Genomic DNA, 113,669 nt, shown 5'->3' on the forward strand with positions numbered 1-113,669 from the left:
CCGGTCGCGGTCGTCGGTCCAGGGGACCTCGATGCCGGTGCGGCGGACGACGAGGACGTGGTCGACGCTGGTCGCGCCGCCGTCTGCGGCGAGGGCTTCGTCGACGGCGGCTTTGAGCGGGGCGGCGGTGCCGCGTCGCCACTGCCCGTCGGTGGTGATGACGAGGCGGGCTTGCGCATCGTCGACCCGCTGCCGCAGCGCACTCGGCGAGAATCCCGCGAAGACCACGGAGTGGGTCAGTCCGAGTCGGGCGCAGGCCAGCATGGACACGATGGCCTCGGGCACCATCGGCATGTAGATGGCCACCCGATCCCCGGCCACCAGGCCCAGTTGGGTCAGATAGTTGGCCGCCCGTGACACCTCGGCCAACAGTTGGGCATACGTGATGTCGCGGGAGTCGCCGGGCTCGCCCTCCCAATGGATGGCGACTTGCTCCCCGTGCCCGTCGACGACGTGCCGGTCCACGCAGTTGTAGGCGACGTTCAGCTTGCCGTCCACGAACCATTTCGCGAACGGGGCATCACTCCAGTCCAGGACCTGTGTCCAGGGCTGCTGCCAGTGCAGGCGCTGCGCCTGTTCGGCCCAGAACGCCTCGCGGTCGGCGTCGGCCCGATCGTAGAGAGAGGCATCGGCATTGGCCGCGGCGGCGAAGGCCGCGCTCGGCGGGTACGCGTCCAGGTGATCAGCGGTGGGTTCGGTCATCTCTCTTCTTCTCTCGACATCTTCCCGCGGCGGTCCGCGGGGGTGACCGCGGCCACGTTCGACAGTATCCGACTGTGACCTGCGTCGTATTCGGCTGTCTCGAAGGGTGCCCGGATGTGCAATGTGTCACGCGGATACGTGGCAAAGAGTCGGGCATGTTGCCACATTGCTAACAAGGTGAACAATCCCTCATCGAATCGCTGACAACGGCGGACAGGGTGGCTACTGTCCGTTTCACCTGAGACGACCCCGCGGTGTGCTTCGGTGGACCCCGGCGCGCGCCGTGCCGTCTTCCTGCGATCGGGAGAATGCCTTGAGAGCGAAGATGATTGCCGCGGCGGCGGCCGCACTGCTGGCCACGAGCCTGACCCTGACGGCCTGCTCATCCGACAGCGGCGGCAGCGCCGATATCGTCACCGTCAACGGTGCCGAACCGCAGAATCCGTTGGTGCCCACCAACACCAATGAGAATATGGGCGGCCGGGTGGTCGACCGACTGTGGGCGGGTCTCAAGTACTACGACGCCGACGGGGTGGCGCACAACGAGGTGGCGGAATCCATCGAGACCACCGATCGCAAGAACTACACCGTCACCCTGAAACCGGACTGGAAATTCACCGACGGCAGCCCGGTGACCTCCAGGTCCTTCGTGGACGCCTGGAACTACGGCGCGCTGTCCACCAACGCCCAGCTGCAGAACTACGTGTTCACCCCCATCGCCGGATTCGACGAGGTCGCCAAGGAGAACCCGACCCAGCGCACCATGTCGGGACTGAAGGTGATCGACGACCGCACCTTCACCATCGAACTGAAGGCCCCCTCGATCGACTTCGAGGACTCCCTCGGCTACGCGCCGTTCTATCCGCTGCCCGAGTCCGCCTACGCCGATATGACGGCCTTCGGTCAGAACCCGATCGGCAACGGCCCCTACATGTTCGCCGGACCCGGCGCCTGGGAGCACAACAGCAAGATCGACCTGGTGCCCAATCCGGACTATCCGGGCGGCCGCCCGGCCAAGAACAAGGGCCTGCGGTTCGTGATGTACCAGTCCTTCGACACCGCCTACGCCGACCTCCAGGCGGGCAACCTCGACGCCCTCGACACCATCCCGGAAAGCGCCCTCACCGTCTACCAGAACGACCTCGGCGACCGCGCGATCACCAAGCCGACCGCGCAGAACCAGCACATCGGGGTGCAGTCCAACGTCCCGCACTTCGGCGGCGAGGAGGGCCTGCTGCGCCGCCGCGCCATCTCCATGGCCATCGACCGGGAGTCCATCTGCGACAAGATCTTCCACGGCACCCGGCTCCCGGCCCGCGACTTCACGGCCGCCACCCTGCCCGGTTTCGACGGTGACCTGCCGGGCTCGGAGGTACTGAAGTTCAACCCCGACGAAGCCAAGAAACTCTGGGCGCAGGCCGATGCCATGTCCCCGTGGTCGGGCCGGTACGAGATCGCCTACAACTCCGACGGCGGCCACCAGGCGTGGATCGAGGCCGTCGCCAACAGCGTCAAGAACACCCTCGGCATCGACGCCATCGCGGTGCCGTACCCGACCTTCAAGAACATTCGCGACGAGGTGAACGCCGAAACCATCGGCAAGGCGTTCCGGTACGGCTGGCAGGGCGACTACCCGACCATGCTGCAGTTCCTCACCTCGCAGTACTACAGCTTCTCCGAGACCAACAACGTCAACTACAACAATCCGGAGTTCGACCGCCTGCTCGACGCCGCCCTGGCCGCGCCCACCCAGGAGGAATCGCACCGGCTCGTCGCCCAGGCCCAGACCCTGCTGATCCAGGATATGGCCGACATCCCGGTGCTCGACTACGTCGCCGCGGCCGGTGTCTCGGACAAGGTCAGCCATGCCGAACTCGCCTGGAACGGGCTGTTCGACTTCGAGAACATCGAGAAGTAGCCGCCGCCGCGCCGGGTCGAGCACATCGGCCCGGCGCACCACTCTCCGGAGGAAATATGGCTTGGTATGTCCTGCGGCGCCTACTCCAGATGATCCCGGTGTTCCTCGGCGCGACCTTCCTGATCTACGCGATGGTCTTCCTCATCCCCGGCGACCCGATCGCGGCGCTGGCCGGTGAGAAACCCCTCACCCCCGCCATCGAAGCCCAGTTGCGCGCCCGATACCACCTCGATCAGCCGCTCATCACGCAATACCTGCTCTACCTGAAAGGTATCTTCACCCTCGATTTCGGCACCGCCTTCTCCGGTCGGCCGGTCAGCGACGAACTCGCCCGTGCCTTCCCGATCACCATCAAACTCGCCTTCATGGCCGTCTTCATCGAAGGCGTGTTCGGCATTCTGTTCGGACTCGTCGCGGGCCTGCGCAAGGGCCGCCTGTTCGACTCCACCATGCTGGTCGCCAGCCTGGTCATCATCGCCGTGCCGGTCTTCGTGGTCGGCTATGTGGCGCAGTTCCTGCTCGGCGTGAAATGGGGGATCGCACCCACCACCGTCACCGGGGACGCGAGTTTCGCCGAACTGCTGGTACCCGCCTTCGTGCTCGGGTCGCTGTCGTTCGCGTATGTGCTGCGGCTGACCCGGAATTCGGTGGCCGAGAACATGTCCGCCGACTACGTGCGCACCGCCACCGCCAAGGGGCTGGGACGACGGCGGGTGGTCACCGTCCACATCCTGCGCAACTCCATGATCCCGGTCGTCACCTTCCTGGGCGCGGATCTGGGCGCGCTCATCGGCGGCGCCATCGTCACCGAGGGCATCTTCAATATTCCGGGCGTCGGCGGGACGCTGTACCAGGCGATCACCCGCGTGGAACCGCCCACGGTGGTGTCGTTCGTGACTGTGCTCGTGGTGATCTTCCTGCTGTCCAACCTGCTCATCGACCTGCTCTACGCCGCACTCGATCCGAGGATCCGCTATGTCTGACCTCGTCAAGGAATCCGAGGCCGGTACCCGGCCCGGACAGGGGCACTACGTCGCGCCACCCGACGAGGTGGAGGTGCTCGCCACCGACCGCGTGGTGGAAACCGGTGAGCCGACCAGCATCTGGACCGACGCCTGGCGACGGCTGCGCCGCAACCCGATCTTCATCGTCGCGATGCTGCTCATCCTGATCGTCACCGTGGTGGTGCTGTGGCCCGGGCTGTTCAGCGATCAGGACCCGCGCGAATGCGTGATCGACAACAGCATGGCGCCCTCCCGGCCCGGGCACCCCTTCGGTTTCGACAAACAGGGCTGCGATGTGTACGCCCGCACCATCTACGGTGCGCGCGCGTCGGTCATGGTGGGGCTGGGCGCGGCGGCGCTGTTCATGTTCATCGGCGGCACGCTCGGGGCGCTGGCCGGATTCTTCGGCGGGCTGCTCGATTCGGTGGTGTCGCGCATCGCCGAGATCTTCTTCGCCATCCCCATGGTGCTCGCCGCCATCGTGCTACTGCAGATGCTGCGGCCCACCACCATGTGGAATGTCATCCTGGTGCTCGCCTCGTTCACCTGGCCGCTGGCCGCGCGTATCGCCCGCGGCGCCGTCATCGAGGCCAAGAGCAGTGAATATGTCACGGCGGCAAAGGCATTGGGGGTGTCGCGGCTGGGCATTCTGCTGCGGCACGTGCTGCCCAACGCGGCCGGGCCGATCATCGTGGTGTCCACCATCTGGCTGGGCGTCTTCATCGTCACCGAGGCGACGCTGTCCTATCTCGGCGTCGGCCTGCCACCCGACATCGTGTCCTGGGGCGGCGATATCGCCAAGGCCAAGAACGACCTGCGCACCTCCGCCATCCTGTTCTATCCCGCTGCGGCGCTGGCTATGACGGTGCTGAGCTTCATCCTGCTGGGCGATGCCGTGCGTGACGCCCTCGATCCCAAAGCCCGGAAGAGGTGAGCGCCGTGACCGCTGACGACACGCCACTGCTGGACATCCGCGATCTCAATGTCTGCTTCACCTCCGACGGCAAGCGGGTGCCCGCCGTGCGGGATGTGAGTCTCACCGTGTACCCGGGGCAGACCGTCGCCATCGTCGGAGAATCCGGCTCCGGGAAGTCCACCACGGCACACGCCATCATCGACCTGCTACCCGGCACCGGACAGGTGACCTCGGGATCCATCCGATTCGACGGCAAGGACCTCACCCGGGCGTCGGCACCGGAGATCGTCGCCGTGCGCGGGCGCGGCATCGGACTGGTGCCCCAGGATCCCATGTCCAACCTGAACCCGGTCTGGAAGATCGGCTTCCAGGTGCGGGAAACCCTGGCGGCCAACGGCATCGCCAAGGGCACCGAGGCGCGCCGCCGCGCCATGGAACTGCTCGAGGAAGCCGGGATGTCCGACGCCGAGCGGCGGATGAACCAGTACCCGCACGAATTCTCCGGCGGTATGCGCCAGCGCGCCCTCATCGCCATCGGACTGTCCTGCCGGCCGAAACTGCTCATCGCCGACGAACCCACCTCGGCGCTCGACGTCACCGTGCAACGGCAGATCCTCGACCACCTGGACCGGCTCACCACCGAACTCGGCACGGCGGTCCTGCTGATCACCCACGACCTCGGCCTGGCCGCCGAACGCGCCGAACACCTGGTGGTCATGTATCGCGGGCGGGTGGTGGAATCCGGTCCGGCATTGCGGATTCTGCGTGATCCGCAGCACGCCTACACCAAGAAGCTGGTGAACTCCGCACCCTCGCTGGCCTCGCAGCGGATCTCGACGGTGCGCCACCGCGTCGAGGTCCGTGAGCACGCGGTGGAGGTCGCCGAGGCCGAAACCGCCACCCTGCCCGATGATGTCGTGATCGCGGAGAACCTCGTCAAGCGATTCCGAATCCGCGGCAAGCGACCGTGGCAGTCGACGGACTTCACGGCTGTCGACGATGTCTCCTTCCGGCTGCGGCGGGGCACCACCACGGCCATCGTCGGCGAATCCGGGTCCGGGAAATCGACCGTGGCGCACATGGTGCTGGGGCTGCTGACCCCGACCGCCGGGCGGGTGCTGTTCGACGGTGCTCCGGTGGCGGCGCTGAAAGGTAAGTCGGCCATGGGATTCCGGCGACGCGTGCAGCCGGTGTTCCAGGACCCGTACGGGTCGCTCGACCCCATGTACTCCATCTACCGCACCATCGAGGAACCGCTGCGCGTGCACGGCGTCGGCACCCGGTCCGAGCGTGAGGACACCGTCCGCGACCTGCTCGACAAGGTTTCGCTGCCCGCTTCGGTCATGCGGCGCTACCCCAATGAGCTCTCCGGTGGCCAGCGCCAGCGCGTGGCCATCGCCCGCGCTCTGGCCCTGCGACCCGAGGTGGTGGTCTGCGACGAGGCCGTCTCGGCACTGGACGTGCTGGTGCAGGCGCAGATCCTCACCCTGCTCAACGACCTGCAGGCCGAGCTGGGCCTGTCCTACCTGTTCATCACCCACGACCTGGCCGTGGTCCGCCAGATCGCCGACGATGTGGTGGTGATGCGGCAGGGCCGGGTGGTCGAGGCCGCCGCCACCACGGAGGTCTTCGACGATCCGGAGTCCGATTACACCCGCCGCCTGCTCGACGCCATCCCGGGGCGGGAACTGCTGGCGAGTTGATTGCGTCGAGGGGGCGGGCGGCCCGGTCACCCGGGACAAGTAGCCTCATAACCCGTGACCGACCCGCTCCAGCCCCTAGTCGACCTGCCCGGTGTGCGCGAGGCCGCCGACAAGGCCCGCGACGCGCTCGCCGAGGTGCACCGGCACCGGGCCAACCGGCGCGGCTGGCCGACCACGGCGGCCGAGGCGGCGGTGCGGGCGGCGCGGTCGTCGGCGGCCATCGACGGCGGCAGCATCGACATTCCGGCCGACGGGCGGGTGGAGGACCCGGTGCTCGCCGGATCGCTGCGGGTCGGGCAGGCCCTCGACGGGGAGGCGCTGCGCACGCTCGCCGGAGTATGGCAGCGCGCGCCGCTGCAAGCCCTCGCGCGGCTGCATCTGCTGGCCGCCGCCGATATGGTCGCCGACCAGCAGTCGCTGGGACGTCCGCGGGATGTGCCGGGAGTGGCGGAACGGCTCGACCTGTTGGCGCAGACGGTGCTGACCACGAACGCCCCCGCCCCGGTGGTCGCGGCCGTCGTGCACGGGGAGCTGCTGACGCTGCGACCGTTCGGCACCGCCGACGGCATCGTGGCGCGGGCGGCTTCCCGGCTGGTCGCGGTGTCCAGCGGGCTGGATCCGCACAGCCTCGGCGTGCCGGAGGTGTTCCTGCTGCGCCGCCGTCAGGCGTATCTGGATGCGGTGGCCGCGTTCGGCACCGGTACCCCGAACGCGGTGGGCGGCTGGGTCATCTTCCACTCCGGGGCGCTGGAAGACGGTGCCCGCGAAGCCCGTTCGATCGCCGATGCGGCATCCGGCTGAAAAGTCCCCCGCACGAAGTCCCCGCACATCAGAGCGGGCGGCGTTGTCGCTGTTGCGACCTCACCGCCCGCTAGCACGGACCACCCGGTTACCAAGCGTGCTGTATCGGGTTGTGTGATTCGGCCTCGGCGAGCTCTCCGGACCCCGCCGATTCATCCCCACAGCGTGTGCGGGGCCGTCATCGACGGAATCACGGATAACGCAGGCCCACAACACTCGTGCCCTTGTCGCGGCGTGCTCCGCGTGGGTGCCTGGTGTCCGTGCTGGGAAGGGTGGGATGGGAGATAGGACCTTCTCTTCCGATCCGATCTTGGCCTTCCGTCCTTCCTTGTCACCATTGTTACTCTGTGACCGCACTCACAGCAAGAGCTGCGGAAACTTTCCTCGAGCGGTGTGTCGTGCGGCGTTTCACGCCAGCTCAGCGCCGCTTGCGCAGTAGTCGGTAGCTCAGCGCCCCGGCGGCCACCGCGCCGAGTCCGACGGCCACGCTCGCGGCCACCGTGGTGGTCGAGGGGGCGGGGATACGCGACCACAGCGACACCGGGTTCTCGAAGGTCAGCACCGGCCAGCCGCGCTGATGCGCCTCCCGCCGCAGCGCCCGGTCCGGATTCACCGCCGTCGGGTGTCCGACCGCCGCCAGCATGGGCAGATCGGTCACCGAGTCGGAGTAGGCGTAGCAGCGAGACAGGTCGTAACCCTCACTCGCGGAAAGCTTTTCGATCGCTTGAACTTTGCCCTCGCCGTAGCAGTAGAATTCGACCTCGCCGGTGTACCTGCCGTTCTCGACCACCATGCGGGTAGCGGCCACATGATCGGCGCCCAGCGCGGCGGCGATCGGCGCGACGATCTCCTCGCCCGAGGCCGACACCACGACCACGTCGTGGCCGCGGATGCGGTGGTCGGCAATGAGATCGGCGGCCTCGGCGTAGATGAGCGGGTCCACGATCTCGTGCAGGGTCTCGGCCACGATGCCCTTCACCTGCTCGACGTCCCAACCAGCGCACATGCTGGTGAGATGGGCGCGCATCCGCTCCATCTGGTCGTGGTCGGCGCCGCTGAGCAGGAACAGGAAATGGGCATAACTGCTTTCGAGCACCGCGCGGCGGCTGAGCAGACCCTGATCCAGGAACGGCTTGCTGAACACGAAGGCGCTGGATCGGGCGATCACGGTCTTGTCGAGATCGAAGAAGGCGGCGACTCGTCCGCGTTCGGCTGTCACGCCGTCCAGAATAGGTTTTCCGGGGCGGTGGGGTGGCGGGCGGTCGGTCCGGACGGGTTTGCCAGCCGGAAGCCGGCATGTCCGGTTCGGAAAACGACTCGCGCGACGGACTTGCATTCCGGGCGGGGCTTGGGTGTAGTATCGCAATTACCTGGACATGGTCCAGGCGCGTTCAGCCCGACCCCCCGGGGCTGAACCCCGACGGCCCCAGCCTCCTCCCCCCCCGGCTGGGGCCGTCCTCTATTTCCGGACCGATTCGCCTCGAGCCTGCGGTGCGTAGTTCTCCACAGGCCGCGTGTTATCCACACTCGCCGATGCGGGTCTGTCGTCGGTCATCCCGACCCATGATCCTGACCTGCATGAACCCTGTTGTCGCCGCCGCGCCCGCGCTCATGGTCGTCGACCGGCCGGGCTTGCGCGCCGAGATCCGCCGCATCGCCGCCGCTGCCGATCGGCGCGTGGACGAGCGGGCGCTACCGGTCGGGCGGCACGACTGGATGGGGGCGTCCGTGGTCCTCCTCGATACTGCCGCCGCCCGCGAATGCGCTGCCGCGCGGTGCCCGCGGCGGCCCGGGGTGTTGTTGGTCACCGAGGACGAACCGGGTTTGCCCGACTGGCAGACCGCCACCGCCGTCGGTGCGGAACAGGTGCTGGCCTTACCCGATGCGGCCGAGGCGCTGATCGCGGCATTCGCCGCGAATGCTCACGGTGGCGGCGGTCGCGGGGTGGTGGTCGCGGTGGCCGGAGCCTGCGGTGGGGCCGGTGCGTCCACCCTGGCCGCGGCCATCGCACTCACGGCGGCGCGCCGTCGCTTCCGGCCGCGCACGCTGCTGCTGGACGCCGCACCCTTCGGCGGCGGGCTCGATCTGCTGCTCGGCCTCGAGAAAGCACCCGGACCCCGCTGGCCCGACCTGGCCGTGGAGCACGGCCGCGTCGCCGCCGACGCGTTGCACGCGGCACTGCCCGGCATCGGCGGCATCACCGTACTCGCCTGTACCAGAGACGGATCCGCGCCCGCTCCACCGCCGACGGCCGTGCGCGCCGTCCTGGATGCCGTGCGCGGCGCGGGGGATCTGCTCGTCTGCGACCTCTCCACCGAACGTGGCGCACACGCCGACCAACTTCTCGACGCGGCCGACCTGGTGGTGCTCATCGCCCCCGCCCAGCTCCGCGCGGTAGCCGCCGCCGAACCCACCACCACCCGCCTCCGCACCCGAAATCCGAACCTCGCCTTGCTGGTTCGCGGGCCGGCCCCCGGCGGCCTTCGCCCCGCCGACATCGCCACCGCCCTCGACCTCCCGCTGCTCCACACCATGCGCGCCCTCCCCGCGCTGTCCCATCAGCTGGAACGCGGCGGCCTGCCGCTGCACGCCCGCCACCCCCTCCACCGCGCCGCCACCGCCGTCCTCGGTGTGCTCACCTCCACCGGCGCCCCACCGCGATCCGGGTGCACAGCGCCCCGCGAGCCGATACGGCACGCGTTCGCGGCACAGCGGCCGAAACCGCCCGAAACCGCGGTCGATCCTGTTGCACCACACGATGTCCCGGCCGGGCCTGCCGTCACACCACTCATGCCGGAACCGGGGCGGCGATGAGCGCGCTGGTGACCGCCGAACTGCTGGAGCGGGTGCGGGAGCGGCTGGCGGACGAGGTCGGAGATCTGGATCCGGCGCAGGTGGCGGCGGCGGTTCGGGCCGAGGCGGGCGGGGTGCTCGGGGATACCGATCTGCTGCGGGCGCTGCGCTTGCTGCAGACGGAACTGACCGGAGCGGGGGTGCTGGAGCCGCTGCTGCACGACCCCGAGGTGGCGGATGTGCTGGTGACCGGACCGGATGCGGTGTGGGTGGACCGCGGGCAGGGGCTGCGGCGGACCTCGGTGCGGTTTCCGGACGAGGCCGCGGTGCGGCGGCTGGCGCAGCGCTTGGCGCTGTCGGCCGGGCGACGACTGGACGACGCGCAGCCGTGGGTGGACGGTCGGCTCCCCGGAAGCGAGGCGGCGGTGGGGAATTCCTTCGGCGTGCGGCTGCATGCCGTGCTGGCCCCCATCGCCCACGGCGGCACCTGCCTGTCGCTGCGCATACTCCGCCCGGCGACACAGGGCCTCGATGCCCTGGCTGCTGCCGGTGCCGTCCCGCCCGATGCGAAACGCCTGCTGGAGAACATCATCCGCGCCCGCCTGGCCTTCCTCGTGGTCGGCGGTACCGGCGCGGGGAAGACCACCTTGCTCTCCGGACTGCTCGCCAAGGTGGACGCGGCCGAGCGCATCGTCTGCGTGGAGGACGCCGCCGAACTCGCCCCGCCGCACCCGCACGTGGTCCGGCTGGTGGCGCGCACCCCGAATGTCGAAGGGGTGGGCGAGGTCACGGTTCGCGACCTGGTCCGCCAGGCGCTGCGCATGCGCCCCGACCGCATCGTCGTCGGCGAGGTTCGCGGCGCGGAGGTGGTGGACCTGCTGACCGCGCTCAACACCGGCCACGACGGCGGCGCGGGCACCGTGCACGCCAACTCGCCCGGCGAGGTCCCCGCCCGCCTGGAGGCCCTGGCGGCCCTGGGCGGTATGGACCGCCTCGCGCTGCACAGCCAGCTGGCCGCCGCCATTCAGGTCGTCCTGCACGTCCACCGCCGCCCCGACGGCTCCCGTGCCCTCCGGGAGATCGGCGTCGTCACCCGTACCCCCTCCGGGACCGTCCACATCGAGCCCGCCTGGACCGCCACCACCCGCCCCGCCCCCGCGGCTCCCATCCTGACCCGGCTCATCGACGAACGTCTCGATCGATGAGCACCCCGGTACGGCGTCCGACCCAATGCCATCCGGCACGGGACGAGTGGTCGGTCGCGAGACGACGGACGGAGCGATCCGATGCGTGAACTGCTCGCCTATCCGAGCCCGGCGCTCGCATGCCTGGCGCTCGCGCTCGTGACGTTGCCGCCGCCACCCGCACGCCGTAGGTGCGCGGTGCTCTTCGGCCCACCGGTACCGAAGCGGAAAGTGTTGTCGCCGTCCGTCCTCCGGGTGGCGGTGCCACTGATCCCGCTCAGCCTGTGGCTGGTCGGTTTCGGCACCATGCTCGCCGCGGCCGTACTCGCCGCGACTCTCGCGGTCCGCCATCACCGTCGCCGGCACGCCCGCCGCCATGCCGCCGAACTCGCCCACCTGCTCGACGGCCTGGAGGTGATCATCGGTGAGCTGCGGGTGGGAGCCCACCCCAGCGCCGCCGCCGAGATCGCCGCCCGCGAGACCGCCGGGGACGCCAGCCACGCCTTCGCGGTGAGCGCGGCGCGCAGCCGCCTCGGCGGCAGCGGCGCCAGCGGCCTCCGCCAACCGAACAGCGCCATAGCCCATGACCTTTCCCGGGTCGCCGATGCCTGGCAGGTCGCCGAATCCCACGGCTTGGCGCTCGCCGAACTGCTCACCGCCGCCCGCACGGACCTGCTGGGCCGCAAACGCTTCCAGGCCCGCACCCGTGCCGCCCTGGCCGGAGCCCACGCCACCGCCGCCGTTCTCTCCGCCCTGCCCCTCCTGGGCCTGGCCCTGGGCCACCTGATGGGCGCCGCCCCGCTGCACATCCTCCTCACCACCCCGCCCGGCCAACTCCTCCTCCCGCTCGGCACCACTCTCACCTGCACCGGGCTCCTCTGGACGGACGCCATCACCCGAAAGGTCCTGCGATGACCACGCTCCCCTCGCGCCATCCGGAACGGGTCGGCGAACCCTGCCCCGACCCGACATCCCGTCCACCCGCAGGCCCGTGCTTCGTCGCGGCTTCGAACTTCCCCGCGGCAGACCGCCCTGGACGGAAGTCACTGCCATGAGCGCGTACTCGACGCCACTCCTGCTCGTGGCCGTCGCCTTGGTGCTGCTCCCGGGCCGGGATATGGGGCGGCGGCGATTGGGTGGGCTGGTCGACCGGCGGCGGCCGGATCGGGGAACGGCGGTACGGGCGCGGCCGGACCCGCTGGGGGTGGCGGCGGCATTGGATCTGTTCGCGGCGTGCCTGCGGGCCGGGCTGCCGACCGCGGCGGCCGCGGATGCGGTGGCGGTGAGCGCGCCCGAGCCGGTGCGCACGGTCTTGCGGCGGGCGGCGGATCTGCTCGCGCTGGGAGCCGATCCGGCGGTGGCCTGGGAGCGGGCGGATGCCGGAGTGTGCGATGCGGCGGTGACGGCCCTGACCCGGCTGGCGCGCCGGTCCGCGCGCTCGGGAGCTTCCCTGGCCGCCGCCGTCGGCGAGTTGGCGCAGCAGCGGCGGGGCGAGGTGGAGGACGCCGCGGCCGCGCGGGCCGAGCGGGCCGGCGTGCTGATCAGCGGCCCGCTCGGACTGTGCTTCCTGCCCGCCTTCGTCTGTCTGGGCATCGTGCCGGTCGTCATCGGGCTGGCCGGTCGGGTCATGGCGGGCGGACTGCTGTGAACACCACGACTGTGCCGGTGCGGATTCGCCGCACCGGACCGAGGAGAGGAACACCGCATGCGATCCACGGTTCGAAACATGACTCTGCGCTTGCGAACTCGCCTACTGCTGGCGGCGATGGCCGAGAACGGGATGAGCACCGCCGAGTACGCCATCGGAACGATCGCCGCGGCCGCGTTCGGGGCCGTGCTCTACGCGGTGGTCACCGGCGACAGCATCGTCAACGCGCTCACCCGGATCATCGACAAGGCGTTGAAGACCTCGGTCGGTTGACGAGATCGCGGGCGTCCTCGGGGGTTTCGCGCCCGAATCCCCGCGGATGCCGCGCCGACGCCGGGATGGCGACGATCGAAGCGGCGCTCGCCCTGGCGACGATCCTGCTGGGCATGGCGCTGTGCATCGGTGCGCTGCTGGCCGCCTCGGCTCAGGTGCGCTGTGTGGACGCCGCGCGCGAGGCGGCCCGCCTCACCGCCCGGGGTGCGGGTTCCGAGGCCGTCCCGACCGCCCGGCGCGTGGCCCCGCCGGGAGCCGACGTCACCGTGCGCGTGGACACGGATCTGATCGTCGCGACGGTGACCGCCCACCTGCCGCTGCTACCCGGCCTCGAATTGCGCGCCACGGCGGTGGCGGTCAGCGAGCCGGGAGTTCGGTCGTGACGGACGTATCGCCCGCCCGACTTCGAGCCGATGCGGGCTCGGCCACGGTCACCGCCGCCTGGGCATTGGCTGCGCTGCTGACCGTGACGCTGCTGCTCGCGCAGCTCGGTGTGGTCGTGGTGGCGCGACATCAGGCCCAATCGGCGGCGGACCTGGCCGCACTGGCCGCGGCGGGCGGGCTGGACCGGGGCACGGACGCGGGCTGTGCGGAGGCGGACCGAGTCGGGCAGCGCATGGGGGTACGGATTCGGGGGTGCGTGGTCGCGGGCTGGGATGTGACGGTCACCGTGGAGTCGGGGATAACCCTCGGCCCGCTGGGTACGCGGATGTTGCGGGCCTCGGCTCGTGCGGGTCCGGTCGTGGGCCCGGGTTAGCTCGGCGACCGCCCGGCGGTCGCAATACCGGGAGGTTGGTCTACAAATACCGAACGGTTGGTGATGGAAAATTGATGATCACCATCACATCCGGCGCTGTTGTGCACGACACAAGCTCATGATCAATCTCTAATTCCGGTCCGGCCGTGCCGTTCATTAATGCTGGAAATGATCAGAACGCATTACATGCGCAAACCGCGATTCGAATAAATGCACAGGTGAATACCCGTCTACATTCGAGACCGAGAGCAACGGGTCAGTTAACAGGATCACACCCCTTTTTATTCACATGCGGGCTCCGCTGTGCATGACTCGCGGCGAACCGTCCGGATCGTCCGCCCCGGCCCCGACTCGCCGCCACGACACGCCGAAGCGTGCAGGTGGCGAAACGATCTCACCCCGACGACGGCCGCATCACGATTCGGTGTGACCGTCGTCACCATCGCGCAGCTGTGCCAGCACTGCCGCCAACAGCCGCTCGGCCCCCGCCTTGTCCAGCGGGTTGTTGCCGTTTCCGCACTTCGGAGACTGTACGCAGGACGGGCATCCGCTCGCGCATCCGCAAGACCGGATGACCTCCAGCGTCGCTGTCAGCCAGTACCGCAGCCGCGCGAACCCGCGCTCGGCGAAGCCCGCCCCACCCGGGTGACCGTCGTAGACGAAGACCGTCGGCAGTCCGGTATCGGGATGCTCCGCGGTCGACACGCCGCCGATATCCCACCTATCGCACGTCGCGACCAGCGGCAGCATGCCGATCGCCGCATGCTCGGCGGCATGCAGCGCCCCCGCGACACGCCCGGCGTCGATCCCGGCGTGTTCCAGTAGTTCCGGGGTGACCGTGTAGAGCACCGCCCGTGTCGGCAGCGGCTGCGCGGGCATATCCAGCGGCACCATGTCGAGCACCTCGCCGCTGGGCAGCCGCCGCAGATAGCCCACCACCTGCCGGGTGACCAGCACGCGCGCCAGCGCGGTCGTCACCGCACCGTGAACCCGCTGGTCATCGACCGCTTCCACCTCGACGGTCGTGACCGCCCGGGCACTGGTGGTCCAACTCGGCGTCTCGGCGTGCACCAGCGCCACCCCGCCGTCGAGATCCAGTTCGTCCACCACGTAGCTCTCGCCCTGGTGCAGGTGAACGGCCCCTTCGTGCAGGGTGGCCGGGGCGCGTCCGGCATCGGTGGTGCCGAGCAGCCGCCCGCTCTCCCCGTCCACGACCGCCACCGTGGTGCCGATGCCGCCGCGGACGTCGACCGCGTCGTGCGGATGCGCGTCGGCGGTCACGAACCAGCGGGCGCCGCCATCGCGCGCCGCCCGGGCGCGCCGCCGGATCAGCCCCTGTTCCGCCAGGTCGGACAGCAGTTCCCAGGCTCCGAACGCATGGACTTCGGCATCGCTGAGCGGCTGTTCCATGGCCGCGCACAGCAGATGGGGCCCGAGGACGTAGGGATTGTGCGGGTCGGTGATGGTGGCCTCGATGGGCTTGCCCAGCAGCGCTTCGGGATGGTGCACCAGATAGGTGTCGAGGGGGTCGTCCCGGGCGATGAGCAGCACCAATGCCCCCTGGGTGCGCCGCCCCGCCCGCCCGGCCTGCTGCCAGAAGGAGGCCACCGTGCCCGGATAGCCGGTGACCACCACGGCATCCAGCCCGGCGATGTCGACGCCCAGTTCCAGGGCATTGGTGGTCGCCACGCCGAGCAGTGAGCCGTCGGAAAGCGCGGCCTCCAGCGCCCGCCGATCCTCGGCCAGATAACCGGCCCGATAGGCGGCGACACGCGAAGTGAGCTGGGGATCGACCTCCGAGAGGAGGTGTCGCGTGTCCATCGCGACCAGTTCCGCGGACCGCCGTGACCGCACGAAGGCGAGCGTGCTCGCCCCCTCGGCCACGAGTTCGGCCATCACCCGCGCCGCCTCCGCGCCCGCCGAGCGCCGCACCGCGGCCCCGTTCTCCCCGGTCACGCCCTCGATCAGCGGTGGCTCCCACAGCGCCACGGTGCGAGCGCCCTGCGGCGAGCCGTCCGCGGTCACCGCCGCGCACGGTGCGCCGATCAGCCGCGCCGCCGTCGCGGCCGGTTCGGCGGCGGTGGCCGAGCACAGGATGAAGACCGGATCGGACCCGTACCGCTGGGCGATTCGCCGCAGCCGCCGCAGCACCAGCGCCACGTGCGAGCCGAAGACACCCCGGTAGGTGTGGCATTCGTCGATCACCACGTAGCGCAGATTGCGCAGCAGCCGGGCCCAGCGCTGATGTCCGCGCAGGACGCCGAGGTGCAGCATGTCGGGGTTGGTGAAGACCCAGCGGCTGTGCGCCCGCACCCACTGTCGGATCTCGCCCGGCGTGTCGCCGTCGTAGGCGGCGGGATGGATATGGCGGAGCGGCCCGTCGGTGAGCTCGGTGGCGCAGCGCAGCTGATCGGCCCCGAGCGCCTTGGTGGGGGACAGGTACAGGGCCGTCGCCTTGGGGTCCGCGTGCAGCGCGGTCAGGACGGGCAGCTGGTATCCGACCGATTTGCCGGAGGCGGTGCCGGTGCTGACGACCACGTTTCGACCGGAAAAGGCCAGCTCAGCGGTATCGGCCTGATGGGTCCACGGCGTGTCGACACCGGATGCCTGTAGCGCTTCGACCACGTCCGGCGATGACCATTGCGGCCATTCCGTGACCTGTGCCGCACGGGACGGTAGCTCGCTGATATGGGTGAGTCTGGCGTCACCGTTTTCGAAGCCGATCAGGACACGATTCAGCAACGATCTACCGTAGCTCGTACCGTCGATGTGCACTGCTCGAGCTGCCGGTTTCATCGAACATGCCCCGCGACACGCGGGCGGGGTGCGAACGGTGTGTACGTCTGTGGGTCTACCTGCCATTTCACTACAGAGTAGCGACCCGCGTCACAGCCCGTTTGCCGGATGCTCGCTCGGTTATCACGAAGCAAACCTACTTCAAGTACGGATTTGGGCATTATGCCCCTCACCTGCGCATTCGCAAGATCAACTTTTTTGCAAATTGTGGGTAACTCCGCTGTCGAATTCACCGAAGACATGGTTCACTGGTTCCTGGTCGCAAGCTTCTGTGTTCGAGGGACGGATCCAAAGTCCAAACCATCAGCAGGATCGATGTTGCGAACGGTGTGCTTGGTGCTTTCCTGCAGGGGGAACAAGAGTACAGCGCTCGGAACGGACCCGGTGGACGAACCTCGTTGTCCGCCGTTCCGGTATGGAAAGAGAAGGAACAGAATGGCACAGGGAACTGTGAAGTGGTTCAACGCGGAGAAGGGGTTCGGCTTCATCGCGCCCGAGGACGGGTCCGCTGACGTCTTCGTCCACTACTCCGAGATCCAGGGTTCGGGCTTCCGCACCCTCGAGGAGAACCAGAAGGTCGAGTTCGAGGTCGGGCAGGGCACCAAGGGCCCGCAGGCCACTGGTGTTCGCGCGCTCTGATCTGAGCGGGCCTACCCAACAGGTATCCGTCCCCCACCGCCACCCGGCGGTGGGGGACGACCCATATCCGGACCCATTACACTCGATCACAACCCGGGGCCACATCGCCGCTGCGCCCGAGACGCAGCGCTTCAACACGGTATAAACGTTGCTGGCAGCGATATATGTAGTCGCAGCCGCTTGCCCCAGCCGCGTATCGCGCGCACCAGCGCCACGCGGATCGACAGGAAAGGTGTGTTCGCCGGTGGCAACACGAGACCGCGGTGCAGCGCCGAACTCCAACGCAGCGCCCGACCAGGGGCGCCCCCTGCGTCGTCTCGTGATCGTCGAGTCGCCGACGAAGGCCCGCAAGATCGCCCCCTACCTCGGTCGCAACTATGTCGTGGAGGCGTCGGTCGGTCACATTCGGGACCTGCCGCGCGGCGCGGCGGATGTGCCCGCCAAATACAAAGGACAGGACTGGGCGCGCCTGGGCGTCGACGTCAACAACGACTTCGAGCCCATCTATGTGATCAGCCCGGATAAGAAGGCCAAGGTCAGCGAGCTCAAGAGCCTGCTCGCCGACGCCGACGAGCTCTACCTCGCCACCGACCCCGACCGCGAGGGCGAGGCCATCGCGTGGCATCTGCTGGAAACCCTCAAGCCGAAGGTTCCGGTCCGGCGCATGGTGTTCCACGAGATCACCGAGCCCGCCATTCGCGCGGCCGCCGCCGACACCCGGGATCTGGACCAGGATCTGGTCGACGCGCAGGAGACGCGGCGCATCCTGGACCGCCTCTACGGCTACGAGGTCAGCCCTGTGCTGTGGAAGAAGGTCATGCCGAAACTGTCGGCGGGCCGGGTGCAGTCGGTGGCGACCCGCGTGATCGTGCAGCGCGAGCGGGAGCGCATGGCGTTCCGCTCCGCGGAGTACTGGGACATCGCCGCCAAGCTGGACGCCGGCGGCGAGAGCGAGGCCGGGAACCCCCGGGTATTCGGTGCGCGGCTGGTGAATGTGGACGGGGCGCGGGTGGCGTCCGGTCGCGACTTCGGGCCGGACGGTCTGCTCAAGACCGCCTCCGGCGTGGTCGTGCTCGACGCCGATCACGCGCGCCGGCTGGCCGAGGGGCTGCAGGGGGTGGACCTGGCGGTCACCTCCGTCGAATCCAAGCCCTACACGCGCAAGCCCTACGCGCCGTTCATGACCTCGACCCTGCAGCAGGAGGCGGCGCGCAAGCTGCGCTTCGGCTCCGAGCGCACCATGCGGGTGGCGCAGCGGCTGTACGAGAACGGTTACATCACCTATATGCGTACCGACTCGACGACCTTGTCGGAGTCGGCGATTCACGCGGCGCGGGCGCAGGCCACGCAGTTGTACGGTGCGGAGTTCGTGAGTCCTACTCCGCGCCAGTACAACCGGAAGGTCAAGAACGCGCAGGAGGCGCACGAGGCCATCCGCCCGTCGGGCGACACCTTCGCCACGCCGGGGCAGCTGCATTCGCGGCTCGACAATGACGAATTCCGTTTGTACGAACTGATTTGGCAGCGGACCGTGGCCTCGCAGATGGCGGACGCACGCGGTACCACGCTGACGGTCCGCATCACCGGTGTCGCGAATACCGGTGAGGAATGCGTGTTTTCGGCGTCGGGCCGCACCATCACCTTCCCGGGCTTCCTGAAGGCGTATGTCGAGAGTGTCGACGAGGAGGCGGGCGGTCAGTCCGACGACGCCGAATCGCGGTTGCCCGCGCTGTCCGAGGGGCAGGGCGTCACGGCCGTCGAGCTCAACCCCGACGGGCACACCACCAATCCGCCGCCGCGATTCACCGAAGCCTCGCTGATCAAGGCGCTCGAAGAGCTCGGCATCGGTCGCCCGTCGACCTATTCGTCGATCATCAAGACCATTCTCGATCGCGGGTACGTGTACAAGCGCGGCAGTGCGCTGGTGCCGTCCTGGGTGGCGTTCGCGGTGGTCGGCCTGCTGGAGGCGTACTTCGGCCGTCTGGTCGATTTCGACTTCACCGCGGCCATGGAGGACGATCTCGACGCCATCGCCGGCGGGCGGGAGCAGCGCGGAAACTGGTTGTCCAGCTTCTATTTCGGCGGCGATCACGGTGTCGAGGGTTCGGTCGCGCGCAGCGGCGGGCTCAAGAAGATGGTGGGCGAGCAGCTCGACGACATCGACGCGCGACTGATCAACTCCATCAAGCTGTTCAGTGATGCCGAGGGCCGCGACGTGGTGGTCCGGGTCGGCCGGTACGGGCCGTATCTGGAGCGCATGGTCGCCAATCCCGATGACCCGCAAGGGGATCCGGTCTCGCAGCGGGCGAATCTGCCCGACGAGCTGCCGCCGGACGAGCTGACCCCCGAGGTCGCGGAGAAGCTGTTCGCCACTCCGCAGGAGGGCCGCCGCCTCGGCAAGGATCCGGAGACCGGACACGAAATCGTCGCCAAGGAAGGACGTTTCGGGCCGTACGTCACCGAGATCCTGCCGGAGCCCGAGGCCGATATCGACACCGGCGGCAAGAAACCCACCAAAAAGGCGGCCGCGCCGAAGCCGCGCACCGGGTCGCTGTTCAAGTCGATGGATCTGAGCACCATCACCCTCGACGACGCGCTGAAGCTGCTGTCGCTGCCGCGCGTGGTGGGCGTCGATCCGGCTTCCGGCGAGGAGATCACCGCGCAGAACGGACGCTACGGGCCGTACCTGAAGAAGGGCACGGATTCGCGGTCGCTGGCGGGTGAGGAGCAGATCTTCACCGTGACGCTGGAGGAGGCGCTGAAGATCTACGCCGAGCCCAAGCGGCGCGGCGGGCAGGCGGCGAGTGCGGCACCGCTGCGAGAGCTGGGTGTCGATCCGGCGTCGCAGAAGCCCATGGTGATCAAGGACGGTCGGTTCGGTCCGTATGTCACCGACGGCGAGACCAATGCCAGCCTGCGCAAGGGCGACGAGGTCGAGTCCATCACCGATGAACGCGCCTCCGAACTGCTCGCGGATCGGCGGGCGCGCGGGCCGGTGAAGAAGGCCGCGAAGAAGACGGCCAAGAAGGCCGCGGCGAAGAAGACCACCGCCAAGAAGACCACCGCGAAGAAGGCCGCGGCCACGACGGGCGAGGGTGCGGCGGCCAAGAAGACGGCCGCGAAGAAGACCGCCGCCAAGAAGGCTCCGGCGAAGAAGGCGACGGCTGCCACGAAGTCCTGACCGATGCGTCCTGACCCCTCGTTTCGGGGGGTTCTCGCTGTCGCTGCGTTCCCGTAGCGTGTGAGCACGCCGAAGCGCACCACCGGAAGGACTCTCGAATGACCGTCGACCGCGAGCGTGAAGACCTCATCGCCAATCTCGCCGAGCAGCGGCGGCTGTTCGGCATCACCCTGCGCGGTATCGACGACGACCAGGCGCGGCAGCGCACCACGGTCAGCGAGCTCACCCTGGGCGGGCTGCTACATCACCTCGTCGATACCGAACGGCATTGGGTCACGGTCGCCGTCGAGCGTGACGAGAACGCGGAATTCGATCTGTCCGACATGGATTCGCGGTATCGGCTGGGGCCGGACGAGACGGTGGCCGGGCTGCTCGCCGAATGGGATGTGGTCGCCCAGCGCACCGAGAAGCTGATTCGTGAGGTGGACAGCTTCGACACCCCGATCCCGATTCCGACTGCACCCTGGGCGCCGGAGCGGGAGTACTGGCCGGTGCGCAATATCCTGTTCAACATCTTCCGCGAGATCGCCCAGCACAGCGGGCACGCCGACATCATCCGTGAGGCGCTGGACGGGGCGAATACGACGTATCAGCGGGTCTGACCGCCGTGTGCCGCGATGACGGCGAAGGCTGTCGGCACCAGCCGCTAGGGTGTACGACGTGGCGGGTGTCTTCGATCGACTGGTGGGCCAGGATGCGGTCGAGTCCGAGCTGACGGCCGCGGCCGTGGCAGCACGGAACGGGACCGGATCGTCCTCGGCCATGACGCACTCCTGGTTGTTCACCGGGCCGCCCGGTTCGGGCCGGTCGGTGGCGGCCTTGGCGTTCGCCGCCGCTTTGCAATGCACCGATCCGGAGCGTCCCGGCTGCGGGAGGTGCCATGCCTGCACCACGACCATGGCCGGAACCCACGGTGACGTGCGGCGTGTGGTGCCGGAGGGCTTGAGTATCGGCACCAAGGAGATGCGCGCGATCGTGCAGGTCGCCTCGCGGCGGCCGAGTACCGGGCGCTGGCAGGTCGTGGTGGTGGAGGACGCCGACCGCCTGACCGAGGCCGCCGGAAACGTCCTGCTCAAGGTGGTGGAAGAGCCGCCGGAGCGGACCGTCTTCCTGCTCTGCGCGCCCTCGGTGGATCCGGAGGACATCTCGGTGACGCTGCGTTCGCGCTGCCGCCACGTGCATCTGGTCACCCCGTCGGTGGACGCCATCGCCCGGGTCCTGGTGGAACGCGACGGGCTCGATGCCAAGACGGCCGGCTGGGCCGCGTCCATCAGCGGCGGTCACGTGGGCCGGGCACGTCGGCTGGCGACCGACGACGAGGCGCGCAGCCGCCGCAAGCGGGCGCTGGCACTGGTCGGCGCGACCGCACGACCCGGTGCCGCCTACGCGGCCGCCGATGCCCTGGTGAAGTCCGCCGACGAGGAAGCCAAGCAAGTCAGCGCCGAACGCGACGGGAAGGAACGCGAGGAACTGGCCACCGCGATGGGCGCCGGTGGCACCGGCAAAGGCACCGCCTCGGCCACCCGCGGTTCCGCCGGAGCCCTCAAGGACCTGGAACGCCGCCAGAAATCCCGCGCCACCCGCACCGGCCGCGACGCCCTCGACCGCGCCCTCATCGACGTCGCCGGCCTCTACCGCGACGCCCTCGCCGTCCGCCTGCGCGCCACCACCCCCGACGCCCAAGGCGTCGCTCTCACCCACCCCGACATGTCCGACCAGATCCGCGACCTGGCCACCGAGGTCCGCCCCGAGGGCCTACTCCGCTCCATCCAAGCCGTCCTCGAATGCCGCGAAGCCCTCGACACCAACGTCAAACCCCGCTTCGCCGTAGCCGCCATGGTCGCCACCCTCATAGCCGCCCGCTCCACCTAGCCCCCGACCACCGGTTTTCGCGATCCAGCCGCAAGACGATAGACTCGCACCGCCGAAAGGCACGCCGCCTTAGCTCAGTCGGTAGAGCGCTTCACTCGTAATGAAAAGGTCGGGGGTTCGATTCCCCCAGGCGGCTCCAGAACAGCAGGTGGCGAGTAGTTTTCTCTCGCCACCTGCTGGCGTTTCGGGGTTCGAATCCCAACAGAGTCACTCGACTGTGCTTCTGCCGCTCCGCTCGTGTCAGTGACGAAGCTCGAGCGCAGTGTTGTGTAGGTCACAAACACATCCGTTATGTCACACGGTGCCGGTAGTGCACCTCTTCGGTCGCGAACACAATGGAACGACTGAGGAGGTCCACCATGGCACCTGTGCCGCGGCCCGCTGTCGACGATGAGCTGACGGATCGCTTTCTGGGTTACCGCGAGCTGTTGTTCTCGGTGGTCTACACCATGCTCGGCAGTGTTGCCGACACCGAGGATGTGTTGCAGGAGGTGTGGCTGGCGTGGGCGGCTCGGCACCGTAGTCCCGATGCCGAGCCGGTCGAGAACCCCCGCGCCTACCTTGTGCGGGTCGCGGCGAACACCGCGCTGGCCCGGCGGGCCGAACTGAACCGCATGCGTGAGACCTATGTCGGCCAGTGGCTGCCGGAGCCGTTGGTGGCCGGTGTCGACGACGCGAGCATGGGTCTCGAGCGCACGGAGTCGCTGTCGATGGCGTTGCTGGTGGTGATGGAGACGCTGTCACCCTTGGAACGTGCGGTATTCGTCCTGCACGACGTGTTCGGATTCGGGCATCCGGAGATCGCGCTGATCCTCGACCGCACCCCGGTCTCTGTCCGGCAGCTGGCCAGCCGCGCGCGCCGCCACGTCCATGCCCGTCGGCCGCGCCGGAAGGCTGAGCCGGAGGTGCACGCACGGGTCACCGAGCGGTTCGCTGCCGCGGCTCTGGGCGGTGACCTACCGGCGTTGTTGGAGGTGCTGGCGCCGGAGGTGACGCTGTGGACCGACGGCGGAGGTAAGGGCCCGGCGACCAGCCTGCAGCCGGTCCGCGGGCGCGACGCGGTCGCCGCACTGTTCGTAGCGGTCGCCGCGACTCTGCCCGCAGGGCTGGACATCCGCTACCGCCGGGCCGGGGACGATCCGTGTGCGCTGGTATTCACCGGGGACAGTCCGCTCGCGGTGGTCGTGGTGGACCTCGTGCCCGATGGCGACCGGATCATCGGCATCTACTCGATCACCAACCCGGACAAGCTGAGCGGCATCCGGTGACCGCCGTGTCGTCCCCGGCCACCGCGCAGCGCACCCCCGCACGGTGGCCGGTTCATCTGTTGCGCGCCGCGACGACCGGCGTGGCGGTCCTGGTCCTGATGCAGGCCGCATTGGCGGGCAGCTTCCTGTCCGGAGGCTTCGAAGCGCTGGCCGCGCACGCCCGGAACGGCGGTCTCGCCGGGCTGCTGCTGGTCGTGCAGACGATCGCCGCGATCGTCTGTGCCCGGATGGGACTGGCGAATCGGCAACCGGTGCTGGCGAGTGTGGTGCAGCTGGTGATCGTGGGCGTGTTGTTTCCGCTGGGCGAGCAGCGGATTCTGGTCGCCCACGTGCCGTTGGCGGTACTGCTCACCGTGGGCGTGCTGCAGACCACCTACACCGCCTGGCTGCGGACCCCGATGGAACCGGAAGGATCGCGATGACGCGGCGGATGACGCGGCGTGGGTTCCTCGGTACGGCAGCGACGGTCGCCGGTGTGGCCGCAGCCGGCTGGGTCGGCGGCGCCCATCTGCTGGCACCCGGGCGGCCGGAACTCTTCCTGCCGAGTGAGCTACCGCTACCTCCCCGGTTCCGGTCGCCGCTCCCGATACCCCGGGTGCTCGACCCGGTCCGGCGGGCGGCAGATGCCGATTATTACGAGATCACCCAGCGGATCGCCGAACTCGAGATCATCCCCGGGTACCGGACCCCGGCCTGGACTTACGACGGGAGCTTCCCCGGACCGACCATCGTGTCCCGCTCGGGCCGCCGTACGGTCGTGCGCCATCGCAACGAACTACCCCGGCCCACGGTCGTCCATCTGCACGGCGGGCACACCCCGGCCGACAGCGATGGATACCCGATGGACGTGACGGTCCCCGCGGGGCACGAGCGATCCACCGCGCATTCCGGGCATACCGGCTTCCGGTCGGTCGCCCACGGCCACCGCGACTACAGCTATCCGAATTCCCAGCGTGCGGCGACGCTGTGGTATCACGATCACGGTCACGGTGCCACCGGGTACATGGTGTGGCACGGGCTGGCAGGCTTTCATCTGGTGCACGACGAGGAGGAAGACGCGCTCGGCCTGCCCGGTGGGGAGCACGATATCCCGCTCATGATCACCGACCGTTCCTTCGCCGTCGATGGATCGTTTCGTTACCCGCTCGCCGACCCGCAGCTGCACACCCACGGTGTGACCGAAACCTACATGAACGGTGTGCTCGGCGATGTCATCCTGGTCAACGGCGCACCCTGGCCCGTAGCACGGGTGGAAGCGACCCGATACCGGTTCCGGCTGCTCAACGCCTCCAACGCCCGGCGCTACCGCCTGGAGTTGGACCCGCCGCCACCCGGCGGCGCCGCGTTGGTGCAGATCGGCAGCGACGGCGGGTTGCTCGCGCGCCCGCTTCCGCGCGACCGTATCGACGCCGCCCCGGCCGAACGGTTCGATATCGTCGTCGACTTCGCCCGGTACCGTCCGGGCACCCGGGTACGGCTGGTGAACCGGCTCGGCAGCGGTCCGACCGGCGAGATCATGTGTTTCGAGATCTCCGGCCCGGTCCGTGATTCACCGCCGCTGCCCGTCCGTTTGAGCAGCGACCCCTCGCTGGATCCCCGCCGGGCAGTGACCACCCGGGACTTCCATTTCCAGCTCCGGCCCGACCACGGCTGGACCATCAACGGGCGGCCGTACGAAGCGGGGCAGATCTTGGCACGGCCGCGCCTCGGCACCACCGAGATATGGCGTCTGGTGAGCGATTTCCGCCATCCGGTGCATATCCATCTGGATCCGTTCGTGGTGCTTGCCCGCAACAATCGCGCACCCGGGCCGTTCGATTCCGGATGGAAGGACACCATCGATATGAATCCCGCCGAAGCCGTCGAGATCGCCGTCCGATTCACCGACCATCCCGGTACCTACATGCTGCACTGCCACAACCTGGAACACGAGGACATGTCCATGATGGCCGATTTGGTCACCGAGGAATGATCGATGTCGCGAGAGAAGGCCGTGCTTGCGTCCGCCACCGAACTCCGCACCGACCGCCGGGTCGCTCCGATGGGCATCGACAACCCGATGCCCGAGTTCTCCTGGCTCCCGGCTGCTGCCGATGTCGGCCAAGCGGCCTACCTGATCGAGGTATCTCCCTCCGCGGATTTCGGTACGGATACGGTGTGGCGCAGTGGTCGGGTGGAGTCGGCGCTGCCGTTCGGGGCGCGGTACCAGGGCCCACCGCTGCGGTCGCGGTGCCGGTATTACTGGCGGGTACGTCTGGCGGACGCGCACGGTCGGAGCGGACCGTGGAGCGAGCCGTCCTGGTTCGAAACCGGGGTGCTGGATCCGGGACTGTGGGCGGCGCAGTGGATTTCGGCGGCGCCCGCGACACTGCCCGACCCGGATGCGGCCGTATATCTACGCGGTACGGTCGAACTGGCCGAAGAGGTGGTGCGCGGCCGCGCCTACGTCAGCGGGCTGGGCTGGTATCGGTTCTTTGTCAACGGTCGCGATCTGACCGGCCCCGCGCTCGTTCCGCGGTGGACACCATTCGACTCGATCGTCGAGTATCGGACCTACGATGTCACGCACGACTTCCGGCGCGGACGCAACATCATCGCGCTGGCGCTCGGCGACGGGCGCTACCGGGGACGCATCGGGATGAGTGCCCGGCGTGCGGTCTACGGCGATCGGCTCGCGGGATTCGCCCAGCTCGAGCTCGATTTGGCCGATGGTCGCACGGTCACCGTCGTGACAGATCAAACCTGGTACGGCGGTCCCGGACGTATCCGCGCCGCGGGCCCGATGCACGGCGAGCTCTGTGACCTGAGGATTCCCGACGACGACTGGCTCCACGACGCCGGTCCGCCCCCGCGGATGGCACCGGTTCGGGTACTGCCGCGGTCATCTCGTGCGCTGGTGGCAGAGGAGCTCCCACCGGTGCGTGCCATCGAAAGGCTGGTCCCGCGGACGATCACCCGGACGGCGTCGGGTGCGCAGATCGTCGATTTCGGTCAGAACTTCGCCGGGGTGGTCCGGCTCAAGCTGTCCGGTCGTCGCGGATCTCGAATACGGCTCACCCATAGTGAATTGCTCACGCCCACCGGAGAACTCGATCTGACCTATCTCGACGCACCGCTCATGACGAAAGTCGCTCCGCAACGTGACGAGGTGATCCTCGGGGGCGGCGACGAGTGGTTCCAGCCCTGGTTCACCATTCACGGATTCCGCTACCTCGAGGTCGACGGACTCGAACCGGACCTGAAGACCGATGAGGTGCAAGGGGTGGTGCTGTCCTCCGACCTACCGGTGACCGGCACCTTCGAATGCTCCGACGAGCGGCTGAACCGCTTGCAACGCAATGTGTTGTGGAGTCTGCGGTCGAACTTCACCGACACCCCGACCGATTGTCCCACCCGTGAACGGTCCGGTTGGACCGGTGACCTCCAGGTTTTCGCGCCCACCGCCGCCCTGTCGATCGACGCGTACGGTTTCCTGAACCGGTATCTGCGCAATCTGGCGATCGAACAGTTTCCCGACGGTACCGTCCCGCCGTTCGTGCCCAGCGAAGCGTCCAACTTCAGCGGTGGGCCGGGCCGCCTCGCCCGGATCACCGCGACCGCTGTCGGCTGGGGTGATGTCGCGGTCATGCTGCCGTGGACGATCTACCGCTACTACGGCGACACAGAGGTATTGAGGCACCGATACGACAGCATGCGGCAGTGGGTCGGCCATCTCGAGCACGCCGCACGGACGAAACGCTCCCCGACGCGGTGGCTGCGCAAACGGGCCGGCACGAAGGAGCGCTACATTCTCGACACCGGCTTCCAGTGGGGCGAGTGGCTGCGTCCCGGTGAGCCGTTCGTGGTCCTAATGCGCGCACTTCGAACAGTTCGAACTCTGCCGCTCGTCGAGGCCCGGAACTTGGCCGCGAAGCTCGGCGAACCGGGGCTGGAAGGAACGCGGGTCGAGGTGGAAGCCCTAGCGGCTCCTCTTCGCGCAATCGGCGCGATCGTTCATATCCGGTCCGCCGACACCATGTGAGCACGCGGTCATCGGCGTGTGCGTGCAATCCGCCCGGCCTGGGGCAGTTGATCCTCCGTCGCGTCTCGCTACAGGGCGGTTCCGGGCCGGGCGATACGGCTCAGGACAGCAGTCCGCGACCGGTCGTGAGCGGCAGGTCGAGGGCGGAAAGCAGGCCGGGGCGTGCTTCGATCACCGCGGGGACGGCGCTGACCAGTCGGGCGGCGGTGCCGACCACGCCGGCCAGGGCGTGGTCGCCGTCGCTGTAGAGCTGGAGGTCGAGACGGTAGTCGGGATCGCCCTCGATTTCGACTCGATAGCAACCCTTTCCGGCCGGTTGGGGCCAGTGGGGGGCGAGGTCGGGATGGAGCCGGGTGACGTGTTCGAGGGTGAGGATCTCGCGGCCCGCGCGAACGCCGTGCACCTGGAAACGCAGCGCCGCCGCCGTTCCGGGGGCCACAGCGCGGTTGCCGACGACGAGTTTCTCCGTCGCCGGGAGCCGCTCGAAATGCTGTGTCACGGAATCGAGTTCGACGCCGAGACCGGCGGCCAGCTGCCGGACGACGCTGCCCCAGGCGAGAGTGAGTACACCGGGCTGCAGCAGCATGGGCAGGTCGTCGAGGTCGCTGCCGAAGCCCATGATGTCGAACACGACCTTGGGGTTGTCGTAGGTGGAGTAGTCCATGATCTCCGAGCAGACGATGCGGTCGATGCGCTCGGAGCCGCTGGACAGCACCAGCGGCAGCCAGTCGTTGGCCCAACCGGGGTCGATCCCGTTGACCCACAGCGAAGCTCCTCCCTCCTCGGCCGCGGCGGCAATCGGCGCGATGGCCTCGTCGGGGAGGACGCCGTAGGGGTACTGCAGGAAGACCGGACTGCTGGACACCACGTTGATGCCCGCGCGCAGGAAGCTCTTCAGGTCTTCGACCGCCTCCATGAGCCGGTCGTCGGCCATGGCGGTGTGGACGATGCAGTCCGGTCGCAGGGCGAGCAGTGCCGCCGCGTCCTCGGTGGCGGTGACGCCGATCTCGCGGTCGAGCCCGGCGAGTTCGCCGGCGTCACGGCCCGCCTTCTCCGGGCTGGACACCCAGACGCCGACCAGTTCCAGTTCGGGCCGGGCGATGATGGATCGCAGCGCGCGCCGTCCTACATTGCCGGTGCTCCACTGCACTACGCGATAGGTCATATCGATGTCCTTGTGCTGTAGGTGATCACAGGTCGGGCAGGCCGAGTTCGAGGTTCGGCCGTTCGATGCCGCCGTCCACCTCGAGCACCTTGCCGGTGATGTAGCCGCCGGCGCGGGAGCTGAGATAGACGATGGCGGCGGCGATCTCCCAGGGCTCGCCGAGCCGTCCGAGCGGAGTGACCGACTCCATGGCCGATTTGATCTCCGGTTGCCGTGCGACGACATCCAGCGCGGAGGTGAGAACCGACCCGACCGCGATGGCGTTGACTCGGATCTTCGGGGACAGGTCGGTCGCGGCCAGCCGGGTCCAGTGTGCGAGTGCGGCCTTGGCGGTGCCGTAGGCGAGGAAGCCGCGACCGGCGGTGCGCCCCATCATCGAGCTGATGTTCACCACGGATCCGCCGCCCGCGCGCAGCAGGTGCGGGACCGCGGCCCGGGTCAGGGCATGCGCGGTGGAGACGTTGAAACGGAATGCCTCTTCGAGAAAGTCGGTGTCGGTGGTCATGAAGGTGTTGGGCATGGTGCCGCCGACATTGTTGACCACGATGTCGAGGTGACCGAGTTCCGCGGCGGCGGTGTCGGCGAAGGCCCGCACCGCGTCCAGGTCGGACAGGTCGCAGGGGACGGTGACGGCGCGGCGGCCGAGGGCGCGGATCTGTTCCGCGACCGCGTCGAGTTGTTCTTTGGTACGGGCGGCGATGGCGACGTCCGCGCCCGCTTCGGCGAGCGCGAGGGCGGTGGCCGCGCCGATGCCGCGGCCCGCACCGGTGACGACGGCGACGCGGCCGTCCAGGCGGAAGGTGTCCAGGATCATCGAGAAAGTCCCTCTCCGAGCTGACCGTTGTGACTGTAGTCACCAGCAGCTTTAAGAATTAGTACTTAACTGTCAAGAAGAATTTCTTTATCCCCTGGTGGGGCGCTACTGTGCTGGCAGGCGAGTAGGGAGGGCGGAGCATGGCGGCGGCGGATGCGCGGAAACGGATCATTCTCGCGGCGGAGCGGCTGATCGCGGAGCGTGGGCAGGAGGTGCCGCTGCGGGATATCGCGGCGGCCGCGGGTCAGCGGAACAATTCGGCGGTCCAGTACCACTTCGGGTCGCGTGACGGACTGATCGCGGCCGTGGTCGAGATGCGGCTGGCCACGCTGGAGGCGCGGCGGCTGGAACTACTTGCCGAGCAGGCGGGTTCGGGCACGCCGCCCGGTGTGCACGGGTTGCTCGAAGCGCTGGTGATCCCCATGTTCGAACTCGGTGAGCGGCAGGGCGTCCACCACTACGCCCGGTTCCTGACCCAGATTCGCACCCATCCGGCGGTGACGGACGCGGCCAATCTCGACAGCGCCGCGCGGACGTCTGTGCGCGTCATCATGCAGGGCCTGGACCGTGAGCTCGCCGACCTGCCGCCGCGGCTACGGGTGCGCAGGCTGCGCGCGGTGACCACGATGCTCTTCGCGCTGCTGGCCGACTTCGAGCGCGCGGTCGAGGCCGGAAAGGTGCGCTCCGGGGATGTGGACGCCTGGGGAGAGATCATCGACATGCTCGCCGGGGCGCTTACCGCGCCGGTCGCCGATCCAGCCGGTGTCCGGGTGCGCGGCTATCGCTGACGGTCGACGTCGGCAATCAGCCGGGCCACTCGTCCATGCGTCCGTGGAAGGTGGAGCGGTCCGGTGGGGGGTCGGCGGGGGTGGGGTGGGTTTCCTCCAGGTAGATGCGCATGCCTTCGGCGATTTTGCCGGCGGCGTGTTCGAGTTGTTCGGGGGTGATGTATTTGCCGAAGGCCGCCGCGTCGAGGAGTTGTCTGCGGACCTGGTCGAGGTTCATGCGAGCCCAATCGAGGCGGGACAGTTCCGGCATGGATGGGGAGATTACCTCGAGTCGAACAAACTTTCGATAGTAGGGGAGGGCTACGACATGTTCGTGAGGATCGGGAGGGGCTGGGTTTCGGTGGCGGAGGCCAGGGTGTCGATGGCGGCGGTGAGGCGGATGGTGGCCGCGCCGAGGGTGGCGGAGTAGGAGCGGCGACCTTCGGCGGCTTCGTCGGGGGTGGTGGTGTCGACCATGTCGAGGGCTCGGGCCCACCGGGACAGGTGCGCGTTCGCCTCGGCGGCGGACAGGTCGGGGTGGATGGTTCCCCGGAATTCCGGCTGGTGCGCGGCCGTGAAGCGGGCGCAGCAATCCCACAGCCAGGTCGCCGGGGGGAGTGGTTCGCCTGCGGTGTCGGCGGCACGGGAGTTCACCAGGTCGGAGACGGCGTCGATGGCGGCCATCATCAGCGAATCGGTCACGGCGACAGCGTGTCACCTGCGGTGATGGGTGGCCGGTAAGTGACACGGGCGTGTCGACACCGACTCTGTTCGGGTGGGCGTGCCTGGCGCACCCGGTGCCACGCCACTACCGTTGAGCGCGTGGACGCCACCCTCGCGCATACGCCCGAAACACCGCCCCGCTCCCGGTGGCGGGCCATGGGGCTGCCGCTGCTCGCCGGTGGCGCGGTCGCGGGAATCGCCGCCGCCGTGCACTTCCGGGACCCGCATCAGGAGGGGTCGTGGGGTATCTGCCCCTTCTACGAGCTGACCGGTTTCTGGTGCCCCGGCTGCGGTGGCCTGCGCGGACTGCACAATCTCACCGACGGGCGGGTGCTGGACGCGGTGCAGAGCAATCTGCTGCTGTTCCCGCTACTGCTGGGATTCGTTGCGTGGTGGGGGTATTGGATGGTGCGCAGCTGGCGCGGGCAACCGGCGCGGCTGCTGCCGCGGGGGCTGCCGCGCCCCCTGCTCTGGGTGACGCTGGGCTTCCTGGTGGCCTACACGGTGTTCCGCAATACGCCGTGGGGGAGTTGGCTGGTTCCGGTGTGACCGGCGGCGTGGCCGAACGGGTGGAAGTCGCCGATCGGGGCATGCTGTCGGTATGGGTGATTCGCTGAAGAAACGAGTGCGTGAGAAGCTGCTGCGGCAGCTGAACGAGGACGGTGCGCCCGATCCGGACCAGGACGACACCCGGCAGGTATCGGTACTCACGGACCTGGAACTACTGGACGCGGTGGCCGAGGACGACCCCGTGGTCGAGGAACTCGCCGCCCGGTACTACGTGCCGTGAACCCGAAACTCCGTCCCCCGAGCCCGGCTCGGGGGACGGAGTCGCTTTCGGGTGCTCAGACGCAGGGCGCTGCCCCGGCCGCGTCACCGTCGAACGGCCGCGTCTCCGGCACCGGGTTCCAGTGTCCGTCGGTGCAGGCGTACTCCCAGCCCGGCCCCCGCTCGACCAGGGCGGCGACGGCGTCGACGAGCCGGTCCACATCGGCGGACGTGGTGCCGAGGCCGATGCTGGCGCGCAGCGCGCCGTCCACCCCGAGCTTGGCCAGCAGCGGGTGCGCGCAGAAGCGTCCGTCGCGCACGCCGATGCCGTGTTCGGCGGAGAGGTAGGCGGCCACCCGCCCGGGTTCGAACCCGTCGAGAGTGAAGGCGACGATGCCGACGGCGTCGGTGCTGTCCCGCCAGATGCGCAGGAACCGCACGCCCGGAACGGTTTTCAGTCCGTAGCGCAGGCGGTGTGCGAGGTAGAGCTCGTGTTCGGTGACCGTGGTCTCGTCGAGCGCGGCCAGTGCGTCGCAGGCGGCGGCCAGGGCGGCCACTCCGAGGACGTTGGGGGAACCGGCCTCGTGCCGTTGCGGCGCGCACGCCCACTCGGTGTCGTCGGCGGTGACCTCCCGCACCGCGCCGCCGCCCGCCAGATACGGGTCGGCGGCATCCAGCCAATCCCGGCGGCCGACAAGCACTCCCGCGCCGAAGGGGGCGTAGAGCTTGTGGCCGGAGAATGCCACGTAGTCGATATCGCTGGCGCACAGGTCGATCCGCCGGTGCGGGGCCAGTTGGGCAGCGTCCACCAGGATTCGGGTGCCGCACTGGTGCGCGATCCAGGCCAGTCGCTCGATCGGCAGCAGTTCCCCGGTCACGTTGGAAGCACCCGTAATGGCAAGCAACGCAGCGGGTTTGGTGCACAGTTCGGCGACGACGCGCTGAATGGTCTCCTCGACGGTGTCGGCGGCCCGGACCACGCGCCGCCCGTGCCGGGTCCACGGCAGGAAGTTGGCGTGATGCTCGATATCCAGCACCACGGTGTCGCCGGGGACGCAGGCGGCCAGCAGATTCAGCGAGTCGGTGGTGTTGCGGGTGAAGACCACGCACTGGTCGTCGGCGGCATTCACGAAGCGCGCCACCGACTTTCGCGCGGATTCGTAGCATTCGGTGGAGATGCGGGAGGCGTAGCCCGCGCCGCGGTGCACGCTGGCGTAGTAGGGCAGCAGATCCCGCACCCGCTCGGTGACCTGTTCGAGCGCGGGCGCGCTGGCGGCGTAGTCGAAGTTGGCGTAGGTGGCGGTGCCGCCCTGCACGAGCGGCACCCGCAGATCGCATCCGGAGACGGTGGCGAGGGCGGCGCAGCTTTGATCGGCGAAAGCAGTCATGACGAAATCCCGTCGGCTCAGGGACTCGTGATCGTGAGGTGATCGGAGTCCGCGCTTGCCGTGTTCGTATGAATCACGGCCCGGTCGTCACCCGGAGCACCCCACCGCGGAGGAGGGTTGCCGACCAGCTAGCCGGGGCTTAGCGCTGGTACTCATGACCTGATTGCAGAGGTTGGCAGACGGGCGCGGAACTTGTCAACCCCGCGCCGAGAATCATCCGAAAGTTGGATCGGGTGGGCCGCAAAGTAGGAACCGGGGGTTCGCCGGGGCCGGTAATCTCGACTGTGAAGTTAGGGTAGCCAAAGTATGGGCGGCCCGGGATCGACAACGAGGGAGCACGACCATGCTGGACACCGCGACGCCGTTCTCGACCCTCATCCGCACCGCGACCGAACAGCAGCACACCGAGGCCGAACACTCCTCGTTCATGCGCGACATGCTCACCGGCACCCTCGGCGTGCGGGCGTTCTACCGCTACACCGCCCAGCTGTGGTTCGTCTACGAGGCGCTGGAGCGGCATTCCGCCGACCTCGCCGCCGACCCCGTCGCCGGACCGTTCGTTCGCCCGGGCCTTGCCCGCCTCGCCGCCCTGGAAACCGACCTCGCCCATCTCGGCGGCCCGGACTGGCGCGCCGACCTGCGCCCCCTGCCCTCGACCCGCGCCTACGCCGACCGCATCGCCGAATGCGCCCGGGACTGGTCGGCCGGATACGTCGTCCACCACTACACCCGCTACCTGGGCGACCTCTCCGGCGGCCAGGTCATCCGCGGCACCGCCGAAAGGCTGTGGGACCTGCCCAAGAAGGGCGACGGCGTGCGCTTCTACGTCTTCGACCAGATCCCCAACCCGGCCGCCTTCAAACGCGAGTACCGCGAACTCCTCGACGCCCTGCCCATCGGCAGCGACGAGACCGAACGCGTACTCGACGAGGCCCGCCGCGCCTTCGCCATGAACACCGACATGTTCGGGGAACTGGCCGAGGAATTCGCCCGCGACTGACCCGCGGCCTGAGTCAGCGCAGGGGTTCGGGGCGGTGGTAGCCGCCGTTGTAGTAGAGCAGGGGAGCGGCGCTGGGTTCTTCCTCGGCGTCGTCGTGGACGCGGGTGACCAGGCCGACCACCAGGGTGTGGTCGCCGATGGGGATGAGGCGGTGGATGGCGGCGCGGACCCAGATGGGGGTGCCGTGCAGGACCGGTTCGCCGGTGTCGAGGGTGGTCCACAGGGAGCGGTCGGTGAAGCGCTGGGCGGCGGCGCGGCTGAAGCGCTGGGCGATGTGGCGCTGGTGTTCGCCGAGGAAGTGCACGACCACGGATTCGGCGTGCAGCAGGGCGTCGATGCTGGAGGAGGTCTCGGCGATATTGAAGGTGATCAGCGGCGGGTCCAGCGATACGGAGGCGAATGAGGTGGCGGTGAAGCCGACCGGTCCGTTGTCGGACATGAGCGTGACGACCGTGACGCCCGCCGGATAGTGACGCATGGCGGCGCGGTACTGGTGAGCTGCGATACCGCTCAGATCATCGGGGACCCGTAGCTCGGATGGAGAATCGGTCACATAGGCAAGGTACGCCCCGAGCGCCCGAGGTATTCCGGTTGCGCTCGAGTCGAGCGGAACACCCGGCGAGCGCGGCGACGGCCGAACCGACCCGGATCGCGGGGCCGCCGGTCTCAGTCGACGTCGATGGCCAGTCCCGCCGTAATGCGCACCAACTCCCCGAACGTGGTGCGGAACAACGTATTCGGATGGCCGCCCGCCGCCCACAGCTCCGGATGCCCGGCCAGTGCGTTGTCGATATAGGTCGGAAGATTGATGGGATGGCCCACCGGAGCCACCCCGCCGATCGGCTGGCCGGTGACCTCCCGCACCATGGGCGCCGGAGCCCGGGTCAGCGCGCCGTCCAGCCGCTTGCCGGTGCGATCGAGATGTACCTGGTGCGCGCCGGAGACCAGCAGCAGCACCGGATCCTCGTCGAGCAGGAACACCAGCGATTTGGTGATGGCACCCACCGACACCCCGAGCGACGCGGCGGCGGCCTGCGCGGTGTGGGTCGGTTCGGCCTGGGTGATGATCACGCCGTGATGGCCGCGCGCGATCAGCGTGTCGGAGACTTTGGCAGCGACGGGCGGTAAGGACCTGCGCATGGCACCAGGGTAGAGCGGTTGCGGTGAATGTGCCCGGCGATCGGAAACAGTGCGGAACCCGGTGCGGCGCATCGGATTCAGCCTCGCCGCAACGCTGCCCTGTCGGCTCGCCGCCGCCCCCGATACGCTGGGCGAATGACTGAATGGAAGGCTTTCACAGTCGAGAGCAAGGACCGGGTGGCTCGAGTCACCCTGACCGGACCCGGCAAGGGCAATGCCATGGGACCGGACTTCTGGCATGAGCTACCGCTGATCTTCGGTCGGCTGGACGCCGACCCGGAGGTGCGGGCCATCGTCCTCACCGGTTCCGGCAAGCACTTCTCCTACGGCCTGGACCTGCCCGCCATGAGCCCGCTGTTCGGTCCGCTGCTCGGCGAGCGCGCGTTGGCCGCGCCGCGCACCAACTTCATGAGGCACATCCGCGAGATGCAGGCCGCGGTGACCGCGGTCGCGGACTGCCGCAAGCCCGTCATCGCCGCCGTCTCCGGCTGGTGCATCGGCGGCGGGCTGGATCTCATCGCCGCCGTGGATGTGCGGCTGGCCAGCGCCGAGGCCAAGTTCAGCCTGCGCGAGGCGAAGGTCGCCATCGTCGCCGACATCGGCTCGCTGCACCGCCTGCCCGGCATCATCGGCGAAGGCCACGTGCGCGAGCTGGCGCTCACCGGCAAGGACATCGACGCCGCCCGCGCCGAGAAGATCGGCCTGGTCAACGACGTGTACCCCGACCAGGACGCGGTGCTGGACGCGGCGCACGCCATGGCTCGCGAGATCGCCACCAATCCGCCGCTGGTGGTGCAGGGCATCAAGGATGTGCTGGACCAGCCCAAGGCGGGCCGCGTGGCCGACGGCCTGCGCTACGTCTCCGCCTGGAACGCCGCCTTCCTGCCCTCGGAGGACCTCACCGAGGCCATCCAGTCGGTGTTCGAGAAGCGCGAGCCCGAATTCCGGGGTCGGTGACCCGCTGAATTCCACCACCTGACGCGGGATTTCACCCTCCAGAGGGTGGGGGTCGATTCACCTCAGGGTGAGCTGTTTCGCGAGTCCTGCTCTCCTACTGTCGTTCTCGTTGAGATTCGGAGCGGTTGGGAGGACCGCTCCACCGATGAGGAGAACAGCTATGCGAATCAAGTCCATCGTTCTCGGCGGTCTGCTGGCGGCCGGGATCGTTGCCGGGGGAGCGGCCGTGGCGCACGCGGACTACGAGGGCACCTACTACACCAAGGACGGCTGCATGTCGGCCGGACAGGCCATCGTGGACAGCGCCTACACGCCGTACTACTACTACTACTACTACTACTACTGGTCCTGCGAGCAGGATGCCTGGGGCAACTGGGACCTGTACCTGTCGTGATTCGGCGCTGGCCGAGCACGAAAGCGAGAAGCGAGTGGCACGGAATTCCGTGCCACCCGCTTCGTCATTGTCGGCGATGCCGAACCGGAACCTCAGTGTCCGCCCTGCTCCTTCAGGCGGGCGTACGCCTCGGTCACCAGCGACTCGGCCTTCTCACGGCCCTCCCAGCCCTCGACCTTGACCCACTTACCGGGTTCCAGGTCCTTGTAGCGCTCGAAGAAGTGTGCGATCTCCTTGCGCTGGAACTCCGGGATGTCCTCGACGTCCTGGATGTGATCCCAGCGCTTGTCACCGGCGGGCACCGCCACGACCTTCTCGTCCCCGCCCGCCTCATCGCTCATGAGCAGCACGCCGACCGGACGGGCCTCCACGATGACGCCCGGGAACACCGGCTCGGGCAGCAGCACCATGCAATCGAGCGGATCGCCGTCGGAGCCGAGGGTGTCCTCGATGAAGCCGTAGTCGGCCGGGTACATCATCGGGGTGTACAGGTAGCGGTCCAGCTTCACGCGGCCGGTCTTGTGATCGACCTCGTACTTGTTCCGCTGACCCCGGGGGATCTCGATGGTGACGTCGAACTCCACGTCATCTCCTCTTTTCTGGTGCCTATGGCTGCCGACTCGCCAGCTCGTTCGAAGGAACGACTGCGCAACGAGGATAGTGTGGTGCGCGAGCGTGTGGGTGCGGCAGGGACGCCGGACGATCCCACCACTGGTACCAGGGAGACAGCGGCACGTGGTCGGTGCGGACAAGAAGAACATCGGTGGATTGGCCGCCAAGCGGCGTCGCAGAAACTGGATCATCGTGGCATCCGTGCTGGTCATGGTGCTGGTCGCGGTGACATCGGTGGCGTTGATCCTGAAGCCGTGGACCGAGGAGTTCCGGCACGGGGGCTTGACCGTCGCCGCCGCGCCCGCCCCCGCCACGGTGTCGCCGCGGGTGGCGCCCGCCCCCGCCGATGCGCCCGCACCCTCGAAGGCCGGTCTGGCGGCGGCGCTGGGGCCGGTGGTGAACAACCCCGACCTGGGTGTGTTCGCCGCGGTGGTCTCCGACGGCGATACCGGTGAGGTGCTGTTCAGCCTGGACCCGGACAAGCCGCAGATCCCGGCCTCCAATGCCAAGATCCTGCTGGCCGCCGCCGCGCTGCTGGCGCTGCCGCAGGACCAGCGGGTGACGACCGAGGTGGTCACCGGGGCCGCGCCGAACGAGCTGGTGCTGGTGGGCGGCGGCGATCCGACGCTGACCGCGCAGCCCGACGGCAAGGGCTACTACCAGGACGGGCCGAAGCTCTCGGATCTGGTGGCGCAGATCAGGGCGTCCGGGCGGACGCCGGACACCATCGTGGTGGACACCTCCCGCTACACCGGGCCGAGCATGGCCCCGGGCTGGCTGACCGAGGACATCGCGGGCGGCTCCATCGCGCCCATCGACCCGGTCATGCTCGACGGCGGTCGCCTGGAACCGCTGCGCGCGTACTCGCCGCGCACCCCGACGCCCGCGCTGGATGCCGGGCGGCGGCTGGCCGTGGAATTGGGCCTGGATCCGGCGCGGGTCCGGCTGGGTACCGCGCCCGCCGGGGCGGCGCGGGTCGCGGCCGTCCAGTCCGCGCCGCTGCGCGACCGGCTGCGGGACATGATGGTCGACTCCGACGATGTGCTGGCCGAGACCATCGCCCGTGAGATCGCCGCCGCCACCGGTGCGGAACAGTCCTTTACGGGTGCGGTGACCGGTCTCACCACCACCCTGCGCGCCGCCGGATTCGACCTGACCGGCGTCACCCTGGCCGACGGCGGCAGCGGACTCTCGGTCGACGACCGTATTCCGGCGCGCGTGCTCGACCGGATCATCACCGTCGCGACACTCCCGAACAGCGCGGGGAGCCAAGACGATTCGAGTGTGCAGGGGGCGGCTTCGGTCACCGCCTCACCGCTGTCGGCGCTGCTGGACTACCTGCCGGTGGCCGGTGCGACGGGGACGCTCACCGACCGCTACACGGTGCGCGATCGCGCCGGCGCGGGCTGGGTACGTGCCAAAACCGGAACTCTGGACGTGGCAAGCTCGTTGGTGGGGTATGTGCTGGATCGCGATGGGCGCGTACTCACCTTCGCGTTGATGTCGAACGAGCGGCTGCCGGGAGCGAGCCGCCCCGCGTTGGACGCCATCGCGGCAACACTGCGTAATTGTGGATGCTCCTGACGGGTGGATGACTATGACCGGACCCGAACACCATTCGGCCGATGCCGCCAACCCGGGTACCGGTGAGTCCCGTGCCCAACTGGTGATCGACCCGAAGACCGGGGAATTGAGCCGTAAATCCAAGCCGGGGCTGACCGGCGCCGTGGACTGGCAGCTGGCCGCCCGCACCGGAGCCCTGCTGGTCCCGGCCGGGCCGCGGACCACGCGGTACTCGGCGGAGCAGGCGGTGGCCGAACTGGCCGATGCCTCGGTGCGCGCCGAAGCGCCCGTGCGCGAGGTGAGCCGACTGCAGGACGGTTCGGTGGTGCCCGCGGCGCGGGTCGTGGACCGGCCCGGTTGGATTCAGGCCGCCGCCGCCTCCATGGCGGCGCTCACCGGCAACGAGCCGGGCGCCGACGATCGCGGGCGGTTCGTCGGCAAGCCCGCCGGGGTGCAGGCCGGGGCCATGCTGGCCTTCCTGTCCACGGCGATCCTGGGACAGTACGACCCGTTCAGCGGGCCGAACGGCACGCTGCTGCTGGTCGCGCCCAACATCATGGGCGTGGAGCGGGCGCTCGGCGTTCCGGCCAGCGACTTCCGGCTGTGGGTGTGCCTGCACGAGGTCACGCACCGGGTGCAGTTCTCCTCCGCGCCCTGGCTGGCCGACTACATGAAGCGCAATGTGGAACTGCTCGGCGAGGTCGGCGACGAACCTCTCGCCGATGTGCTGGCCCGGCTGGTGGAGGCGGTGAAGGAGCGCCGCCGCGGTATCGAGGACCCGTCGTCCGGCGGCGTCATCGGCCTGCTGCGCGCCACCCAGGCCGCACCGCAGCGCGAGGCGCTGGACCGCCTGCTCATGCTCGGCACCCTGCTCGAAGGGCACGCCGACCATGTCATGGATGCCGTCGGCCCCGCCGTGGTGCCCTCGGTGTCGCGCATCCGCTCGGCCTTCGATCAGCGTCGCCGCCGCCCCGGCAACCCGATCCAGCGGCTGCTGCGCGCCCTGCTCGGCATGGATGCCAAGGTGGCGCAGTACGTGCGTGGCAAGAAGTTCGTGGACGAGGTGGTCGGCATCGTCGGCATGGACGAGTTCAACGCGATCTGGACCGACCGCGACACCCTGCCGCGCACCGACGAGATCGGCGAACCGCGCCGGTGGGTGGATCGCGTCCTGGCGTGATCGCCCCCGACCGCACCCGAGAGCCGCGCGGAGCGGGCGCTGAGCTGGTGCGGCGATGCGGCGTGCGACCATCGGGGACATGAACAGTCCACGGCTGCCCGAGACGCCGGCGGCGTTGGAAATGCGCCGTGCGGTACGGGATTGGCTGGGGGAGTACGCGGTCGACGGGGTGGTCGCGGTCGCGGTGTCGGGCGGTGCCGATTCGCTGGCGTTGACCGCCGCGGCGGTGGTCGAGGCCGATGCTGTCGACGCCTTGGTCGTGGATCACGGTTTGCAGGAAGGGTCGGCGCGGGTGGCCGCGGAGGCGGCGGCCGTGGCCATGCGGCTCGGATGCCGGTCGGCTCGGGTGCTGACGGTCGAGGTATCCGGCGGCGGGGGAATGGAGGCGGCGGCGCGCCGGGCTCGGTACGCCGCGCTGGACGAGGCGCGGGGCGCGGCCCCGGTGCTGCTCGGGCACACCCTCGACGATCAGGCCGAAACCGTGCTGCTCGGGTTGGCGCGCGGGTCGGGGGCGCGGTCCATCCAGGGCATGGCGGCCTTCGCCGAGCCGTGGGGGCGGCCGCTGCTGTGGGTGCGGCGGGAGGTGACTCGGCGGCTGTGCGCGGAGTTGGGGCTGACCCCGTACGAGGATCCGCACAACAGTTCCCCGGAGTTCACCCGGGTGCGGCTGCGCACCGAGGTGCTGCCGCTGCTGGAGGAGGTGCTCGGCGGCGGGGTGGCGACCGCACTGGCCAGAACAGCGGCTCAGCTTCGTGAGGACGGCACGGCCCTGGACGGTATAGCCGAGAAGTTGCTGGACTCCGCGCGCAATGGTGAGGGCCTGTCGGTCGAGACGCTCGCCACTGCCCCGCCCGCGTTGCGGCGGCGGGCGATCCGGGCGTGGTTGCTCGCCGGTGGCGCGAAAGCGTTGACCGACAAGCATTTACGGGCGGTGGACGCGCTGGTCACGGATTGGCGCGGGCAGGGGGCGATCGCGGTCGGCGGCGGAGTCGCCGGGACCAGGTTGGTTGCCGGGCGCGAGCATGGCAGGCTGATACTGAGCTTGGCCGAATACGAGCCCAGGTGATTCGGGATACACATCACTGAAGGGAAACCAGCGCACGTGTACGGGGATGACATCGCGTCGGTGCTGATCAGCGAGGAAGAGATTGCGGCCAAGGTCGACGAACTGGCCGATCTCGTAGCCAAGCGTTATCCGGCCGACGCCCCGGAGGGCGATCTGCTGCTGGTGGGCGTGCTCAAGGGTGCGATCTTCTTCATGACCGATCTGGCCAAGAAACTCTCCATCCCGACCCAGATGGAGTTCATGGCCGTCTCGTCCTACGGTTCCTCGACCTCGTCCTCGGGTGTCGTGCGGATCATGAAGGACCTGGACAAGGACATCGCCGGGCGCAATGTGCTGATCGTCGAGGACATCATCGACTCCGGCCTGACGCTGTCCTGGCTGCTGCGCAACCTGTCCAGCCGCAACCCCGCCTCGCTGGAGGTGGTGACGCTGCTGCGCAAGCCCGACGCGCTGCGCACCCAGGTGGACGTCATGCATGTGGGCTTCGACATTCCGAACGAGTTCGTGGTCGGCTACGGCCTGGACTACGCCGAGCGCTACCGCGATCTGCCCTACATCGGCACCCTGCATCCGAAGGTGTACGGCGGAGCCTGATCCGACCCCCTCGTCCTGGGGTCTGTCCGAATTGCTTCCGGCGGGCGGCTTTCAGTCGACTGTGAGGAAAATCACCAACTCTCTTCGGTGGCCGGTCGACCTGGGAGAGTCGGTTGTTGCTGCCGTGTGCGAGTGGTTGCGCGCCGCCCGGTCGACGGTGGGGCGTGGTCTGAATTACTGCTGGTCGACTGACCTTATAGATCTTGGTCGGCCGACCACTTTGGCGGTCGCCGGGCGTTCGCGGAGGTGGTTACCGCGCGGTTCGCCGCGCGTCATATGCTGTCTGTAACAAACCTGATGGCTGTTTTCGTCGTGGATTTCAAACTCCGGGGTTGAATACGGCTGGAAATCCAAGACCGATTCTGATAGCAAGGGGCTATGGACCCGCATTTGCGCGACCTGCGGTATTTCGTCGCTGTCGCTGAGGAACTGCACTTCACCAACGCCGCCCAGCGGCTGCACATCGCGCAGCCCACCCTGTCCCGGCAGATCCGTCAGCTCGAACGCCAGCTCGACGTGGTCCTGTTCGACCGCAACCAGCGCAGCGTCGCCCTGACCGTGGCCGGCAAGGAACTGCTCGAGGGCGCACGCAAGATCCTCGAACTCTGGGAGGTCACCAACGTGGCGCTCCAGGAGGCGGGCGAGGTGCTGCGCGTCGGCATCCAGTCCTCCATCGGGCGCGGCCTGATCACCGACCTGGAGTCCGCCAGCGGCCACCGGCTGGCCCTGCACTCGGCGTCCTGGACCGACCCCTCCAGCGGCCTCGCCGGCCGCCAGGCCGATCTGGCGCTGATGTGGCTGCCCGTCCCCGACACCGCCCGGTATCGCTGGCAGGTGCTGCGCACCGAGCCGCGCTGGGTGCTGCTGCCGGAGAACCATGCCCTCGCCAACCGCGAGGCCATCGACTTCGCCGATCTGCTCGACGAGCCGTTCATCGCCATGCCCGCCGAAGCCGGCGCCGCCCGCGAGTTCTGGCTCGGCGCGGACGCCCGCGGCGGCCGCCAGGCCCGCATCGGTGCGGAGGCCGCCACCGCCGAGGAGCGGCTCGAAGCCGTCAGCCTCGGACTCGGCGTCTGCCTGCTCGCCGAGAACAACGTCCCCATGTACCGCTGGCCCGGCCTCACCGCCCGCCCGGTCAACGGCCTGCCCCCGTGCGAACTCGCGGTGGCCTGGCGCGCCGACGACGACCGCCCCACCATCCTCGAATTCGCCACCCGCGTCCTCGAGGGCGGCTTCGCGGCCGCCCCCGCGGCCTCGGGACTGGTAGCGCAGAGCTGAGCCCGGCCACGCACCGCGGAAGTACAGCGGTGCGGACCGGCGGCCATGAGTCGGAGGCATGGCCGCCGGGACCGATCGTCGCGGTAGCGAGTCAGCGCGCGGTGCGCCGCCACGGGTGCGCCGACTCCAGTTGTCCGGCCAGGCGCAGCAGAGTGGCCTCGCTGCCCGGTTGGCCGATCAGCTGGGCCGCCACCGGGGTGCCGGTGCGGGGGTGGATGCCCATCGGGATGCTGAGGGCGGGCCAGCCGACCAGGTTCCACAGCGGCGTGAACGGCGAATAGCGCACATTGGCAACGACATTGGCCAGCCACGGGAGTTTGTGCCAGCGGCGGGCGCGTGGCGGCGCGGTCGCCAGGGTCGGGGTGATGACCACGTCGTAGCGTTCGAAGTGGTCGAGCAGCCGGGCCTCGATGCGATCCACCTGGGCGGGGCGCAGCAGCCCCGAGCGCAGCGCCAGCTTGCCCAGCGCGATGTGAGCGCGGGTGCGTGCTTGCAGGCGGTCCGGATACGCGACGGTCGCGGCCTCGCGGGCGGCATTGGCCACCCAGCGCAGCATCAGCGCGAAAGTCGCGCCCTGATACGGCAATTCCGCCGATTCGACATGATGGCCCGCCGTCGCGGCGGCGGAGGCGGCCTTGCGGGCGGCGGCGTCCCAGTGCCGGTCCACGCGGCCCAACGGTAGCGGGGGCGCGGTGGCCAGGCCGATCCGCAGCGACGGCGGCGACTCCAGGTCGGCCAGGTCCGGGCGGTCGGCGAGCACCGAGAGCATGAGCGCGGCATCGGCGACAGTCGTTGCCAGCACGCCGTTCTCGGTCATCCCGCCCCACGAGTCCACGCCGATCTCGGCGGGCACCAGCCCGCGCCCCGGCTTGACCCCCACCACGCCGCAGCAGGCCGCCGGAATCCGCACCGAGCCGAGTCCGTCGTTGCCGTGCGCGACGGCCACCATGCCGGAACTGACCGCCGCGCCCGACCCGCCGGACGAACCGCCCGCGCTGAACTTGGGGTTCCAGGGATTGCAGGTGACACCCGCGGGCGAATCGGTGGTGCCCCACAGGCCGAACTCCGGAACAGCGGTGAGGCCGACGACCACCGCGCCGGCCGACCGTAGTCGCCGCACCACCGGATGATCCGCCGCGGCCGCCTGATCCCGGCCCGCCAGCGACCCGGCCCGGGTCACCTCCCCGGCGACATCGACATTGTTCTTCACCGCGACCGGCACGCCGGCCAGCGGCAGCACATCCAGATCCGCTCGCTCGGCCACCGCCCGCGCCTCCGCCCGCGCGGTCTCGGCCCGAACCACGCTGAACGCGTTCATATTCCGATCCCGGGCCTGGATGCGCGCCAACGCCTCCTCCACCAGCAGCAGCGGCGACAACACCCCGTCCCGCACCGCTGCCGCGATCGCTCCCGCGGTGCTGGTGTCGACTCGTGCCGTGCCGGGCGTACCCGTGCTCGTCGCGGCGGGGGTCCTGACCGCTGCGGCCATCGCTCCCGGGGTGCTGGTGTCCTGCGCGGTGTCGGGCGTATGCGTGCTCGTCGTGGCGGAGGTCTTGTCCGCGGGGTCCGCGGCCGCCTGGCTGACCTCCGCTCTCGGGGCGGCGGCGCTTGCCGTGTCGGCGGTGCGGTCATCGCGTGCGTCCCCGTGCGTACCGCCCTCGGTGTGGGAAGCGTGCGCGTCGGTCCCTGCCGTACTCGGGCCGTCGTCCGTGCGTGGTGTGCTGTCCGCCCTCACCTCGGTCCGGTGGGCGCGAGCGCCGGTCGGTGCGGTGGTGTCGGGCTGTGCCGTGGTGGCTGCGTCGTGTTCGGTGTCGTCCGCCGGATTGTTCGCGGCCACGGGTTTCTCCTGACCGGGCGTGGCGGGGGACGGCGGGGTGGACCGGTTCGGGGTGGTGTGCTCGGCGGTTGCCGGGGTGGTGGGATTCGGGGCCGGGGCGGGGTCGCGCCCGGGGGCGGGTTCGGGCCGGGGGGTCGGGGTGGCTTCCGGCCGGTCGGAATCGGTTTCCACAGGTGAGATGCCGTCCGCTAGCGCGGTGCCCTCGTTGTACATGCTGGTGTTCCCCCGTCGCCTGGTCGTCGAAATCGGGTGATCCGCTGTGCAGCCGCAAGTTATCATTTCCGGCAGTTGCTCGGGGGATGATGGTGTCGGGTGTGGCGGATTCTATCCGCCGCTCCCACCAACCGACCAGTGCGGATTCGATGGGTATCCGTGCCGAGCCAGGCAGGTGCGGGCATGACTTCTGATTCCGATCACCGTTCCGGCCAGCGTACGGCCGGAACGGAATTCACGGCGGTCGCCGCCTTCGCCGCGGCCTGGGACGCGGCCGCCGAGCCACCGCGGATCGCCGACTTCCTCCCGGACGCCACCACCCTGCGCCGTGGGGCCCTGATCGAACTGATCCGGGTCGACATGCGGCACCGCTGGTTGCGCCGCCCGGGCCCCGACCCCCGTCGGCACCTGCGCAAACGGCTCACCGAATACTGTTCCGACTTCCCCGAACTCACCCCCCGCGACCTGCCCGCGGGCCTGGTCTACGAGGAGTTCGTCGTCCGCCGCCACAGCGGCGAGCGCATCGACCCCCGGGACTGTCTGCGCGAGTATCCCGACCAGGCGACCGAGCTGCGCAAGCTGCTCAATGCCGACGACGAGGATCAGAGCACCCGCCGCTCGGCCTTCGAGGACTCCCGCCGCAGCGCCGATCCGGATGCGACCGCCGCCGATCCGGCGCGGCCGACATCCGGAGGCACCGGTCGGGATCGGCCGGGAAGTGGGCTGGACGAGTCCACCCGCGCCGGTGTCGATCTCGGTGAGAGCACCCGCAGGCCCAGCGAGGCAACCGGCGAGGCCACCCGGCCGCCCGACTCCACCGGCCTGTTCGGCTTCGACGACGAAACCCGCACCACCGCGCACGGCACCACCACCCGGTTCGATCCCGCCGCCGCCCCCGATACCGGCGAGTTGCTCGACCGCATCGAGATCGGCCAGCGCATCGACGAGTTCGACCTGCTGACCGGGCTCGGCTCGGGCGCGTTCGCGCGGGTGTTCCTGGCCCGGCAGCGCTCCCTGCAACGCCTGGTGGCGGTGAAGATCTCCGCCGACCACGGCACCGAACCGCAAACCCTGGCCCAGCTGGATCACGACTACATCGTGCGGGTCTTCGACCAGCGCCTGATGTCGGGGCTGATGACCGAGTCGGGCCGTCGGCTGCGGCTGCTGTACATGCAGTTCCTCCCCGGCGGCACCCTGCTGGGCGTGCTGCGCTGGGTGCGCGCCACCCCGCCCGCGGAACGCTCCGGCCAACTGCTGCTCGACGCCGTCGACGCCGCCATGGAGGAGAAGGGCGAGATCCGTCCCACCGATTCCAGCGTGCGCGCCGAGATCGCCGAGCTGAGCTGGCCGGAAACGGTGGCGTGGCTGGGCCGCAGACTCGCCGAGGCGCTCGACTACGCCGACGGCCACGGTGTCCTGCACCGGGACGTCAAGCCCGCCAATGTGCTGCTCACCGCCGAGGCGGTGCCGAAGCTGGCCGATTTCAATATCAGCTTCAGCCGCAATCTGGACGGCGCGAGCCCGGTCTCCTACTTCGGCGGCTCGCTGTCCTACATGTCCCCCGAACAACTCGAGGCGTGCCACCCCGGACGCGCCCGCAGCGCCGCCGACCTGGACACCCGCGCCGACATCTTCTCGCTGGGGGTGGTGCTGTGGGAGCTGCTCACCGGTGCGAAGCCGTTCGACGACACCACGGCCGGGCCCGACCACCACGGCGACCGCACCACCCTGGAGGCCATGCTGGACCGCAGACGCGGCGGGGTGGAGGCCGCCGCCCTGGAGCGGGTGCCGGCCGACTGCCCGGCCGCGCTGCGCCGTGTCCTGCTCACCTGCCTGGCCCCGGACCGCGACCAGCGCTGGAGCAGCGGCAGCGTGCTGGCCAAACAGCTGGACATGTGCCTGGACGAGCGGGCCCGCGACCTGGTGGACCCACCGCCGCACAGTTGGCGGCTCCGGCTGCGCTCCTGGCGCATCCTGGTGATCACGCTGGCCATCGGCATCCCGAATGTGCTTGCCTCCCTGTACAACATCGGCCACAACGACATGCTGATCGTGAGCCGCCTGACCGACGACGCCCAACGCACCTTCACTCTGGTCACCGCCACCGTGAACGGGCTGTTCTACCCGATCGGCATCGTGGTGATCTGCTATCTGGGCCGCCATGTGATCACCGTGCCGCACGGGCTCAAACGCGGCCGGGCCTTCGACGCCGCGACGCTGCGGGCGGCCCGCAAGGATGTGCTGCTGCTGGGCGAGCGCGCCTCCTTCGTGGTGTTCACACTGTGGGTGCTGGCGGGCATCACCTTCCCGATCTCGCTGCGCCTGGCCACCGGTGAGATTCCCGCGCGCGGCATGGTGCACTTCCTGGTATCGCTGGTGGTGTGCGGGGCGATCGCGGTCGCGTACCCGTTCTTCCTGGTCACCTTCTACCTGGTGCGCTGCATCTATCCGATGTTCCTGCGCCACGGCGACATCAGCGCCGACGACGCGGTGTGGCTGCACCGGCTGGGCAGCCGCTGCACCGGGTATCTGGCGGTGGCCGCCTCGGTGCCGCTGCTGGCGGTGGCGGGCGTGACCTTCCTGCAGCCCTCCGACATTCCGGAGATCATTGTCGCCGTGCGGGTGCTGTGTGTCGGCGGGATCGTCGCGTTCGTCGGGGTGTACTGGCTGTTCCGGGCGCTGGAGGCGGATCTGCGCGCGCTGGAGCGGGTGGTCGACCCGGACCGGAGCATGGACGCCGACCAGTCACCCGCTCGGGGCGCGGCGGCACCGTGATCGTGGACGATTTCCATGCGGAGGCGGTGGCCCGGTTCGTCGCCGACTGGGAGGCCGTGTTGCGCGGCGGCGGCTTCGAACCCCCACCGCTGCACCGCTACGTACCCGACGGCACCGAGGTGCGCCTGGCGGTGCTGGCGGATCTGGTGCGCGTCGATATGCGGCAGCGCTGGCGGCGCACCGGGACGGGTAAGCGAATCACCGAGTACGGCACCGAATTTCCCGAGGTGGCCGACAGCCCGCACTTCGTGGAGTTGGTGTGCGAGGAGTACCTGGTGCGCCGCCGCTACCGGCAGGTGGACCTGGAGACCTTCAGCGCCGAGTATCCGGAGCTGGCCGCGGAGATCCGGGCGCGGTTCGCCGATCGGAGCGCCTACACCCCGCCGAGCCTCCCGGCGCACATCGACATCGGGCATCGGCTGGACGATTTCGACCTGCTCACCGATCTCGGCGGCGACGAACGCGGCCGGGTCTTCCTGGCCCGCCAACTGTCCATGCAGCGCCTGGTCGCCGTCCGCGTGGACACCGGAGCCGACGCGGATGCCGCGACCGTCGCCCGCCTGGACCACCAGTACATCGTCCGGGTCTTCGACGAGCGTCACCTCGAGGACGGCGGAAAGCCGTTGCGGCTGTTGTACATGCAGTACCTGCCGGGCGGCACCGTGGCGGATCTGCTGGCGCGGCTGCGCCGGAACGGGCAGCGACCCGCGAGCGGGACCGCACTGCTGGGCGCGGTGGACGCCGTCATGGAGGCCAGGGGCGAGATCCGGCCCGCCGATTCCAGCGTGCGCACCGAACTGGCCGCCCTCAGCTGGCCGGAAACCGTTGCGTGGGTGGGGCGTCGGCTCGCCGTGGCGCTCGACTACGCCGATCGGCACGGGGTGCCGCACCGCGACATCCGGCCCGGCACCGTGCTGTTCACCGCCGAGGGCGTGCCGAAACTGGCCGATTTCGGACTGGCGTCGCGGTATCCGGACTTCGACGACTCCATCGCGGACGCGGTTCGGCTGCGCTACCACTCACCGGAATACCTCACCGCACTCCTGGATCCGGCAGCCCCGATGCCCGACACGCGCGGCGACATCTACGCACTGGGGCTGCTGCTGTGGGAAATGCTCACGGGCACACTGCCCTTCGCCGACCCGGAGAGCGACAACCACGCTGGCGACAACGACACGGTCACGCCTCCCGACGCGGATCGTCCACGCCTGATCGCCGCGATGCTGCGGCAGCGGAGTGCCGGGGTGCCGCCCGCCGCGCTGGACACGCTGCCCGCCGACACCCCCGCCACCCTGCGCCGGGTGCTGCTGGAGTGCCTGCATCCCCATCCGGACCGGCGCTGGCGCAGCGGCGCGGAACTCGCGGGGCAACTCGATCTGACCCTGGACGCCCGCGCCCGCGATCTGGTCGATCCGCCGCCCACCAGCCTCCGGCACCGGGCACGCGGCTGGGCGCTGCCCATTGCCGCCCTCTGCGTGGGCGTGCCGAATGTGCTTGCCAGCGTGTACAACATCCGGCTCAACCAGCGCCTCATCGTGGACCGCCTGGCCGAGGCCGACCAGCAGCGGTTCGAGACGGTGGCACTGGTGAACAACTCCATCGCCTTCCCGCTGGCCGCGCTGCTGCTGATCTGGCTGTGCCGCCGCCCGCTCACCGTCCCGTTCCGGCTGGCACGCGGACACGAGTACAGCGCCGCCGAACTCGCCCGCGCTCGCGCGGATACGCTCACCGTCGGCGACCGCGCGGTGCTGGTGCCCTTCGCCATGTGGCTGCTCGCCGGCATCATCTGGCCGCTGGCCCTGGCCGGCTCGGGGGTACCCCTGGCCCCCGGCCAGTTCGCGCACTTCTTCGCCGCGCAGGTGGTGTGCGCGACCATCGCGCTGGCGTATCCGTTCTTCCTGATCACGCTGTTCGCGGTGCGGTCGCTGTATCCGCAGCTACTGGTGCGTGGCGGCATCGGCCCCACCGACGGGGCACAGCTGTGGGCGCTGGCGCGGCGCAGCAATTTCTATCTGGCGGCGGCGGCCTCGGTGCCGCTGCTGGGGGCCGCCAGCGCCACCTTCGTACCCGCCACCGACCTGGAATCGGTGATCGTCCCGGTCCGCTGGCTCAGCGTCGGTGGCATTCTGGCGTTCGTGATCACCTACTGGCTGTTCCGGCTCCTGGAAGCGGATCTGCGCGCCCTGGTACGCGCCATCCCGCGAGGCGTGCGGTGAGGCCGCCGTTCGGGCGGCTCGTGAGTCTCTCCCACGTGCACGATCCGGCGCGGACACCGCTGTACCCGGGTGATCCGGCCTTCACCGTCGAAACCGTGGCCACCGTGGCCGCGGACGGGTATCTGCTGCGCTACGTCCATCAGGCCGAGCACACCGGAACCCATTGGGGCGCACCCGTGCATTTCGATCCGCGGGGGCTCGCCGCCGACGAACTCGATACGGCGGATCTGCTGCTGCCCGCCGTGAAGATCGACGTGCGGGAGCAGTGCGCCGCCGACCGCGACTACGCCCTCGGCGTCGACGATCTCCGGGCGTGGGAGCAGCGGTACGGCCGCATTCCCGACCAGGCCGCCGTGATCGCCTGGACCGGTTGGGACGCCAAATGGGGCGGGCCGGACTTCCTCGGCGAGGGCGAAGCGCACGGCCGCCAACCCGGATTCGCGGTCGATACCGTCGCGTGGCTGCTGGAGACCGGCCGCCTCGGGCGGCGCGGTGCGCTCGGCATCGACACCTTCGGCCCCGATCGCGGCATCGACGACACCTACGCGGTATCGAAACTGCTCTACCGCGAGCACCGCATCAGTCTCGAATGCCTCGCCAATCTGTCCGAACTGCCGACCACCGGCGCGTGGGTGCTGGCGGGCGGACCGATTTATCGCGGCGGGTCGGGCGCGCCCGCAACGATTTTCGGCATCCTGCCGCAGTAGGGTGCTGGGATGGCCCGCACCGGCGTCGAAACGTCCCTGGCGGAGCTCGCGGTGCGGGTGGCCGCCAGTGTCGACCGCCGCGCCGATCGGCGGTTCGTCCTCGGTATCGCCGGACCGCCGGGGGCCGGGAAATCGACCCTGGCGCGCGGCGTCCGCGACGAGTTGAACGGCTACGCCGCCAGCCGTATCGCCGAGGTCGCGCCCATGGACGGTTTCCACTTCAGCAATGCCCGGCTGCGCGCCGACGGCGCACTGGCACGCAAGGGCGAACCCGACACCTTCGACGTCGAGGGCTATGTGAACCTGCTGCGCACCGTGCGGGAGACACCGCCGGGACCGGCGATAGCGTGGCCCACCTATTCCCGGGAACTGCACGAACCGGTACCCGGCGGGGTGGTGTTCGACGAACAGCGAATAGTCGTCACCGAGGGCAATTACCTGCTGCTCGATACCGGCGCCTGGGCGGCCGTCCGGCCGCTGCTGGACCAGAGCTGGTATCTGGACGTGCCGCGCCCGATCATCGAAAAGCGGTTGGTGCGCCGCCATATTCGCGGCGGTCGCAGCGCGGCGGACGCGAAGCTCAAAGTGCAGCACAGCGATCTGGCCAATGCGCGGCTGGTGGAGCGCACCCGCTCCACCGCCGATCTGGTGCTGCGCAAATCCGGGCGCGGTTATCGGGTGGATTGAGCGGGCAGGTGGCGTAGCCATTCCCGAGTGCCCGGATATCGGCAGGACAGCGTCGCGATATCGGCGGCGCGACGCAGCGCGGTGACGAAATCCGGTTCCACGGAATGGAAATGGCAGAACGCGCCGTGCAGGATATCGCCCGCGCCGAGCGTGTCCACGGCCCGCTCGGCGCGCACCGGAATCTCCCCGCGGCCCGCGGCGGTGGCATAGCGGATGGGCCGCGCCCCACGCGATACCGCGACCGCTCGCGGCCCCAGCGCCAGGAGCCGATCCAGTACCGCGTCGGTGCCGGGCGCGGTATCCGGCGGGGTGAAGGCCGCCGCGCAGATGGCGATATCCACCAGCGGCAGCAGCTCGTGGTGTACATCGCGCCAGCGGCCCGCGTCCAGCACCACCGGTATGCCGTGCCGCCGGGCCGACGCGGCGGTGTGCAGGGCGAGTTCCGGATAGTGGCCGTCCACGAGCACCACGGCCGCATCGGCCCAGTGCGCCGCGTCCGGCGCGGGCAGCGGGTCGCGCTGCTCCGAACCGTCCATGGAGACGATCGTGCGGCTGCCCGCACCCGTGGCGACCACGATCGACGACACCGGCGGGCGCTGCGCGCGCTCCGGGGCGGTATCCACCACCGTCACCCCGTGCGCTCGCAGATCCGCGCGGATCGGCTCGGCCAGAACGTGTTTCCCCAGCGCGGTGATCAGGGTCGAAAGCTGCCCCGAGAGCCCGGCGTAGGCCACCGCCGCATTGGCCGCCGGACCGCCCGCCCCCAGGAACATGCCGTCCGCCCGCACCTTGGTGTCCTCGTCTGGATACCGCTGCACGGCATAGGCGATATCCAGCGTGGACAGGCCGACGAAGGCCGCACCGCTACCCATATGTCGACCCTACCCACGGCCGGAGCGAATCCTGCCGCCGTGGCGTGCGCGACGACTGCCCGGCCGCTACTCGGAGCCGCCGCGCACCCGATCCTCGTATGCCTTGCGCGCTTGGGCGTCGACATCACCCAGGAAGGCATCCGATGCGCCCAGCGACCGCGCGATGAAATCACCCACCGCCTCCGGCAGCAGCCCGACCACCTGGGAGATGGCACCCGCCACCGCCGTCACCCGGACCTTGGACCGTGGCTCCACGATCAGCTCGGCGATGGCGTCCGCGATCTCCTCCGGCTCGGCCGGGCGCAGGATGCGCGGTGCCGAGACGCCGGATCCCAGTTCGGTTTTCGTCAGCGTCGGCAGGACCGAGGAGAAGCGCACGCCGGTGCCGCGATACTCCTCGCGCAGCGTGTCGGTGAAGCCGAGCACCGCGTGCTTGCTGGCGTTGTAGGTGGCCAGACCCGGAATATGGGTCTCACCGGCCAGCGAGGCGATATTGATGACGTGCCCGCGCCCGCGCGGCAGCATGCGCGCGATCGCCAGCTTGGAGCCGAGAATCACGCCGTACACATTGATGTCGAGAATCCGGCGGGTGATCTGGTCCGGCTCGTCCACCAGCCTGCCGGTGGGCATGATTCCGGCATTGTTGATCAGCACGTCGATCGGGCCGAGTCGCCGTTCCACCTCGTCGAGGAAGTGTTCGAACGATGCCTGATCGGTGACGTCCACCCGGTCGTAGAGGTCGAAACCCCGTGCCACGCCGGACTCTTTCACGGTGACCTCGTCGATGTCACCGATGGCGATCCGTGCGCCGAGCGCCTGTAGCGCGGTGGCGGTGGCCAGGCCGATACCGCGCGCGCCGCCCGTGATGACGACGATTTTGCCTGCGACAGAACTGAAGTCGGTCATCTACTTCTTTCCCGAGAAGGTGTTGAACACGGCCTGGACGCTCAGCCGCCGCATACCGCGGGAGCCCGCCGCCCGCATGGCGGACATGGCGATGGCGAGCTTGGTGGGCGAATACGGGAACCAGAGCAGTTCCTTGGTCTGGGTGGGCAGCAGCGGTTTGGTGATCGCCTGCTGCCGGCAGTACTTGCGCACCCCGTTGGGGCCGCCCCAGCGCGCACCCACGCCCGACAGCCCCCAGCCGCCCATGGGCAGCGCGAAGCTGAACATGTTCGAGAAGACGTCGTTGATATTCACCGCGCCCGCGTTGAGTTGCCGGGCCACGCGTTCGGCCCGCGCCTTGTCGCCGCTCCACACCGACGCCGACAGGCCGTAGATCGAATCATTGGCCAGCCGAACGGCTTCCGCCTCGTCGGACACCTTCATGACCGGCAGTGTGGGGCCGAACGTCTCCTCGGTCATACAGGTCATGGAGTGATCGACATCGGCAAGCACGGTCGGTTCGAACAGCGTGCCGACACCGGTGCGCTTGCCGCCGGTCAGCACCCGGGCGCCGGCGTCGACGGCCTGCTGCACATGCCGCTGCACGATCTGCGCCTGGTTCTCGTTGGCCAGCGCGCCCATGTCGTATTCGGGTACGCGGCCGTCGACGCCCTGGCGGATCTCCTTGACGGCGGCGGTCAGCTTGGCCAGGAACTCGTCGTACACCGGCGCTTCCACGTACACCCGTTCCACCGAGATGCACACCTGACCGGCATTGAACAGGCCGCCGAAGGCGATACCGTGCGCGGCGCGGTCCAGATCGGCGTCGGCCAGCACGATGGCCGGATCCTTGCCGCCGAGTTCCAGGCTGAACGGGATCATCCGTTCGGTGCAGGCGGCGGCGATCTTGCGTCCGGTGCCGGTGGAACCGGTGAACTGCACGTAGTCCACGTTGTCCACCACGGCCTTGCCGGTCTCGCCCGCGCCGGTGACGATGGCGAACACCGGGGGCGCACCGATCGCCTCCCAGCCGCGCGCCAGCTCCAGCGCCGACAGCGGCGTCACCTCGGACGGCTTGAGCAGCACCGCGGCCCCGGCCGCCAGCGCCGGAATGACGTCGATGGCGGGCATGGCGAGCGGGAAGTTCCAGGGCGTGATCACGCCGACCACCGGGTACGGGCGGAACACCGTCGTCAGCGTCTTCACCCGGGCCAGCGGGCTGTGCGGTGACGGGTGTTCATCGGCGAGGAATTTGGCGGCGCGGCGGGCGTAGTAGCCGGTGAGATCGACGGCGAAGGCCGGGTCGATGAGGGAGTCGATGCGCGCCTTGCCGGTCTCGGACTGCAGGACGTCGGCGAGGTGATCGGTATTGTCCACCAGCCAGTCCTGGAGTTTGAGCAGCCACTCCTTGCGGCCCTCCGGCCCGATGGCCTCCCACTCCGGCTGGAACAGGCGCAGCTCGCGCACCTTGGCGGCGACCTCGTCGGCCGAGTGGACGGGCACGACGCCCGCCAGTTCACCGGTCGCGGGATTGCGCACCTCGAATTCGGTCGGCGCGGTGGCGGTCGCGGTAGTGGTGGGTGCCGCGGTGTCGGCGGGCGCTGTGTTCGTGGGCGCTGTGTTCGTGGGCGCTGCCTTGGCCGCGGTGGCTTTCGCGGCTGTCGTCTGCTTCGTGGGTGCCTTCTTGGCCGATCCGGGTGCTTTGGCCGTCCCGGTGGCCTTGGTGGGCTCCGCGTTCCCCGTGGACGCGGCCTTGGCGGTGCGCCGGGTGCCGGTGGATTTGCGGGGCGCGGCCTTGCGGGCACCCCCGGATTCGGAATTGGTCACGATTGCTCTCCCACGTGCGCTACGTTGCGGCCGTGAGCTGTGTGACAGCTCACGAACTATGATCGTGACACAATCCACAAGGACATTCTTGGCCCAATCGGTCAACTAATTCGGCCGGTTTTGTACCGGAAGCACAAACTCGGAGGTGCTCGTGGCGACCACCGCCACCCCCGCGGTCATTCGGCAGTGGATCGCCGACTTCGTCGCCGAAACCCTGCGCACCGACACCCTCGACCAGGTGGTGACGCGGCTCGACAATGCCATCATCGCCCGTGTGCCGGAATTGGCCGACCGAGATATGCGCCGCGATCTGGCCGCGAGCACCCGCGCCCACGCCCTGGAGGTGCTGAGCACCCTCACCCAGGACCATGCCGACTATCCGATCCCGGCGGAAGCGCACGCCTTCGCCCGCACCATCGCGCGGCGCGGCCATGATCTGCGGGTGCTGCTGCGCGTCTACCACGTGGGGCAGGAGGCGGTGATCGAGTACATGAGCGAGACCATCGACGAGCGCCGGCTGCCGCCCGATATCGAAAGGTCGGTGCTGTTGCGGCTTTTCGACCGCTCCACCCGGTGGGTCAGCACCTGCGTCGAAACGCTCACCGACACCTACATCACCGAACGCGAACGCGGCCTGCGGGCGGCGCTGAACCAGCGCGGGGAGATCGTGCGCGCCCTGCTCGACGGCGCCGACCTCGATATCGAGCACGCCTCCGCCAAGATCGGCTATCGGCTGGCGGGCCGACATCTGGCCCTGGTGCTGTGGACCGATGCGGACGCGGTCGCGCTCGGCTCCGCCGACGGCACCGGTGAGGTCGGCGACCGGCTGGACCGCGTGGTGGCCCGCTGCGCCGCCGCGGTCGGCAGCGGCAGCGTGCTCACGATTCCGGCGGGAGCCAGTGCGCTGTGGGCCTGGCTGGCCGTATCCGACGACGGTGTGCCGTCGGTGGCGGACTGGCCGGTCGAACCGCCGGTTCGGGTGGCCGTCGGCCTGCCCGGGTCCCAGCTGGCGGGCTTCCGCCGCGGCCATGCCGAGGCGGTCGCCGCCCGCCACGTCGCCGAACGCGCCCGGCCCGGGCTGCCGCGCGTGCTCGACTATCGGGAGGTGGAGGTCGCCTATCTGGCCGGGCTCGACGAACCCGGCATGCGCGCCCTCATCGACCGCGAACTGGGCGTGCTCGCCGCCCCGGACGCCCAGTCGGCCCGTCTGCGTGAAACCCTGCACGCCTACCTGCGGGCCCGCCGCAGCCCCGATGCCGCCGCGAAAGCGCTCGGTGTACACAAGAACACGGTGCGCTATCGCCTCCAGCGCATCGAGGAACTCCTCGGCCACCCCGTCGACCGGCCCGGCCCCCGCTTGGAGATCGCGCTCGATTGCGTGGCGGTGTACGGGGTGTAGCGGCTCGCCGGGTTACTCGCCGCTGGCGGCCTCGCGCACCGGTTGCGGTTCGGTCTCCGGAATCGCGCCGCGGGCGGGCAATTCCGCCAGCAATTGCGTGGTGGCGGCGGCGATGGCCGCCACCGCCTTGTCCACCGCCGGTTTCGTGGTAGTGGTCAAACCCGACACTCCGCCCACCTTGCGCACGTATTCCTGTGCGGCGGCGAAGATTTCCTGCTCAGTGGCCGGGGGCTCCAGGCCGCGCAGCAGGGTGATATTCCTACTCATGGCCCAGAGGGTAGCGTCCGATTTCGTTGTGTGACAGGGCATGAATCAGACATTTGCTCGGCGGACACACGCCGTGAACATCATGGGCGCGGCGTCGCGATCCGGCGCGTACGCTGGGGATTCGAGGTGAACCTTCCCACGCCCTGTGGCGAATAGCGGACGTCTCGAGATCCATGCGGAACAATCGGGGTATGCCCGCCCGCGACGTGCCCACGCTGACGACCTTCCCCTACCCGGAACTCGACCAGCGCGAGGACGACCACTGGTCCGGTGCGCAGGTCAACGACGACGAACTGCGCGCCCTGGCTCTCGGTGGTTTCTACTCGGCGCGCTGGGACGCCTTCCACGACGCGCTGCTGCTCGGACCCGAACGCGAACATCCCCTCGGCGACCGCCGCGAACTCGCCATCGACACCCTGACCGGAGCCTGGGGCATCACCGACGGCACCGAGGCCATGGCCTCCATGGAACAGTTGCTCGACGGTATGCACGGCCCGCTGTACGCCCTGGTGCACCCCTTGGTCATGGCGGCCGTCAACTCGCCTGAACGCGACCGTTTCGGCGAACGCGCCGACCGCCACCGCGCCTTCCTCCGCCAGGTCGGCGCCTTCCGCGGTATGGAGAACACCGAGGCGCTGGTCCGCGACTACGACATCTGGTCCCAGGCCATCAAACTCGGCCTCACCGACCATCTGGTGCGCCCGCTGCCCACCGATATCCAGGCGTGGGACCTGGCCCGGGTGGTCGCGGTGGCCCGCATGGCCTACACCGCCGGCTACCTCGACGCCGACGTGGCCTGGGACTACCTGCTGCGGGCCCTCCCGCTGGCGCAGCGCAAATACCGCAACTGGCGGCAGTTCGGCGACGCCTACCTCACCGGCTGGACCTACTGGCAGGCTTGCGAGGACCTGGCCGAACTGAAATCCGGCGGCGTCGACCGCCGCATGGAACTGCTGCGCCTGTGGAACCGCCCCAGCAGCCCCTGGCGACGCATCACCCTGCAACCGGAGGACTGAGGGCTCCGTATCGACGATCGTGCCCGCCGCGCGTCGGCGCGGCGGGCACGAAAAACTCAGCGCTACCGGTGAATTCGGTCCCGGTGCTTTCAGTCCGGCAGCGAACGCAGGATGCCGCGTCCGTACCGCTGGAACTGGGCGTCGTCGACCATGCCCAGGGAATGCCGCTCGACCAGCAGCTCCCATTCGGCGTACAGCTTCGCCACCCCCGGATCGGCGGGTCCGGCCGCACCGTCGGCCGATTCGCGCTGAATGGCGAAATTCAGCCCGCCGGTGATCCGTTCGGTATCCGCCCGGTCGTTGCCGGTGAAGTGAAGCGTCACATTGCCGTCGTGGATATCGACGCCGTATTCACCGGGCGCGGCACCCGTGGTCTCCGAATCGTCGGTGGTGCGCGCCCACAGCAGTGCCGCGATGGGCATCTCGTGTGCGTACCGGCGTCCGGAGCCGGTGGAGATGAATATCATCCGATCGGTGGTGACCGCGAGCAGTCCGGCTCCCCGGCCCGCGGGCGGCTGGGCCGTCACCACCGCCGTCTCCAGCACGTACTCGCCGGGCGTGACGTAGCGGTTCAGCGCCGCGACCGCGGTCTTGGCCTCCCGCTTGGGAGCCATCCGTCGGGCCGCGCGGTCCACGTCGGCGCGCGCCGGTCCGCCGCGTCCCCAGGCCGGGGTGGGCGGTGTCAGGTCGGGGGCGGCGACCTCGAGGCGCTGGGTGGCCAGGATCTGGTTGTTGATCCGCTCCACGATCACGGTGGCCGCGGGCACATCGTGTTCGGCGATGAGGACGGGTAGGGGAGTGCGGTCGGCGGGGACGCCCGTCAGTACGGGGGTGGGGTACCTGAGATAGATTTCTATGACGACGGCGTCGTCGGCGCGCCGGTTCAACCTGACCTTGAGAAGGTCGCCTACCGGCACATCGAGAACGCGCTCGCCGTCTGTTCCTGGTCTCAGCACCGTCAGCCGCCCGTTGCCGTGACGGACTATCGCTGTGGGTGTCCGTAGCTCGACGATGTCCATACCCCCTACGCTCGTGTTGTGTTGTCGGTCACGATAGGGCGAACATGCCATGATTGTGGCCACTTGGGCCGACGCTCACCATGCTCGCCCGAAGGGTTTTGCGGCAGATGGTTGGGGAACCACCCGCGTTCTCCGGCCGTTTACCTGTTGAACTGCACAAGCTGCCGAACCTCGCGATGTAACGATGTAGACCGTACGCGGTAACGTGGCATGTCCGCATCCGTTCCGTATGGAAACGGGCGCGCTCGTGACGCAAGCTCTACAGCATCGCAGGCAAAAACCGGAATCACCGGAAAGGACTGGCCCGCCGGCCGACGCTCTATGAACCGCAAGACTGTGTTCCGCAACCTGGCCATAGTCGCGGGCTTCTTGCTCGTGATCTACCTGGTCAGCTACTTCAGCAACGACACGCGCGGCTGGAAGAACGTCGACACGTCGGTGGCGCTTTCCCAGCTCCAGGACAAGGACAACATCGATCAGGTCCAGATCGATGACAAAGAACAGCAGCTGCGCATCACGCTGAAGAACGGCAATGATGCCACCGACGGCCAGACCAAGATCATTGCCAAGTATCCGGGCGGCAGTGAGGTGTCCGCGCAGATCCTGCAGGAGGTGCAGGAGACCGGTGCGAAGTACAACACCTCCGTCAAACAGGACTCCTGGCTGAGCCAGATCCTGCTGTTCATGCTGCCCATGATCCTGCTGCTGGGCCTGTTCATCTTCGTCATGGCCCGCATGCAGGGCGGTGGCCGCGGCGGCATGATGGGCTTCGGCAAGTCCAAGGCCAAACAGCTGTCCAAGGACATGCCCAAGACCACCTTCGCCGATGTCGCGGGCGCCGACGAGGCCGTCGAAGAGCTCTACGAGATCAAGGACTTCCTGCAGAGCCCGGCCCGCTACCAGGCCCTCGGCGCGAAGATCCCCAAGGGCGTGCTGCTCTACGGCCCGCCCGGCACCGGCAAGACCCTGTTGGCGCGTGCCGTCGCGGGCGAGGCCGGGGTGCCGTTCTTCACCATCTCCGGTTCCGACTTCGTCGAGATGTTCGTCGGCGTCGGCGCCTCCCGCGTGCGCGACCTGTTCGACCAGGCCAAGCAGAACAGCCCCTGCATCATCTTCGTGGACGAGATCGACGCGGTCGGCCGCCAGCGTGGCGCGGGCCTGGGCGGCGGCCACGACGAGCGCGAGCAGACGCTGAACCAGCTGCTGGTCGAGATGGACGGCTTCGGTGAGCGCACCGGCGTCATCATCATCGCCGCCACCAACCGGCCCGACATCCTCGATCCGGCGCTGCTGCGTCCGGGCCGCTTCGACCGTCAGATCCCGGTCAGCAACCCGGATCTCGCTGGCCGCCGCTCGATTCTGCGGGTGCATTCGCAGGGGAAGCCGATCGCGCCCGACGCCGATCTGGACGGGCTGGCCAAGCGCACCGTCGGCATGTCCGGCGCGGATCTGGCCAATGTCATCAACGAGGCCGCGCTGCTCACCGCGCGTGAGCACGGCAACCTGATCACCAGTGCCGCGCTGGAGGAATCCGTGGACCGCGTGATCGGCGGCCCGCGGCGCAAGTCCCGCATCATCAGCGAGCACGAGAAGAAGATCACCGCCTACCACGAGGCCGGGCACACCCTGGCGGCGTGGGCGATGCCCGATATCGAGCCCGTGTACAAGGTCACCATCCTGGCCCGCGGCCGGACCGGCGGCCACGCCATGACCGTGCCCGAGGACGACAAGGGTCTGATGACCCGTTCGGAGATGATCGCCCGGCTGGTCATGGCCATGGGCGGCCGGGCGGCCGAGGAGCTGGTGTTCCACGAGCCCACCACCGGTGCGTCCTCGGATATCGACCAGGCCACCAAGATCGCGCGGGCCATGGTCACCGAATACGGCATGAGCGCCCGGCTGGGCGCGGTGCGCTACGGGCAGGAGCAGGGCGATCCGTTCCTGGGCCGGTCCATGGGCACCGGTTCGGACTACTCGCACGAGGTCGCCCGCGAGATCGACGAGGAGGTGCGCAACCTCATCGAGGCCGCGCACACCGAGGCGTGGTCGGTGCTCAACGAGTACCGCGACGAACTGGACTCCCTGGCCAGCGCCCTGCTCGAGCGTGAGACCCTGCACCGCAAGGATCTCGAGGCGGTGCTGGAAACGGTCGACAAGCGCCCGCGCATCACCGCTTTCAACGATTTCGGCGAGCGGGTGCCCTCGGATCGCCCGCCGGTGAAGACCCCGCGCGAACTAGCCGCCGAGCGTGGCGAGCCGTGGCCGGAGGAGACGCCGGATCTGGCCAAGCAGCCGCCCGCGCCGGTACCGGGCAACGGCTACCCGCAGCCCGCCGGCTATCCGGCCGGACAGCCCTACGCGCAGCCCGCCCCCGCGGGCTACCCGGCCCCGCCCGCCCCCGCCTACGGCGGCCGCCAGACCGGGACGCACGGTTCGCGGCCCGACTACGGCGCCCCGGCCGGATGGTCCGCTCCGGGCTGGCCGCCCCAGGACGAGCCGCAGCAGGGACAGCCCTCCGCGCCGCCCGCCGTCGGCGGCTGGGCGCCCGCGGGCGGTCGGCAGCCGGAGTACGGCTACCAGCGGCCCCCGCAGCAGCCGGAGTACGGGCAGCAGGGCTATCAGCCCGGTCAGGCCGCCCCGCAGCCCGGCGGGAACAGCGAGGACGACGACAACGGTTGGGACGGACCGAACGGTCGTCGCTGACGGCCGCTTGGATACTCTCGATGGGTTCGCGGTCCCGGGCTCGGTTCATCCGGCCCGGGACACCGAGACCGCGAACCGGCCGTGCCGGTCAGGCGCGGACCTTGAACACAGGAGGTGCCGATTGTCGGCCAACAACCGCGTCGTCTCCGGCCCGATCGCGCTCGACACCGGTCGGCCGTTCGACCAGGAGCGCGCCGAAGCCGCCGTACGCGAGTTGCTGATCGCGGTCGGCGAGGACCCGAACCGTCCGGGGCTCATCGACACCCCCGGACGCGTCGCCCGTGCGTACCGGGAAATGTTCGCCGGTCTCTACACCGAGCCGGACGCGGTGCTGAACACCACCTTCGACGAAGGCCACCAGGAACTCGTGCTGGTCCGCGACATCCCCATGTACTCGACCTGTGAACACCACCTGGTGTCCTTCCACGGCGTCGCCCACGTCGGCTACATTCCGGGCCCGCACGGGCGCGTGACGGGCCTGTCCAAGCTCGCCCGCCTGGTGGACCTCTACGCCAAACGCCCGCAGGTGCAGGAGCGCCTCACCAGCCAGATCGTCGACGCCGTCATGCGCAAGCTGGACCCGCGCGGCGCGATCGTGGTGGTGGAGGCCGAACACCTGTGCATGGCCATGCGCGGCATCCGCAAGCCGGGAGCCAGCACCACCACCTCCGCGGTGCGCGGCCTGTTGCAGAGCAGCCCCTCCTCCCGCGCGGAGGCCCTCGATCTGATCCTCCGGAAGTGAGCTGTGTTTGATTTGCCCTCCGCTTCGCTCCGGGCGGGTTCGCGGCGCTGGAAGTCTCGGTTCTTCCCTCCCTCCGCTCCTCCGCTTCGCTCCCCCGCTCCGGTCGGTCCAGAACCGAGACGCGCCGCGAACCAGCGGGGGGTTGGTGCTGCGGCGGTGAATGGTGAGTGCTGGGATCGGGAGGCGTGGTGACTGCACGGCTGCTCGAGCCGCGCGGGGGTCGGTCCTGCGTGGTGATGGGGGTCGTGAACGTCACCAGCGATTCGTTCTCCGACGGGGGGCGCTATCTGGACCCCGAGGTGGCGGTGGCGCACGGGGTGGCGCTGTACGAACTCGGGGCCGACATCGTCGACGTGGGTGGGGAGTCCACCCGGCCGGGGGCGGTGCGGATCGATCCGGCGACCGAGGCGGCGCGGGTGGTTCCGGTGATCCGCGGGCTCGCGGCGGCCGGGGTGCCGACCAGTGTGGACACCATGCGGGCGAGTGTGGCCGAGGCCGCCGTCGAGGCGGGCGTGACCATGGTCAACGACGTCTCCGGTGGCCGTGCCGACGCCGATATGGTGAAGGTCGTCGCCGCGGCGGGGCTGCCGTGGATTCTCATGCACTGGCGCGCCGAGGCCGACTACCGGCACACCGGGGCGGCCGAGCATTACGACGACGTGGTCGCCGAGGTGTGGGCCGAGTTGCGCGCCCAGGTGGAGTTGGCCGTCGCCGGGGGCGTCGGTGCGGACCGGCTGATTCTCGATCCCGGACTGGGATTCGCCAAGAACGCCGACCACAATTGGGAACTGCTCGGTGGGCTCTCCGAACTGGTGGGCACCGGGCTGCCGATCCTGATCGGCGCCTCCCGCAAGCGGTTCCTGGGTGCGCTGCTGGCCGATGCCGCGGGCCCGCGTCCGCCGGACGGGCGCGAGACCGCGACCGCGACCATTTCCGCGCTGGCCGCCGAACAGGGCGCCTGGGGAGTCCGGGTGCACGATGTGCGCGCCTCACTGGACGCCGTCGCCGTCACCGATGCCTGGCGGCGCGCCGAATCCCGTCGGCGCGAACGATTCTCGGACCGCCGCCTGGACGGGGGCGTCCGATGAGCACCGATCGCATCGAACTGCGCGGGCTGCGGGTGTTCGCCCATCACGGCGTCTTCGACTTCGAGAAGCGCGACGGCCAGGAATTCGTCGTGGACCTCACGCTGTGGACCGATTTCTCGGCGGCCGCGAAATCCGACGACATCGCCGACACCATCCACTACGGCGAACTCGCCGACAGCGTGGTCCGGATCGTGTCCGGGCGGCCGCGCGACCTCATCGAGACGGTGGTGTCCGAGGTCGCCGACGCGGTCATGACCGACCCGCGCGTCCATGCCGTGGAGGTGGTGCTGCACAAGCCCGCCGCGCCGATCCCGCACAGCTTCGAGGATGTGCGGGTGGTCACCAGCCGCCGCCGGGAGGCGTCGTGACCCGCGTGGTGCTGTCCATCGGCTCGAATCTGGGTGACCGGCTGACGCACCTGCGCGCCGTGGTGGACGCCCTGCGCCCCCGGCTGCTCGCGGTGTCGCCGGTCTACTCGACCCCGCCCTGGGGCGGTGTGCCGCAGCAGGACTACCTGAATGCCGTGCTGCTGGCCGAGGATCCGGCGCTGGAACCCGGCGACTGGCTGCGCCTGGGACAGGAGCTGGAACAGGCCGCCGAGCGGGTGCGGGAAGTCCGCTGGGGGCCACGCACTCTCGACGTGGACATCGTCTGGGCCGCACGGCGGCGCGACGGGGCCTCGGCGGTCGTGCGCAGCGCCGATCCGAGCCTGACCCTCCCGCATCCGCGGGCGCATGAGCGCGCCTTCGTACTGGTGCCGTGGCTGGATGTGGAGCCGGACGCCGTGCTCGAGGCCGCGGGGCAGGCGCGTCCGGTGCGAGAGTGGTTGGCGGAGTTGGATTCCGCCGACGTGGACGGGGTCCGCAGGACCGCGCTGTCGTTGGGGTGGCCGTGATGAGGCGGGTGCTGTGAGACCGACACGCGTACTGGACCTGGTCGCGAATGTGCTGCTGGCCGCGATCGTGGCCTGGATCGCCACGCGGGCGGCCTATTCGAGCTTCCCGCCCATCTCGGTGTTCGCGGGGGCGTCCCTGCTGCCGGTGGCGGTGCTGGAGGTGGTGTTGGCGTTCATCATTCGGGCGCGGGTGGGGGACGGGCGGATCGGCAGCGATTCGCGGCAGCTGCATCCGATCACGGCCGCGCGGGCGGTGGCGCTGGCCAAGGCGTCGGCGCAGGTGGGATCGCTGGTGGCGGGTGTTTGGCTGGGCTTTCTGATCTGGGTGCTGCCGCAGCGGTCGGAACTGCGTGCGGCGGAGGCGGATACGCCGGGGGCGGTGGTGGGGCTGCTCGCCGGTGCGGCGCTGGTGGCCGCCGCGCTGTGGCTGGAGTATTGCTGTCGCGCGCCGAGTGAACCCCCGGACGAAGCGGCAACATCTTAGCTAACGTTTTGTCGGGAATCGCAGGCAACCTGGGCATCTGACCGTCTCGGACAAGCTACGCTGGCGGACATGGTTTCACCCTCCCGGAGCAGTGCTTCCCGTCGCCGGCGGGAGGACGCGGGAAAGTTCTTCACCGGTGTTCTGATCCTTCTGGGTCTGGTTGCCAGTGTGTTCCTGGTCTTCAGCGACAACGTCCAATTCGTGCGCATCGGACTGGTGGCGGCCCTCTGGGCGGCCGCCATCGGAGCCCTCGCCGCGACGCGTTATCGCAGGGAGGCGGCCGTCGACAAGGCGAAAGTCGGTGACCTCCAGAAGGTCTACCACCTGCAGTTGGAACGCGAGGTTGCCGCCCGCCGCGAATACGAGCTCGGTGTCGAGTCCCGAGTCCGCCAAGAGGTGGGCGCCGACGCCGCCGAACTGGCCGCGCTGCGCGCCGAACTCACCGTCCTACGCGAGTCCCTGCAGCGTCTTTTCGACGGCAACCTGGACTACGACCGCCCCGCGCTGCGCGCCGACGCGGTCCGAGTCCAGGAACTCCCCGGTTCGCCCGCCACCGCCTCGCTCGGTGCGGCGAACGATAACTGGGAGGACGCCACCCCCTGGGATCCGTGGGAGTCGCGGCACCCCGTCACGCCGGTCTTCGAACCCGACCACCCCGAGCCGCCCGCCTTCGCCAGCCCCGACGACGAACCGGTGACCGCCGAGACCGCCGCCGTCTCGGCCGCCGACTACGACCAGGCCCGCGCCGAATACGCCGCCATTCGCGAACAAGCCGACCGGGCCGCCGCTTTCGGCCCCGCCCCCGCCGACGACTTCGACCCCTTCGACGACTCCAAGAATCGCGCCGCCGCGGCCCTGGACCCCGGCATCTCCGGTGGTATCGACATCGACGGTGCCGAGACCGCTGCCGCCGCCGACCTCGACGCGCCCGCCGTCAACGGCAAGTTCGTCCCCGTGAGCGGTCCCCCCGAGGGCGAATTCGACGATGCGGACAGTGCCGACGGCGACCGCGCCGCGACCGCCTCGGACACCCCGGAGGAACCCCCGACCCGCACCCCACCGCACCCGACCAACGGCGCGCACCCCACCCCCATGGGAACCGCCAGCACCCGCCGTCGTCGCCGCGCCGACGAGGATTCCGACTCCGACAACGGCCGTCGTCTCTCGGTGGCGGAGATCATGGCCAACCTGCGCTCCGAGGGCGACCGCTAACCGCACGCACGGCACATCCGGGGCAGGGCGGCGGCCGCGTGTCCCACGCGGCCGCCGCCCTGCCGTGTCGAGTGGCACTTCCCACAGTTCGTGGCCGCCGCGAATCGGCACCGATATTCTCGTCGGCGTAACGTCCGGTACCCGCGTAGCGCGGGACTGGAACGGCACTTTCGAGAGGACAAGGGTGACCTCGGACAAGGCTGTCTGCGGGACCGACCCTGCGCCTGCACGGTTGACGGTGGGAATCGTCTCGGCGGGACGCGTCGGGTCCGCGTTGGGTGCGGCACTGGAGCGTGCCGGTCATGTGGTGTTCGGTGTATCCGGTATCTCGGACGCCTCGGTGTATCGTGCCCGGACCCGGCTGCCGGATTCGGAGATTCTGCCGGCCGAGGAGGTGGCGCGTCGCGCCGAACTGCTGCTACTGGCCGTACCGGACAGTGAGCTGGCCGGTCTGGTTTCGGGGTTGGCGACGGCGGACGCGGTGCGGCCCGGCACCATCGTGGCGCACACCTCGGGCGCGAACGGTATCGGCGTGCTGGCCCCCTTGACCGCACGCGGCGCGCTACCGCTGGCCATTCACCCGGCCATGACGTTCACCGGGCATGACGAGGATGTGTCCCGGCTCGGCAACGCCTGCTTCGGCATCACCGCCGCGGACGATATCGGCTATGCCATCGCCCAGTCGCTGGTGATCGAGATGGGCGGCGAACCGGTGCGGGTCGCCGAGGAGCACCGCACGCTATACCACGCGGCCCTGGCCCACGGCAGCAATCACCTGGTTACGTTGATTCTGGACGCGGTGGAGGCTTTGCGCGCCGCGCTCGCCGGTCCCGGCCTGCTGGGCCAGCAGCTCGTCGACGACCAGCCGGGCGGCCTCGCCGAACGCGTGCTGGCCCCGCTGGCCTCGGCCGCTCTGGACAATGCCCTGCGCCGCGGGCCGTCCGCGCTGACCGGTCCGGTGGCTCGCGGTGATGTGGACGCCGTGGCCGCGCATCTGAACGCACTCGAGTCCACCGACGCGGAACTGGCCGCGGGCTATCGCGCGCTCTCGCTGCGCACCGCCCAGCGTGCCCGCACCAATCCGGCGCTGCTCGAACTGCTGGCATCCCCGAGCGATCGGCGTGATGCCGCCGAGGGCTCCGACCAGGCGAAGGAAGGCAACTGATGGATCCCACGCTGCGTGGCACCTACAAGCGCGGTGAACTCACCGTGCTGCACGATCCGGCGATCATGAGCAAGGTCTCCCATGCGCTGCGCCAGGTGGGCCGCCGGATCGCGCTGGTGCCGACCATGGGGGCACTGCACGAGGGGCATCTGGAACTGGTGCGTCGCGCCAAGCGCACCAACCAGACCATCATCGTCTCGATCTTCGTGAATCCCTTGCAGTTCGGGGCGAACGAGGATCTGGACAAGTACCCGCGCACCCTCGACGCCGATGTGGAGCTGTTGCGCGCGGAGGGCGTCGAGCTGGTCTTCGCGCCCAGCGCCAATGACATGTACCCCGAGGGCCCGCGCACCACCGTGCACCCCGGCCCGCTCGGCGACGAACTCGAGGGCGCGGTCCGTCCCGGCCATTTCGCGGGCGTCCTCACCGTGGTCGCCAAGCTGTTCAATATCACCGACCCGCACGAGGCGTTCTTCGGCGAGAAGGACTACCAGCAGCTGACGCTCATCCGCCAGATGGTGCGCGATCTGAACATGAGCCTGAAGATCGTGCCGGTCGCCACCGTCCGCGAGCACGACGGCCTGGCGCTGTCCTCACGCAACCGCTACCTCGATCCGGAGCAGCGTGAGCTGGCCACGGTGCTCTCGGCCGCCCTGGCCGCGGGCCGCCACGCCGCGGGCCTGGGTGCGGACAAGGTCCTCGAGGCCGCCCGCATGGTGCTGGCCGAGGCTCCGGTCATCGAGCTCGACTACCTGGAGCTGCGCGGCTCCGATCTCGGCCCGGTTCGCGCGGAGGGCAATGCCCGCCTGCTGATCGCCGCCCGGATCGGCAGCACCCGGCTCATCGACAATATGCCCGTCACCATCGGCATTCCGATCGACGGCCACCCGACCACCCCCGACCAGCCTGCCCAGGCATCTCTCTAGGAAGGGCGACGACGATGTTGCGCACCATGATGAAGTCGAAGATCCACCGCGCCACGGTGACTCACGCCGATCTGCACTACGTCGGTTCGGTGACGGTCGATCAGGATCTGCTCGACGCCGCCGATCTGCTCGAGGGTGAGCAGGTCTGCATCGTCGACATCACCAACGGCGCTCGCCTCGAGACCTACGTGATCGCGGGTGAGCGCGGTTCCGGCGTGATCGGAATCAACGGGGCCGCAGCGCATCTCGTCCAGCCCGGCGATCTGGTCATCCTGATCGCCTACGGCATGATGGACGAGCAGGAGCTGAAGGGCTACGAACCCCGCGTGGTGTTCGTGGACGACCGCAACCGGCAGGTGGAGCTGGGTTCGGATCCGGCGCACGCGCCGGAGGGCTCCGGCCTGACCTCGCCGCGCTCGCTGTCGTTCGCCTGACCGCGGGTGCGGCCATGCTGCTGACCATCGACGTTCGCAACACCTCGATCGAGCTGGGCCTGTTCTCCGGCGGCGGTGACCATTCGAAACTGGTGCGGCACTGGCGGATGCACACTAATCCGCTGTTCACCGCGGACGAGTTCGCATTGCAGGTGCGCGGTCTGATCGGCGCGGACGCCGAACAGGTGACCGGTGTTTCGGCATTGTCGACGGTGCCGCCGGTTTTGCGGGAACTGCGCGAGATGCTGTCCCGCTACTGGGGTCATGTCTCCCATGTCGTCGTGGAACCCGGTGTGCGAACGGGAATTCCGTTGCTGGTCGACAATCCGAAAGAGGTCGGCGCGGACCGCATCGTGAATTGCCTTGCCGCGTATCACCGTTTCTCCTCCCCGGCGATCGTGGTGGATTTCGGCACCGCCATCTGCGTGGACCTGGTTTCCGCCAAGGGGGAATTCCTGGGCGGCATCATCGCCCCGGGGGTGGAAATCTCCACCGAGGCGCTGGTGGAGCGCAGTGCCCTGCGGCGTGCGGAACTGGCGCGCCCGCGCTCGGTGGTGGGCAAGAACAGTATGGAGTGCATGCAGTCGGGCGCGATTTTCGGTTTCGCGGGCCTGGTGGACGGGCTGATCGACCGTATTCGCGACGAGTTCGACGCGTTCGCCGGTGACGACGTGGCCGTGGTGGCCACGGGCGCTTCCGCGCCGCTCATCGTGCCGGAATCGGAGACCATCGAACACCACGAACCGCATCTGACCCTGGCGGGGCTGCGGCTGGTGTACGAACGCAACCAGCAACGCCGCCGATAACGGACCGATCGGCCGGAACGTGACGCAGTCGTCTCCCCGGCCGTCTGTTGCTTCGCGGGAATCCGCTGTTAGACTCTCGCTCGTGTATTTCCGTGTGAGCACCCAGGAGTGTTGTCGAGGCTGATTCGCCTCGGCTGTCGTCGAGGCTTCCGATAGCCCCTCGACCAACCACACATTCCTGGAGTTTCGCTCATGCGTTCCTCTGCACTATCCCTGTCGAATTCCGCCGTGCGCACCCGCACCGAGGCGCTGCTGCCCGAGGTGACCGAGCGCGCCACCGCCTCCGCCCTGCCGACCCGCCTGCGACCCGCCGACCTGCTGCGTCTGACCGACGAGGGCGCCGAGGACGTGCTGGCGGGCCGCTACGACCACCTGCTGCCGGAGAACGGCCTGTGGCCCACGGAGAACCGCTGGGCGGTGCGGCTGCTCGCCGACGACGAGGTGGATGTCTGGCTCATCAGCTGGGTGGCCGAGAAATCCACCCGGTTGCACGACCACGCCGGTTCGCTGGGCGCGCTGACGGTGCTCTCCGGCGCGCTCGCGGAGTTCCGGTGGAACGGCTCCGACCTGCGCCGCCGCATCCTCACCGCCGGCGATCAGGCGTCCTTCCCGCTCGGCTGGGTGCACGACGTGGTGCGTGCCGACGATGCCGAGGCGGGCGACGTCGGCCCGCTGAACCCCACGCTCAGCGTGCACGCCTACTCCCCACCGCTGTCGGCCATGTCCTATTACGACGTCACCGGCCACGGCACCCTCAAACGCACCCACACCGTCCTCACCGACCAGCCCGAAGGTGAACTGGAATGAGCCACTTGACTATCGACGGCATGCTCGAGCAGGCGCGCGGTCGCCTGCGGCGTGTCTACGCCTTCGAACTGCCGCAGGCCGTCGGGCGGGGCGCGATCCTGGTCGACATTCGCCCCCAGGCGCAGCGCATCAAGGAGGGCACCATTCCGGGGGCCCTGGTCATCGAGCGCAATGTGCTGGAGTGGCGGCTCGACCCGGCCAGCTCCGCGCGGCTGGCGCTGGCCACCGACCACGACGTGGAATGGATCGTCGTCTGCTCGGAGGGCTACACCTCGAGCCTCGCCGCTGCCTCGCTGCAGCAGTTGGGATTGCATCGCGCCACCGATCTGGTGGGCGGATATCAGGCGCTGAAAGCGGCCGGACTGCTCACCGTGGCGGCGGCCGCGCCGCACTTCCAGCGCGAGGTCGCCACCCTCGCGTGGCTCTAATTCGATATCCGCGATCGTAGGCCGATCGTGGCCGTATCGTTATGCCCGGCGAACGGTCGGGCGGGGAGAAAAACGATTTCCGCCGCACGATAGGGTGGTGCTCCGTGAGCACCCCCAATCCCTCTTCTTCCGGTACCGCCGACTCGGCCGCCTCCGGGCAGGCCAAGGCCGCCGCCGCGCGTGCGGCCGTGGAACACGATGTTCCCGAGCAGATGCGGATTCGCCAGGAGAAGCGGGAGCGCCTGCTCGCCGAGGGGCGGGAGGCGTATCCGGTGGTGGTCGAGCGCACGCACGCGCTCGCCGAAATTCGTACCGCTTACCCGGATCTCGCGCCGGACACCCAGACCGGTCTCATGGTCGGGATTGTCGGCCGCGTCATATTCATGCGCAATACCGGCAAACTGTGCTTCGCCACGCTGCAGGAGGGTGACGGCACCAAACTGCAGGCCATGATCAGCCTCAACGGGGTCGGCGCGGAATCCCTCGCCGCCTGGAAGGCCGATGTGGACCTCGGCGACTTCGTTTCCGTGCACGGCGAGGTGATCGCTTCGCGCAGTGGCGAATTGAGCGTGATGGCCGATTCCTGGGCGATGGCGGCCAAGGCCCTGCGCCCGCTCCCGGTGGCGCACAAGGAGATGAACGAGGAGTCGCGCGTCCGCCAGCGCTACGTGGATCTGATCGTGCGCCCGGAGGCGCGCGAGATGGCCCGTACCCGGGTGGCCGCGGTACGCGCCCTGCGCAACGCCCTGGAGCGCCGGGGCTTCCTCGAAGTCGAGACGCCGATGCTGCAGACGTTGCACGGCGGTGCGGCGGCGCGCCCGTTCGTCACCCACTCCAACGCCCTCGACCTGGACCTCTACCTGCGCATCGCGCCGGAGCTGTTCCTGAAGCGCTGTGTGGTCGGCGGCCTGGAGAAGGTCTTCGAGATCAACCGCAACTTCCGCAACGAGGGTGCGGACTCCACCCATTCGCCGGAGTTCGCAATGCTGGAAACCTACGAGGCGTACGGCACCTACGACGATTCCGCGACGATGATGCGGGAATTGATCCAGGAAGTCGCACAGGAGGTCTACGGCACCCAGGTGGTAACCCTTGCCGATGGCACGGAATACGACCTGTCGGGTGAGTGGACCACCGTCGAGATGTACCCGTCGCTGTCGGAGTCGATCGGTGTCGAGGTGACTCCGGAAACGACCGTCGAGGAATTGCTGGCCCTGGCCGATCGGGTCGGTCTGGAAATTCCCGAGGGTAAGGGGTACGGCCACGGCAAACTGGTCGAGGAACTGTGGGAGCACGTCTACGGGGACAAGCTCTATGCGCCGACTTTCGTGCGCGACTTCCCGGTGGAGACCTCTCCGTTGACACGTCAGCATCGCAGCAAACACGGGGTTACCGAAAAGTGGGATCTATACGTCCGTGGCTTCGAGCTCGCAACCGGCTATTCCGAACTCGTTGATCCGGTGATCCAGCGGGAACGCTTCGTCGATCAAGCGCGTTTGGCCGCCGCCGGTGATGATGAGGCGATGCGGCTGGACGAGGACTTCCTGGCCGCGATGGAGCACGGTATGCCGCCTACGACCGGAACCGGTATGGGAATCGATCGGTTGCTCATGGCGCTGACTGGCTTGGGAATCCGAGAAACGATACTCTTTCCAATTGTGCGTCCGTCGGCTCGCTGAGTGCGCCGGATTGCATTGCCGATACCCACTTCGGGAGTATCGGAATTCAGCGGTATTCTGACTTCGGGTAATCGGCCTGGTTTGCAGGGTCGCACGATTTCGAGAGGACGTTCATCTCATGGCAAAGAAGGTCACCGTTAGCCTGATCGACGATGTCGACGGTGAGTCCATCGCGGACGAGACCATCGAGTTCGCTATCGATGGGGTGTCGTACGAGATCGACCTGTCGTCGGATAATGCGGCCAAGCTGCGTGACGGTTTGGAGACCTGGGTTGCCGCCGCCCGCAAGGTGAGCGGTCGCCGTCGCACCAAGGCTGCCGCGGGCGCCACCGCGGGTCCGAAGAGCCGGGTTTCCATCGATCGTGAACAAAGTGCGGCGATTCGGGAATGGGCGCGCCGGAATGGGCACAAGGTGTCGGCTCGCGGACGTATCTCCGCGGACATCACCGAGGCTTACAACAAGGCCGCCGCGAAGTAGTTGTATTAGCGACCGTCGCTCGGGTGTTCGTGCGAGCCCGGGCGGCGGTAGTTTTTATTCATACGCTTTACGCATAACCGGTCATGGGTGCTGGCTGCCCATCTCGGAAGCACGATCTTGCTCGGGCCGAGTCCGCACGGCACCATTGACTGTGTGCGAACGACGTCACTGGCTGGGTGGAGAGATGAGGTAACGGCGCAGTGACCGCATTCCAGGGCTCATTCCTGCGGGTCAAGGATCACCAGGGCCATCAGCACGAGCTGATGCTGGCCCCGGACCGCCCCCGCGTCACCATCGGCCGCTCGCCGCAGGCCGACCTCGCCCTCTCCTGGGACGTCGAGGTCTCCCGCCTGCACGCCACCGTCGAATACCTGGGCGCGCACTGGACCATTGTCGACGACGGGCTTTCCCGCAACGGCACGTTCGTCAACGGTGACCGACTGGTGGGCCGCCACCGCCTCGCGCCCGGTGACGTCATCCGGATGGGTACCACGCGGGTCACCTTCCACGACTTCACCGGGGCCTCCGGGGATATCACCCAGACCTCCACGGGCTCGCTGCCCACGCTGCGCTCGCTCACCGAGACCCAGCGCGCGGTCCTGGTCGCGCTGTGCCGCCCGTACAAGAACAATGCGGGCTTCGCGACGCCGGCCTCGAATCAGCAGATCGCCGCGGAGCTGTTCCTCAGCGTGGACGCCATCAAGACGCATCTGCGCGCGCTGTTCGCCAAGTTCGGCGTGGAGGATCTGCCGCAGAATCAGAAGCGCGTCCGCCTCGCGGGTCTGGCCATGCAGAGCGGCGTCATCTCCGACCGGGATCTGTAGCGCGCGTCCCCGGTGGACTCCCGCGGATGTCCGCGAGAGCTTCGGCCATGGAGACCGGCGCCCGGAGCGGCTTGACTAGGGGCGTAGCGATTCGGATTCCTAGGAATCCGCCCCAGTCAGGAGAGTTCCCATGTTCGCGCTTCGCATTGCCGCTCTGGTGGCGGCGACCCTGTCCACCGGCCTGATCGCGGGGCTGTTCTACGCGTATGCCAACTCGGTCATGCCGGCGCTGGGCCGCAGCGACGACCGCACCGTGGTCGACGTGATGCAGAAGATCAACGTGGTCATCATCAATCCGTGGTTCATGATCGCCTTCATGGGCACGGTCGGCTTCACCGCCCTGGCCGCGGCCGTGCACCTGGGCAAGGATCTCCGGACGGTGCTGCTCTGGATCGTGATCGCCCTGGTGCTCAATGTGCTCGCCTTCGGAGTGACCGCCGGTTTCAACGTTCCGCTCAACAACCAGCTGGCGGCGGCCGGTGATCCGGCGGGCATCGCCGATCTGGCGGCGGTCCGGGCGCAGTTCGAATCCGCCTGGGTCCGTTGGAATATCGTGCGCGCGGTGCTGCACACCCTGGCCTTCCTGGTGCTGCTGGGCGCGTTGTTCGTAGCGGGGCAGCAGCACGGTGAGGCCGAGGCGACGCCGTCGAGGGCCGGAACTGTCTCATACACGCCGCAGCAGGTCGGCTAGTTTCTCGCCGTTTCCGCCGTGATCTAGAACGTGTTCCGGTTACATTTCCCGGAACACGTTCTAGTTTTGGAGGGGATATGCGCCGCACCCTGTTCCGGCGCTCGCCGGGAACACTGCTGATCATGGCCGTGCTGGCCGCGCTGTGGACCGCCGCGAGCACACCCGCCCGGGCCGAGTACCCGGTGGTCTACAACTTCTTCGCGGGCATCCCCAACGAACTCGCCGTTCCCGGCGGCGCACTACCCGGTTCCAACGACTGGAACTGCGAACCCACTGCGGCGCACCCGAACCCGGTGGTGCTGCTGCACGGCACCGCGGGCGGCGCGCAGACCAACTGGGGCGCGTACGTCCCGCTGCTGGCCAACGAGGGCTACTGCGTCTACGCACTGACCTACGGCAGCCTGGACGTGCCGTGGCCGCTGTCGGCCATGGGCGGGATGCGGCCGCTGCCGGAGAGCGCCGCGCAGGTGGGCGCCTTCGTGGACCGCGTGCTCGCCGCAACCGGCGCCGCGCGGGTCGACTTCGTCGCGCACTCGCAGGGCAATATCGTCGGCAACTACTACATCAAGCGGCTCGGCGGCGCGGGCACGGTGGACAAGTTCGTCGGGATCGCACCGCCGTGGCGGGGGCTGTTCGGCGATCAGATGCGGGTCATCCGGGCCTTCGGCCGTGAACTGGGCGTGGACGCCGACAGCGTCGACAAGATGGCCGCCATGGGCCTGGTGTGCCAGGCGTGCCCGCAGATGCTGGGCGGTTCGACGTTCTTGGACGCGCTCAACGCCGATGGCGTGTACCACCCTTCGGTCACCTACACCAATATCGCGACCTCCTACGACGAGGGCGTGTTCCCCTCGGTCGCCCTCGTGCCCGGTCCGAACGCCACGAATATCCTGGTGCAGGACGGCTGTCCCACCGACTTCTCCGATCACATGGCGATAGCCGGGAGTTCGCGCACCGCGGCCTTCGCGCTCAACGCGCTCGATCCGACGCAGCTCCGTAACGTTCCATGCGGTTTGATCCCCCCGCTGACGGGCAGTTAGTTCGTATGTTCGCTCTGGGCGTAGCCGGGCCGGAAACGAACCCGGGTACCACCCCGTTATGAGGGAATGAGTCGTACTGTCGCCGGTTCGCAATAGGGTGGACGGACGACGGGCGGAACCCCTGGCAACTAGAGTGGAGGCCAGGGGGATGCAACCCCAGGGCTTCATGGCAGGCTGGCCTTCAGTCGAACACTGAAGCGCCGGACGCCGTAGATAGCGGAGCAGGAGAGTGAGGGAGCGATGTTCGAGAGGTTCACCGACCGCGCGAGGCGTGTCGTTGTCCTGGCCCAAGAAGAGGCCCGGATGCTCAACCACAACTACATCGGCACCGAGCACATCCTGCTGGGTCTGATCCACGAGGGCGAGGGTGTCGCGGCGAAGTCCCTGGAGTCGCTGGGCATTTCGCTCGAGGGTGTGCGCAGTCAGGTCGAGGAGATCATCGGCCAGGGCCAGCAGGCCCCGTCCGGTCACATCCCCTTCACCCCGCGTGCCAAGAAGGTGCTGGAGCTGTCGCTGCGCGAGGCACTGCAGCTCGGCCACAACTACATCGGCACCGAGCACATTCTGCTCGGCCTGATCCGCGAGGGTGAGGGCGTCGCGGCGCAGGTGCTGGTCAAGCTGGGCGCTGACCTCAACCGGGTGCGCCAGCAGGTCATCCAGCTGCTGTCCGGATACCAGGGCAAGGAGCCGGTGGAATCCGGCACCCGCGGTGAGGCGGGCACCCCGTCCACCTCGCTGGTGCTCGACCAGTTCGGCCGCAACCTGACCCAGGCCGCCCTCGAGGGCAAGTTGGACCCGGTCATCGGCCGCTCGAAGGAAATCGAGCGCGTCATGCAGGTGCTCAGCCGCCGTACCAAGAACAACCCGGTCCTGATCGGTGAGCCCGGCGTCGGCAAGACCGCCGTCGTGGAGGGCCTCGCCCAGGCCATCGTCAACGGCGAGGTGCCGGAGACGCTGAAGGACAAGCAGCTCTACACCCTCGACCTGGGTTCCCTGGTCGCGGGCAGCCGCTACCGCGGTGATTTCGAGGAGCGCCTGAAGAAGGTGCTCAAGGAGATCAACACCCGCGGCGACATCATCCTGTTCATCGACGAGCTGCACACCCTGGTGGGTGCGGGCGCGGCCGAGGGCGCCATCGACGCGGCCTCCATCCTCAAGCCCAAGCTGGCCCGCGGTGAACTCCAGACCATCGGCGCGACCACCCTCGACGAGTACCGCAAGTACATCGAGAAGGACGCCGCGCTGGAGCGCCGCTTCCAGCCGGTGCAGGTGGGCGAGCCGACCGTCGAGCACACCATCAACATCCTCAAGGGTCTGCGCGACCGCTACGAGGCGCACCACCGGGTGTCCATCACCGACGGTGCGCTGGTGGCCGCGGCGACCCTCGCGGACCGGTACATCAACGACCGGTTCCTGCCGGACAAGGCGATCGACCTCATCGACGAGGCCGGTGCGCGCATGCGCATCCGTCGCATGACCGCGCCGCCGGACCTGCGCGAATTCGACGACAAGATCGCCGACGCCCGCCGCGAGAAGGAAAGCGCCATCGACGCGCAGGACTTCGAGAAGGCCGCGCGCCTGCGCGACAAGGAGAAGCAGCTCGTCGCCAAGCGCGGTGAGCGTGAGAAGCAGTGGCGCTCCGGCGATCTGGACGTCGTGGCCGAGGTCGACGACGAGCAGATCGCGGAGGTGCTGGCCAACTGGACCGGTATCCCGGTGTTCAAGCTCACCGAGGAGGAGACCACCCGTCTGCTCCGCATGGAGGACGAGCTGCACAAGCGGATCATCGGCCAGGAGGACGCGGTCAAGGCCGTCTCCAAGGCCATCCGCCGCACCCGTGCCGGTCTGAAGGATCCCAAGCGTCCCTCGGGCTCGTTCATCTTCGCCGGTCCGTCCGGTGTCGGTAAGACCGAGCTGTCCAAGGCGCTCGCGAACTTCCTGTTCGGCGACGACGACGCGCTCATCCAGATCGATATGGGCGAGTTCCACGACCGCTTCACCGCCTCGCGCCTGTTCGGTGCCCCTCCGGGCTACGTCGGGTACGAGGAGGGCGGCCAGCTCACCGAGAAGGTGCGCCGCAAGCCGTTCTCGGTCGTGCTCTTCGACGAGATCGAGAAGGCCCACCAGGAGATCTACAACACCCTGTTGCAGGTGCTCGAGGACGGCCGTCTCACCGACGGTCAGGGCCGCACGGTCGACTTCAAGAACACGGTGCTGATCTTCACCTCGAACCTCGGCACGCAGGACATCTCGAAGGCGGTCGGCCTCGGCTTCGCGCAGAGCAACTCCGAGGGCTCGAACTACGAGCGGATGAAGCTCAAGGTCAACGACGAGCTGAAGAAGCATTTCCGCCCCGAGTTCCTCAACCGCATCGACGACGTGATCGTCTTCCACCAGCTCACCCAGGATCAGATCATCGAGATGGTGGACCTGATGATCAGCCGCGTCGCCGTGCAGCTGAAGAACAAGGACATGGCGATCGAGCTGACCGACAAGGCCAAGAGCCTGCTCGCCAAGCGCGGTTTCGATCCGGTGCTCGGTGCCCGTCCGCTGCGTCGCACCATCCAGCGCGAGATCGAGGACCAGCTGTCGGAGAAGATCCTCTTCGGCGAGCTGGGCGCGGGTCAGACCGTGCTGGTCGACGTCGAGAACTGGGACGGCGAAGGCCAGGGCGAGGACGCCAAGTTCACCTTCACCGGCAAGATGAAGCTGACCAAGAAGGACTCCGCCGAGGAGAAGCCGGTCGTCGCCCTCGCGGGCGAGTCGTCGGCCGCCTCCGGCGAGTAGGTTTCGGCACCAGTTGGTTCGAAAGCCCCGCTCACCTCGAACGGTGAGCGGGGCTTTCGCGCGATGTGGGTACGGTTTCCGGCCCGCGCCGGGGCCGATCTCGCGCCGTCGACTCAGTTTCCGCCCGGGGCGATCGGCTCCGACACGATCATCCAGTTGCCGCCCGCGCTGGTCGAGGTGACGTGTACCCAGACGCGGCGGTCGGTCTGGCGCACCAGATAGGTCGTCACGTCACTGTTGTAGATATCGCCGAGACCCGAGCTGTAGGACACCCGCACATCGCGGTCGATGGTATCGAGGACCTCCTGCGGGATCCTGGAATCGGTGACCCGGACCCCGCCCGCGTCGCCGATCTCCGCGTCGATCGCCGCCAGCAGCGCGAGCTTGGAGAACTCGGTGTCGCCGGTGGCGTAGATCGGCGACTGGTGGACCGTACCGACCACCCATTCGATCCGGTCTCCGGTCCACACCGGTACCCGGTCGCTCTCGACGATCGGTTCCGGGGCTTCCGGGTTCTCGAATCCGGCGGGAATGGCGAAGTAGGGGAATTCGCCCAGCTCGGCATCGGACAGTGGGACGCTCTCCGGATCGAAGCCGCTGCCCGCTCCGGCGGTGGCGGCGGTGGTCGTGATCGTGGTGGCGGCCGTCGCCGCGGTGGTCGTGGTGGTCGGCGCCGCGTCGTCCTCGCCGCCCGCACAGCCGGTCACGGCCGCGCACACCACCGCCACCAGCGCGCCCGCTCGGGCCGTGCGGGCGGTCGCGTTCTGTCGCCACTGCATGGGTGATTCCTCCCTGTTCGGTCTGCGTCGGCGACGCTATCGGTGGGCGAGCGTCCAGGAGTCTCAGCGTGGTCTCATATCTACCGATAGAGTGCCGGGCAGAAGACCGACCGGAGGAGTAGCTGTTGACGGCGACAGCGGACCCGCCGCAACTCGCCGAACTCACGACGGCGCTGGCGACACACCGCCTGATCAATGTGTGCGGACCGCTCGGTGTCGGGAAAACCCATCTGGTCGAGAGTCTTTCCACCACGACACGCGTCGACGCGCTCGCCACCGTCGACGGACCGGGTTTGCTGGCCGATCCCGCTGCCGGGCACGGCGCGGGTGAGCACCGACCGGCCGAGAGTGCGGTCGCTCGGGGCACCGCGTCCAGACCCGGTGTGCGGCCGGAGACCGCCCGATCGGCAGCGCCGCCGCTGGGTACAGGTCGCCGGGGCGGTGAACGCGCCGATCGGCCGTCACCAGCCGCCGGTGACGGGGTGGCCGATGTGCATCGGGGGACTGTCGGTGCGGTGATCGCGAGCGAGGCGTGCATGGGCGGTGCGGCGCTGGTTCTCGACGAGGCGGATGCTCCCGGGCGGCTCGGAACGGTTCGCGCGGTCGTGGACCACTATCCGGGGCAGGTGGTAGTGGTGACCCGGAAACCGTTGGCCTCGTATCCGGTGTGGTCGGGGCTGGATATGGCGACGATCCGGGTCGGGCCGCTGCCGGATGCCCGCATCGATGATGCGGCACGGGACGCCGGGATCGCGGATCCGGCGGTGCGCGCGTGGGTTACGCGGACAGCGGGCGGGATCCCGCTCGTTGTGTACGCGGCCGCGCGAGCCCTCCGGGCGGGCGTTCCACCGACCGTGCCGGGCGCGCTGGCCGACCGGATCGCACAGGAACTGCTCGAGCGGCTGAGCCGGGAATCACCGGGCCGCCGGTGGCAGCACGCGCTGCGGCTGCTGGCCACCGCCGGAAGCGCCGACGAGGCCGGGTTGGCGGGCGGACCGGAGCTGTTCACCCTGGTGTCCGGGCTCAGCGTGGTGGTGCCCGGGCCGCTCGGCCTGTCGATCGCCGAACCGTATCGGGAGATACTCGAACTCGCGTACGCGTGGCGGCAGCCCGACGGCCACCGAAAGGTGCGCGACCGCATCGCGATTCGCGCACTCGCCCGCCTGAGCGAGGAAGCCGACGCCGAACGCCGCGCGGCGCTGGCCGAGCAGGCGCTGTTCCTGACCGCGCCCGCGCCGGTCCGCGCGACACTGTTCCCGCCGGTGCCCGGCAACCGACCCGTCCACCAGGCCACCGCCGCGGACGCCGACGATATCGCCCGCCTCATGCGGCAGTGGAGCCACCGCAGCGGTTTCGCCCCGGACCGGGCCGAACGCGTCGTCGACGGCTGGTCCGCGACCGACATCAGCAGCTTCCACCTGGTTCGCGACGAGGAGGGCCGCTTGGTCGGACTGGCCAATCTCATGCCCATCGCGGACCATACCGCCGACAGCATCGAGCCACTGCTACAACAGCATTCGGATGCGATCATCGGCGACCGCCGGGGCGGGCTGCTGCTGGGCGCGGCGTTCGGGACCGATCGGGCCGCGCACGCCCGCATCCTGCGCCATACCCTGGCCGTGGGCACGCGCGCCGGAGATCTGGTGGTCTCCACCGCGAACCCCGACTACCTGAACCTGTTGCGCGCGCTGCGTTTCGATCCGCACGGACCGCTGCGGGACGATCTCTACCGCTCCGGCCGCGCCCCCGAGGTGTACAGCAACGACTTCACGGCCGGGTCGGGTCGGCACTGGTTGCAGCGGTTCTCGGGGATACCCGACGCACCGACGCCCGAGGACGTCGCCGCCGCCCTGCACGCCATCGACGATCCAGCCGCACTGGCCACGAGTCCACTGCTGACATCCCCGATCACCCCGACCGCCACCGCGCTGCGCCGCTGGCTGCACGCCATGATCGCGGAGTTGGCCGCCGCCGCCGATCCCGTCACGGCGGAGGCGGGAACCATCCTCGCGGCCTACTACACCCGTCCGTCCGCGACCCATGTGCAGGTGGCATCACGGCTGCACCTGAGCCGCGCCACCTACTTCCGCCGTCTGCGCCACGGTCTTACCCTCATCGCCACCCGACACCGGCATGACCAGCCAGCAGCGTACGGCTGATTCCGTGCGGGTGGCCCGGATACCGGTCGCGTCGGATCGGGAGGCCATGCGGCTGGTCGCGTCGGATCGGGGCGGTTGGGCGACGTGGCGTCAGCGCCCGTTCGCCGAGAGGCTGCCCTGCCCGGACCGGAACGGCCTGGTCACGAAGGCCAGCGCGCCGAGGACCGCCAGGGCGTGCCCGAACATGGTGCCGTAGTACGGGGCGGGCAGCGCCGAATCGACCAGCCACCCGATCCCGGCGCCCGCCGCGAAGCCGAGCCAGCCGCCGATGAGCCCACCCGCCACGGACCGCGCCACGGGACCGTGCCCGAGCACGACGCCCGCCGCCACCGCGACCACCAGCCCGATCGCCGTGACCGTCAACCCGGGCACCAGCATGTCCGCTCTCCGTTCCGTGGGCCTGTGTATTCACCCTCGACCCTGCCGGAAAACCGCTGGTGGCGGTATCGGGGTTTCCCCTGGAATCACACCCCGACCCCTCCGCCTCGAGGACTACTCCCGGATGCTTCGAAGGTGGGCGAGCACCGGTCGGGAGCTACTGCCAGCCGGGCCGGACCAGTCCGGACTCGTAGGCGATGACCACCAGTTGCGTGCGGTCGCGGGCCGCGAGTTTGACCAGGATCCGGCTGACGTGGGTGCGTGCGGTGGCCGGGCTCATGTAGAGCCGCTCGGCGATCTCGGCATTGGTCAGCCCCTCCGCCACCAGCGCCATCACCTCGCGCTCACGGTCGGTGAGTTCCGAAAGCGTCGCTGCCGGAGCCGGTTTCGCGTGGGTGGCGAATTCGGCCACCAGCCGTTTGGTGACGCTCGGGGAGAGCAGCGCGTCGCCGCCCGCCACCACCCGGACCGCCTTCACCAGGTCCGCGGGTTCGGTGTGCTTCACCAGGAAGCCGGTGGCCCCGGCCCGCATCGCCTCGAAGACGTATTCGTCCAGTTCGAAGGTGGTCAGCACGACCACCTTCACCTCGGTGAGCCGTTCGTCGGCCGCGATGATCCGGGTCGCCGCCAGCCCGTCCAGCACCGGCATCCGGATGTCCATGAGCACCACATCGGGGGTGAGCTCACGGGCCAACCGGACGGCCTGCTCGCCGTTGTCGGCCTCGCCGACCACCTCGATATCGTCCTGTGCGTTCAGCAGAGCCACGAATCCGGCGCGCACCAGCACCTGGTCGTCGGCGATCACCACCCGGATGGTCACGGCACCTCCTGTGCGCGTTGCGTATTCGGCCGCTGTTCCACCCGGGGCAGCGGCAGTCGGGCGTCCACGTGGAAGCCGCCGTCGGAGTCGGGCCCGGCGGACAGCTCGCCGCCCAGCGCGTGGGCGCGCTCGGTCATCCCCGAAATCCCGTGGCCGCCGGGCGAACTGAGCGCGGCGGGCGCGGTGGGCCGAGTGTTGTCGACGGTGACGTGCAGCTGTTCGGGCGAATAATGCACGGTGACGAGCACTTCCGCGCCCGGTGCGTGGCGCACCACATTGGTGAGCGATTCCTGGATGATGCGCGCCGCCGCCACGTCCACCACTGCGGGCAGTCGCCGTCGCGTGCCGATCACATTGCTGCGCACCTGGATTCCGGCGGCGCGCGCCGCTTCGGTGAGCCCGTCCAGATCGGCGATGCCGACGGTCGGCGCGGTGGGCGCGGCTCCTGCTCCGGACCGGATCGATCGCAGCAGCGCGTGCACCTCGCCGAGCGCGTCCCTGCTGGCGGTCTTGATGGCCGACAACGCCTCCGCGGCCTGCTCGGGTCTGCGGTCGAGCAGTTCCAGCGCCACCGACGACTGCACATTGATGAGCGAAAGACTGTGCGCGAGCACATCGTGCAGTTCCCGGGCGATCTCCAGGCGTTCGGCGCTGGCCCGCCGTTCGCGTTCGGCCAGTTCCCGCGCCCGCTGCTCCTGCTCGTGCCGTCGCGCCGACTCCGCCCGCTGTCGGCGCGCCACCAGCACCGACCGCCGCTGCCGCAGCGCCTCGGCGAGCGCGACCAGCACGAGCAACCAGGCCAACAGTCCGAACTGCTGCCAGGCATTGCCGGTGTAGCCCCGCCACTCGGGCACCGGCCACACCATCAGCAGATAACCGGGGACCACGAACGGATAGGAGTACCACCGTGACCCGATGCGCCCCGCCGTCAGGAAGGCGACGATCAGGGCGAAGAAGACCGGCCCGTACCCGTAGCCGAACAACAGGTACGCGGCGGTGACGGCCAGGACCGTGTAGAACACCGGCAGCGGGTACCGCCGCCGCGCCAGCAGCAGCAGCGGCCCGGCGATCAGCAGTCCGCAGCCGAGCGGGTCCAGCGCTCGCAGCGCCTCACCGCGTGTGTTCGCCGCATACCCGGCACCGACCTGCACGATCACCAGCACCAGCACCAGCGCGGCATTCCAGCGGGCGGTGTCCTCCGGGCGTGTCCAGCGTGCCCAGGCGGCGGCGATCGGTGACACCTCCGGCCTCGGCTGATCGGGCGATTCGGTCGCCGCCGCATTCGAGGTCACCTCTGCACGGTAGCCCGCTACGTACCCTCCCGACTGGTTCCCGACCGGAAATACGTCTGCGTACGTATGCCGTATCGCGCGCCGCAGCGGATGTGTCACCGCAGCTCGAGGGCGGATTCTTGAAGCCATGAACGATTCGATCGCGGTCACCGAGAGGTTGACCAAACGCTACGGCCCGCACACGGCCGTGGACGCCGTCGACATGAGTGTCCGCCGCGGCGAGATCTACGGCTTCCTCGGCCCGAACGGCGCGGGCAAGACCACGACGCTGCGCATGCTGGTGGGCCTCATCCGCCCCACCGACGGCACCGCGACCGTGCTCGGCCGTGCGCCCGGCGATCCGGCGGCGCTGCGCCGCATGGGCGTCCTCATCGAGGGGCCGGGGTTCTATCCCTATCTGTCGGGACGCGACAATCTGCGCGTACTGGCCCGCTACCGGGGAGTCGGCGGGAGTGCGGGATCCGGCGGCGTGGCGGAGGTGCTGGATCGGGTGGGCCTGACCGACCGCGGCGATGACAGGTTCCGCACCTACTCGCTCGGCATGAAGCAGCGGCTCGGTGTCGCCGCCGCCCTGCTCGGCCGCCCCGACCTGTTGATCCTCGACGAACCCACCAATGGTCTCGATCCGGCCGGTATGGCCGAGATGCGGGAGCTCATCACCGGTTTGGCCGCCGACGGGCACACCGTCGTGCTGTCGTCTCACCTGCTCAGCGAAGTGCAGGAGATCTGCGACCGTGTCGGCGTCATCTCCCGGGGCAGGCTCCTGACCGAGTCCACGGTGCGCGAGTTGCGGGGCGCGGCAACCCTTTTCCTGCGCGCGGAGCCACTGGAGACCGCCTTCCCGGCGGTGCGCCGGGTGGTGGGTGACCGCTCCGCGCTGCTGACCGCCACCGGCATCAGAGTCGATGCCGGTGTGGCAAAGGCGCCGGCGGTGGCACGCGCGGTCATCGCGGCCGGAGCGGATCTGCTGGAACTGCGCACCGATGAGAAGTCCCTTGAAGAAGTGTTTTTCGAGATGACGGAGCAAGCGTCGTGAATGCCCTGCTGGCAAGTGCCCGTGCCGAATTCTTGCGGCTGCGCAAGTGGCCCGCCTACTGGATCGTGCTGGGCGTCTGGATTCTGCTGAACCTGACCTTCGCCTACCTGTTCAACTATCTGGCCTACACCACCGGCGACAGTAGCGGCCCGCCCAGCGGGCAGCCGCGCGAGGAACTGCTGCGGTTGCTGCTGCCGGCCGCGGTGCCCGAGGTGTTCACCCAGGGCATGGCCATGTTCGGCGGCGCGCTCATGCTGGTGCTCGGCGCGCTGGCGGTGGGCAGCGGGTATGGCTGGGGAAGTTGGAAAACCGTGTTCACCCAGGGGCCTTCGCGGGTCGCCGCCGTCGGCGGCCTGGTGGTGAGCCTGGCGGTCACCGTGCTGTCCCTGGTCGTCGTCGCCTTCGTCGTCGATACCGGGGTGGCGGCGCTCATCGCCGCGAGCGAGTCGCAGTCGCCGACGCTGCCCTCGGTCGGCCGGACCCTGCTCGGCCTCGTTGTCGGCTCCGCGATTCTGGGCATGTGGACCCTGGCGGGCGCGCTGATCGGCGTGATCGCCCGCGGTCCCGCCCTGGCGGTCGGTCTCGGCCTGGTCTGGGTGCTGGTGGTGGAGACGCTGCTGCGTGGCGTGGCGAATATCTTCGATCCGATCGCGCCGATCACCGACTATCTGCCCGGCACCGCCGCCGGTTCACTGGCCGGATCCATGCGCACCGCCGACGGACCCGCGACCCCCGGCGTGCTGGACATCCTGACCCGCACCGAGTCGTTCGTCGTCCTCGCGGTGTACGCGGTGGTCTTCGCGGGCGGCACGGCGTGGCTCATGCGCCGCCGAGACATGGTGTGAGGCAGCGCGTCGGGGGAGTGCGCCGCGACCTGGTCGCCGACAGCAGTCGGCGACCAGGTCGCGTCAGGTGAGTATCGCGTGGGCGATGCGGGTCAGCGCCGCCGTGATCTGCGCGCTGCCGAGCCCGAGTTCCCGCTGGTGCAGGTAGATTTCGGCCGCCAGCGGCGCGAGCAGCGGTTCGATGAGGGAATCGGGTTCCGGCACTCGGGCTTCCGTCAGCAGCGCTCGAATGTGGGCGCGCCAGAATCGGTATGCGCCGGTCTCGAAGCGCGCACGGCCGGTCTCGGTGCCGAGGACGAGGTGGGCGTGACGGTCCAGCAGATCGACGAAGGCGCGGTAGAACGCCGCGAGCCGATCGGCGGGCGGGGCACCCGGCCCCAGTGGAGGTTCCCCGCGCAGCAGTTGCTCTTGCAGTTCGCGTTCGTGCTCGTCGAGCAGCGCGACGGCGATGGACCCGATGTCCGGGTAGCGGCGGTACAGCGTGCCGCGGCCGACTCCGGCGGCCTTGGCCACCTCGTCCATGGTGACCGTACGTGGGTCGCGGTCGGCGAAGAGGCCGGCGGCCGCAGCCAGGATCTTGGCGCGGTTGCGGGCGGCATCGGCACGTTCCACCGGCGCGGATGCCGATGTCGCGGTGGCGAGCAGATCACGGGCCGCTGGATTCATGCCGATCACCGTATCCTCCGGAATAAGTGGACACAACGTCCGGTTGTGGCCTGGTGTCCAATCAAACGGACATAGTGTCCACTTTGGAGGTAGGAAATCATGCCCGCGCTACTGCACCTCGACGCTTCCGCCCGCCGCACCGCCATCAGCCGCGAACTCGGTGCCGCCTTCGCCGACGCCTGGCGAGCCGAACACCCCGACGGCGACTACCGCTACCGCGACCTCGCGGCCGAGCCGGCGCCGTTCATCGGGGAGGGCTGGACCGAGCTCTGCGACCGCGTACTCGCGCACGGCAACACCGATCTGGACCGGCTCGCGGAGCTGGCGGAGACGCCCGCACAACGCGCGGCCTGGGCGATCGTCGAACCGCTGCTCGCCGAGGTGCGCGCCGCCGATGTGGTGCTGATCGGGACGCCCATGTACAACTATTCGATTCCGGCGAGCCTCAAGGCCTGGCTCGACCAGATCACCTTCCCGCGAATGTCCTTGGCTCCCAGGCGCTTCGTGGTCGCCACCGCCCGCGGCGGCGCGTACTCGCCGGGTGCGCCCAAGGAGAGGTTCGACTACCAGGAGCGTTACCTGCGTGACTTCTTCGCGGGCCACTTCGCGGTCGAAGACGCCGTGTTCATCACCGCCGAACTGGCCAACTCCCGCCAGGACCCGGCGCTGGCGCACCTGCGCGACAAGCACGACGCCTCCTACACCGCCGCACTGGCGACCGCCCGCCGACTCGGCAAGGAGTACTGACATGGCCTGGCTGGTACTGGTTGCGGCCGGACTGGTGGAGATCGCCTGGTCGCAGTCCATCAAACCGACGCAGAACTTCACCAGGCCGGTGCCCACCCTCATCTGCCTGGCGCTCATGGCGGTCGCGGTCTGGCTGTTGTCCTACGCCATGCGGACGCTGCCGGTCGGCACCTCGTACGCCATCTTCACCGGTATCGGCGCGGTGGGCGCGATCGGTCTGGGTGTGCTCATCCAGAAGGACCCGCTCAGCGTGGGCCGGATGCTCGCGCTGGCGCTCATCATCGGCGGCATCGTGCTGGCCAGGGTGACGAATCCGGGGTGAACGCGACGATCGTCGCCTACCCCGACTCACGAATCGGCACAGCGGTATAGGTTCGAACCCGTAAGCCTTCGAATCCTGAAAGGACAGTGATGCCTACACGTACCGCGCGTACCGCCTGGACCGGCGGTCTGCAGGACGGCTCGGGCCAGGTCGAGCTGAGCAGCTCCGGCGTCGGCAAGTACGACGTGTCGTTCCCGAAGCGCTCGGCCGACAGCGCCGACGGCACCACCAGCCCGGAGGAGCTGATCGCCGCCGCGCACTCGTCCTGCTACGCCATGGCGCTCTCCGCCGAGATCGGCCGGGCCGGCGGCACCCCGCAGGCCCTGGACGTCACCGCCGATGTGACGCTGGGCCCGGACCCGGCGGGCGGTTTCCGGATCGCCAATATCAAGCTGACCGTCGTCGGCCGGGCCGAGGGCATCGACGCCGACGGTTTCCTCGCCGCTGCCAATGCGGCCAAGGCCGGTTGCCCGGTGAGCAAGGCGCTCGCCGGTGTGGACACCATCGAACTGGCCGCCTCGTTCGACTCCTGAACGGCCCGTACGCGCCGAGGGGCGATGTCTTCGGACATCGCCCCTCGGCCGTACCTCCGGCGGTCCGCGCCGGTCCTCGAATTACCGGGCGGGCTCGGCGATCTCGCGAACCTGAGCGCGGCTCGCGAATTCGGTCAGGGCCGCGAACGCCAGCCCGAGCACCACCCACAGTGTGGTGGTCACGGACAGCGACGCCACCCGGAACTCCCACAGCAGCGACGCCGGGAAATCGTCGGCCACCTCGTTCACACCGGGCAGCGCGATATAGCCGACGGCCACAATGGCCACGAAGGCCGCCGTCGCGCCGATGAGCCGCACCGTTTCGAGCCGACCCCGCAGCAGCTCGAACACGTACACGGCGACACCGACGGCCGCGAACCCCAGCAGCACCACCGCGACCCACAGCCAGGTGCGGTCGTTGATGGTCTCCGGATCGCCCACGGCGGGCGGATTGGCCGGATACTTGAAGAACGGCACCGCGACGATCGCCAGCCAGCCACCGGCGGCCAGCCCGAGCGCCAGCCTCGGTCCCGGTGAATTCGTATGCCGCCGCGCCACATTGGCGACGGCCGCGTAGATCGCGCCCAATGCCATCCCGGTCAGGCCGAGCGCGAGGAACTGTCCGAACTTCTGGCCGGTGCGGCTGACGAGTGCTTCCTCCTCGTCACCGTGCGAATGGCCGCCGCCGCCGTGCGACTGTGCGGCCTGGGCCTCCTCGATGGCGATGGCCGCCTCCACCTTGGGTTCCCCGATGAGGAAACCGACGGTGCCCGCCAGCAGACCCGCGATGAGTCCGGCCAGCAGGCCCCGTAGGAGGAGGGTTTTCAGGGAACCGCTCAGTGGCATGGGACGCCCAGCAGGTGTCGGCCGTCGTGCATGAGCTCGTGCATGAACATCCCGGTGCGGGAGATCGCGCCCTGATCGAAGCCGACCAGGTACAGCGTGAGCAGTGCGAGAAGGACGACGCCTGCCGTGACGAGCCACGCGTTGAGCGCGTCACCGGCCCGGCCGGGGGAGTGGACGATGGCCATTCGAGCCTCCTTCGGGGATTCCGCGTCCCCGTCGAGATGGGTGCGACGGTGCCGGTGTCTGGCTCTCCGGCACCCGCCTCGAAGGCTCGGTGCGAGGATTACAGTGGCGCGACCGCCCCGGAATCACACCGGGTTACGCGTCACCATCGCATTGTTCACCCAGAACTGTCGCATCCTCGCCGACCGACCGTCAACAGGGGGTGTGATCAGGCGTTCTTGCCCGCCACATCGAGCACCACCTCGAACTCCAGCAGCGAGGCCCCGGTGGCGACCGGCTTGCGTGCCTCGCCCGCATGTGCCTCGCGCGCCGGGCCGTCCCGCCACGCCGCGAAGGACTCCTCCGAATCCCACTGCGTGACAACGAAGTACCGGTTCTCCCCGGCGGTCGGCCGCAGCAGCTGGAATCCCAGGAAACCCGGTGAGTTCTCCACCGCGTGCGCCCGCGCGGCGAACCGCTTCTCCAGCTCCGGGCCCGCGCCCTCGGGGATCTCGATTGCATTGATCTTCACGACTGCCATACCGCGAGAGTAGGCCCGTCCCCTCTCGGTGTCTTCAGCGCACGGCCTGAGAGCCGTTGACCGTTTCGCGCGCGTGCCTGCGACCTGTGCCGAATCCGTGTCGGGCGTGCCGGACGAGTTACCGCGCCGCGCGAAACAGCTGTCGGGTCCGGCGCTTGTTCACCCCCCCGTGATCCGGCACGTATGGTCGCGGTGATGTTGTACGACGAAGGCGGCACGGGGGCACCGATCCTGCTGCTGCACGGTTTGATGGGCAGCGCCCGCACCTGGCGGGGTCAGCTGGACTGGCTGCGCGAGTTCGGGCACGTGTACACCTTCGATGCCGCCGGGCACGGCCGTCCGGCACCGGCGGAGCTCACCACCGAGGCGTTCGTGGCCGATCTGGCCGCCGCCACCGCCCCGGTTTCCGAGCCCATGGTGGTCATCGGGCATTCGATGGGCGCGCTGCACGGCTGGGTTTTCGCCGCGACCCATCCCGAGCGGGTACGCGCGCTCGTGGTGGAGGACATCGCCCCCGATTTCCGCGGGCGCACCGCCGCGAACTGGGCCGCCATGATCGCCGCTTGGCCGCAGCCGTTCCCGGACGACGCCGCCATGCTCGACCACTTCGGGCCGGTCGCCGGTCGCTACTTCATGAACTCCTTCACGCGCGGCCCCGACGGCTACCGCCTGCACGGCGCGGTCGACACCTTCCGTGACATCTCCGAGGAGTGGGGCGGTCGCGATTTCTGGTCCGAGTGGCGCTCGATCACGGTCCCGGCCCTGCTCATCGAGGGCGAGCACACCATCACGCCGCCGGGCCAGATGCGGGAGATGGCCGCGGTCCACCCGAACGCCCGCCACATCGTCATCCCCGACGCCGGTCACCTGGTGCACGACGATCAGCCCGCCGCCTACCGCGCCGAGGTCGAGCGCTTCCTCCGCGCCGTTCTGGACCCGTCCGAATCATGATCACGGCATGGACAATCGGGACATGAGCGAGAACGGTGACGGCGCGAATCGCCCGCAGGGCACCCGGACGGCATTCGGGTTGTCTCTCGGCCTGTGCTTGGGCGCGGCCTTCGGTCTGCTGACCGGCAATCTCGCCTTGGGGATCGGTGTCGGCATGGCGCTCGGTGTGGCGGCGGGTGCGCTGTACGAGCACCGCGCCCGGTAGCCACCGCGCTCACCGATCGAGCATTCTGCGGGCGGGTGCCTTCAGTCTGGCGGAGGGGTCGTCGTATGCTCGGGCTCACGCATCCCAGAGTGAATGGTGACCAACGATGATCGACTTCGCGATTCCTGCCGAGCTCGCCGCCGAACGCGATCGGGTACGGCAGTTCGTCATCGACAAGATCGTGCCCTTCGAACGCGACCCGCGGCTGACCGCGCACGGTCCCACCGACGAGCTGCGCCAGGAGTTGGTGGAGCTGGCTCGGGCCGAGAAGCTGCTCACCATCCAGGCCCCGGTCGAACTGGGCGGGCGCGGGCTCTCGCACATCGAGCAGGCGGTGCTCTACGAGGCGGCCGGGTGGTCGACGCTCGGCCCGGTCGCCATGAACTGCGCCGCCCCCGACGAGGGCAATATGTTCCTGCTCTCCAAGGTCGCCGACCCCGAGCAGACCGAGCGCTATCTGCGGCCGGTCATCGACGGCCACCAGCGCTCCGTCTTCGCCATGACCGAACCGGGCGGCGCGGGCTCGGACCCGAACCAGCTGGCCACCGAGGCCACCTTCGACGGCGAGAACTTCACCGTCAACGGCACCAAGTGGCTGATCACCGGCGCGGACGGCGCGAAGACCTGGATCATCATGGCGCGCCTGACCGCCAACCCCTACCTGCCCGAGGGGCCGACCCTGTTCCTCGCCGAGGGCGACACCCCGGGCATCGTCATCGAGCGGGTCATGAACACCATGGACCGCAACTACGTCGGCGGCCACGCGGTGGTGCGCTTCGACAATCTGACGCTGCCCTCCGACGCCGTGCTCGGCGAGACCGGTCAGGCCCTGCGCTACGCCCAGCTGCGCCTGGCCCCCGCCCGGCTCACCCACTGCATGCGCTGGCTCGGCGCGGCCGAGCGCGCACAGGCCATCGCCGTGGACTACGCCAAGACCCGCACCGCCTTCGGCAAGCCCATCGGCGAACACCAGGGCGTGTCGTTCATGCTGGCGGACAACGAGATCGCGCTGCACCAGTGCCGCCTCACCATCTGGCACGCCTGCTGGCTCATGGACCAGGGCGAGAAGGCCCGCCACGAGAGCTCCATCGCCAAGTCCTACGTCTCCGAGGAACTGTTCAAGGTCACCGACCGCTGCGTCCAGGTGCTCGGCGGCATCGGCATCAGCGACGAGACCGTGGTGGAGATGATCTTCCGCGACATGCGTGCCTTCCGCCTCTACGACGGCCCCACCGAGGTGCACAAATACGCGATCGGCCGCAAGATCCTGCGATGAGGGCGAAAGCCTCGTTCGGAGCCCAGCGAAGGCAAATGCCCACCACGTAGGATCCCTGCATGAGTTCGGATCTGCATGTCGATGTATCGGGCGGGGTCGCAGTCCTGACGCTCAACCGGCCCGCCCAGCAGAATGCGCTCACCCCTGCCATGGCCGCGGAACTGGGTGCGGCGCTGCGGCGCTGCGATACCGAGGACGCCATCGGCGCGGTGGTGATCACGGGTACGCCGCCCGCGTTCTGCGCGGGCGCGGACCTGTCGGCCAAGGTCGGTGAGGTCAGCGGCAGCATCGACCCCGCGCCGTTCCGGATCCGCAAACCGGTGATCGCCGCGGTGAACGGCCACGCCGTGGGCATCGGCTTGGAGATCGCCCTGCAATGCGATCTGCGCTACGTCGCCCGCGACGCCGTGTACGGCCTGAACCAGGTGCGTCGCGGCGCGGTCGCCGACGGCTACGCGCACTGGACGCTGCCGCGCCTGATCGGTATGGCCCATGCCGCCGACATTCTGCTCACCGGCCGCACCTTCGACGGCGAGGAGGCCGCCGCCATCGGCCTGGCCAACAACAGCCTGCCCGGCGGCGAGGTGCTGCCCACCGCGCTGGCCGTCGCCCACGACATCGCGAACGGATCGGCACCGCTGCCGACCGCGCTGTCCAAGCGCCTGCTGTGGGAGGGGCTGGGCATGACCCCGGAGACGGTGGGCCGCCTGGAGACGGATCTGAACGGTTTCGTCGCTCGGTCCGCCGACGGCGGCGAGGGCATCGCCGCGCTGCGCGACCGCCGCCAGCCCAAGTGGTCCGGTTCGGTGAGCGGCGAATGGCCGTCCTGGGATACCGGCGACCAGCTCACCGACCGCGATCAGCCCCGCCTGGACTGACGGATCGGGCGGTGTCGCGTCAGTCGCCGCCGCCGATGAGCATCATCAGGAACAGGAACGCCACGAAGACCATGAGAATCGTCCCGATGATCCCCAGCACGTAGCCGACGAGTACCTGCACGCGCCCGCCGAACGCGCCCCCGGACGCCTCGATGTCGTTGAGCGCCCGCCGTCCCAGTGCCCACGCCACCGGACCCAGTGCGCCGCAGCAGAACACGCTCAGCGTCCCGAGCAGCAACACCGTCGTCGCATGTGGATGCTCGACCGGCTGTCCGATGGGCTGGTTCTGGATGACCACCGGCTGATTTTACGTTCGCCGACCCCGGAACCGCTGACTTACGCGCCGTCTCGGGCGCGCCGCCCCCGCCGCCGACCGCGCGACCGGTATCGAGGTCCGGTGCTCGGCAGGCGCGGATATCGCCGGGACCAGCGAGATCAGCCGCGGTCCCACCGTCGCTCCGCCGTGCCGGTCGGCGCGCGAACCATACTGCCCCACAGCGGCTTTCCGTGCTCCGGCGACCGATAGCACTGTGCCCGAGGCGGATTCGGCAGACGGCCCTGCCGTGCTCGCGGACAGGGCGGCTGCAGATATCGGGCGCACACACTGTGGGACTGTCGCCGCCGCGGGGCTGCCGCCGCTGGACTGCCCCGTCCGGTCGCGGAATGGGGATCAGCCGCGGCGCTGGCGGGCGATATCGGAGAGGACGACGCCCGCGGCGACGGAGGCGTTCAGCGACTCGACCGGCCCCGCCATGGGAATGCTCAGGATGGCATCGCAGTTCTCGCGCACCAGCCGCGACAGCCCCTTGCCCTCGGAGCCGACCACCACGACCGTCGGTGCGGTGCCGTCGAATTCGTCGAGGGTGGTGTCGCCGCCCGCGTCCAGGCCGACGATCTGGTAGCCCTGCGCGGCCCAATCCTTCAAGGTGCGAGTGAGATTGGTGGCGCGGGCGACGGGCAGGCGAGCGGCCGCACCGGCGCTGGTGCGCCAGGCCACGGCCGTGACGCTGGCGCTGCGGCGCTGCGGGATCACCACACCCTGGCCGCCGAACGCGGCCACCGAGCGGATCACCGCGCCCAGATTGCGCGGGTCGGAGATATTGTCCAGGGCCACCAGCAGCGCGGGCTCCCCGGAATCGCGGACCCGGTCCACCAGATCGTCCGGGTGGGCATAGCGGTACGGCGGCACCTGTAGGGCCAGGCCCTGGTGCATGCCGTTGCTGCTCATCCGGTCCAGGTCGGTGCGCGGCACCTCCAGGATGGAGATGCCGGTGTCGGCGGCGATCTGCACCGCCTCGGTGAGCCGGTCGTCGTTCTCGGTGCCCTGCGCCACGTACAGGGCGCTGGCCGGAACACCGGCCCGCAGGCACTCCACCACCGGGTTGCGGCCCAGCACCAGTTCGGGACCGTCGTCACCCTTGCCGCCGCGCGCCGGGCCCCGGCCTCGCGGCTGCTGGGACTGCGCCGCTTTGGCCGCGGCCGCCGCCCGCTTGGCCGCGGGATGTTTGGTCCGCATATGCGCGGGCGGGGTCGCGCCGCGCCCCTCCAGCCCCCGCCGCCGCTTGCCGCCGGATCCGACCACCGCGCCCTTCTTGGAGCCCGACTTGCGGACCGCGCCGCGCCGCTGTGAATTGCCTGCCATCACTTCGCCTTCCGTGTCATGCGGTGCTCCCGCGCCCGATCGTCCGTGTCGACCGCATCGGCGCGGTCCCGCTGTGCCCGGCTGCCGTGTGCAAGCCCGTACCGGGTCCTCGTCCTCGTTGTCGCCCCCCATCATCCCGCTACCGGGCTCCGTGCGGTTACCCGGCACCCGCCGCTGGGCCGTTCCGGCACCCGAGGTGAGGCGGTTCCGGCACCCGAAGTGGGGCCGTTCCGGCATCCGTCGCGGGCCGCTCCGAACCGTGGTGGATGCCGCCCGGGCAACCGCCGCCGTGCTCGCTCGGGAGCCCGCCGAACCTCCGCCGGGAGTCTCTTCTCGCAGCCGCTCGTGTCACCCGGTCCGTCCCGTTTCGCCGGGCACGGACACCGTGTGGTCGCCGCGCGTGGCCGATGCGGAACCACGTCCGGATACGGCCGCCGACCGACGCTCGCGTGAGCGGCCCCGCACAACGGATGGTCTCATCCGACGGTTCGGCGCGCCCGTCCGGGGTTGCACGGCCGAATCGGTTCGGTACGGCTGTCCGGGAGCGGGTGCGATCGCCGTTGAGAACTTGGTGTTCGCCCGTCACCTCGCGCTACCGGTGGCGGTCCCGTCACCCGATCCGGTCGTCCCTACCGTGTCGGATTTCGGTTCGTCGCTCACCGTTCCTTCTCGGCGAGCGACCATTCCGGCCCGTCGGGCGTGTCGGTGACCTGCACCCCCGCTTCTTCGAGCCGGTCGCGCACCGCGTCCGCGGTGGCCCAGTCCTTGGCGGCCCTCGCCTCCTGGCGTCGGCGCAGCTCCGCGCCGATGAGCACGTCGAGCGCGGCGACGGCGGCGGTGTCGTCGGCGGGCGCGGCCCAGTGCGGGTCGAGCGGATCCACACCGAGGATGTCGAGCATGGCGCGCAGCTGGCTCGCGATCTCGCGGGCCGCGCCGAGATCTCCGGAGTCGAGTGTCTTGTTGCCGTCGTGCACCAGCCGGTGGATCTCCGCGAGGGCTTTGGGCACCGCCAGATCATCGTTCAGCGCATCGGCGAATCCGGCGGTCCAGGTGCCGACCGGCACCTCCCCGGTCCGCTCGGCCACGCGCTGGATGAGCGCCTCGATACGCCGGTATCCGGCGGCGGCCTCCGCGAGCGCTTGGTCGGAGTACTCCAGCACCGACCGATACTGCGCACTGCCGAGGTAGTAGCGCAGCTCCACGGCCCGCACGCCCACACGTTCGAGCACCTTGGCCACGGTCAGCGTATTGCCCAGCGACTTGGACATCTTCTCGCCGCCCATGGTCACCCAGTGGTTGTGCAACCAGTAGCGGGCGAAACCGTCCCCGGCCGCCCGTGACTGGGCGATCTCGTTCTCGTGGTGGGGGAAAACGAGATCCATTCCACCGCAATGGATGTCGAATTCGCCCCCGAGGTAGTACTCGGCCATGGCGGAGCATTCCAGATGCCAGCCCGGCCGCCCCGGCCCCCACGGCGACGGCCAGCTCGGCTCGCCCGGCTTGGCGGCCTTCCACAGCGTGAAGTCGCGCGGGTCCCGTTTACCGGTCCCGGCGCTCTCGCCCTGGTGCACATCGTCGAGCTTGTGCCCGGACAGCCGCCCGTACTCGGGGAAGCTCAGCACGTCGAAGTAGACATTGCCCTCGGAGTCGTACGCGTGCCCGCGCGCGATGAGTCGCTGCATGAGCTCGACCATCTGGGTGATGTGCCCGGTAGCCCGCGGTTCCGCCGACGGCGGCAGCACATTGAGCGCGGCGTAGGCGCTGTCGAAGGCCCGCTCGTAGGTGGCGGCCCACTCCCACCACGGCCGCCCGGCCTCGGCGGCCTTGGTCAGGATCTTGTCGTCGATATCGGTGACATTGCGGATGAAGGCCACATCGAAGCCATTGGCGGTGAGCCAGCGCCGCAGCACGTCGAAGGCGACATTGCTGCGCAGGTGGCCGATGTGGGGTTCACCCTGCACGGTCGCGCCACACAGGTACACCGAGGCATGGCCGGGGACCAGCGGCGTGAAGTCACGCAGGGTCCGCGTCTCGGTGTCGAACAGGCGCAGAGTCACGACAAGGCATCCTAGCTTGTGAATGGTTGCGGAATTACGGGTGGAACAACAGCACCGGGAACGTCAGGAAAGACGACAGAGCATGGCGGTGGCGACCGCGGCGATTCCCTCACCGCGTCCGGTCAGTCCCAGACCGTCGGTGGTGGTCCCGGACACCGATACCGGCGCGCCGAGCAGATCGCCGAGCACCTGTTGCGCTTCCGTGCGGCGCGGTCCGATCTTGGGCCGGTTGCCGATGACCTGTACGGCCGCGTTGACGATGCCGTAGCCCGCCTCGTCGAGCAGCCGCCGCACCTCCTTCAGCATGGCCGCGCCGGTGACGCCCTCCCATTCGGGGCGTCCGACGCCGAAGACCGCGCCCACATCGCCGAGCCCGGCGGCCGACAGCAGGGCGTCGCACAGCGCGTGCGCGGCCACATCGCCGTCGGAGTGTCCGGCGCAGCCGCTGTCACCGTCGAAGAGCAGTCCGGCGATCCAGCAGGGGCGGCCGGGTTCGATGGGGTGCACGTCGGAGCCGATGCCCACGCGCATGGCGGTCGGATCGATCATCGCGGCACCGTCGCGGAGGATGATTCCGGCCGATCGCCCGGTGTGTCGGGCGCGCCGCGCGCAACGTCAAGGGGGCTGGCAGAGATGTCAAGGGGGCTTCTGTGGCCAAGGCCATCCTGGCGTGTCGCGCGCTGCCGAGCCGCGAGGGTATCGGCGAGCGTGAGATCCAGGGGAGTGGTGATCTTGAAAGCCAGCGGGTCGCCCGGCACGGTATGCACGGTCGCGCCCAGCAATTCCACCAGTCCGGCGTCATCGGTCGCCTGGGTGTCGCCCGTGTACGCGTCGCGCAGCAGGGCCGCGTCGAAGCCCTGCGGCGTCTGAATCGCGCGCAGCGCGGAACGGTTCGGCGTTCCGGTCACCTCTCCGGCCGCGTCCACCGACTTGATCGTGTCGGACACCGGCACCGCGGGCACCACGGCCCGCCGCCCCGCCCGCAGTTCGGCCACCACGCGGGCGATCAGTGACGGCGGCGTGAGGGCACGGGCCGCGTCGTGGACGAGCACATGGGTGGCGTCCGGCGCGGCCGCGAGACCGGCCCGGACGGAATCGGTGCGTTCGGCCCCACCGACCACGACGCTCACCGCCACCGCGCCCGAGGCGGGCAGCAGTCGGCGAGCGTCATCGACCAGCTCGGCGGGGACCATCACCACGACGTGGTCCACCACCGCGGAGGCGATGAGACCGTCTACGGCGAGTCGGAGCATGGGACTGCCGCCGACCGGAACGAAAGCCTTGGGGAGTGATTCCCCGAGGCGAACGCCCATGCCGGCGGCAGGCACCAACGCCACGACACGAAGGCCGTCGCGCGATGTATTCACTGTCAGGAGGCCGCCGCGAGAACCTCGTCGAGCAGGGTCTCGGCCTTGACATCGTCGGTGCCCTCGGCGAGAGCCAATTCACCGACAAGGATCTGACGGGCCTTGGCCAGCATCCGCTTCTCGCCAGCGGAGAGGCCGCGGTCCTGCTCCCGACGCCACAGATCGCGAACGACCTCGGCAACCTTGTTCACATCGCCGGAGGCGAGCTTCTCGAGGTTGGCCTTGTAGCGGCGAGACCAGTTGGTCGGCTCCTCGGTGTGCGGAGCACGCAACACCTGGAAGACCCGATCGAGGCCTTCCTGACCGACCACGTCGCGAACGCCGACATATTCAGCGTTCTCGGCGGGAACCCGAACGGTGAGGTCGCCCTGTGCGACCTTCAGGACCAGATACTCCTTCTGCACACCCTTGATGGTGCGAGTTTCGATAGCTTCGATCAGCGCCGCTCCGTGGTGGGGGTAAACGACGGTGTCTCCGACCTTAAAAATCATGTGTCCCGTGCCCCTTTCGATGTTCACAGTTTAACATGCGACTCGGTAACGGCGCGATCAACGATGCAGGTCAGGGCCACAACTAGGCGGCGGCGGGGGTTGACAGAACCGATTGAGTGTGCATCTGCGTTGTGCCATAAGGAGATACCGGCCACACGTGTTCGCGCGTTCATCCCTTGGCGCATCACGCAATTCCGCATCCGCGTGTGAGCGAACCGCGACACCGCCCCCGCGCGAGGCGCCGGAAGTCGCCCACTACTCTCTTTGACTACTACTCTCCATAGTGGAGTGAGCCCGGTCGACATGGAGGACAACCCGTGACTGCCCTGAAAGCCACCACAGCGTCGAAACCGCGGCGTGCCGCGACACTGATCGCACTCGCTGCGGGCGCGGCGCTCGCGTTGACGGGCTGCAGCGCCGGCCAGATCTCGCAGACGGCGGACCAGGTCGCCGCCGTCAACGGCAACAGCGCCGACGTCGGCAAGATCGCGCTGCGCGATGTGCGGATCCTGCTGCCGCAGTCGGCGGAGTACGACAACGCCAAGGGCGGCAAGGCGCTGCTGGCGTTCAGCGCCATCAACCTCGGCGAGCACCAGAGCGACACCCTGGTCAGCATCGAGGCCCCCGACCTGGGCGCCGTCCAGATCGACGGCAAGGTGGAACTCGGCCCGCAGTCGACCGTGGTCGCGGGCGAGGCCGCCGGCGCCGGTGACTCGCATGCCGATCCCGCGCACTCCGACGACGCGCACGGCGCGCCCGTCGCCGAAGCGCCCGCCGACGAGGTCGCCGACCCGGCCGCCGACCCGCTGAAGATCGAGATCACCGGCCTCCAGCAGGACGTCACCGCTGGCCTCACCTACCCGGTGCGCTTCAACTTCAAGGAGAACGGCACCGTCCTGGTGAACGTTCCGGTCGACGCGGGCGTCGAGCTGGAGCGCGCCGTCACCGACAAGTCGCGTTCGGGCGAGGGCGGCGGAGGCGGCGGCCACTGAGCCAGTCCAACGCTGTCATCGGCCGGTCCGCACCAGGTGCGGACCGGCCGTCGCGTAAGTACGAGATGGATGCGGGCCGTCGCGGGCGGACCGGGAACTGGCGCGGCGGGGGCGGGACTGTCGGGGCGCGTTATTAGGCTGCCCGCGTGGCCAAGGTGAAAACGCTGTACCGCTGCTCCTCCTGCCAGCACGAGGTCGCCAAGTGGGTGGGCCGGTGTCCGGAGTGCGGCGGCTGGGGCACCATCGACGAGGTCGCCGCGACCTCGACGGCCGCGGCCGTGGGTCGCCGGGCCATGCTGCCGAGCACCGCGGCCGCGCCGATCTCCAGTATCGATTCCAAGACGACGCGGGCCCGCTCCACGGGCGTGTCGGAGCTGGATCGGGTGTTGGGCGGGGGCATCGTGCCCGGTTCGGTGGTGCTGCTGTCGGGGGAGCCCGGGGTGGGCAAGTCCACGCTGCTGCTCGAGGTGGCGCACCGCTGGGCGCGGCAGCGTGACGAGAAGTCGCTGTACGTGACCGCGGAGGAGTCCGCCGGACAGGTGCGCCTGCGCGCCGACCGCACCGATGCCGTGCACGAACGGGTCTACCTCGCGGCCGAATCCGATCTCGCCACCATCTTCGGCCATGTGGATCAGGTGAAACCCACACTGCTGGTGGTCGATTCGGTGCAGACCATGCTGGCCGCCGACGCCGACGGCGTCATGGGCGGCGTCACCCAGGTCAAGGCGGTGACGGCGGCGCTCACCTCGATGGCCAAGGCCAGCGGTATCGCCGTGCTGCTGGTCGGCCACGTCACCAAGGACGGCGCGGTGGCGGGTCCGCGCACGCTCGAGCACCTGGTGGACGTGGTGCTGCAGTTCGAGGGCGACAAGCACTCCACCCTGCGCATGGTGCGCGGCATCAAGAACCGTTTCGGCTCCACCGACGAGGTGGGCTGCTTCGAGATGCGCGAGAGCGGCATCGCCTGCGTGGACGACCCGTCCGGGCTGTTCCTGCACCACCGGGGCGTGGCGGTGCCCGGTACCGCGGTCACGGTGGCCATGGACGGCAAGCGCCCCATGCTGGGCGAGGTGCAGGGCCTGACCGTGGACACCCAGGTGCCCGCGCCGCGCCGCGCGGTGAGCGGGCTCGACTACAACCGGGTCGCCATGGTGCTGGCCGTACTCCAGAGCCGCTGCGGTCTCTACGTGGGCAAGCAGGATGTGTACGCCGCCACCGTCGGCGGTATGCGGCTGGCCGAACCGGCCGCGGATCTGGCGGTGGCCCTGGCCATCGTGAGCGCGCACCAGGATCGGGCGCTGCGGCCCGGCATGGTGATCCTCGGCGAGGTCGGACTGGCGGGGGAGGTGCGCCGGGTGGCCGGGCTGACCAGGCGGCTGGCCGAAGCTGAACGGCTCGGCTTCACCGAGGCGCTGGTACCGCCGGGGGTGGACCGCGCCGGACGCACCATGACCCTGCGCGAGGTCTCGGACCTGGGGTCGGCCATCGCCGCCAGCGGACTACGCCGTCGTCGGGCGAAGGCGCCGGTCGAGGCGGTCGGCGACTGATGGCCGGGCGGTGGGTGAGCGGGCTGCTCGGTCGCTCGAATTCCGCTGCGGCCGGGGACGGTTCGGCAGCGAGCGCGAATGACGGCGCGGCGCGCGACAATTCCGCGAACGCGCGCCGCGATGTGCTCTCGCGATTCGTGCCCGGCACGCAATTGCGCGACGGGATCGATCGAATTCTGCGGGGCCGCACCGGTGGATTGATCGTGCTCGGTTACGACGATCGGGTGGAGCGCATCTGCGACGGCGGATTCGAATTGGATGTCGAATTCGCGCCGACCCGGCTGCGGGAATTGTCGAAAATGGATGGGGCGGTGGTGCTTTCCACCGACGGCACGCGAATTGTGCGCGCCAATGTGCATTTGGTGCCCGATCCGGCGCTGCCGACCGTCGAATCCGGCACCCGGCACAAGGCGGCCGAACGCACCGCCGCGCACACCGGATATCCGGTGGTGTCGGTGAGCCGCTCCACCGGCCTGGTGACCGTGTACACGCACGGCGACCGATATCTGGTGGAGGATTCGCCGCTCATTCTGTCGCGCGCCAATCAGGCCATGGCAACCCTGCAGCGCTACCGGGCCCGCTTGGACGAGGTGACCCGGCGGCTGTCCGCGCTGGAGATCGAGGACTTCGCCACCCTGCGCGATGTGCTCACCGTGCTGCACTGCCTCGAGCTCATGCGCCGGACCGCGGGCGAGATCGACCAGGCGGTCGCCGAACTCGGCGTCGACGGCCGTCAGCTCGCCCTGCAACTGACCGAACTGGTGGCCGACACCGCACAGTTGCGGCGGCTGCTCGTCCGCGACTACCTGGTGGCGGAGCGGGCCGGGGAGCCCCGCATCGACCGCGCGCTGGCGCGACTGGACGCGTTCGGCGAGCCGGAACTGCTCGTGCTGGCCGATCTGGCTCCGCCGCTGGGCTATCCGGCCACCCTGGAGGCCCTGGACACACCGGTGGGGCCGCGCGGCTATCGGCTGCTGGCCGAGATACCCCGGGTCCCGTTCCGGCGAGTGGAGCCGCTCGTGGACGCCTTCGGCGGCCTGCGCGGGCTGTTGGACGCCACCCAGGCCGATCTGGAAACCGTGGACGGCATCACCCCCGCCACCGCCCGCCGCATCCGCGAGGGCCTGTCCCGCCACGCCGCTGGCGGCGACTGCTGAACCCGGTGCCGGTCGCCGTGGTGGCAGGCCGGTGTCGGCGCTCAGGTGGCGGCTCGGGTCTCGGCGCTCAGGTGATGGTGGCGGTCCGGGTCTCCGCGCTCGGGTGATCGCTCAGGTGATGTTGAACGGCTCCGGGGAGCTGGTGACCGAGCCGAGTTGCGCCACAACGCTGTACGGTCCCGGCGGCACCGGCACGCGCTCGCCCGCGCAATTGGGCTGCGAGGTGGAGCCCGACCAGGTGACGGTGAAGGCGGCCTGCTGACCGGGCTGCAGGGTGCGCACGTCGGGGGTGCCCTCCGGGTAGCAGTCGGTGCTGGCCCACATACGGCGCTGGCCGTCCAGCGAGGTCACCGCGACCTCCTGCAACCCCGAACCCATATCGCGCTCACAGGCCTCGCTGGAGATATTGGTGATGACGATGCCGAAGACCGGCTGCTCACCCGCCTTGTAGGTGGGCGCGCCGACGCTCACCTTCACCGCGAGGGACTGGTCCGGGCACTGCTTGCCCTGTGCCGCGGGCCCGGCCTCGGCGGTGGCATTGGCCTGGGACTGCGCCGAATCCGACTCCGATGTGTCGGAGGAACTTCCGGCTGCCTTGTTGGTGGCGGCCGTGGTGGTGTCCGCGGCGGCGGAGCTGTCGTCGCCGTCGCCGCGCAGTAGCGCGAAGGCCAGCCAGAGCACCAGTGCGAGGGCGACTACCAGCGCGCCGATCGCGAGCAGTCGGCGACGCCAGTAGATTTCCGGCGGCAGTGGTCCATTCGGTTCCAGCACGGCAACTACGGTAAGGGCACAGTTGGGCGCATCCGGCTCAGGGTCGCGGCGTGTCGGTGGGGAAAAGCCCCTGGGGCCGGGTAGATTTCAGCCCCTTCGGACACCCGACCAGCTCGCGGGGTCCCCACCTGCGCCGAACGTCCGTTCCGGCGGCTAGACGACCTCGCCGATATTGCCGATCACCCGGCGCAGCGTGATCTGTCCTTCGCCGAGCTTGTAGGTGACGCACGTGATGGCGCACTCACCGGCGGCCACCCGCTGCGAGATGACCATGGACCGCTGCATGAGCAGGCGCGCGGTCTCCTCGACGTGCCGCGCCTCCAGGTCGTCCACCGTCTCCAGCCCCTCGCGGCGGCCCAGCAGGATGGACGGCGTGACCCGCTCGACCACGCTGCGGATGAAGCCGCCGGGCACATTGCCGTTGTCGAGGGCGTCGATGGTGGCACGCACCGCACCGCAGCTGTCGTGGCCGAGCACCACGATGAGCGGGACGTTCAGCACCTGCACGCCGTACTCGATGGATCCGAGCACCGAGCTGTCCACCACGTGTCCGGCCGTGCGGACCACGAACATGTCGCCGAGGCCCTGGTCGAAGATGATCTCGGCGGCCACCCGGGAGTCACCGCAGCCGAACAGGATGGCCTGCGGGTGTTGCCCGGCAACCAGCTTGGCGCGATCGGCGGCGCCCTGGCTGGGGTGCAGCAGATTGCCGTTCACGAAACGCTCATTGCCCTCGCGCAGGGCTTTCCAGGCACTGATCGGATTGGATTGCGGCATGTGTCCCATTCTCCACATCGCATGGGTTACCGGCGAGTCCGCGACGTTACGGCGCGGCAAACACCCCCTTGCGCCCGGCCGCCACCGGCCGTGAGCACCCCGCCGACCTGCCGACTACCATCGCGTGGCGTCGGATGTCCCGGCTCCGACGGGCCGGGAGGAGGGCGGGAGATGGACAGCGACGCACTGGTCGAGTGGTACGAGCAGACCGCGCGGGATCTGCCGTGGCGGCGACCCGAGGTGACCGCGTGGCAGATTCTGATGAGCGAGATCATGCTGCAGCAGACGCCGGTGGCGCGGGTGGAGCCGATTTGGCGGGAGTGGGTGGTGCGCTGGCCGGTGCCCTCGGCCATGGCCGCGGCGTCCCAGGGCGAGGTGCTGCGGGCGTGGGGCAAGCTCGGCTATCCGCGGCGGGCGCTGCGGCTGCACGAATGCGCCCAGGCGCTGGCCCGCGACCACGGCGACGAGGTGCCCGCGGATGTGGAGGTGCTGTTGGGTCTGCCCGGGATCGGCGCGTACACCGCCCGCGCGGTGGCCTGTTTCGCCTACGGCCAGCGTGTGCCCGTGGTGGACACCAATGTCCGTCGGGTGGTCGCCCGGGCCGTGCACGGCCGTGCCGAGGCGGGCAATCCCGCCGCCCGCGACCTGGTCGAGACGGAGGCCCTGCTGCCGGTGCGGGTGGACCGCGCCGCGGTGTTCTCGGCCGCCCTCATGGAACTCGGCGCGGTGGTCTGCACGGCCCGCAACCCCGACTGCGACCGCTGTCCGCTGCCGTCGTGCGCCTGGGTCGGCGCCGGTCGACCGGCCTCGGACGTGGTCCGCAAGGTGCAGAAGTACGAGGGCACCGACCGCCAGGCCCGCGGCCGCCTCATGGACGTGCTGCGCGCCGCCCACGGCCCCGTCGAACGCGTCCGCCTGGACCTGGCCTGGACCCGCGATCCGGGCCAGCGCGACCGCGCCCTGGACTCGCTGCTGGTGGACGGCCTCATCGAACAGACCTCCGACGGCCTGTTCGCCCTGGCGGGCGAGGGCGGGGACTGAGCCCCGGCCGCGGCGGGCGCTCGGGTGCATGTGCTCCCGTGCACGCACACCCTCCGCGACGCGACGAGGTGGCGTCGTCGCGGAGGGCGCGCGTCGGGCGCGATCCGCTGCCCCTCATGCGGCAGATCGCGGGTCTCAGGGGCGCAGGCACGGACCGGCGCGTCGGTCCGAACCCGCCGGGCTCCTGTGGTTCTTGTTCGGCTTCGGGCGGCGGAAGATCCGCGCGGCCGTGAGATCGCCAGCCAGCCGCGCCGTGCGCGGCATCCGTGGTGGCGATTCGCCCGACCCGCACGGCGGCCGCCGTCGCAGCGACTCAGGTTGTGACGAGCGCCCGCCCGCGGGTTCTGGTGCGGCGGCCGACCATCCGGCAGATCACGTAGATCGCGAACGAGATGGTGGTGACGAAGGTCGAGATGGGCACGCCGGGAGCCAGCGAGAGCAGGATGCCGCCGACCGCCGCGACCTCCGCGAAGACGATGGACAGCACGGCGGCGTGCGCCGGATTGGCCGTCACCTGCGCCGCCGCGGCGGCGGGCGTGATGAGCAGCGCGAGCACCAGCAGCGCGCCCACGATCTGCACCCCGAAGGCGGCGGTGATGCCGACCAGCACCGCGAACACGACGGCGAGTGCGCGCACCGGAACCCCGCGCGCCACCGCGACTTCCGGATCGGTGCTGGCGAACAGCAGTGGGCGGTAGACGAATCCGAGCACCACCAGCACGCCCGCCGTGCAGGCGGCCAGCAGTCCGAGCCCGGAATCGCCGACGCTCACCACCTGCCCGGTGAGCAGCGAGAATTTCGACCCCGCGCGCTCGGGTCCGAGCCACAGGAACAGCACCGACAGACCCAGCCCGAACGACAGCACCACCGCGATCACCGAATCGCGTTCGCGCGCACGGGCACCCAGCACCCCGAACAGCACGGCCGCCACCACCGAACCGGCGATGGCCCCGAAACCGACGCCGATCCCGGCCAGCAGCGCCGCCGCCGCACCGGTGAGCGACAGTTCGCTGGTGCCGTGCACCGCGAAGGACATCTGGCGGCTCACGATGAGCGGCCCGATCGCGCCCGCGAGCAGGCCCAGCAGCGCCGCCGCCAGCACGGCCTGCTGCACGAAGTCGTAGGACAGCAGATGCGCGGTGGTGGCGAAGTCGAACATCTTGGCGAAGACGTCGGCGAGTTTGTCGTTCACGCGCGCACCTCGCCGTCACCGTGGCAGTGCTGCGCTCCGGCCGCGCCGAGCGCGTCCATGGTGTCGCCGGTGCCGACCACCACCAGGCGGCCGCGCACCCGCAGCACGTCCACCTCGGTGCCGTAGAGCTGCGAGAGCACCTCGGTGGTCATCACCTCGTCGGGCGGGCCGATCCGGAATTTGCCGTCCACCAGGTACAGCACCCGATCCACCAGCGGCAGCACCGGATTGATCTCGTGGGTCACGAACAGCACGGCGGTGTCGTGGGAGCGGCGGCGCTTGTCGATGAGCTCGGAGACCAGCCGCTGGTTGGCCAGGTCCAGGCTGAGCAGCGGTTCGTCGCACAACAGTACCCGGGGGTCGCCGACCAGGGCCTGGGCCACCCGCAGCCGCTGCTGTTCGCCGCCGGACAGCACGTCCAGCGGAGCATCGGCGAAGTGGTCCGCGCCCACATCGGCGATGGCGGCGGCCACCTTGCGCCGTCGTTCCCTGCGCCCGCGCAGGCCCAGCCCCCAGCGGTGCCCGTCCACGCCGAGCCCGACCAGGTCGACCCCGCGCAACTGCACGCCGGCGTCGATGGTCTTCTGCTGTGGGATGTAGCCGATATCCGGATTGCCCGCGCGGGCCGGACCGCCCGCGATCTCGGCGGTTCCGGCCGACAGACCGAGCTGGCCCAGCAGCACCTTCAGCAGTGAGGTCTTGCCGGAACCGTTGGGTCCGAGCACGGCGATGAACTCGCCGGGCGCGATTTCCAGATCGAGCCCGTCCCACAGCGTGCGCTCCCCGAACGCCAGCCGCGCCGCGGACAGCCGCACGGCCGGGGCGCCGGTCGGCGGCGCGGTGCCGCCGAGACTGTCGCCGACCGGACCGCTGGGAGAAACCACGCTGTTCACAGGGGTATTCATGTCGTCGCCCCGTCCATTGATTCCCGTCGCCCGGTCAGCCCGGGGAGCCGAGGTGGAAGCGTCCATTGTCTCTTCTCCGATCGCGACGTTGGCGGACATGGGGACGGGCGGACGGCTTCGCCGGCTGCGATCAGCTCAGCGCCTTGGCCAGGGCCTCGGCGTTGCGGGTCTGCCACTGAATGTAATCCAGGCCCTCGGGCAGGGTTTCGGTCACCTCGACCACGGGGATGCCCGCCGCCTCGGCCATGGCCTTCAGCTCCTTGGTGGTCTTGTCCTCGGTCTGGATGTTGTAGACCAGGGCCCGGACCTGCTTGCCGGTGAGCAGGTCGCGCACGGCGGCCACCGATGCCGGGGACGGATCGGTGCCCTGTTCGACGGCTTCCTGGAATTCGTGCGGCGTGCGATCGTCGGCCTTGGCGTCGAGCAGCAGGTAGTACGCGAGCGGCTCGGTCTGCACGACCGGCGTATTCGGGTGTTCGGCGGCGATTCGCTCGATGGTGGTCTCGATGGCCGTCAGTTTGTCGTTGAAGGCGACGGCCCGGTCGGCGTAGCTCTGCTTGTTGTCCGGGTCGAGTTCGCCGAGCACCTCGGCGATGTGGTTGGCGACCTCTCCGGCGACGTGCACGTCGTACCAGACGTGCTCATTGCCGTCACCGTGGTCGTGCCCGTGCTCGTCGGCATGCTCGTCGCGGTGCTCGTCGGGCTTCGTCTCGGTCGCGGCGGGAGCGTCGTGGGCGTGCGGGTCCTCCCCGGCGACCTCGACCGCGTTGACGGTCCTCTTGTCCTTGCCGGCGATGGCCTTGTCGATGAACTCGTCGTAGCCGCCGCCGTTGTAGACGATCAGATCGGCGTCGCTGATCTTGGCGGCCTCGACCGCGGTGACCTCGTAGGAGTGCGGGTCGGCGCTCGGGTCGGAGATCAGCGACTCGACCTCGATATCGGGCCCGGCGACCTGCTCGGTGATGTCTCCCCAGACATTCGTCGAGGCCACGATGGTCAGTTTCTCGGGATCGTCGGAGCCGGTCCCGCAGGCGGTGAGGGCTGCGGCGGTGGCGACACCCACGGCGATTCCGGCGAGGCGAACGGCGATTTTGCTTGTCACGCGGGGTACTCCACTTGCACTGGCTCAAAACGGAAACGATTTCCATTTAAATGTAGCGCACGGTGTCGGACACTTCCGCATCGCGGCCGTCGGTTGTGTCCGGCGACACCGCGGACAACGCGCGAGACCCCCGCGGGCGGGTTGCCCACGGGGGTCTCGAACAGCTCCGGCCGGTTATGCCTGCGGGGCCAGCACCGCCGCCACCGGCTGGCTGAGCAGCTGGGCGCAGCGCAGCAGGCCCAGGTGGCTGTACGCCTGCGGGTGGTTGCCGAGCGAGCGCTCGGCAACCGGGTCGTACTCCTCGGAGAGCAGACCGGTGGGCCCCGCCACGTCGACCAGCTGGGCGAACAGCGCCTCGGCGTCCTCCCGCTTGCCGATGAGCAGATACGCCTCGACCAGCCAGGCCGCGCACAGGTGGAAGCCGCCCTCACCGCCGGGCAGACCGTCGTCGTGGTGGTACCGGTACACGGTCGAGCCGCTGCGCAGCTCCGCCTCGGTGGCCACCACGGTGGCGTGGAAGCGCGGATCCGACGGTTCGATCAGTCCGCTGAGCCCGATGTGCAGGGTGGCGGCGTCCAGATCGGTGCCGTCGTAGGCCGCCGTGTAGGACTGCACCTCGTCGTTCCAGCCCTCCACCTTCACCTCGTCGGCGATGGTGTCGCGCAGCTTCTCCCAGTCCGGGTCCAGCGGCCGCCCGAACTGCCGGGCCAGGGTGATGGCCCGGTCCGCGGTGAGCCAGCCCATGACCTTGGAGTAGACGTGGTGCCGCGGATTGCCGCGGATCTCCCAGATGCCGTGGTCGGGTTCGCGCCAGCGCCGCTGCACGGCCGAGACCATGGCGACCACGAGCTCCCAATCCGCGTCGGGCAGGGCCTGACTCGGATCGGTGATGCCCTTCTTCTCGCGGGCATGCGCCAGCTGTGAGATGAGGTCCACGATGGGGCCGAACACGTCCAGCTGCACCTGCATATTCGCCGCGTTGCCGACGCGCACCGGCCGCGATCCGGCATAGCCGGGCAGCTGGTCGATGACGGCTTCCGGCGGCAGCGTCTCGCCGTAGAGGGTGTACAGCGGGTGCAGCCGCTCGGGGCCGGGCAGTGTTTCCAGCACCCGGTGGGTCCAGGCGAGCAGTTCCTCGGCCTCGTGCAGGGAGCCGAGCGAGACGAGCGCCGACGCGGTGAGCGAGGCGTCGCGCAGCCAGCAGTAGCGGTAGTCCCAGTTGCGCACGCCGCCGATGTCCTCGGGCAGCGAGGTGGTGGCCGCGGCCAGGATGGAGCCCGACGGCGCGTGCACGAGTCCGCGCAGGGTGAGCGCGGACCGTTTCATGAGGTCCGGTTTCAGCGGCGGCAGCTCGAGTTTGCCCGCCCAGTCCTTCCAGTACCGCTCGGCTTCCCGTCGCCGGTCCGCCTCCGGCGTCATGGCGGGTGCGAGATCGGAGGTGCCGCATCGCATTTCGAGCACGATCGGCCCGTTGCGGGGATCGACCACGGCGCGCGCGGTGTGGTGGATGCCGTCGTCGACGATCTCCCACTCGATTCCGGGGGAGCGCAGCACGATGGGATCGTTGGTGCCCTGCACCCGGATTCCGCCGGCCTGGCGGATCAGCTTGACCGGCACCTGACCGAATTCCGGTCGCGGCGCGAAGGTTACGACCGCTCGCGCGTCACCGGTGATGACGCGGGTCAGGTCGGTGCGTTCGGGTACCACGTCGTGCGGCAGATAGTCGACGACCTGCAAGCTGGCCCAACGGGTTTCGACGGTCATGGTGCCGTCGATGTAGCGCTGCGACAGCGGCAGTCCGGCGCGCTCCGGCGAAATGCTGAAGTGTCCGGCGCTGAATCCGCCGAGCAGATGCGCGAACACCGCCGCGGAGTCCGGCTCGGGGTGGCACAGCCAGGTGATGGTGCCGTCGGGGGTGACCAGGGCCTTGGATCGAGGGCTGGCCAGCATGGTCAGCCTTTCGATTCGGGGGGCGGAGGCACCGGCCAACCACGTGCGGCGCTCTTCCAGCAGGAAGGCCAGCGCCTTGGACACCGTCTCGGTATTGGCGACATGGTATTTGGCGAGGCTCTCGCCCTCGCCGACCTTGATGCCGACATCGGGTCCGGAGAGGCGCTTGAACGCCTTCTCGTCGGTGACGTCGTCGCCGATGAACACTGCCGCGGACGCGCCCTGCTGATGCCGGACGATATCCAGGGCCGCGCCCTTGTCGGTTTCGACCACCGCGAGTTCGATGACCTCTTTGCCCTCGGTGACCTGGATGCCGACCCAGCTGGCGGGACCCTGGCGCACCTGGACGAGGGCCCGGCGCCCGATTTCCGGGCTCGCGTTCCGGACGTGCAGGGCCACGCTGGCGGGTTTGATCTCGACGGTGACGCCCGGGTTGTCCTGGGCGATCTGGGTCAGGGTCGACTGCACTTCCTGCAGTAACTGTTTGGCGTCGTTGTCGATGGCGTGCACGAAGCCGACATCGAACTCCGAGCCGTGGCTGCCGATGAGCTGCACCTCGACGGGCAGCCGCGACAGCGCCGCGAGATCACGGAGCGCACGGCCCGAGATCACGGCGGCGGTGGTGCCGGTGAGTCCGGCGAGAGCGCGCAGGGCACTCACCGACTCCCGATGGGGATAAGCCTTCGCCGGGTCGGAGACGATCGGGGCGATCGTCCCGTCGTAGTCCGATGCGACCAGCAGCCGCGGCACCCGCGCGACCGCCGCGAGTGCCCGGCGAAGTTCCAGTGGCAGATCCTGTGCGCTCACGCATCCAACCTAGTGATCGGAGGAGAAATTTCAGGGCGCGAGAAACTCTACTGGGTGCTGATTGCCCACATGTTGGGGGCGTGATACATGGCGTTTACATTCGGGCGAACTGTCCCGGATGCGCGCTGTGAACGCCGGTGGGCTACTCGTGAGTCACTCCGCGACAGTGGCTTTCACCTGCGGAAACGCGGCGGTCCGGCGCGGCGGTGAGATATGCCACGCCGGACGGGTCGCAGTCGAGGTTGCTGGCCGCGATTGATTAGCTGGACGTGTCAGGGCTACTTGCCGTCGCCGATGAGCAGGTCGACGGTCAGCTCCAGTCGCTCGGTGACATCGGTCGCCGAGGCGCGCCGGGTCAGCCACGCCACCAGATTCGACATCCACACATCGGAGATGACGCGGGCGATGGCCAGCTGGCGGTCGGTGGGGGTGTCCTCGGCCAGGGCGCGGGCGAAGAACCGGTCCATCACCTTGCCGACCCGGTCGACCTCGGCGGCCGCGGAGGCGTCGGCGAACATGAAGGCGCGCGTCATGGCCTCGGTGAGCAGCGGATCGCGCTGCATGGCCCGGGTCACCTGCTGCAGCATGAGGTGCATGCGCTCCTGCGGGGTGTCGCCCGGCAGCGGCTTGCGCTTGCTCTCGAACTGCTCGAATTCCCGCGCCAGCGCGGAGACCAGCAGGTGCACCTTGGACGGGAAGTAGCGGTACAGCGTGCCGACGGCGACGTCCGCCCGTTCGGCGACCGCGCGCATCTGGACCGCGTCGTAGCCGCCCTTGGAGGCCAGCGCCATGGTCGCGTCGAGGATGCGCTTGCGCCGGTCACGCTGGGCGGCCGAGCTCAGGTCGTCCTCACTGAGCGTGGTCACCGGCGCGGTGCGGCTGGCGGCAGCCGGTTCGGCGGCCTGCGATCGGGAGGGACTGGCCATCGGTTGAAAGTCCTTTCCTTACGAGTTCGTACCGCGCCCGGGCGACGTCTTGACTTACGCCCGGCTCGAATATTAGAACATGTTCTAGGTGTGGGAGTCACGCCGGAAAGGCGGTATGGAGTGTGACCATCGCCACCACTGACGAGCATAAAGCCGTCCAGGAGTCGATGCGCGGATGGGCCGCCGCGATGCGCCCAATTGCAACAATGCGGACCGGCGCGCCGGACTATTGGCGCGAATACTGGTCGCGCCTCGCCGATCTCGGAATATTCCGGGTCGCGGTGCCCGAGGCGACGGGCGGTGCGGGCGGAACGGTCGGAGATCTCGCCGTGCTGGTGGAACAGGCGGCGCATGATCTTGTCGGCGGTCCGGTTCTCTCCACGGCATTGGCTGGACTCGTTGCCGGGGAGACGCTCGACGAGAATACGCCGTGCGGCGTGGCTCTCGGGGGCGAAATCGAGATATCGGCCGGTGAAACGGATCTCACCCTCACCGGGGAGTGGGATGTTGTGATCGGTGCCGCACCCGGTACGGCCGTGCTGGTCCCGGTGCGTACCGGTGACCGCGGCCGATGGTGTCTGCTCGACGCCGACGCGGCGGGATTGCGGGTGGAGCCGCTGGAACCGCTCGACCACAGCACTCCTCTCGCCCGTGTCGTCTGCTCGAATGTGACCGTCGCGCCGGAAAAGATCTTCTCGCCGCGCGAGAATGTACTCGATCTGGCCGCCGTGCTGGTGGCCGCCGAAGCCGCCGGGATCGCCGGCTGGTGCCTGGAAACCGCCACCGAATACGCCAAGGTGCGTGAGCAATTCGGTAAGAAGATCGGCGAATTCCAAGCGGTCAAACACATCTGCGCGTGGATGCTGTGCCGTGCCGAGCAGATTCGCGCGGTGGCCGCCGACGCCGCCGACGCGGTCGATACCGGAAGTTCGGAACTGCCGTTGGCCGCCGCCATCGCACTGGCGGTCTCGCTGGACGCCGCGGTGGAGACCGCGAAGGACTGTATTCAGGTCCTGGGTGGAATCGGTTTCACCTGGGAGCACGACGCGCATCTGTATTTGCGGCGAGCCGTCGCGCTGCGTCAACTGCTGGGCGGTTCGGCGCGCTGGCGGGCGCGGGTGGCGGAGTTGACGCTCCAGGGGCAGCGCCGCACGGTCGGACTCGACCTGGGCGCGGATGCCGCCGTGGCGGGCGAGCCGAATTGGGAGGCCGTCGGGCTGGACGCGGAGCAGGCGGCGGTACTGGCCGCCGAGCTCTCCGGCATCGCCGCCCTGCCCGCGGCGGAACAACGAAACGCGTTGGCGGACACCGGGCTGCTGGCCTCGCACTGGCCGCGGCCGTACGGTCGCGGCGCGGGGCCGATCCTGCGCTCGCTGATCGAGGAGCAGATCCGCAAGGCCGGTATCGAACTGCCCGATATCGCCATCGCCAACTGGGCCGTCCCGACCCTGCTGCAATACGGCACGCCGGAGCAGATCGAACGATTCGCGGGTCCCACGCTGCGCGGCGAGGTGGTGTGGTGTCAGCTGTTCAGCGAACCGGAGGCCGGTTCGGACCTGGCGGCATTGCGCACGGTGGCCCGGCGGGTGGACGGCGGTTGGAAACTGCGCGGGCAGAAGGTGTGGACGTCGTTGGCGAAAGAGGCGACGTGGGGAATCTGCCTCGCGCGCACCGATCCCGCCGCACCCAAACACAAGGGCATCAGTTATTTCCTGGTGGAAATGAATAGTCCGGGCTTGGAGATTCGGCCGCTGGTGCAGATCACCGGCGAGGCGAAGTTCAGCGAGGTATTCCTCGATGATGTCTTCGTGCCGGACGAATGCTTGGTCGGGCAGCTGGGCAATGGCTGGAAGATCGCCCGCTCCACCCTCTCGGCCGAGCGGGTCGCCATGGGAGGCAAGGGAATCGGCGAGGAATTGGAGGCGCTCATCGCCGCCGCGCCGACCTCCGGGCCGGGTGCGGAATTGGTGGCCGATCGCCTGGGTGGACTTGTTTCAGAATCGGTCGCTGGAACTTTGCTGGAAGCTCGGGCGGCGCGCAAACTGCTCAGTGGCGGCGATCCCGGCCCGGAATCGAGCGTTCGCAAACTGGTCGGTGTGCGACATCGGCAGGCGGTGGCCGAATTCGCTGTCGAATTGTCGGGCGTGCCGGGCGCCCTGGAATCGGACGTGGTGAAAGAATTCCTGCTCACGCGTTGTTTGTCCATTGCGGGCGGAACCGAGCAGATTCTGTTGACCGTTGCCGGTGAACGAATTCTCGGGCTGCCTCGCGAATCGCAGTAGCCAGCCACACTCAACCGGGAGCATTGCATTGGACTTCACACGGGACGAGAGCCAGGACGCTGTCGCCGAGGTTGTCGTAAGTTTGCTGGAGCGCGAGAGCGCACGCGATATCGCGTTATGGCCCACCCTCGTCGACAGCGGGCTACTGGCTGTCGCGCTACCGGAGAAATACGGTGGCGACGGTATGGGGCTACTGGAGGTGTCGGCCCTGCTCACCGAGCTGGCCACCGACGCCGTGCAGGTGCCCGCGCTGACCACCTTGGGCTTCGGCGTGCTGCCGCTGGTCGCGGCGGGCGTGCCGGATGCGTTGGCGCAGGAGGTGTTTCCCGCGGTGGCCGAGGGCGCGGTCATCACGGCGGCACTGAACGAGCCGGGCGCGCCGTTCACGGTGAAGCCGGAGACCACCGCGGTCTCCGACGGGACCACCGTGCGC

109 protein-coding genes, 1 tRNA gene, 1 pseudogene and 1 riboswitch (1 of these 112 running past the window's edge) are annotated in these 113,669 nt (G+C 69.3%); of the genes and pseudogenes, 73 read left to right on the forward strand and 38 right to left on the reverse strand.

Going from position 1 to position 113,669, the window contains the following annotated elements; translation table 11 throughout:
• The coding region (locus ON31_RS02505) for an AMP-binding protein (RefSeq protein WP_039808889.1) at positions 1–702 on the reverse strand (702 nt) is incomplete at its 3' end.
• Between the two features lie 325 nt (positions 703–1,027).
• On the opposite strand from ON31_RS02505, the gene ON31_RS02510 reads away from it, so the two are divergent.
• From ON31_RS02510 to ON31_RS02530, 5 genes are read left to right on the forward strand one after another with little or no spacing between them, the layout of a single operon-like run.
• Positions 1,028–2,620 carry a peptide ABC transporter substrate-binding protein gene (locus ON31_RS02510; RefSeq protein ID WP_039808891.1) on the forward strand — a complete coding sequence of 531 codons (1,593 nt, stop codon included), beginning with the start codon at positions 1,028–1,030 and terminating at the stop codon, positions 2,618–2,620.
• A gap of 56 nt (positions 2,621–2,676) precedes the next feature.
• Positions 2,677–3,603, forward strand: a complete 927-nt coding sequence (locus ON31_RS02515; RefSeq protein WP_029925088.1) for an ABC transporter permease — start codon at positions 2,677–2,679, stop codon at positions 3,601–3,603.
• Complete coding sequence (locus ON31_RS02520; protein WP_039808896.1) at positions 3,596–4,558, forward strand: ABC transporter permease; 963 nt, start codon at positions 3,596–3,598, stop codon at positions 4,556–4,558. The genes ON31_RS02515 and ON31_RS02520 overlap by 8 nt, the downstream gene beginning before the upstream one ends.
• A complete protein-coding gene (locus tag ON31_RS02525) occupies positions 4,555–6,243 on the forward strand; it encodes an ABC transporter ATP-binding protein (RefSeq protein WP_039808898.1) in 1,689 nt (562 codons plus the stop codon). Before ON31_RS02520 ends, ON31_RS02525 begins: the two co-directional genes overlap by 4 nt.
• Positions 6,244–6,297: 54 nt before the next feature.
• Positions 6,298–7,044: a Fic family protein gene (locus ON31_RS02530; protein ID WP_029925093.1), complete on the forward strand. Its 747-nt coding sequence runs from the start codon at positions 6,298–6,300 to the stop codon at positions 7,042–7,044.
• A 418-nt stretch (positions 7,045–7,462) separates the two neighbouring features.
• On the opposite strand, the gene ON31_RS02535 is transcribed toward ON31_RS02530, so the two are convergent.
• On the reverse strand, positions 7,463–8,380 hold the full coding sequence (locus tag ON31_RS02535) for an HAD family hydrolase (protein ID WP_081592173.1): 918 nt from the start codon (positions 8,378–8,380) through the stop codon (positions 7,463–7,465).
• Positions 8,381–8,622: 242 nt separating this feature from the next.
• Here ON31_RS02535 and ssd point away from each other — a divergent pair, with 242 nt between their 5' ends.
• The 7 genes from ssd to ON31_RS37700 all read left to right on the forward strand — a co-directional run bounded on the left by ssd (position 8,623) and on the right by ON31_RS37700 (position 13,699).
• Positions 8,623–9,858 (forward strand): septum site-determining protein Ssd, encoded by a 1,236-nt coding sequence (gene ssd / locus ON31_RS02540; RefSeq protein WP_081592184.1) that lies wholly within the window; start codon positions 8,623–8,625, stop codon positions 9,856–9,858.
• Positions 9,855–11,042, forward strand: coding sequence for a TadA family conjugal transfer-associated ATPase (locus ON31_RS02545; protein ID WP_039808900.1), 1,188 nt, complete (start codon positions 9,855–9,857; stop codon positions 11,040–11,042). The genes ssd and ON31_RS02545 overlap by 4 nt, the downstream gene beginning before the upstream one ends.
• Positions 11,043–11,123: 81 nt before the next feature.
• Positions 11,124–11,936: a type II secretion system F family protein gene (locus tag ON31_RS02550; RefSeq protein WP_051036721.1), complete on the forward strand. Its 813-nt coding sequence runs from the start codon at positions 11,124–11,126 to the stop codon at positions 11,934–11,936.
• Between the two features lie 136 nt (positions 11,937–12,072).
• The gene (locus ON31_RS02555; RefSeq protein ID WP_039808902.1) at positions 12,073–12,669 is read left to right on the forward strand and encodes a type II secretion system F family protein; all 597 of its coding nucleotides are present in this window, start codon (positions 12,073–12,075) and stop codon (positions 12,667–12,669) included.
• Positions 12,670–12,747: 78 nt separating this feature from the next.
• Positions 12,748–12,942 carry a DUF4244 domain-containing protein gene (locus ON31_RS02560; RefSeq protein WP_228807451.1) on the forward strand — a complete coding sequence of 65 codons (195 nt, stop codon included), beginning with the start codon at positions 12,748–12,750 and terminating at the stop codon, positions 12,940–12,942.
• Positions 12,943–13,007: 65 nt separating this feature from the next.
• The gene (locus ON31_RS37695; protein WP_039808905.1) at positions 13,008–13,325 is read left to right on the forward strand and encodes a TadE family type IV pilus minor pilin; all 318 of its coding nucleotides are present in this window, start codon (positions 13,008–13,010) and stop codon (positions 13,323–13,325) included.
• Positions 13,322–13,699 carry an Rv3654c family TadE-like protein gene (locus ON31_RS37700; RefSeq protein ID WP_039808907.1) on the forward strand — a complete coding sequence of 126 codons (378 nt, stop codon included), beginning with the start codon at positions 13,322–13,324 and terminating at the stop codon, positions 13,697–13,699. The genes ON31_RS37695 and ON31_RS37700 overlap by 4 nt, the downstream gene beginning before the upstream one ends.
• Before the next feature lie 414 nt (positions 13,700–14,113).
• On the opposite strand, the gene sftH is transcribed toward ON31_RS37700, so the two are convergent.
• Positions 14,114–16,495 (reverse strand): DEAD/DEAH box helicase, encoded by a 2,382-nt coding sequence (gene sftH / locus ON31_RS02575; protein WP_039808909.1) that lies wholly within the window; start codon positions 16,493–16,495, stop codon positions 14,114–14,116.
• Positions 16,496–16,930: 435 nt separating this feature from the next.
• Between sftH and ON31_RS02580 the strand changes: the two genes are divergently transcribed.
• The 9 genes from ON31_RS02580 to ON31_RS02620 all read left to right on the forward strand — a co-directional run bounded on the left by ON31_RS02580 (position 16,931) and on the right by ON31_RS02620 (position 27,476).
• Entirely contained in the window at positions 16,931–17,134 is a 204-nt protein-coding gene (locus ON31_RS02580) for a cold-shock protein (RefSeq protein WP_029925108.1), read from the forward strand.
• Positions 17,135–17,378: 244 nt separating this feature from the next.
• The gene (gene topA / locus ON31_RS02585) at positions 17,379–20,315 is read left to right on the forward strand and encodes a type I DNA topoisomerase (protein ID WP_039808911.1); all 2,937 of its coding nucleotides are present in this window, start codon (positions 17,379–17,381) and stop codon (positions 20,313–20,315) included.
• A 98-nt stretch (positions 20,316–20,413) separates the two neighbouring features.
• A complete protein-coding gene (locus tag ON31_RS02590) occupies positions 20,414–20,917 on the forward strand; it encodes a mycothiol transferase (RefSeq protein WP_029925112.1) in 504 nt (167 codons plus the stop codon).
• 58 nt (positions 20,918–20,975) lie between these two features.
• Positions 20,976–22,187 carry a DNA polymerase III subunit delta' gene (locus ON31_RS02595; RefSeq protein ID WP_039809099.1) on the forward strand — a complete coding sequence of 404 codons (1,212 nt, stop codon included), beginning with the start codon at positions 20,976–20,978 and terminating at the stop codon, positions 22,185–22,187.
• A 63-nt stretch (positions 22,188–22,250) separates the two neighbouring features.
• A tRNA-Thr gene (locus ON31_RS02600) sits at positions 22,251–22,326 on the forward strand.
• Positions 22,327–22,546: 220 nt separating this feature from the next.
• Positions 22,547–23,455: a sigma-70 family RNA polymerase sigma factor gene (locus ON31_RS02605; RefSeq protein ID WP_029925115.1), complete on the forward strand. Its 909-nt coding sequence runs from the start codon at positions 22,547–22,549 to the stop codon at positions 23,453–23,455.
• On the forward strand, positions 23,452–23,877 hold the full coding sequence (locus ON31_RS34405; RefSeq protein WP_051036723.1) for a hypothetical protein: 426 nt from the start codon (positions 23,452–23,454) through the stop codon (positions 23,875–23,877). Before ON31_RS02605 ends, ON31_RS34405 begins: the two co-directional genes overlap by 4 nt.
• Complete coding sequence (locus ON31_RS02615) at positions 23,874–25,427, forward strand: multicopper oxidase family protein (protein ID WP_039808913.1); 1,554 nt, start codon at positions 23,874–23,876, stop codon at positions 25,425–25,427. The genes ON31_RS34405 and ON31_RS02615 overlap by 4 nt, the downstream gene beginning before the upstream one ends.
• A gap of 3 nt (positions 25,428–25,430) precedes the next feature.
• Complete coding sequence (locus tag ON31_RS02620) at positions 25,431–27,476, forward strand: family 78 glycoside hydrolase catalytic domain (RefSeq protein ID WP_081592175.1); 2,046 nt, start codon at positions 25,431–25,433, stop codon at positions 27,474–27,476.
• A 100-nt stretch (positions 27,477–27,576) separates the two neighbouring features.
• On the opposite strand, the gene ON31_RS02625 is transcribed toward ON31_RS02620, so the two are convergent.
• Positions 27,577–28,641, reverse strand: a complete 1,065-nt coding sequence (locus ON31_RS02625) for an NAD(P)H-dependent amine dehydrogenase family protein (protein WP_039808915.1) — start codon at positions 28,639–28,641, stop codon at positions 27,577–27,579.
• A gap of 25 nt (positions 28,642–28,666) precedes the next feature.
• On the reverse strand, positions 28,667–29,455 hold the full coding sequence (locus tag ON31_RS02630; RefSeq protein ID WP_029925129.1) for an SDR family oxidoreductase: 789 nt from the start codon (positions 29,453–29,455) through the stop codon (positions 28,667–28,669).
• A gap of 140 nt (positions 29,456–29,595) precedes the next feature.
• Here ON31_RS02630 and ON31_RS02635 point away from each other — a divergent pair, with 140 nt between their 5' ends.
• Positions 29,596–30,243, forward strand: coding sequence for a TetR family transcriptional regulator (locus ON31_RS02635; protein ID WP_039808917.1), 648 nt, complete (start codon positions 29,596–29,598; stop codon positions 30,241–30,243).
• A gap of 16 nt (positions 30,244–30,259) precedes the next feature.
• Here the strand turns inward: ON31_RS02635 and ON31_RS02640 are convergent, their stop codons facing one another.
• Together ON31_RS02640 and ON31_RS02645 are read right to left on the reverse strand one after the other, a co-directional pair.
• Positions 30,260–30,493, reverse strand: coding sequence for a DUF6374 family protein (locus ON31_RS02640; RefSeq protein WP_029925133.1), 234 nt, complete (start codon positions 30,491–30,493; stop codon positions 30,260–30,262).
• Positions 30,494–30,543: 50 nt separating this feature from the next.
• Positions 30,544–30,924, reverse strand: a complete 381-nt coding sequence (locus tag ON31_RS02645) for a hypothetical protein (protein ID WP_039808920.1) — start codon at positions 30,922–30,924, stop codon at positions 30,544–30,546.
• Between the two features lie 120 nt (positions 30,925–31,044).
• Here ON31_RS02645 and ON31_RS02650 point away from each other — a divergent pair, with 120 nt between their 5' ends.
• Both ON31_RS02650 and ON31_RS02655 read left to right on the forward strand, forming a co-directional pair.
• Positions 31,045–31,494 carry a DUF2752 domain-containing protein gene (locus ON31_RS02650; protein WP_039808922.1) on the forward strand — a complete coding sequence of 150 codons (450 nt, stop codon included), beginning with the start codon at positions 31,045–31,047 and terminating at the stop codon, positions 31,492–31,494.
• 52 nt (positions 31,495–31,546) lie between these two features.
• Positions 31,547–31,735, forward strand: coding sequence for a hypothetical protein (locus tag ON31_RS02655; RefSeq protein ID WP_029925138.1), 189 nt, complete (start codon positions 31,547–31,549; stop codon positions 31,733–31,735).
• 55 nt (positions 31,736–31,790) lie between these two features.
• Here ON31_RS02655 and ON31_RS02660 read toward each other — a convergent pair whose 3' ends face one another.
• Positions 31,791–33,101 carry an aminotransferase class V-fold PLP-dependent enzyme gene (locus tag ON31_RS02660; protein WP_039808924.1) on the reverse strand — a complete coding sequence of 437 codons (1,311 nt, stop codon included), beginning with the start codon at positions 33,099–33,101 and terminating at the stop codon, positions 31,791–31,793.
• A gap of 46 nt (positions 33,102–33,147) precedes the next feature.
• Positions 33,148–33,261: riboswitch (SAM riboswitch) on the reverse strand.
• A 183-nt stretch (positions 33,262–33,444) separates the two neighbouring features.
• On the opposite strand from ON31_RS02660, the gene ON31_RS02665 reads away from it, so the two are divergent.
• Complete coding sequence (locus ON31_RS02665; protein WP_039808926.1) at positions 33,445–34,101, forward strand: biliverdin-producing heme oxygenase; 657 nt, start codon at positions 33,445–33,447, stop codon at positions 34,099–34,101.
• Positions 34,102–34,114: 13 nt separating this feature from the next.
• On the opposite strand, the gene ON31_RS02670 is transcribed toward ON31_RS02665, so the two are convergent.
• Complete coding sequence (locus ON31_RS02670) at positions 34,115–34,579, reverse strand: flavin reductase family protein (RefSeq protein WP_081592176.1); 465 nt, start codon at positions 34,577–34,579, stop codon at positions 34,115–34,117.
• 188 nt (positions 34,580–34,767) lie between these two features.
• A complete protein-coding gene (locus tag ON31_RS02675; protein ID WP_039808928.1) occupies positions 34,768–35,241 on the reverse strand; it encodes a YbaK/EbsC family protein in 474 nt (157 codons plus the stop codon).
• Positions 35,242–35,376: 135 nt separating this feature from the next.
• On the opposite strand from ON31_RS02675, the gene ON31_RS02680 reads away from it, so the two are divergent.
• Together ON31_RS02680 and ON31_RS02685 are read left to right on the forward strand one after the other, a co-directional pair.
• Positions 35,377–36,198, forward strand: coding sequence for a crotonase/enoyl-CoA hydratase family protein (locus ON31_RS02680; RefSeq protein WP_039808930.1), 822 nt, complete (start codon positions 35,377–35,379; stop codon positions 36,196–36,198).
• Between the two features lie 160 nt (positions 36,199–36,358).
• Entirely contained in the window at positions 36,359–36,592 is a 234-nt protein-coding gene (locus ON31_RS02685) for a hypothetical protein (protein ID WP_039808931.1), read from the forward strand.
• Positions 36,593–36,684: 92 nt separating this feature from the next.
• On the opposite strand, the gene ppa is transcribed toward ON31_RS02685, so the two are convergent.
• Positions 36,685–37,176 carry an inorganic diphosphatase gene (gene ppa, locus ON31_RS02690; protein WP_029925158.1) on the reverse strand — a complete coding sequence of 164 codons (492 nt, stop codon included), beginning with the start codon at positions 37,174–37,176 and terminating at the stop codon, positions 36,685–36,687.
• A 151-nt stretch (positions 37,177–37,327) separates the two neighbouring features.
• On the opposite strand from ppa, the gene dacB reads away from it, so the two are divergent.
• The 5 genes from dacB to ON31_RS02715 all read left to right on the forward strand — a co-directional run bounded on the left by dacB (position 37,328) and on the right by ON31_RS02715 (position 42,885).
• Entirely contained in the window at positions 37,328–38,788 is a 1,461-nt protein-coding gene (dacB, locus tag ON31_RS02695) for a D-alanyl-D-alanine carboxypeptidase/D-alanyl-D-alanine endopeptidase (protein WP_039808934.1), read from the forward strand.
• A 13-nt stretch (positions 38,789–38,801) separates the two neighbouring features.
• Entirely contained in the window at positions 38,802–39,947 is a 1,146-nt protein-coding gene (locus ON31_RS02700) for an Rv3626c family coenzyme F420 biosynthesis-associated protein (protein WP_081592177.1), read from the forward strand.
• A 79-nt stretch (positions 39,948–40,026) separates the two neighbouring features.
• Positions 40,027–41,013: a tRNA lysidine(34) synthetase TilS gene (tilS, locus tag ON31_RS02705; RefSeq protein WP_039809106.1), complete on the forward strand. Its 987-nt coding sequence runs from the start codon at positions 40,027–40,029 to the stop codon at positions 41,011–41,013.
• 36 nt (positions 41,014–41,049) lie between these two features.
• Entirely contained in the window at positions 41,050–41,607 is a 558-nt protein-coding gene (hpt, locus tag ON31_RS02710; protein ID WP_029925166.1) for a hypoxanthine phosphoribosyltransferase, read from the forward strand.
• Positions 41,608–41,985: 378 nt separating this feature from the next.
• Complete coding sequence (locus ON31_RS02715; RefSeq protein WP_039808936.1) at positions 41,986–42,885, forward strand: LysR family transcriptional regulator; 900 nt, start codon at positions 41,986–41,988, stop codon at positions 42,883–42,885.
• Positions 42,886–42,976: 91 nt separating this feature from the next.
• Here ON31_RS02715 and ON31_RS02720 read toward each other — a convergent pair whose 3' ends face one another.
• A complete protein-coding gene (locus tag ON31_RS02720; RefSeq protein WP_306306408.1) occupies positions 42,977–44,935 on the reverse strand; it encodes an amidase family protein in 1,959 nt (652 codons plus the stop codon).
• A gap of 183 nt (positions 44,936–45,118) precedes the next feature.
• Between ON31_RS02720 and ON31_RS02725 the strand changes: the two genes are divergently transcribed.
• Genes ON31_RS02725 through ON31_RS02740 form a run of 4 tightly spaced genes read left to right on the forward strand, consistent with a single transcriptional unit; the run spans position 45,119 to position 51,320 of the window.
• Entirely contained in the window at positions 45,119–47,710 is a 2,592-nt protein-coding gene (locus ON31_RS02725) for a serine/threonine-protein kinase (RefSeq protein ID WP_081592178.1), read from the forward strand.
• Entirely contained in the window at positions 47,707–49,926 is a 2,220-nt protein-coding gene (locus ON31_RS02730) for a protein kinase domain-containing protein (RefSeq protein WP_051036727.1), read from the forward strand. Before ON31_RS02725 ends, ON31_RS02730 begins: the two co-directional genes overlap by 4 nt.
• 20 nt (positions 49,927–49,946) lie before the next feature.
• On the forward strand, positions 49,947–50,633 hold the full coding sequence (locus tag ON31_RS02735; protein WP_306306409.1) for a cyclase family protein: 687 nt from the start codon (positions 49,947–49,949) through the stop codon (positions 50,631–50,633).
• 9 nt (positions 50,634–50,642) lie between these two features.
• Positions 50,643–51,320 carry a nucleoside/nucleotide kinase family protein gene (locus ON31_RS02740; protein ID WP_039808940.1) on the forward strand — a complete coding sequence of 226 codons (678 nt, stop codon included), beginning with the start codon at positions 50,643–50,645 and terminating at the stop codon, positions 51,318–51,320.
• Here the strand turns inward: ON31_RS02740 and ON31_RS02745 are convergent.
• The 3 genes from ON31_RS02745 to ON31_RS02755 form a co-directional block, all read right to left on the reverse strand.
• Positions 51,305–52,192 (reverse strand): PfkB family carbohydrate kinase, encoded by an 888-nt coding sequence (locus ON31_RS02745; RefSeq protein ID WP_039808942.1) that lies wholly within the window; start codon positions 52,190–52,192, stop codon positions 51,305–51,307. The genes ON31_RS02740 and ON31_RS02745 overlap by 16 nt on opposite strands.
• 66 nt (positions 52,193–52,258) lie before the next feature.
• Entirely contained in the window at positions 52,259–53,098 is an 840-nt protein-coding gene (locus tag ON31_RS02750; RefSeq protein WP_039808944.1) for an SDR family oxidoreductase, read from the reverse strand.
• Positions 53,099–54,616 (reverse strand): aldehyde dehydrogenase family protein, encoded by a 1,518-nt coding sequence (locus ON31_RS02755; RefSeq protein WP_051036759.1) that lies wholly within the window; start codon positions 54,614–54,616, stop codon positions 53,099–53,101. It abuts the gene before it with no gap.
• Positions 54,617–55,055: 439 nt separating this feature from the next.
• Here ON31_RS02755 and ON31_RS02760 point away from each other — a divergent pair, with 439 nt between their 5' ends.
• Positions 55,056–56,303 carry a PucR family transcriptional regulator gene (locus tag ON31_RS02760; protein ID WP_039809116.1) on the forward strand — a complete coding sequence of 416 codons (1,248 nt, stop codon included), beginning with the start codon at positions 55,056–55,058 and terminating at the stop codon, positions 56,301–56,303.
• Positions 56,304–56,315: 12 nt separating this feature from the next.
• Here ON31_RS02760 and ON31_RS02765 read toward each other — a convergent pair whose 3' ends face one another.
• Positions 56,316–56,570: a DUF2277 domain-containing protein gene (locus tag ON31_RS02765; RefSeq protein ID WP_029925185.1), complete on the reverse strand. Its 255-nt coding sequence runs from the start codon at positions 56,568–56,570 to the stop codon at positions 56,316–56,318.
• A 191-nt stretch (positions 56,571–56,761) separates the two neighbouring features.
• Between ON31_RS02765 and ON31_RS02770 the strand changes: the two genes are divergently transcribed.
• A complete protein-coding gene (locus tag ON31_RS02770; RefSeq protein WP_029925187.1) occupies positions 56,762–57,586 on the forward strand; it encodes a DUF1266 domain-containing protein in 825 nt (274 codons plus the stop codon).
• Positions 57,587–57,675: 89 nt separating this feature from the next.
• Here the strand turns inward: ON31_RS02770 and ON31_RS02775 are convergent, their stop codons facing one another.
• A complete protein-coding gene (locus ON31_RS02775) occupies positions 57,676–58,605 on the reverse strand; it encodes a hypothetical protein (RefSeq protein WP_029925189.1) in 930 nt (309 codons plus the stop codon).
• A 321-nt stretch (positions 58,606–58,926) separates the two neighbouring features.
• On the opposite strand from ON31_RS02775, the gene ftsH reads away from it, so the two are divergent.
• The 19 genes from ftsH to ON31_RS02870 all read left to right on the forward strand — a co-directional run bounded on the left by ftsH (position 58,927) and on the right by ON31_RS02870 (position 77,794).
• Entirely contained in the window at positions 58,927–61,308 is a 2,382-nt protein-coding gene (gene ftsH / locus ON31_RS02780) for an ATP-dependent zinc metalloprotease FtsH (RefSeq protein ID WP_039808946.1), read from the forward strand.
• Positions 61,309–61,429: 121 nt separating this feature from the next.
• Positions 61,430–62,050, forward strand: coding sequence for a GTP cyclohydrolase I FolE (folE, locus tag ON31_RS02785; protein WP_029925192.1), 621 nt, complete (start codon positions 61,430–61,432; stop codon positions 62,048–62,050).
• Between the two features lie 236 nt (positions 62,051–62,286).
• Positions 62,287–63,138: a dihydropteroate synthase gene (folP, locus tag ON31_RS02790; protein WP_051036728.1), complete on the forward strand. Its 852-nt coding sequence runs from the start codon at positions 62,287–62,289 to the stop codon at positions 63,136–63,138.
• Entirely contained in the window at positions 63,135–63,506 is a 372-nt protein-coding gene (folB, locus tag ON31_RS02795) for a dihydroneopterin aldolase (RefSeq protein ID WP_039808948.1), read from the forward strand. Before folP ends, folB begins: the two co-directional genes overlap by 4 nt.
• On the forward strand, positions 63,503–64,033 hold the full coding sequence (folK, locus tag ON31_RS02800) for a 2-amino-4-hydroxy-6-hydroxymethyldihydropteridine diphosphokinase (RefSeq protein WP_029925195.1): 531 nt from the start codon (positions 63,503–63,505) through the stop codon (positions 64,031–64,033). Before folB ends, folK begins: the two co-directional genes overlap by 4 nt.
• 13 nt (positions 64,034–64,046) lie before the next feature.
• Positions 64,047–64,517: a DUF3180 domain-containing protein gene (locus tag ON31_RS02805; protein ID WP_029925197.1), complete on the forward strand. Its 471-nt coding sequence runs from the start codon at positions 64,047–64,049 to the stop codon at positions 64,515–64,517.
• A gap of 69 nt (positions 64,518–64,586) precedes the next feature.
• The gene (locus ON31_RS37705) at positions 64,587–65,729 is read left to right on the forward strand and encodes a DUF6779 domain-containing protein (RefSeq protein ID WP_051036730.1); all 1,143 of its coding nucleotides are present in this window, start codon (positions 64,587–64,589) and stop codon (positions 65,727–65,729) included.
• A 184-nt stretch (positions 65,730–65,913) separates the two neighbouring features.
• Positions 65,914–66,894 (forward strand): Rossmann-like and DUF2520 domain-containing protein, encoded by a 981-nt coding sequence (locus ON31_RS02815; RefSeq protein WP_051036732.1) that lies wholly within the window; start codon positions 65,914–65,916, stop codon positions 66,892–66,894.
• The gene (panC, locus tag ON31_RS02820) at positions 66,894–67,820 is read left to right on the forward strand and encodes a pantoate--beta-alanine ligase (RefSeq protein WP_039808951.1); all 927 of its coding nucleotides are present in this window, start codon (positions 66,894–66,896) and stop codon (positions 67,818–67,820) included. Before ON31_RS02815 ends, panC begins: the two co-directional genes overlap by 1 nt.
• A 14-nt stretch (positions 67,821–67,834) precedes the next feature.
• Positions 67,835–68,254, forward strand: a complete 420-nt coding sequence (gene panD, locus ON31_RS02825) for an aspartate 1-decarboxylase (RefSeq protein WP_029925203.1) — start codon at positions 67,835–67,837, stop codon at positions 68,252–68,254.
• Positions 68,255–68,268: 14 nt separating this feature from the next.
• The gene (locus ON31_RS02830) at positions 68,269–69,060 is read left to right on the forward strand and encodes a type III pantothenate kinase (RefSeq protein WP_029925204.1); all 792 of its coding nucleotides are present in this window, start codon (positions 68,269–68,271) and stop codon (positions 69,058–69,060) included.
• 192 nt (positions 69,061–69,252) lie between these two features.
• Entirely contained in the window at positions 69,253–69,867 is a 615-nt protein-coding gene (locus ON31_RS02835) for a cupin domain-containing protein (RefSeq protein WP_051036733.1), read from the forward strand.
• Complete coding sequence (locus ON31_RS02840; protein WP_029925207.1) at positions 69,864–70,295, forward strand: rhodanese-like domain-containing protein; 432 nt, start codon at positions 69,864–69,866, stop codon at positions 70,293–70,295. Before ON31_RS02835 ends, ON31_RS02840 begins: the two co-directional genes overlap by 4 nt.
• A 212-nt stretch (positions 70,296–70,507) precedes the next feature.
• Positions 70,508–71,974: a lysine--tRNA ligase gene (lysS, locus tag ON31_RS02845; RefSeq protein ID WP_051036763.1), complete on the forward strand. Its 1,467-nt coding sequence runs from the start codon at positions 70,508–70,510 to the stop codon at positions 71,972–71,974.
• 118 nt (positions 71,975–72,092) lie between these two features.
• Complete coding sequence (locus ON31_RS02850; RefSeq protein WP_029925210.1) at positions 72,093–72,452, forward strand: histone-like nucleoid-structuring protein Lsr2; 360 nt, start codon at positions 72,093–72,095, stop codon at positions 72,450–72,452.
• A 200-nt stretch (positions 72,453–72,652) separates the two neighbouring features.
• Positions 72,653–73,276 (forward strand): FHA domain-containing protein, encoded by a 624-nt coding sequence (locus ON31_RS02855; RefSeq protein WP_051036735.1) that lies wholly within the window; start codon positions 72,653–72,655, stop codon positions 73,274–73,276.
• Between the two features lie 130 nt (positions 73,277–73,406).
• Positions 73,407–73,967, forward strand: coding sequence for an anthrone oxygenase family protein (locus ON31_RS02860; protein ID WP_039808953.1), 561 nt, complete (start codon positions 73,407–73,409; stop codon positions 73,965–73,967).
• A gap of 77 nt (positions 73,968–74,044) precedes the next feature.
• Entirely contained in the window at positions 74,045–75,007 is a 963-nt protein-coding gene (locus tag ON31_RS02865) for an esterase/lipase family protein (RefSeq protein WP_051036737.1), read from the forward strand.
• Positions 75,008–75,247: 240 nt separating this feature from the next.
• The gene (locus tag ON31_RS02870) at positions 75,248–77,794 is read left to right on the forward strand and encodes an ATP-dependent Clp protease ATP-binding subunit (protein WP_039808955.1); all 2,547 of its coding nucleotides are present in this window, start codon (positions 75,248–75,250) and stop codon (positions 77,792–77,794) included.
• Between the two features lie 113 nt (positions 77,795–77,907).
• On the opposite strand, the gene ON31_RS02875 is transcribed toward ON31_RS02870, so the two are convergent.
• Entirely contained in the window at positions 77,908–78,573 is a 666-nt protein-coding gene (locus ON31_RS02875) for a hypothetical protein (protein ID WP_039808957.1), read from the reverse strand.
• 125 nt (positions 78,574–78,698) lie between these two features.
• On the opposite strand from ON31_RS02875, the gene ON31_RS02880 reads away from it, so the two are divergent.
• Positions 78,699–80,732, forward strand: a complete 2,034-nt coding sequence (locus tag ON31_RS02880; protein ID WP_051036739.1) for a hypothetical protein — start codon at positions 78,699–78,701, stop codon at positions 80,730–80,732.
• Positions 80,733–80,822: 90 nt separating this feature from the next.
• Here the strand turns inward: ON31_RS02880 and ON31_RS02885 are convergent, their stop codons facing one another.
• The 3 genes from ON31_RS02885 to ON31_RS02895 form a co-directional block, all read right to left on the reverse strand.
• Positions 80,823–81,110: a hypothetical protein gene (locus ON31_RS02885; protein WP_039808959.1), complete on the reverse strand. Its 288-nt coding sequence runs from the start codon at positions 81,108–81,110 to the stop codon at positions 80,823–80,825.
• 157 nt (positions 81,111–81,267) lie between these two features.
• A complete protein-coding gene (locus tag ON31_RS02890) occupies positions 81,268–81,930 on the reverse strand; it encodes a response regulator transcription factor (RefSeq protein ID WP_039808961.1) in 663 nt (220 codons plus the stop codon).
• A complete protein-coding gene (locus ON31_RS02895; protein ID WP_039808963.1) occupies positions 81,927–83,222 on the reverse strand; it encodes a sensor histidine kinase in 1,296 nt (431 codons plus the stop codon). The genes ON31_RS02890 and ON31_RS02895 overlap by 4 nt, the downstream gene beginning before the upstream one ends.
• 127 nt (positions 83,223–83,349) lie before the next feature.
• Between ON31_RS02895 and ON31_RS02900 the strand changes: the two genes are divergently transcribed.
• Both ON31_RS02900 and ON31_RS02905 read left to right on the forward strand, forming a co-directional pair.
• A complete protein-coding gene (locus tag ON31_RS02900; protein ID WP_039808965.1) occupies positions 83,350–84,258 on the forward strand; it encodes an ABC transporter ATP-binding protein in 909 nt (302 codons plus the stop codon).
• Entirely contained in the window at positions 84,255–85,103 is an 849-nt protein-coding gene (locus ON31_RS02905; RefSeq protein WP_039808967.1) for an ABC-2 transporter permease, read from the forward strand. The genes ON31_RS02900 and ON31_RS02905 overlap by 4 nt, the downstream gene beginning before the upstream one ends.
• 63 nt (positions 85,104–85,166) lie before the next feature.
• Here the strand turns inward: ON31_RS02905 and ON31_RS02910 are convergent, their stop codons facing one another.
• The gene (locus ON31_RS02910; protein ID WP_051036767.1) at positions 85,167–85,769 is read right to left on the reverse strand and encodes a TetR/AcrR family transcriptional regulator; all 603 of its coding nucleotides are present in this window, start codon (positions 85,767–85,769) and stop codon (positions 85,167–85,169) included.
• A gap of 99 nt (positions 85,770–85,868) precedes the next feature.
• Here ON31_RS02910 and ON31_RS02915 point away from each other — a divergent pair, with 99 nt between their 5' ends.
• The 3 genes from ON31_RS02915 (at position 85,869) to ON31_RS02925 (ending at position 87,371) form a co-directional block, all read left to right on the forward strand.
• The gene (locus tag ON31_RS02915) at positions 85,869–86,516 is read left to right on the forward strand and encodes an FMN-dependent NADH-azoreductase (protein ID WP_039808969.1); all 648 of its coding nucleotides are present in this window, start codon (positions 85,869–85,871) and stop codon (positions 86,514–86,516) included.
• 1 nt (position 86,517) lies between these two features.
• Positions 86,518–86,838 (forward strand): DMT family transporter, encoded by a 321-nt coding sequence (locus ON31_RS02920; protein WP_039808971.1) that lies wholly within the window; start codon positions 86,518–86,520, stop codon positions 86,836–86,838.
• 89 nt (positions 86,839–86,927) lie between these two features.
• The gene (locus ON31_RS02925; protein ID WP_029925229.1) at positions 86,928–87,371 is read left to right on the forward strand and encodes an OsmC family peroxiredoxin; all 444 of its coding nucleotides are present in this window, start codon (positions 86,928–86,930) and stop codon (positions 87,369–87,371) included.
• Between the two features lie 81 nt (positions 87,372–87,452).
• Here the strand turns inward: ON31_RS02925 and ON31_RS02930 are convergent, their stop codons facing one another.
• From ON31_RS02930 to ON31_RS02940, 3 genes are all read right to left on the reverse strand, one after another.
• Positions 87,453–88,217 (reverse strand): CbtA family protein, encoded by a 765-nt coding sequence (locus ON31_RS02930; RefSeq protein ID WP_039808973.1) that lies wholly within the window; start codon positions 88,215–88,217, stop codon positions 87,453–87,455.
• The gene (locus tag ON31_RS02935; protein WP_029925233.1) at positions 88,208–88,402 is read right to left on the reverse strand and encodes a CbtB domain-containing protein; all 195 of its coding nucleotides are present in this window, start codon (positions 88,400–88,402) and stop codon (positions 88,208–88,210) included. The genes ON31_RS02930 and ON31_RS02935 overlap by 10 nt, the downstream gene beginning before the upstream one ends.
• A gap of 206 nt (positions 88,403–88,608) precedes the next feature.
• On the reverse strand, positions 88,609–88,920 hold the full coding sequence (locus ON31_RS02940; protein WP_029925234.1) for an antibiotic biosynthesis monooxygenase family protein: 312 nt from the start codon (positions 88,918–88,920) through the stop codon (positions 88,609–88,611).
• Between the two features lie 195 nt (positions 88,921–89,115).
• Between ON31_RS02940 and ON31_RS02945 the strand changes: the two genes are divergently transcribed.
• The 4 genes from ON31_RS02945 (at position 89,116) to ON31_RS02960 (ending at position 92,230) form a co-directional block, all read left to right on the forward strand.
• Positions 89,116–89,871 carry an alpha/beta fold hydrolase gene (locus tag ON31_RS02945; protein WP_039809135.1) on the forward strand — a complete coding sequence of 252 codons (756 nt, stop codon included), beginning with the start codon at positions 89,116–89,118 and terminating at the stop codon, positions 89,869–89,871.
• Between the two features lie 22 nt (positions 89,872–89,893).
• Entirely contained in the window at positions 89,894–90,076 is a 183-nt protein-coding gene (locus ON31_RS02950) for a glycine zipper domain-containing protein (protein ID WP_081592190.1), read from the forward strand.
• Positions 90,077–90,182: 106 nt separating this feature from the next.
• Positions 90,183–91,352: an acyl-CoA dehydrogenase family protein gene (locus ON31_RS02955; RefSeq protein WP_039808977.1), complete on the forward strand. Its 1,170-nt coding sequence runs from the start codon at positions 90,183–90,185 to the stop codon at positions 91,350–91,352.
• Positions 91,353–91,411: 59 nt separating this feature from the next.
• Entirely contained in the window at positions 91,412–92,230 is an 819-nt protein-coding gene (locus ON31_RS02960) for an enoyl-CoA hydratase/isomerase family protein (protein WP_039808979.1), read from the forward strand.
• Positions 92,231–92,249: 19 nt separating this feature from the next.
• Here the strand turns inward: ON31_RS02960 and ON31_RS02965 are convergent, their stop codons facing one another.
• The 6 genes and pseudogenes from ON31_RS02965 to carD form a co-directional block, all read right to left on the reverse strand.
• Complete coding sequence (locus ON31_RS02965; RefSeq protein WP_029925243.1) at positions 92,250–92,528, reverse strand: hypothetical protein; 279 nt, start codon at positions 92,526–92,528, stop codon at positions 92,250–92,252.
• Between the two features lie 372 nt (positions 92,529–92,900).
• Positions 92,901–93,872, reverse strand: coding sequence for a 23S rRNA (guanosine(2251)-2'-O)-methyltransferase RlmB (gene rlmB / locus ON31_RS02970; RefSeq protein WP_029925245.1), 972 nt, complete (start codon positions 93,870–93,872; stop codon positions 92,901–92,903).
• A 656-nt stretch (positions 93,873–94,528) separates the two neighbouring features.
• Entirely contained in the window at positions 94,529–95,929 is a 1,401-nt protein-coding gene (gene cysS, locus ON31_RS02975; protein WP_039808981.1) for a cysteine--tRNA ligase, read from the reverse strand.
• A gap of 63 nt (positions 95,930–95,992) precedes the next feature.
• Entirely contained in the window at positions 95,993–96,460 is a 468-nt protein-coding gene (ispF, locus tag ON31_RS02980; RefSeq protein WP_029925249.1) for a 2-C-methyl-D-erythritol 2,4-cyclodiphosphate synthase, read from the reverse strand.
• A gap of 161 nt (positions 96,461–96,621) precedes the next feature.
• A pseudogene (ispD, locus tag ON31_RS02985) lies at positions 96,622–97,296 on the reverse strand (2-C-methyl-D-erythritol 4-phosphate cytidylyltransferase); the annotation flags it as partial.
• Between the two features lie 2 nt (positions 97,297–97,298).
• Positions 97,299–97,787, reverse strand: coding sequence for an RNA polymerase-binding transcription factor CarD (carD, locus tag ON31_RS02990; protein ID WP_019931623.1), 489 nt, complete (start codon positions 97,785–97,787; stop codon positions 97,299–97,301).
• Positions 97,788–98,104: 317 nt separating this feature from the next.
• Between carD and ON31_RS02995 the strand changes: the two genes are divergently transcribed.
• From ON31_RS02995 to disA, 3 genes are all read left to right on the forward strand, one after another.
• A complete protein-coding gene (locus tag ON31_RS02995) occupies positions 98,105–98,779 on the forward strand; it encodes a copper chaperone PCu(A)C domain-containing protein (protein WP_039808983.1) in 675 nt (224 codons plus the stop codon).
• Between the two features lie 146 nt (positions 98,780–98,925).
• On the forward strand, positions 98,926–100,326 hold the full coding sequence (radA, locus tag ON31_RS03000; RefSeq protein WP_039808985.1) for a DNA repair protein RadA: 1,401 nt from the start codon (positions 98,926–98,928) through the stop codon (positions 100,324–100,326).
• Positions 100,326–101,483 carry a DNA integrity scanning diadenylate cyclase DisA gene (disA, locus tag ON31_RS03005; RefSeq protein ID WP_081592180.1) on the forward strand — a complete coding sequence of 386 codons (1,158 nt, stop codon included), beginning with the start codon at positions 100,326–100,328 and terminating at the stop codon, positions 101,481–101,483. Before radA ends, disA begins: the two co-directional genes overlap by 1 nt.
• Positions 101,484–101,594: 111 nt before the next feature.
• Here disA and ON31_RS03010 read toward each other — a convergent pair whose 3' ends face one another.
• Positions 101,595–102,254 carry a DUF4232 domain-containing protein gene (locus ON31_RS03010; RefSeq protein WP_029925258.1) on the reverse strand — a complete coding sequence of 220 codons (660 nt, stop codon included), beginning with the start codon at positions 102,252–102,254 and terminating at the stop codon, positions 101,595–101,597.
• Between the two features lie 153 nt (positions 102,255–102,407).
• Entirely contained in the window at positions 102,408–103,031 is a 624-nt protein-coding gene (locus tag ON31_RS03015; RefSeq protein ID WP_039809141.1) for a carbonic anhydrase, read from the reverse strand.
• 171 nt (positions 103,032–103,202) lie between these two features.
• Between ON31_RS03015 and ON31_RS03020 the strand changes: the two genes are divergently transcribed.
• On the forward strand, positions 103,203–104,072 hold the full coding sequence (locus tag ON31_RS03020; RefSeq protein ID WP_039808987.1) for an iron-sulfur binding domain-containing protein: 870 nt from the start codon (positions 103,203–103,205) through the stop codon (positions 104,070–104,072).
• 313 nt (positions 104,073–104,385) lie between these two features.
• Here the strand turns inward: ON31_RS03020 and ON31_RS03025 are convergent, their stop codons facing one another.
• The 5 genes from ON31_RS03025 to kstR form a co-directional block, all read right to left on the reverse strand.
• Complete coding sequence (locus tag ON31_RS03025) at positions 104,386–105,264, reverse strand: metal ABC transporter permease (protein ID WP_029925263.1); 879 nt, start codon at positions 105,262–105,264, stop codon at positions 104,386–104,388.
• A complete protein-coding gene (locus tag ON31_RS03030) occupies positions 105,261–106,169 on the reverse strand; it encodes a metal ABC transporter ATP-binding protein (RefSeq protein ID WP_081592181.1) in 909 nt (302 codons plus the stop codon). The genes ON31_RS03025 and ON31_RS03030 overlap by 4 nt, the downstream gene beginning before the upstream one ends.
• Before the next feature lie 130 nt (positions 106,170–106,299).
• Positions 106,300–107,271 carry a metal ABC transporter solute-binding protein, Zn/Mn family gene (locus ON31_RS03035; protein WP_051036741.1) on the reverse strand — a complete coding sequence of 324 codons (972 nt, stop codon included), beginning with the start codon at positions 107,269–107,271 and terminating at the stop codon, positions 106,300–106,302.
• Between the two features lie 174 nt (positions 107,272–107,445).
• Complete coding sequence (gene otsB, locus ON31_RS03040; protein ID WP_039808989.1) at positions 107,446–110,028, reverse strand: trehalose-phosphatase; 2,583 nt, start codon at positions 110,026–110,028, stop codon at positions 107,446–107,448.
• Positions 110,029–110,306: 278 nt separating this feature from the next.
• Positions 110,307–110,954, reverse strand: coding sequence for a cholesterol catabolism transcriptional regulator KstR (kstR, locus tag ON31_RS03045; RefSeq protein ID WP_039808991.1), 648 nt, complete (start codon positions 110,952–110,954; stop codon positions 110,307–110,309).
• A 122-nt stretch (positions 110,955–111,076) separates the two neighbouring features.
• On the opposite strand from kstR, the gene ON31_RS03050 reads away from it, so the two are divergent.
• Positions 111,077–113,236, forward strand: coding sequence for an acyl-CoA dehydrogenase family protein (locus ON31_RS03050; RefSeq protein ID WP_039808993.1), 2,160 nt, complete (start codon positions 111,077–111,079; stop codon positions 113,234–113,236).
• 28 nt (positions 113,237–113,264) lie between these two features.
• A protein-coding gene (locus ON31_RS03055; RefSeq protein WP_039808995.1) for an acyl-CoA dehydrogenase family protein crosses the window boundary here: on the forward strand, positions 113,265–113,669 show its beginning. The gene runs 663 nt beyond the window's last position; 405 of the gene's 1,068 nt are visible here — the first part of the coding sequence; it begins with the start codon at positions 113,265–113,267; the stop codon falls past the right edge of the window.

The organism is Nocardia otitidiscaviarum NBRC 14405, from assembly GCF_000308635.1.
Taxonomy (GTDB): Bacteria; Actinomycetota; Actinomycetes; order Mycobacteriales; family Mycobacteriaceae; genus Nocardia; species Nocardia otitidiscaviarum.

Coding starts and splice junctions, on each gene's coding strand:
- ON31_RS02510 (WP_039808891.1), top strand. CDS start 1,028: ATGATTGCCGCGGCGGCGGCCGCACTGCTGGCCACGAGCCTGACCCTG.
- ON31_RS02515 (WP_029925088.1), top strand. CDS start 2,677: ATGGCTTGGTATGTCCTGCGGCGCCTACTCCAGATGATCCCGGTGTTC.
- ON31_RS02520 (WP_039808896.1), top strand. CDS start 3,596: ATGTCTGACCTCGTCAAGGAATCCGAGGCCGGTACCCGGCCCGGACAG.
- ON31_RS02535 (WP_081592173.1), bottom strand. CDS start 8,380: ATGCAAGTCCGTCGCGCGAGTCGTTTTCCGAACCGGACATGCCGGCTT.
- ssd (WP_081592184.1), top strand. CDS start 8,623: ATGAACCCTGTTGTCGCCGCCGCGCCCGCGCTCATGGTCGTCGACCGG.
- ON31_RS02545 (WP_039808900.1), top strand. CDS start 9,855: ATGAGCGCGCTGGTGACCGCCGAACTGCTGGAGCGGGTGCGGGAGCGG.
- ON31_RS02550 (WP_051036721.1), top strand. CDS start 11,124: ATGCGTGAACTGCTCGCCTATCCGAGCCCGGCGCTCGCATGCCTGGCG.
- ON31_RS02555 (WP_039808902.1), top strand. CDS start 12,073: ATGAGCGCGTACTCGACGCCACTCCTGCTCGTGGCCGTCGCCTTGGTG.
- ON31_RS02560 (WP_228807451.1), top strand. CDS start 12,748: ATGACTCTGCGCTTGCGAACTCGCCTACTGCTGGCGGCGATGGCCGAG.
- ON31_RS37695 (WP_039808905.1), top strand. CDS start 13,008: ATGGCGACGATCGAAGCGGCGCTCGCCCTGGCGACGATCCTGCTGGGC.
- sftH (WP_039808909.1), bottom strand. CDS start 16,495: ATGAAACCGGCAGCTCGAGCAGTGCACATCGACGGTACGAGCTACGGT.
- ON31_RS02580 (WP_029925108.1), top strand. CDS start 16,931: ATGGCACAGGGAACTGTGAAGTGGTTCAACGCGGAGAAGGGGTTCGGC.
- ON31_RS02590 (WP_029925112.1), top strand. CDS start 20,414: ATGACCGTCGACCGCGAGCGTGAAGACCTCATCGCCAATCTCGCCGAG.
- ON31_RS02605 (WP_029925115.1), top strand. CDS start 22,547: ATGGCACCTGTGCCGCGGCCCGCTGTCGACGATGAGCTGACGGATCGC.
- ON31_RS02615 (WP_039808913.1), top strand. CDS start 23,874: ATGACGCGGCGGATGACGCGGCGTGGGTTCCTCGGTACGGCAGCGACG.
- ON31_RS02620 (WP_081592175.1), top strand. CDS start 25,431: ATGTCGCGAGAGAAGGCCGTGCTTGCGTCCGCCACCGAACTCCGCACC.
- ON31_RS02625 (WP_039808915.1), bottom strand. CDS start 28,641: ATGACCTATCGCGTAGTGCAGTGGAGCACCGGCAATGTAGGACGGCGC.
- ON31_RS02630 (WP_029925129.1), bottom strand. CDS start 29,455: ATGATCCTGGACACCTTCCGCCTGGACGGCCGCGTCGCCGTCGTCACC.
- ON31_RS02635 (WP_039808917.1), top strand. CDS start 29,596: ATGGCGGCGGCGGATGCGCGGAAACGGATCATTCTCGCGGCGGAGCGG.
- ON31_RS02640 (WP_029925133.1), bottom strand. CDS start 30,493: ATGCCGGAACTGTCCCGCCTCGATTGGGCTCGCATGAACCTCGACCAG.
- ON31_RS02655 (WP_029925138.1), top strand. CDS start 31,547: ATGGGTGATTCGCTGAAGAAACGAGTGCGTGAGAAGCTGCTGCGGCAG.
- ON31_RS02660 (WP_039808924.1), bottom strand. CDS start 33,101: ATGACTGCTTTCGCCGATCAAAGCTGCGCCGCCCTCGCCACCGTCTCC.
- ON31_RS02665 (WP_039808926.1), top strand. CDS start 33,445: ATGCTGGACACCGCGACGCCGTTCTCGACCCTCATCCGCACCGCGACC.
- ON31_RS02670 (WP_081592176.1), bottom strand. CDS start 34,579: ATGCGTCACTATCCGGCGGGCGTCACGGTCGTCACGCTCATGTCCGAC.
- ON31_RS02675 (WP_039808928.1), bottom strand. CDS start 35,241: ATGCGCAGGTCCTTACCGCCCGTCGCTGCCAAAGTCTCCGACACGCTG.
- ON31_RS02680 (WP_039808930.1), top strand. CDS start 35,377: ATGACTGAATGGAAGGCTTTCACAGTCGAGAGCAAGGACCGGGTGGCT.
- ON31_RS02685 (WP_039808931.1), top strand. CDS start 36,359: ATGCGAATCAAGTCCATCGTTCTCGGCGGTCTGCTGGCGGCCGGGATC.
- ON31_RS02700 (WP_081592177.1), top strand. CDS start 38,802: ATGACCGGACCCGAACACCATTCGGCCGATGCCGCCAACCCGGGTACC.
- tilS (WP_039809106.1), top strand. CDS start 40,027: ATGAACAGTCCACGGCTGCCCGAGACGCCGGCGGCGTTGGAAATGCGC.
- ON31_RS02715 (WP_039808936.1), top strand. CDS start 41,986: ATGGACCCGCATTTGCGCGACCTGCGGTATTTCGTCGCTGTCGCTGAG.
- ON31_RS02720 (WP_306306408.1), bottom strand. CDS start 44,935: ATGTACAACGAGGGCACCGCGCTAGCGGACGGCATCTCACCTGTGGAA.
- ON31_RS02725 (WP_081592178.1), top strand. CDS start 45,119: ATGACTTCTGATTCCGATCACCGTTCCGGCCAGCGTACGGCCGGAACG.
- ON31_RS02740 (WP_039808940.1), top strand. CDS start 50,643: ATGGCCCGCACCGGCGTCGAAACGTCCCTGGCGGAGCTCGCGGTGCGG.
- ON31_RS02745 (WP_039808942.1), bottom strand. CDS start 52,192: ATGGGTAGCGGTGCGGCCTTCGTCGGCCTGTCCACGCTGGATATCGCC.
- ON31_RS02750 (WP_039808944.1), bottom strand. CDS start 53,098: ATGACCGACTTCAGTTCTGTCGCAGGCAAAATCGTCGTCATCACGGGC.
- ON31_RS02765 (WP_029925185.1), bottom strand. CDS start 56,570: ATGAGTAGGAATATCACCCTGCTGCGCGGCCTGGAGCCCCCGGCCACT.
- ON31_RS02770 (WP_029925187.1), top strand. CDS start 56,762: ATGCCCGCCCGCGACGTGCCCACGCTGACGACCTTCCCCTACCCGGAA.
- ON31_RS02775 (WP_029925189.1), bottom strand. CDS start 58,605: ATGGACATCGTCGAGCTACGGACACCCACAGCGATAGTCCGTCACGGC.
- ftsH (WP_039808946.1), top strand. CDS start 58,927: ATGAACCGCAAGACTGTGTTCCGCAACCTGGCCATAGTCGCGGGCTTC.
- folP (WP_051036728.1), top strand. CDS start 62,287: ATGGGGGTCGTGAACGTCACCAGCGATTCGTTCTCCGACGGGGGGCGC.
- folB (WP_039808948.1), top strand. CDS start 63,135: ATGAGCACCGATCGCATCGAACTGCGCGGGCTGCGGGTGTTCGCCCAT.
- ON31_RS37705 (WP_051036730.1), top strand. CDS start 64,587: ATGGTTTCACCCTCCCGGAGCAGTGCTTCCCGTCGCCGGCGGGAGGAC.
- panC (WP_039808951.1), top strand. CDS start 66,894: ATGGATCCCACGCTGCGTGGCACCTACAAGCGCGGTGAACTCACCGTG.
- panD (WP_029925203.1), top strand. CDS start 67,835: ATGTTGCGCACCATGATGAAGTCGAAGATCCACCGCGCCACGGTGACT.
- ON31_RS02830 (WP_029925204.1), top strand. CDS start 68,269: ATGCTGCTGACCATCGACGTTCGCAACACCTCGATCGAGCTGGGCCTG.
- ON31_RS02835 (WP_051036733.1), top strand. CDS start 69,253: ATGCGTTCCTCTGCACTATCCCTGTCGAATTCCGCCGTGCGCACCCGC.
- ON31_RS02840 (WP_029925207.1), top strand. CDS start 69,864: ATGAGCCACTTGACTATCGACGGCATGCTCGAGCAGGCGCGCGGTCGC.
- lysS (WP_051036763.1), top strand. CDS start 70,508: ATGCGGATTCGCCAGGAGAAGCGGGAGCGCCTGCTCGCCGAGGGGCGG.
- ON31_RS02850 (WP_029925210.1), top strand. CDS start 72,093: ATGGCAAAGAAGGTCACCGTTAGCCTGATCGACGATGTCGACGGTGAG.
- ON31_RS02860 (WP_039808953.1), top strand. CDS start 73,407: ATGTTCGCGCTTCGCATTGCCGCTCTGGTGGCGGCGACCCTGTCCACC.
- ON31_RS02865 (WP_051036737.1), top strand. CDS start 74,045: ATGCGCCGCACCCTGTTCCGGCGCTCGCCGGGAACACTGCTGATCATG.
- ON31_RS02870 (WP_039808955.1), top strand. CDS start 75,248: ATGTTCGAGAGGTTCACCGACCGCGCGAGGCGTGTCGTTGTCCTGGCC.
- ON31_RS02875 (WP_039808957.1), bottom strand. CDS start 78,573: ATGCAGTGGCGACAGAACGCGACCGCCCGCACGGCCCGAGCGGGCGCG.
- ON31_RS02885 (WP_039808959.1), bottom strand. CDS start 81,110: ATGCTGGTGCCCGGGTTGACGGTCACGGCGATCGGGCTGGTGGTCGCG.
- ON31_RS02900 (WP_039808965.1), top strand. CDS start 83,350: ATGAACGATTCGATCGCGGTCACCGAGAGGTTGACCAAACGCTACGGC.
- ON31_RS02910 (WP_051036767.1), bottom strand. CDS start 85,769: ATGAATCCAGCGGCCCGTGATCTGCTCGCCACCGCGACATCGGCATCC.
- ON31_RS02915 (WP_039808969.1), top strand. CDS start 85,869: ATGCCCGCGCTACTGCACCTCGACGCTTCCGCCCGCCGCACCGCCATC.
- ON31_RS02920 (WP_039808971.1), top strand. CDS start 86,518: ATGGCCTGGCTGGTACTGGTTGCGGCCGGACTGGTGGAGATCGCCTGG.
- ON31_RS02925 (WP_029925229.1), top strand. CDS start 86,928: ATGCCTACACGTACCGCGCGTACCGCCTGGACCGGCGGTCTGCAGGAC.
- ON31_RS02930 (WP_039808973.1), bottom strand. CDS start 88,217: ATGCCACTGAGCGGTTCCCTGAAAACCCTCCTCCTACGGGGCCTGCTG.
- ON31_RS02935 (WP_029925233.1), bottom strand. CDS start 88,402: ATGGCCATCGTCCACTCCCCCGGCCGGGCCGGTGACGCGCTCAACGCG.
- ON31_RS02940 (WP_029925234.1), bottom strand. CDS start 88,920: ATGGCAGTCGTGAAGATCAATGCAATCGAGATCCCCGAGGGCGCGGGC.
- ON31_RS02945 (WP_039809135.1), top strand. CDS start 89,116: ATGTTGTACGACGAAGGCGGCACGGGGGCACCGATCCTGCTGCTGCAC.
- ON31_RS02950 (WP_081592190.1), top strand. CDS start 89,894: ATGAGCGAGAACGGTGACGGCGCGAATCGCCCGCAGGGCACCCGGACG.
- ON31_RS02955 (WP_039808977.1), top strand. CDS start 90,183: ATGATCGACTTCGCGATTCCTGCCGAGCTCGCCGCCGAACGCGATCGG.
- ON31_RS02960 (WP_039808979.1), top strand. CDS start 91,412: ATGAGTTCGGATCTGCATGTCGATGTATCGGGCGGGGTCGCAGTCCTG.
- rlmB (WP_029925245.1), bottom strand. CDS start 93,872: ATGGCAGGCAATTCACAGCGGCGCGGCGCGGTCCGCAAGTCGGGCTCC.
- ispF (WP_029925249.1), bottom strand. CDS start 96,460: ATGCGCGTGGGCATCGGCTCCGACGTGCACCCCATCGAACCCGGCCGC.
- carD (WP_019931623.1), bottom strand. CDS start 97,787: ATGATTTTTAAGGTCGGAGACACCGTCGTTTACCCCCACCACGGAGCG.
- disA (WP_081592180.1), top strand. CDS start 100,326: ATGGCCGGGCGGTGGGTGAGCGGGCTGCTCGGTCGCTCGAATTCCGCT.
- ON31_RS03015 (WP_039809141.1), bottom strand. CDS start 103,031: ATGCCGCAATCCAATCCGATCAGTGCCTGGAAAGCCCTGCGCGAGGGC.
- ON31_RS03020 (WP_039808987.1), top strand. CDS start 103,203: ATGGACAGCGACGCACTGGTCGAGTGGTACGAGCAGACCGCGCGGGAT.
- ON31_RS03030 (WP_081592181.1), bottom strand. CDS start 106,169: ATGAATACCCCTGTGAACAGCGTGGTTTCTCCCAGCGGTCCGGTCGGC.
- kstR (WP_039808991.1), bottom strand. CDS start 110,954: ATGGCCAGTCCCTCCCGATCGCAGGCCGCCGAACCGGCTGCCGCCAGC.